The organism is Pseudoalteromonas nigrifaciens (assembly GCF_002221505.1).
Lineage (GTDB): Bacteria > Pseudomonadota > Gammaproteobacteria > Enterobacterales > Alteromonadaceae > Pseudoalteromonas > Pseudoalteromonas nigrifaciens.
This window is the reverse complement of record NZ_CP011036.1, coordinates 1,439,901-1,553,887: the sequence shown is the minus strand read 5'-3', so window position 1 is coordinate 1,553,887 and position 113,987 is coordinate 1,439,901. Positions and strand designations below refer to the sequence as shown.

General features: G+C 40.8%; 124 protein-coding genes, 1 pseudogene and 1 riboswitch (2 of these 126 cut by a window edge). Of the genes and pseudogenes, 45 read left to right on the top strand and 80 right to left on the bottom strand.

Going from position 1 to position 113,987, the window contains the following annotated elements:
• On the top strand, positions 1–402 hold the 3' portion of the coding sequence (gene dapE / locus PNIG_RS07650) for a succinyl-diaminopimelate desuccinylase (RefSeq protein ID WP_011328012.1). The gene continues 729 nt to the left of window position 1, outside the view; the window shows 402 of its 1,131 coding nt (coding positions 730–1,131); its start codon lies beyond the left edge, outside the window; it ends in the stop codon at positions 400–402.
• Positions 402–1,085 carry a M15 family metallopeptidase gene (locus tag PNIG_RS07645; RefSeq protein ID WP_089368190.1) on the top strand — a complete coding sequence of 228 codons (684 nt, stop codon included), beginning with the start codon at positions 402–404 and terminating at the stop codon, positions 1,083–1,085. The genes dapE and PNIG_RS07645 overlap by 1 nt, the downstream gene beginning before the upstream one ends.
• Here the strand turns inward: PNIG_RS07645 and PNIG_RS07640 are convergent.
• Positions 1,082–1,954, bottom strand: a complete 873-nt coding sequence (locus PNIG_RS07640) for a DMT family transporter (protein WP_089368189.1) — start codon at positions 1,952–1,954, stop codon at positions 1,082–1,084. The two genes, PNIG_RS07645 and PNIG_RS07640, sit on opposite strands and share 4 nt — an antisense overlap.
• A gap of 204 nt (positions 1,955–2,158) precedes the next feature.
• Between PNIG_RS07640 and PNIG_RS07635 the strand changes: the two genes are divergently transcribed.
• The 4 genes from PNIG_RS07635 to PNIG_RS07620 are packed head-to-tail and all read left to right on the top strand — an operon-like array spanning position 2,159 to position 5,073.
• Entirely contained in the window at positions 2,159–3,523 is a 1,365-nt protein-coding gene (locus PNIG_RS07635) for a COG3014 family protein (RefSeq protein WP_089368188.1), read from the top strand.
• Positions 3,524–3,531: 8 nt separating this feature from the next.
• A complete protein-coding gene (locus PNIG_RS07630; RefSeq protein ID WP_089368187.1) occupies positions 3,532–3,957 on the top strand; it encodes a YcfL family putative periplasmic lipoprotein in 426 nt (141 codons plus the stop codon).
• 11 nt (positions 3,958–3,968) lie between these two features.
• Positions 3,969–4,589, top strand: a complete 621-nt coding sequence (gene lpoB, locus PNIG_RS07625; protein ID WP_089368186.1) for a penicillin-binding protein activator LpoB — start codon at positions 3,969–3,971, stop codon at positions 4,587–4,589.
• Positions 4,590–4,605: 16 nt separating this feature from the next.
• The gene (locus PNIG_RS07620) at positions 4,606–5,073 is read left to right on the top strand and encodes an outer membrane lipoprotein (RefSeq protein ID WP_011328005.1); all 468 of its coding nucleotides are present in this window, start codon (positions 4,606–4,608) and stop codon (positions 5,071–5,073) included.
• Between the two features lie 71 nt (positions 5,074–5,144).
• Here PNIG_RS07620 and PNIG_RS07615 read toward each other — a convergent pair whose 3' ends face one another.
• Together PNIG_RS07615 and PNIG_RS07610 are read right to left on the bottom strand one after the other, a co-directional pair.
• Complete coding sequence (locus PNIG_RS07615; protein WP_089368185.1) at positions 5,145–6,362, bottom strand: pyridoxal phosphate-dependent aminotransferase; 1,218 nt, start codon at positions 6,360–6,362, stop codon at positions 5,145–5,147.
• A gap of 130 nt (positions 6,363–6,492) precedes the next feature.
• Complete coding sequence (locus tag PNIG_RS07610; protein WP_058373251.1) at positions 6,493–6,837, bottom strand: Hpt domain-containing protein; 345 nt, start codon at positions 6,835–6,837, stop codon at positions 6,493–6,495.
• A gap of 137 nt (positions 6,838–6,974) precedes the next feature.
• On the opposite strand from PNIG_RS07610, the gene PNIG_RS07605 reads away from it, so the two are divergent.
• Both PNIG_RS07605 and PNIG_RS07600 read left to right on the top strand, forming a co-directional pair.
• Entirely contained in the window at positions 6,975–7,568 is a 594-nt protein-coding gene (locus tag PNIG_RS07605; protein WP_089368184.1) for a tRNA-uridine aminocarboxypropyltransferase, read from the top strand.
• 32 nt (positions 7,569–7,600) lie between these two features.
• Positions 7,601–8,386: a CLCA_X family protein gene (locus PNIG_RS07600; RefSeq protein WP_089368951.1), complete on the top strand. Its 786-nt coding sequence runs from the start codon at positions 7,601–7,603 to the stop codon at positions 8,384–8,386.
• A gap of 17 nt (positions 8,387–8,403) precedes the next feature.
• On the opposite strand, the gene dcd is transcribed toward PNIG_RS07600, so the two are convergent.
• Positions 8,404–8,988, bottom strand: coding sequence for a dCTP deaminase (gene dcd, locus PNIG_RS07595; RefSeq protein WP_011328000.1), 585 nt, complete (start codon positions 8,986–8,988; stop codon positions 8,404–8,406).
• 6 nt (positions 8,989–8,994) lie between these two features.
• Entirely contained in the window at positions 8,995–10,071 is a 1,077-nt protein-coding gene (gene apbC, locus PNIG_RS07590; protein ID WP_089368183.1) for an iron-sulfur cluster carrier protein ApbC, read from the bottom strand.
• Between the two features lie 176 nt (positions 10,072–10,247).
• Between apbC and metG the strand changes: the two genes are divergently transcribed.
• Positions 10,248–12,269, top strand: a complete 2,022-nt coding sequence (gene metG, locus PNIG_RS07585) for a methionine--tRNA ligase (RefSeq protein WP_011327998.1) — start codon at positions 10,248–10,250, stop codon at positions 12,267–12,269.
• Between the two features lie 78 nt (positions 12,270–12,347).
• Here metG and PNIG_RS07580 read toward each other — a convergent pair whose 3' ends face one another.
• The 4 genes from PNIG_RS07580 to PNIG_RS07565 all read right to left on the bottom strand — a co-directional run bounded on the left by PNIG_RS07580 (position 12,348) and on the right by PNIG_RS07565 (position 14,579).
• A complete protein-coding gene (locus PNIG_RS07580) occupies positions 12,348–12,884 on the bottom strand; it encodes a hypothetical protein (RefSeq protein ID WP_244181067.1) in 537 nt (178 codons plus the stop codon).
• 97 nt (positions 12,885–12,981) lie between these two features.
• Entirely contained in the window at positions 12,982–14,118 is a 1,137-nt protein-coding gene (locus tag PNIG_RS07575; protein WP_089368182.1) for an ISAs1 family transposase, read from the bottom strand.
• Between the two features lie 62 nt (positions 14,119–14,180).
• Complete coding sequence (locus PNIG_RS07570; RefSeq protein ID WP_089368181.1) at positions 14,181–14,369, bottom strand: hypothetical protein; 189 nt, start codon at positions 14,367–14,369, stop codon at positions 14,181–14,183.
• Positions 14,370–14,396: 27 nt separating this feature from the next.
• Complete coding sequence (locus PNIG_RS07565; protein ID WP_011327996.1) at positions 14,397–14,579, bottom strand: hypothetical protein; 183 nt, start codon at positions 14,577–14,579, stop codon at positions 14,397–14,399.
• A 180-nt stretch (positions 14,580–14,759) separates the two neighbouring features.
• On the opposite strand from PNIG_RS07565, the gene PNIG_RS07560 reads away from it, so the two are divergent.
• Positions 14,760–15,296, top strand: a complete 537-nt coding sequence (locus tag PNIG_RS07560) for a Tll0287-like domain-containing protein (RefSeq protein WP_089368180.1) — start codon at positions 14,760–14,762, stop codon at positions 15,294–15,296.
• An 87-nt stretch (positions 15,297–15,383) separates the two neighbouring features.
• Here the strand turns inward: PNIG_RS07560 and PNIG_RS07555 are convergent, their stop codons facing one another.
• From PNIG_RS07555 to aceK, 7 genes are all read right to left on the bottom strand, one after another.
• Positions 15,384–16,940 carry a phospholipase D family protein gene (locus PNIG_RS07555; protein ID WP_167376932.1) on the bottom strand — a complete coding sequence of 519 codons (1,557 nt, stop codon included), beginning with the start codon at positions 16,938–16,940 and terminating at the stop codon, positions 15,384–15,386.
• Positions 16,941–17,051: 111 nt separating this feature from the next.
• Positions 17,052–17,576 carry a DUF2937 family protein gene (locus tag PNIG_RS07550; protein WP_089368178.1) on the bottom strand — a complete coding sequence of 175 codons (525 nt, stop codon included), beginning with the start codon at positions 17,574–17,576 and terminating at the stop codon, positions 17,052–17,054.
• Between the two features lie 52 nt (positions 17,577–17,628).
• Positions 17,629–18,045 (bottom strand): thiol-disulfide oxidoreductase DCC family protein, encoded by a 417-nt coding sequence (locus PNIG_RS07545; protein ID WP_089368177.1) that lies wholly within the window; start codon positions 18,043–18,045, stop codon positions 17,629–17,631.
• 151 nt (positions 18,046–18,196) lie between these two features.
• Positions 18,197–18,847, bottom strand: a complete 651-nt coding sequence (gene lepB / locus PNIG_RS07540; RefSeq protein WP_089368176.1) for a signal peptidase I — start codon at positions 18,845–18,847, stop codon at positions 18,197–18,199.
• 141 nt (positions 18,848–18,988) lie between these two features.
• Complete coding sequence (locus tag PNIG_RS07535) at positions 18,989–19,240, bottom strand: DUF2999 domain-containing protein (protein WP_011327990.1); 252 nt, start codon at positions 19,238–19,240, stop codon at positions 18,989–18,991.
• 82 nt (positions 19,241–19,322) lie between these two features.
• Positions 19,323–20,285 (bottom strand): zinc-binding dehydrogenase, encoded by a 963-nt coding sequence (locus PNIG_RS07530; RefSeq protein WP_089368175.1) that lies wholly within the window; start codon positions 20,283–20,285, stop codon positions 19,323–19,325.
• 89 nt (positions 20,286–20,374) lie between these two features.
• Complete coding sequence (gene aceK, locus PNIG_RS07525; protein WP_011327988.1) at positions 20,375–22,153, bottom strand: bifunctional isocitrate dehydrogenase kinase/phosphatase; 1,779 nt, start codon at positions 22,151–22,153, stop codon at positions 20,375–20,377.
• A gap of 102 nt (positions 22,154–22,255) precedes the next feature.
• On the opposite strand from aceK, the gene PNIG_RS07520 reads away from it, so the two are divergent.
• Positions 22,256–23,203, top strand: a complete 948-nt coding sequence (locus PNIG_RS07520) for a LysR family transcriptional regulator (protein ID WP_011327987.1) — start codon at positions 22,256–22,258, stop codon at positions 23,201–23,203.
• 112 nt (positions 23,204–23,315) lie between these two features.
• Here PNIG_RS07520 and PNIG_RS07515 read toward each other — a convergent pair whose 3' ends face one another.
• A complete protein-coding gene (locus PNIG_RS07515) occupies positions 23,316–23,684 on the bottom strand; it encodes an MliC family protein (protein WP_011327986.1) in 369 nt (122 codons plus the stop codon).
• A gap of 314 nt (positions 23,685–23,998) precedes the next feature.
• Between PNIG_RS07515 and PNIG_RS07510 the strand changes: the two genes are divergently transcribed.
• Complete coding sequence (locus tag PNIG_RS07510; RefSeq protein ID WP_086995586.1) at positions 23,999–24,445, top strand: hypothetical protein; 447 nt, start codon at positions 23,999–24,001, stop codon at positions 24,443–24,445.
• 12 nt (positions 24,446–24,457) lie between these two features.
• Here PNIG_RS07510 and icd read toward each other — a convergent pair whose 3' ends face one another.
• Both icd and PNIG_RS07500 read right to left on the bottom strand, forming a co-directional pair.
• Positions 24,458–25,708: an NADP-dependent isocitrate dehydrogenase gene (icd, locus tag PNIG_RS07505; protein WP_041454683.1), complete on the bottom strand. Its 1,251-nt coding sequence runs from the start codon at positions 25,706–25,708 to the stop codon at positions 24,458–24,460.
• A gap of 225 nt (positions 25,709–25,933) precedes the next feature.
• On the bottom strand, positions 25,934–26,497 hold the full coding sequence (locus tag PNIG_RS07500) for a hypothetical protein (RefSeq protein WP_231613459.1): 564 nt from the start codon (positions 26,495–26,497) through the stop codon (positions 25,934–25,936).
• A 341-nt stretch (positions 26,498–26,838) separates the two neighbouring features.
• On the opposite strand from PNIG_RS07500, the gene PNIG_RS20030 reads away from it, so the two are divergent.
• Complete coding sequence (locus PNIG_RS20030) at positions 26,839–27,006, top strand: hypothetical protein (protein ID WP_007375427.1); 168 nt, start codon at positions 26,839–26,841, stop codon at positions 27,004–27,006.
• 137 nt (positions 27,007–27,143) lie between these two features.
• Entirely contained in the window at positions 27,144–27,995 is an 852-nt protein-coding gene (locus PNIG_RS07495; protein WP_089368174.1) for a transporter substrate-binding domain-containing protein, read from the top strand.
• A 34-nt stretch (positions 27,996–28,029) separates the two neighbouring features.
• Here PNIG_RS07495 and PNIG_RS07490 read toward each other — a convergent pair whose 3' ends face one another.
• The 5 genes from PNIG_RS07490 to rnm form a co-directional block, all read right to left on the bottom strand.
• Positions 28,030–28,608 carry a YceI family protein gene (locus PNIG_RS07490; RefSeq protein ID WP_011327980.1) on the bottom strand — a complete coding sequence of 193 codons (579 nt, stop codon included), beginning with the start codon at positions 28,606–28,608 and terminating at the stop codon, positions 28,030–28,032.
• A 66-nt stretch (positions 28,609–28,674) separates the two neighbouring features.
• Entirely contained in the window at positions 28,675–29,229 is a 555-nt protein-coding gene (locus tag PNIG_RS07485) for a cytochrome b (RefSeq protein WP_089368173.1), read from the bottom strand.
• 233 nt (positions 29,230–29,462) lie between these two features.
• Positions 29,463–30,215, bottom strand: a complete 753-nt coding sequence (locus PNIG_RS07480; RefSeq protein ID WP_089368950.1) for a segregation and condensation protein A — start codon at positions 30,213–30,215, stop codon at positions 29,463–29,465.
• A 96-nt stretch (positions 30,216–30,311) separates the two neighbouring features.
• The gene (locus PNIG_RS07475; protein ID WP_011327977.1) at positions 30,312–30,932 is read right to left on the bottom strand and encodes an L-threonylcarbamoyladenylate synthase; all 621 of its coding nucleotides are present in this window, start codon (positions 30,930–30,932) and stop codon (positions 30,312–30,314) included.
• Complete coding sequence (gene rnm, locus PNIG_RS07470; protein WP_011327976.1) at positions 30,929–31,783, bottom strand: RNase RNM; 855 nt, start codon at positions 31,781–31,783, stop codon at positions 30,929–30,931. The genes PNIG_RS07475 and rnm overlap by 4 nt, the downstream gene beginning before the upstream one ends.
• A gap of 488 nt (positions 31,784–32,271) precedes the next feature.
• Between rnm and PNIG_RS07465 the strand changes: the two genes are divergently transcribed.
• Genes PNIG_RS07465 through trpA form a run of 6 tightly spaced genes read left to right on the top strand, consistent with a single transcriptional unit; the run spans position 32,272 to position 38,890 of the window.
• A complete protein-coding gene (locus PNIG_RS07465) occupies positions 32,272–33,840 on the top strand; it encodes an anthranilate synthase component 1 (RefSeq protein WP_011327975.1) in 1,569 nt (522 codons plus the stop codon).
• A 1-nt stretch (position 33,841) separates the two neighbouring features.
• Positions 33,842–34,444, top strand: coding sequence for an aminodeoxychorismate/anthranilate synthase component II (locus tag PNIG_RS07460; protein ID WP_041454404.1), 603 nt, complete (start codon positions 33,842–33,844; stop codon positions 34,442–34,444).
• An 11-nt stretch (positions 34,445–34,455) separates the two neighbouring features.
• On the top strand, positions 34,456–35,523 hold the full coding sequence (gene trpD / locus PNIG_RS07455; RefSeq protein ID WP_089368172.1) for an anthranilate phosphoribosyltransferase: 1,068 nt from the start codon (positions 34,456–34,458) through the stop codon (positions 35,521–35,523).
• Positions 35,516–36,880: a bifunctional indole-3-glycerol-phosphate synthase TrpC/phosphoribosylanthranilate isomerase TrpF gene (gene trpCF / locus PNIG_RS07450; protein ID WP_089368171.1), complete on the top strand. Its 1,365-nt coding sequence runs from the start codon at positions 35,516–35,518 to the stop codon at positions 36,878–36,880. The genes trpD and trpCF overlap by 8 nt, the downstream gene beginning before the upstream one ends.
• Before the next feature lie 7 nt (positions 36,881–36,887).
• Entirely contained in the window at positions 36,888–38,072 is a 1,185-nt protein-coding gene (gene trpB, locus PNIG_RS07445) for a tryptophan synthase subunit beta (protein WP_011327971.1), read from the top strand.
• Positions 38,069–38,890: a tryptophan synthase subunit alpha gene (trpA, locus tag PNIG_RS07440; RefSeq protein WP_089368170.1), complete on the top strand. Its 822-nt coding sequence runs from the start codon at positions 38,069–38,071 to the stop codon at positions 38,888–38,890. The genes trpB and trpA overlap by 4 nt, the downstream gene beginning before the upstream one ends.
• An 84-nt stretch (positions 38,891–38,974) precedes the next feature.
• Here trpA and PNIG_RS07435 read toward each other — a convergent pair whose 3' ends face one another.
• Both PNIG_RS07435 and PNIG_RS07430 read right to left on the bottom strand, forming a co-directional pair.
• Positions 38,975–39,244, bottom strand: a complete 270-nt coding sequence (locus tag PNIG_RS07435) for an HU family DNA-binding protein (RefSeq protein ID WP_089368169.1) — start codon at positions 39,242–39,244, stop codon at positions 38,975–38,977.
• Between the two features lie 199 nt (positions 39,245–39,443).
• On the bottom strand, positions 39,444–40,868 hold the full coding sequence (locus PNIG_RS07430; RefSeq protein ID WP_011327968.1) for a sodium-dependent transporter: 1,425 nt from the start codon (positions 40,866–40,868) through the stop codon (positions 39,444–39,446).
• A 188-nt stretch (positions 40,869–41,056) separates the two neighbouring features.
• Here PNIG_RS07430 and PNIG_RS07425 point away from each other — a divergent pair, with 188 nt between their 5' ends.
• The 6 genes from PNIG_RS07425 to PNIG_RS07400 all read left to right on the top strand — a co-directional run bounded on the left by PNIG_RS07425 (position 41,057) and on the right by PNIG_RS07400 (position 45,379).
• The gene (locus tag PNIG_RS07425; protein WP_058373227.1) at positions 41,057–41,359 is read left to right on the top strand and encodes a YciI family protein; all 303 of its coding nucleotides are present in this window, start codon (positions 41,057–41,059) and stop codon (positions 41,357–41,359) included.
• 159 nt (positions 41,360–41,518) lie between these two features.
• Positions 41,519–41,776 (top strand): PepSY domain-containing protein, encoded by a 258-nt coding sequence (locus PNIG_RS07420; protein ID WP_089368168.1) that lies wholly within the window; start codon positions 41,519–41,521, stop codon positions 41,774–41,776.
• A gap of 3 nt (positions 41,777–41,779) precedes the next feature.
• On the top strand, positions 41,780–42,454 hold the full coding sequence (locus PNIG_RS07415; RefSeq protein ID WP_007375447.1) for a response regulator transcription factor: 675 nt from the start codon (positions 41,780–41,782) through the stop codon (positions 42,452–42,454).
• Positions 42,448–43,785, top strand: coding sequence for an ATP-binding protein (locus PNIG_RS07410; RefSeq protein ID WP_011327965.1), 1,338 nt, complete (start codon positions 42,448–42,450; stop codon positions 43,783–43,785). The genes PNIG_RS07415 and PNIG_RS07410 overlap by 7 nt, the downstream gene beginning before the upstream one ends.
• Entirely contained in the window at positions 43,772–44,182 is a 411-nt protein-coding gene (locus PNIG_RS07405) for a hypothetical protein (RefSeq protein ID WP_086995569.1), read from the top strand. Before PNIG_RS07410 ends, PNIG_RS07405 begins: the two co-directional genes overlap by 14 nt.
• A gap of 102 nt (positions 44,183–44,284) precedes the next feature.
• Positions 44,285–45,379, top strand: a complete 1,095-nt coding sequence (locus PNIG_RS07400) for a flavin monoamine oxidase family protein (RefSeq protein ID WP_089368167.1) — start codon at positions 44,285–44,287, stop codon at positions 45,377–45,379.
• Between the two features lie 50 nt (positions 45,380–45,429).
• Here PNIG_RS07400 and PNIG_RS07395 read toward each other — a convergent pair whose 3' ends face one another.
• Positions 45,430–46,464 carry an AI-2E family transporter gene (locus tag PNIG_RS07395; protein WP_041454403.1) on the bottom strand — a complete coding sequence of 345 codons (1,035 nt, stop codon included), beginning with the start codon at positions 46,462–46,464 and terminating at the stop codon, positions 45,430–45,432.
• 172 nt (positions 46,465–46,636) lie between these two features.
• Between PNIG_RS07395 and PNIG_RS07390 the strand changes: the two genes are divergently transcribed.
• A complete protein-coding gene (locus PNIG_RS07390; RefSeq protein ID WP_089368166.1) occupies positions 46,637–47,527 on the top strand; it encodes a TIGR01777 family oxidoreductase in 891 nt (296 codons plus the stop codon).
• A gap of 140 nt (positions 47,528–47,667) precedes the next feature.
• A complete protein-coding gene (locus PNIG_RS07385) occupies positions 47,668–48,852 on the top strand; it encodes a GGDEF domain-containing protein (protein ID WP_089368165.1) in 1,185 nt (394 codons plus the stop codon).
• Positions 48,853–49,077: 225 nt separating this feature from the next.
• Here the strand turns inward: PNIG_RS07385 and PNIG_RS07380 are convergent, their stop codons facing one another.
• Entirely contained in the window at positions 49,078–49,746 is a 669-nt protein-coding gene (locus PNIG_RS07380) for a DUF2987 domain-containing protein (RefSeq protein ID WP_041454402.1), read from the bottom strand.
• Complete coding sequence (locus tag PNIG_RS07375) at positions 49,739–50,548, bottom strand: glucosaminidase domain-containing protein (RefSeq protein WP_089368164.1); 810 nt, start codon at positions 50,546–50,548, stop codon at positions 49,739–49,741. Before PNIG_RS07375 ends, PNIG_RS07380 begins: the two co-directional genes overlap by 8 nt.
• Positions 50,549–50,734: 186 nt before the next feature.
• Here PNIG_RS07375 and PNIG_RS07370 point away from each other — a divergent pair, with 186 nt between their 5' ends.
• The gene (locus PNIG_RS07370) at positions 50,735–52,027 is read left to right on the top strand and encodes an anti-phage deoxyguanosine triphosphatase (RefSeq protein ID WP_011327957.1); all 1,293 of its coding nucleotides are present in this window, start codon (positions 50,735–50,737) and stop codon (positions 52,025–52,027) included.
• 87 nt (positions 52,028–52,114) lie between these two features.
• Here the strand turns inward: PNIG_RS07370 and PNIG_RS07365 are convergent, their stop codons facing one another.
• The gene (locus tag PNIG_RS07365; protein WP_089368163.1) at positions 52,115–54,271 is read right to left on the bottom strand and encodes a prolyl oligopeptidase family serine peptidase; all 2,157 of its coding nucleotides are present in this window, start codon (positions 54,269–54,271) and stop codon (positions 52,115–52,117) included.
• A gap of 158 nt (positions 54,272–54,429) precedes the next feature.
• Between PNIG_RS07365 and PNIG_RS07360 the strand changes: the two genes are divergently transcribed.
• The gene (locus PNIG_RS07360) at positions 54,430–54,738 is read left to right on the top strand and encodes an Mpo1-like protein (protein WP_011327955.1); all 309 of its coding nucleotides are present in this window, start codon (positions 54,430–54,432) and stop codon (positions 54,736–54,738) included.
• A gap of 217 nt (positions 54,739–54,955) precedes the next feature.
• Positions 54,956–57,538: a TonB-dependent receptor plug domain-containing protein gene (locus PNIG_RS07355; protein WP_089368162.1), complete on the top strand. Its 2,583-nt coding sequence runs from the start codon at positions 54,956–54,958 to the stop codon at positions 57,536–57,538.
• 109 nt (positions 57,539–57,647) lie between these two features.
• On the opposite strand, the gene PNIG_RS07350 is transcribed toward PNIG_RS07355, so the two are convergent.
• The 3 genes from PNIG_RS07350 to PNIG_RS07340 form a co-directional block, all read right to left on the bottom strand.
• Positions 57,648–58,649 carry a branched-chain amino acid aminotransferase gene (locus tag PNIG_RS07350; protein WP_255319053.1) on the bottom strand — a complete coding sequence of 334 codons (1,002 nt, stop codon included), beginning with the start codon at positions 58,647–58,649 and terminating at the stop codon, positions 57,648–57,650.
• Positions 58,650–58,873: 224 nt separating this feature from the next.
• A complete protein-coding gene (locus PNIG_RS07345) occupies positions 58,874–59,926 on the bottom strand; it encodes a fatty acid desaturase family protein (protein ID WP_058373214.1) in 1,053 nt (350 codons plus the stop codon).
• Complete coding sequence (locus PNIG_RS07340) at positions 59,923–60,966, bottom strand: flavin reductase family protein (protein ID WP_089368160.1); 1,044 nt, start codon at positions 60,964–60,966, stop codon at positions 59,923–59,925. The genes PNIG_RS07345 and PNIG_RS07340 overlap by 4 nt, the downstream gene beginning before the upstream one ends.
• A 227-nt stretch (positions 60,967–61,193) precedes the next feature.
• Between PNIG_RS07340 and PNIG_RS07335 the strand changes: the two genes are divergently transcribed.
• Together PNIG_RS07335 and PNIG_RS07325 are read left to right on the top strand one after the other, a co-directional pair.
• Complete coding sequence (locus PNIG_RS07335) at positions 61,194–61,373, top strand: DUF6435 family protein (RefSeq protein WP_041454400.1); 180 nt, start codon at positions 61,194–61,196, stop codon at positions 61,371–61,373.
• A 453-nt stretch (positions 61,374–61,826) separates the two neighbouring features.
• Entirely contained in the window at positions 61,827–62,249 is a 423-nt protein-coding gene (locus PNIG_RS07325; RefSeq protein WP_172459231.1) for a GNAT family N-acetyltransferase, read from the top strand.
• 29 nt (positions 62,250–62,278) lie between these two features.
• On the opposite strand, the pseudogene PNIG_RS07320 reads toward PNIG_RS07325, so the two are convergent.
• From PNIG_RS07320 to PNIG_RS07300, 5 genes and pseudogenes are all read right to left on the bottom strand, one after another.
• Positions 62,279–62,872 (bottom strand): annotated as a pseudogene (locus tag PNIG_RS07320) (DUF2238 domain-containing protein).
• A 42-nt stretch (positions 62,873–62,914) separates the two neighbouring features.
• Positions 62,915–63,706, bottom strand: a complete 792-nt coding sequence (locus tag PNIG_RS07315; RefSeq protein WP_089368159.1) for an SDR family oxidoreductase — start codon at positions 63,704–63,706, stop codon at positions 62,915–62,917.
• A gap of 51 nt (positions 63,707–63,757) precedes the next feature.
• Complete coding sequence (locus PNIG_RS07310) at positions 63,758–64,261, bottom strand: Mpo1 family 2-hydroxy fatty acid dioxygenase (protein ID WP_089368158.1); 504 nt, start codon at positions 64,259–64,261, stop codon at positions 63,758–63,760.
• Positions 64,262–64,348: 87 nt separating this feature from the next.
• The gene (locus PNIG_RS07305; protein ID WP_089368157.1) at positions 64,349–64,756 is read right to left on the bottom strand and encodes a hypothetical protein; all 408 of its coding nucleotides are present in this window, start codon (positions 64,754–64,756) and stop codon (positions 64,349–64,351) included.
• Between the two features lie 228 nt (positions 64,757–64,984).
• The gene (locus PNIG_RS07300) at positions 64,985–65,938 is read right to left on the bottom strand and encodes a LysR substrate-binding domain-containing protein (protein ID WP_089368156.1); all 954 of its coding nucleotides are present in this window, start codon (positions 65,936–65,938) and stop codon (positions 64,985–64,987) included.
• Between the two features lie 108 nt (positions 65,939–66,046).
• Here PNIG_RS07300 and PNIG_RS07295 point away from each other — a divergent pair, with 108 nt between their 5' ends.
• Entirely contained in the window at positions 66,047–66,994 is a 948-nt protein-coding gene (locus tag PNIG_RS07295; RefSeq protein WP_011327943.1) for a sodium-dependent bicarbonate transport family permease, read from the top strand.
• Positions 66,995–67,417: 423 nt separating this feature from the next.
• Positions 67,418–68,587, top strand: coding sequence for an MFS transporter (locus tag PNIG_RS07290; protein ID WP_089368155.1), 1,170 nt, complete (start codon positions 67,418–67,420; stop codon positions 68,585–68,587).
• Positions 68,588–68,718: 131 nt separating this feature from the next.
• Here the strand turns inward: PNIG_RS07290 and PNIG_RS07285 are convergent, their stop codons facing one another.
• The 24 genes from PNIG_RS07285 to PNIG_RS07175 form a co-directional block, all read right to left on the bottom strand.
• Complete coding sequence (locus tag PNIG_RS07285) at positions 68,719–69,126, bottom strand: hypothetical protein (RefSeq protein WP_011327941.1); 408 nt, start codon at positions 69,124–69,126, stop codon at positions 68,719–68,721.
• 1,224 nt (positions 69,127–70,350) lie between these two features.
• The gene (locus PNIG_RS07280; protein WP_089368154.1) at positions 70,351–71,094 is read right to left on the bottom strand and encodes a hypothetical protein; all 744 of its coding nucleotides are present in this window, start codon (positions 71,092–71,094) and stop codon (positions 70,351–70,353) included.
• A gap of 2 nt (positions 71,095–71,096) precedes the next feature.
• Entirely contained in the window at positions 71,097–71,786 is a 690-nt protein-coding gene (locus PNIG_RS07275) for a hypothetical protein (RefSeq protein ID WP_089368153.1), read from the bottom strand.
• Complete coding sequence (locus PNIG_RS07270) at positions 71,786–72,277, bottom strand: baseplate complex protein (protein WP_089368949.1); 492 nt, start codon at positions 72,275–72,277, stop codon at positions 71,786–71,788. The genes PNIG_RS07275 and PNIG_RS07270 overlap by 1 nt, the downstream gene beginning before the upstream one ends.
• A 2-nt stretch (positions 72,278–72,279) precedes the next feature.
• On the bottom strand, positions 72,280–74,733 hold the full coding sequence (locus PNIG_RS07265; RefSeq protein ID WP_089368152.1) for a phage tail-collar fiber domain-containing protein: 2,454 nt from the start codon (positions 74,731–74,733) through the stop codon (positions 72,280–72,282).
• Between the two features lie 18 nt (positions 74,734–74,751).
• Positions 74,752–75,384 carry a hypothetical protein gene (locus tag PNIG_RS07260; protein ID WP_089368151.1) on the bottom strand — a complete coding sequence of 211 codons (633 nt, stop codon included), beginning with the start codon at positions 75,382–75,384 and terminating at the stop codon, positions 74,752–74,754.
• Positions 75,381–76,577 carry a baseplate J/gp47 family protein gene (locus tag PNIG_RS07255; protein WP_089368150.1) on the bottom strand — a complete coding sequence of 399 codons (1,197 nt, stop codon included), beginning with the start codon at positions 76,575–76,577 and terminating at the stop codon, positions 75,381–75,383. Before PNIG_RS07255 ends, PNIG_RS07260 begins: the two co-directional genes overlap by 4 nt.
• Positions 76,577–76,912, bottom strand: a complete 336-nt coding sequence (locus tag PNIG_RS07250) for a DUF2590 family protein (protein WP_089368149.1) — start codon at positions 76,910–76,912, stop codon at positions 76,577–76,579. The genes PNIG_RS07255 and PNIG_RS07250 overlap by 1 nt, the downstream gene beginning before the upstream one ends.
• Positions 76,909–78,669 carry a phage tail tape measure protein gene (locus PNIG_RS07245; protein ID WP_089368148.1) on the bottom strand — a complete coding sequence of 587 codons (1,761 nt, stop codon included), beginning with the start codon at positions 78,667–78,669 and terminating at the stop codon, positions 76,909–76,911. Before PNIG_RS07245 ends, PNIG_RS07250 begins: the two co-directional genes overlap by 4 nt.
• A complete protein-coding gene (locus PNIG_RS20025; protein ID WP_167376931.1) occupies positions 78,670–78,816 on the bottom strand; it encodes a DUF6890 family protein in 147 nt (48 codons plus the stop codon). It lies immediately after the preceding gene.
• A gap of 41 nt (positions 78,817–78,857) precedes the next feature.
• Complete coding sequence (locus tag PNIG_RS07240) at positions 78,858–79,121, bottom strand: putative phage tail assembly chaperone (protein WP_089368147.1); 264 nt, start codon at positions 79,119–79,121, stop codon at positions 78,858–78,860.
• Positions 79,122–79,123: 2 nt separating this feature from the next.
• Positions 79,124–79,378 carry a hypothetical protein gene (locus PNIG_RS07235; RefSeq protein WP_089368146.1) on the bottom strand — a complete coding sequence of 85 codons (255 nt, stop codon included), beginning with the start codon at positions 79,376–79,378 and terminating at the stop codon, positions 79,124–79,126.
• Complete coding sequence (locus PNIG_RS07230) at positions 79,375–79,764, bottom strand: 3TM-type holin (RefSeq protein ID WP_089368145.1); 390 nt, start codon at positions 79,762–79,764, stop codon at positions 79,375–79,377. The genes PNIG_RS07235 and PNIG_RS07230 overlap by 4 nt, the downstream gene beginning before the upstream one ends.
• Positions 79,765–79,766: 2 nt before the next feature.
• Positions 79,767–80,318: a pesticin C-terminus-like muramidase gene (locus tag PNIG_RS07225; RefSeq protein WP_089368144.1), complete on the bottom strand. Its 552-nt coding sequence runs from the start codon at positions 80,316–80,318 to the stop codon at positions 79,767–79,769.
• 4 nt (positions 80,319–80,322) lie between these two features.
• Complete coding sequence (locus PNIG_RS07220; protein ID WP_089368143.1) at positions 80,323–80,523, bottom strand: TraR/DksA C4-type zinc finger protein; 201 nt, start codon at positions 80,521–80,523, stop codon at positions 80,323–80,325.
• 15 nt (positions 80,524–80,538) lie between these two features.
• The gene (locus PNIG_RS07215; protein ID WP_089368142.1) at positions 80,539–80,988 is read right to left on the bottom strand and encodes a phage protein; all 450 of its coding nucleotides are present in this window, start codon (positions 80,986–80,988) and stop codon (positions 80,539–80,541) included.
• An 11-nt stretch (positions 80,989–80,999) separates the two neighbouring features.
• The gene (locus PNIG_RS07210; protein ID WP_089368141.1) at positions 81,000–82,106 is read right to left on the bottom strand and encodes a DUF2586 domain-containing protein; all 1,107 of its coding nucleotides are present in this window, start codon (positions 82,104–82,106) and stop codon (positions 81,000–81,002) included.
• A 4-nt stretch (positions 82,107–82,110) separates the two neighbouring features.
• Positions 82,111–82,767 (bottom strand): phage virion morphogenesis protein, encoded by a 657-nt coding sequence (locus tag PNIG_RS07205; protein ID WP_089368140.1) that lies wholly within the window; start codon positions 82,765–82,767, stop codon positions 82,111–82,113.
• Positions 82,764–83,246: a phage tail protein gene (locus PNIG_RS07200; RefSeq protein WP_089368139.1), complete on the bottom strand. Its 483-nt coding sequence runs from the start codon at positions 83,244–83,246 to the stop codon at positions 82,764–82,766. Before PNIG_RS07200 ends, PNIG_RS07205 begins: the two co-directional genes overlap by 4 nt.
• Complete coding sequence (locus PNIG_RS07195; protein ID WP_089368138.1) at positions 83,243–83,692, bottom strand: head completion/stabilization protein; 450 nt, start codon at positions 83,690–83,692, stop codon at positions 83,243–83,245. Before PNIG_RS07195 ends, PNIG_RS07200 begins: the two co-directional genes overlap by 4 nt.
• Before the next feature lie 111 nt (positions 83,693–83,803).
• Positions 83,804–84,415 carry a phage terminase small subunit gene (gene gpM / locus PNIG_RS07190; protein WP_089368137.1) on the bottom strand — a complete coding sequence of 204 codons (612 nt, stop codon included), beginning with the start codon at positions 84,413–84,415 and terminating at the stop codon, positions 83,804–83,806.
• Between the two features lie 47 nt (positions 84,416–84,462).
• Positions 84,463–84,990, bottom strand: coding sequence for a hypothetical protein (locus PNIG_RS07185; protein ID WP_089368136.1), 528 nt, complete (start codon positions 84,988–84,990; stop codon positions 84,463–84,465).
• Between the two features lie 68 nt (positions 84,991–85,058).
• The gene (locus tag PNIG_RS07180) at positions 85,059–86,087 is read right to left on the bottom strand and encodes a phage major capsid protein, P2 family (protein WP_089368135.1); all 1,029 of its coding nucleotides are present in this window, start codon (positions 86,085–86,087) and stop codon (positions 85,059–85,061) included.
• 54 nt (positions 86,088–86,141) lie between these two features.
• Positions 86,142–87,065, bottom strand: a complete 924-nt coding sequence (locus tag PNIG_RS07175) for a GPO family capsid scaffolding protein (protein WP_089368134.1) — start codon at positions 87,063–87,065, stop codon at positions 86,142–86,144.
• A gap of 194 nt (positions 87,066–87,259) precedes the next feature.
• Here PNIG_RS07175 and PNIG_RS07170 point away from each other — a divergent pair, with 194 nt between their 5' ends.
• Both PNIG_RS07170 and PNIG_RS07165 read left to right on the top strand, forming a co-directional pair.
• Positions 87,260–89,044, top strand: a complete 1,785-nt coding sequence (locus PNIG_RS07170) for a terminase large subunit domain-containing protein (RefSeq protein ID WP_089368133.1) — start codon at positions 87,260–87,262, stop codon at positions 89,042–89,044.
• Entirely contained in the window at positions 89,026–90,066 is a 1,041-nt protein-coding gene (locus PNIG_RS07165) for a phage portal protein (RefSeq protein WP_089368132.1), read from the top strand. Before PNIG_RS07170 ends, PNIG_RS07165 begins: the two co-directional genes overlap by 19 nt.
• Here the strand turns inward: PNIG_RS07165 and PNIG_RS07160 are convergent.
• Positions 90,049–90,321 carry a hypothetical protein gene (locus PNIG_RS07160; RefSeq protein WP_089368131.1) on the bottom strand — a complete coding sequence of 91 codons (273 nt, stop codon included), beginning with the start codon at positions 90,319–90,321 and terminating at the stop codon, positions 90,049–90,051. The two genes, PNIG_RS07165 and PNIG_RS07160, sit on opposite strands and share 18 nt — an antisense overlap.
• A gap of 142 nt (positions 90,322–90,463) precedes the next feature.
• On the opposite strand from PNIG_RS07160, the gene PNIG_RS07155 reads away from it, so the two are divergent.
• Entirely contained in the window at positions 90,464–90,709 is a 246-nt protein-coding gene (locus tag PNIG_RS07155) for an ogr/Delta-like zinc finger family protein (RefSeq protein ID WP_089368130.1), read from the top strand.
• A gap of 48 nt (positions 90,710–90,757) precedes the next feature.
• Here the strand turns inward: PNIG_RS07155 and PNIG_RS07150 are convergent, their stop codons facing one another.
• From PNIG_RS07150 to PNIG_RS07100, 11 genes are all read right to left on the bottom strand, one after another.
• On the bottom strand, positions 90,758–91,441 hold the full coding sequence (locus PNIG_RS07150) for a DNA adenine methylase (protein ID WP_089368129.1): 684 nt from the start codon (positions 91,439–91,441) through the stop codon (positions 90,758–90,760).
• A gap of 182 nt (positions 91,442–91,623) precedes the next feature.
• On the bottom strand, positions 91,624–91,971 hold the full coding sequence (locus tag PNIG_RS07145) for a hypothetical protein (RefSeq protein WP_089368128.1): 348 nt from the start codon (positions 91,969–91,971) through the stop codon (positions 91,624–91,626).
• A 97-nt stretch (positions 91,972–92,068) separates the two neighbouring features.
• Positions 92,069–92,377 (bottom strand): hypothetical protein, encoded by a 309-nt coding sequence (locus PNIG_RS07140; RefSeq protein ID WP_244181066.1) that lies wholly within the window; start codon positions 92,375–92,377, stop codon positions 92,069–92,071.
• Between the two features lie 35 nt (positions 92,378–92,412).
• Positions 92,413–92,697 (bottom strand): hypothetical protein, encoded by a 285-nt coding sequence (locus PNIG_RS07135; RefSeq protein ID WP_089368127.1) that lies wholly within the window; start codon positions 92,695–92,697, stop codon positions 92,413–92,415.
• A gap of 8 nt (positions 92,698–92,705) precedes the next feature.
• On the bottom strand, positions 92,706–95,840 hold the full coding sequence (locus PNIG_RS07130) for a replication endonuclease (RefSeq protein ID WP_089368126.1): 3,135 nt from the start codon (positions 95,838–95,840) through the stop codon (positions 92,706–92,708).
• Between the two features lie 2 nt (positions 95,841–95,842).
• Entirely contained in the window at positions 95,843–96,121 is a 279-nt protein-coding gene (locus PNIG_RS07125) for a hypothetical protein (RefSeq protein ID WP_089368125.1), read from the bottom strand.
• A gap of 33 nt (positions 96,122–96,154) precedes the next feature.
• On the bottom strand, positions 96,155–96,745 hold the full coding sequence (locus PNIG_RS07120) for a class I SAM-dependent methyltransferase (protein WP_089368124.1): 591 nt from the start codon (positions 96,743–96,745) through the stop codon (positions 96,155–96,157).
• 2 nt (positions 96,746–96,747) lie between these two features.
• Positions 96,748–97,134 carry a hypothetical protein gene (locus PNIG_RS07115; RefSeq protein WP_089368123.1) on the bottom strand — a complete coding sequence of 129 codons (387 nt, stop codon included), beginning with the start codon at positions 97,132–97,134 and terminating at the stop codon, positions 96,748–96,750.
• Positions 97,135–97,136: 2 nt separating this feature from the next.
• Positions 97,137–97,409, bottom strand: a complete 273-nt coding sequence (locus PNIG_RS07110; protein WP_089368122.1) for a hypothetical protein — start codon at positions 97,407–97,409, stop codon at positions 97,137–97,139.
• A gap of 10 nt (positions 97,410–97,419) precedes the next feature.
• Positions 97,420–97,713 (bottom strand): helix-turn-helix transcriptional regulator, encoded by a 294-nt coding sequence (locus tag PNIG_RS07105; protein WP_058373173.1) that lies wholly within the window; start codon positions 97,711–97,713, stop codon positions 97,420–97,422.
• Complete coding sequence (locus PNIG_RS07100) at positions 97,710–97,928, bottom strand: YdaS family helix-turn-helix protein (protein WP_089368121.1); 219 nt, start codon at positions 97,926–97,928, stop codon at positions 97,710–97,712. The genes PNIG_RS07105 and PNIG_RS07100 overlap by 4 nt, the downstream gene beginning before the upstream one ends.
• Positions 97,929–98,078: 150 nt before the next feature.
• On the opposite strand from PNIG_RS07100, the gene PNIG_RS07095 reads away from it, so the two are divergent.
• Entirely contained in the window at positions 98,079–98,717 is a 639-nt protein-coding gene (locus PNIG_RS07095; RefSeq protein ID WP_089368120.1) for a LexA family protein, read from the top strand.
• 49 nt (positions 98,718–98,766) lie between these two features.
• Here the strand turns inward: PNIG_RS07095 and PNIG_RS07090 are convergent, their stop codons facing one another.
• Complete coding sequence (locus tag PNIG_RS07090; RefSeq protein WP_089368119.1) at positions 98,767–100,269, bottom strand: WYL domain-containing protein; 1,503 nt, start codon at positions 100,267–100,269, stop codon at positions 98,767–98,769.
• A gap of 68 nt (positions 100,270–100,337) precedes the next feature.
• Positions 100,338–101,564 carry a tyrosine-type recombinase/integrase gene (locus PNIG_RS07085; protein ID WP_089368118.1) on the bottom strand — a complete coding sequence of 409 codons (1,227 nt, stop codon included), beginning with the start codon at positions 101,562–101,564 and terminating at the stop codon, positions 100,338–100,340.
• A 138-nt stretch (positions 101,565–101,702) separates the two neighbouring features.
• On the opposite strand from PNIG_RS07085, the gene sbcB reads away from it, so the two are divergent.
• Complete coding sequence (gene sbcB / locus PNIG_RS07080) at positions 101,703–103,154, top strand: exodeoxyribonuclease I (protein WP_089368117.1); 1,452 nt, start codon at positions 101,703–101,705, stop codon at positions 103,152–103,154.
• A 232-nt stretch (positions 103,155–103,386) separates the two neighbouring features.
• Here the strand turns inward: sbcB and PNIG_RS07075 are convergent, their stop codons facing one another.
• Complete coding sequence (locus PNIG_RS07075; protein ID WP_089368116.1) at positions 103,387–104,268, bottom strand: NAD(P)-dependent oxidoreductase; 882 nt, start codon at positions 104,266–104,268, stop codon at positions 103,387–103,389.
• A gap of 118 nt (positions 104,269–104,386) precedes the next feature.
• Between PNIG_RS07075 and PNIG_RS07070 the strand changes: the two genes are divergently transcribed.
• Positions 104,387–104,881 carry a glutathione peroxidase gene (locus PNIG_RS07070; protein WP_089368115.1) on the top strand — a complete coding sequence of 165 codons (495 nt, stop codon included), beginning with the start codon at positions 104,387–104,389 and terminating at the stop codon, positions 104,879–104,881.
• A 53-nt stretch (positions 104,882–104,934) separates the two neighbouring features.
• Here PNIG_RS07070 and PNIG_RS07065 read toward each other — a convergent pair whose 3' ends face one another.
• The gene (locus PNIG_RS07065) at positions 104,935–106,260 is read right to left on the bottom strand and encodes a sodium-dependent transporter (protein WP_011327935.1); all 1,326 of its coding nucleotides are present in this window, start codon (positions 106,258–106,260) and stop codon (positions 104,935–104,937) included.
• 173 nt (positions 106,261–106,433) lie between these two features.
• On the opposite strand from PNIG_RS07065, the gene PNIG_RS07060 reads away from it, so the two are divergent.
• The gene (locus PNIG_RS07060) at positions 106,434–107,177 is read left to right on the top strand and encodes a 4'-phosphopantetheinyl transferase family protein (protein WP_086993429.1); all 744 of its coding nucleotides are present in this window, start codon (positions 106,434–106,436) and stop codon (positions 107,175–107,177) included.
• Here PNIG_RS07060 and lysC read toward each other — a convergent pair.
• Positions 107,154–108,545 (bottom strand): lysine-sensitive aspartokinase 3, encoded by a 1,392-nt coding sequence (gene lysC, locus PNIG_RS07055; RefSeq protein WP_172459232.1) that lies wholly within the window; start codon positions 108,543–108,545, stop codon positions 107,154–107,156. The genes PNIG_RS07060 and lysC overlap by 24 nt on opposite strands.
• Before the next feature lie 75 nt (positions 108,546–108,620).
• Positions 108,621–108,793: riboswitch (Lysine riboswitch) on the bottom strand.
• 132 nt (positions 108,794–108,925) lie between these two features.
• On the bottom strand, positions 108,926–110,173 hold the full coding sequence (nhaD, locus tag PNIG_RS07050; RefSeq protein WP_089368114.1) for a sodium:proton antiporter NhaD: 1,248 nt from the start codon (positions 110,171–110,173) through the stop codon (positions 108,926–108,928).
• A gap of 231 nt (positions 110,174–110,404) precedes the next feature.
• On the opposite strand from nhaD, the gene PNIG_RS07045 reads away from it, so the two are divergent.
• The 3 genes in view from PNIG_RS07045 to PNIG_RS07035 are tightly spaced (at most 5 nt apart) and all read left to right on the top strand, a layout consistent with a single transcriptional unit that may run on beyond the window.
• Positions 110,405–111,676 carry a hypothetical protein gene (locus tag PNIG_RS07045; protein ID WP_086993437.1) on the top strand — a complete coding sequence of 424 codons (1,272 nt, stop codon included), beginning with the start codon at positions 110,405–110,407 and terminating at the stop codon, positions 111,674–111,676.
• A gap of 5 nt (positions 111,677–111,681) precedes the next feature.
• A complete protein-coding gene (locus PNIG_RS07040; RefSeq protein WP_011327929.1) occupies positions 111,682–112,230 on the top strand; it encodes a condensin complex protein MksE in 549 nt (182 codons plus the stop codon).
• On the top strand, positions 112,227–113,987 hold the 5' portion of the coding sequence (locus PNIG_RS07035; RefSeq protein WP_089368113.1) for a coiled-coil domain-containing protein. The gene runs 1,014 nt beyond the window's last position; 1,761 of the gene's 2,775 nt are visible here — the first part of the coding sequence; it begins with the start codon at positions 112,227–112,229; its stop codon lies beyond the right edge, outside the window. The genes PNIG_RS07040 and PNIG_RS07035 overlap by 4 nt, the downstream gene beginning before the upstream one ends.

Here is a 113,987-nt window from a genome sequence, read left to right as displayed (position 1 = left end):
GGTAATGTGATCCCCGGGGAGTTAGAAGTACAGTTTAACTTTAGGTTTAGTACTGAAGTTACTCATACGCAATTACAACAACGCGTTAACGCTATTTTACAGCAGCATAATTTAAATTATGAATTAAGCTGGATTGTAAACGGCCAACCGTTTTTAACAGAGCATGGCCCACTGGTTGACGCCACAGTAAAGGCAATTAAATCGGTAACCGGTTTAACAACAAATCTAGAAACGACTGGCGGTACATCAGATGGGCGTTTTATTGCTCAAACCGGCGCTAAAGTAATTGAGCTTGGCCCGCGCAATGCCACTATTCATAAAGTAGATGAATGTGTAAGTACCGATGACTTAATTGCACTGTGCGATATTTACGAGCAAATTTTAGAAAACCTACTAACGTAATGAACTCAAAAAAAATAACCACAATGTGTATTACAGGACAAAGTGATACGCATTTAACCCAAATTCAAAATCATCGTTTGCACTGCAATATCGTTAATGATTTTTTAGCACTGCAAAGTGCCGCCAAAGCAGCAGGGTTTGAGCTTACAATAGCTTCCAGCTTTCGTGACTTTAACCGCCAAGCGGCTATTTTTAACGCTAAATTTTCAGGTGCACGCCCTGTTTATAATAAACAACAGCAAGTTGTTGAATTAGATAACTTAAGCGATATAGATAAATGTATTGCCATTATGCTCTACTCTGCACTGCCTGGCGCAAGTAGGCATCATTTAGGGACCGATTTAGATGTGTTTGATAAAGCGGCAGTGAGTGATGATTACCAGTTGCAACTCACGCCCGATGAATATCAACAAAGCGGCCCATTTGCTCCACTGAGCGACTGGCTAGATGCTAACTTAGCACTATTTGGGTTTTATCGGCCTTATCAGCATGACTTAGGTGGTGTAGCCCCCGAGCTTTGGCATATTAGCCATATTAAGCAGTCGCAATTACTGGTTAATATGCTTAGTCTGCAAGTACTGCATGAGTGTATAAGTAATAGTGACCTATTAGCCAAAGAGGCTATTTTAGCCAACTTACCCATGCTTTATGAGCGCTTTATAATAAACGTTAGCCCTGTTTAACAGGGCTGTTTTTTATTGAGCGTAAATACCAGCACTGCCCCCAAAATAACACTGCTGGCAACTATAAATTGCACGGTTAACTGCTCAGATAAAAACACCACGCCCGCAATGGCAGCAAGCACAGGTACACATAGCTGCACCACTGCTGCTTGGGTGCTTTTTAATTTTGGCATTGCCGTATACCAAATACTGTAACCAATACCTGAAGCTATTGCGCCACTGGCACATGCAAGTAACACTCCTTCTATGCGGATACTTTTTATATAACCCATACCTATTATTAGCAATATAGGCAAAGCAACTAAGCTGCGAATAAAGTTAAATGCAGAGGTTCTCAGTGGTGATATACAAGCTTTGCCTCGTATACTATACACACCCCACGCTATGCCACTAATGGCCATAAGGGTCGCTCCAAATAATGAAGGTATTGCTGCAGAGGGCAACATTAAATAAACAAAACCGGCAAAAGCGCTTATAAATGCCAACCATTGTAATAGACTCAATTGCTCTTTTTTATAAATTCCCCAGCCAATCATAGTAAGTTGTACCGCGGAAAATAAAATAAGTGCACCAGTGCCGGTATCAAGCTCTATATACGCGATAGAAAAACACAATGCATAAACAAGCAAACTAATACTACTTCGCCAACTTCCTGTATCTTTTAATATTTCGCTATTAAACGTACCGTTACGTTTTGTAGTATTAGTATAAAGCAGCATAATAATGGCTAAACATACAGCCCCGCTAAGTAAGCGAATAACAGTAAAGTTCCATGCATCTATATACCCTTGTGCGAGCGCCATTCTGCACAATAAAGAGTTAGCGGCAAACGCAATTAAAGCACTTAAAGTGTACAACGTTGTTTTCAAAAACAATCCTTAGCTAAAATAAGTACAGTTAACACTGCTAATTTAATGATTTTTAGATTTAGTTATTATAATAACATTACAATATTAATACGATTAACGCTTCGTTCACTGCTCGGCAGTTATGCTACGCTTTTTTACAATATTTCACATATTTTTTTAATGAGTGTATGTTAATCTTATTAAGTAAATTTAAAGGAGTGCTCAGTGCGCCGTAGCTTAATATTTAGTTTTTGTTTTATTTTAAGTGGTTGTAGTACCATAGGATTTAGCGATCTATTTAATGACTATGCGACTCAAGTATCCCCTGTAAGACAAGCAATAGAGAGTAACAACATAGCGCAAGCGCAGTCGCTTATTGCTAAAAATAGTAGTATGCACAGTAGCTACTTACTTAATCAATTAGAGCAAGCGCGCCTTGCCGACTTAGCTAATATGCAAACCGATGCGCAAAGCCAATTTGAAAACGTTTATCAACAAGTACAAAACAAGCGCGAGGCTGCCAAAGTTCAGCTCAGTAGTGGGCTTGAACAAAGTAATGCTTTATTTACCAACGACTCGGCTATTACTTATATACCCGCCCCTTATGAAATGAGCATGCTGCATAGTTATAAAGCGCTTAATTACGTATATAAAAATGATGTTGAAGGTGCATTAGTTGAAGTTAGGCGGGCTAATAAAGTACAAGTAGACGCACTTATTCAAAATCAGGCAGCGCTAGATTCCGCTACAAAAGAAGCGCAGCAGCATTATCCAAGTATGAGTAAGGTTACCCGAGACGTTAAAAATGGCTTTCAAAATGCTTATACTTTTTATTTATCCGCTTTATTGTACCAAAGCAGTAAACAGTATGATGATGCCTACATTGACTATAAAAAAGCACTCGAAATACAACCCAACAATATTTATTTGCAACGTGATGTACTTCGCCTTGCTAAAAAACAAGGCTTTGATCAAGACCTAAGTGAGTTTAAAAAGCGCTTTGGTGAGGCAGCAAATATACCGTCTGAACAAGGCGAAGTAGTTATATTATTTGAACAAGGCTTAGTGCCTAAGCAACACGAATTTAAATTACGTTTACCTATTTTTACCTCTGGCGGTAATGCACGTTTTTATAGCTTAGCTATGCCAGTTTATAAAGACAACGCCTATGTTCGTAGCATTAATAACATCAGTATTAATGCCCAAAACTTAGTATTAAGCCCGCTAGTGCACATAGAATCACTGGCTGCTAAAACGTTAGAAGATCAAATACCTGCCAGAATAGCGCGGCAAATACTGCGTTTAGTCGCCAAAGAAAAAGTACGAGCCGAACTGGCTCGTAGCACCGGAGACGTAGGGAATATAATTGCGAACATTTATAACTTAGCCTCTGAGCAAGCCGATACACGCAGTTGGCTCACGCTACCAAATCAAATAAGTGTGGCGCGAAGTAGCTTAAACAGCGGCGCGCATTCATTAACCATAGGCACGCAAGCGCCAATAAATTTTACCGTTAGTAAGCAAAGGTTAACCTTAATTTATCTAACCTCTATAAATAACTACTTTAATTATCATGTAGTACAACTCTAGGAGCGATTATGAGATACATAATGCCATTATTTGCGGTTTTAATACTCAGTGCCTGTGCTGGCAAACCAGACACATCGGGTATAGTAATTGAGCAAGGTAATAAAACATTTAATCAGCAACTACGTGTTGATAACCCAGAGCTTGGTGAGAAACTAGCTATTAGTGACGTAAAAACACGTCAAACAAACCAATTAACTGACGTGGTAGTTACCTTAGCAAGCCAATATAAAAAGTCGCAATACTTACAGTATCAATTTAATTGGTACGACAAAGACGGCTTTGTTATTAAGGGTAATCACTCCCCTTGGCAAGCAATTACCTTATTTGGCTTTGCACAAACACAATTACCAGGGCTAGCACCCAGCCCAGATGCAGTTACCTTCTCATTAGCAGTAAGAGAAGTGTCTACCGATGCGCAAGAATTTAAAGAATAAAGGAAATAACAATGATCATACGTAAAAAAATCAAAACAGCTTCAACTTACGCGCTTATTGGTTTAAGTGCATTAGTATTAAGTGGTTGTGCAAATAAAGCGGTAGTTAGTTATGGCGACGCACAAGCCGTAGAAACCACTGACATTAACTTTGGCTCTACCGATTTACAAAAAGTAGCCAGCCAAATGACCGATTCACTATTAAGCTCTCCGGTTGTTGGCACCATGACCGCCAATAAACGCCCTGTGGTATTTGTTGAAAGAATTAAAAACAAAACCAGCGAGCACATTGATACCGAATCAATCACCGACTCTATTTCAACTCAGTTACTGCGTAGCGGAAAATTTAGATTTGTTGATATGACCCGAGTTGAAGCTATACGTGAGCAGCTTAAATTTCAAAACGAAGATGCATTAGTTAACCCCACGACTGCTGTGGCATTTGGTAAACAAATTGGTGCGCAGTATATGCTGTACGGCAACTTATCAAGCATAGTTAAATCCAATGCTGACAAATCAGACGTATACTATAAATTTACCATGCGTTTAATGGATATGGAAAGTGGCTTAGTTGAATGGGCTGACGAAACAGAAATTCGTAAAACGAAAGAAAAATCAACCTTTGGCTGGTAGTCAATAGGAGTTAATTATGAAAGCGATTACTGTATTAATGTGTACATTACTTACAATTAGCGCACCTGCATTGGCTAATTACGAGCGCAATAAAGCAGTAGCAGTACAACAAGTGCTATTTGGCGATGTGCAATCAGTGCGTAATATTACTGAGCAAGAGCTAGTACAAGATCAAAGTAGTGGTTGGAAAACATTTGGCGGCGCTTTGCTTGGCGGCGTTGTTGGTAATCAGTTTGGCGGTGGCAGCGGGCGTACTGTTGCTACTATTTTGGGCTCAGTGATAGGCGGCAATGTAGCGCATAATCAACAGCAAAAAAGCCATTACCAACAAACTCGTTTAGTAGAGTTATTAATACAAGTTGAAAATGGCGATCAATTTATGGTGGTTCAAAATCAAGACCAATCAATGCGCTTTAGCAAAGGCGATAGTGTAAGGCTGGTGTATTTAAACGATAACAGCGTACGTGTTGATAAAGCCTATTAATAGCAATTATATTAACTTTAGCATAAGTAAAAACGAGCCTAAATTGGCTCGTTTTTTGTGTGTTTTAAAAGTTAGCCTTGTCGGTAATCTTTAAAAAAGCGCTGCATTTTAGTCATCGCATCCGTTAAATCATCTTTGTTGGGTAAAAACACCAATCTAAAATGATCAGGCTCAGGCCAGTTAAATGCACGCCCATGCACCAGTAATATTTTTTCGGCTTTGAGTAAATCAAACATCATTTGCTCATCGCTTTTAATATTAAAGCGCGCGGTATCTACTTTAGCAAAAGCATATAAGGCACCTTTTGGTTTTACGCAGCTAATACCCTCTATTGCATTGAGCCCGCGCCACGCTATATCACGCTGTACATACAAACGCCCGCCTGGATTAATTAGGTTGTCGATTGATTGTACTCCGCCCAATGCTTGTTGAATGGCATATTGAGCAGGTACGTTAGCGCACAAACGCATAGATGATAAAATTTCTAGGCCTTTGCGTAAGTCACTCATAACCGACGTACGCCCACTTAACACCATCCAGCCCATTCTTAGGCCAGCAGCACGGTACGTTTTTGCTAAACCGTTAAAGGTAATAATAGGCACATCGTCGCACAGTGCACCAATTGAGCTATGCGTAATGCCGTCGTATAAAATCTTTTCGTAAATTTCATCACTTAACAGTAGTAACTTGTGCTCACGCGCTATGTCAATTAACTGCTGCAGTAAATCATCGCTATACACAGCCCCTGTCGGGTTATTTGGATTGATCAATACTAATGCTTTGGTTTTAGAGGTGATTTTACTTTTTATATCAGCAATATCCGGAAACCAATCTTGCTCTTCATCACATAAATAATGCACCGGATTGCCACCAGAGAGCTTTACTGCAGCGGTCCACAGAGGGTAATCGGGAGCGGGGATCAGCACTTCATCGTCATTATTTAACAATGCCTGCGTAACCATTTGAATCAGTTCGCTAACGCCATTGCCAATATAAATGTTATCTACATCTAAATTATATAAACCGCGTTGTTGATAATGCTGATAAATAGCCACCCGCGCCGAATAAAGCCCTTTAGAATCACAATAACCTTGGGCTGAATATAAATTGCGAATAATATCGCGGTGCATATCTTCTGGCATATCAAAGCCAAACGCAGCCGGATTACCAATGTTTAGCTTTAAAACTTTTTGGCCTTCGTCTTCCATTTTTTTAGCTTGGACTAAAACAGGGCCGCGAATGTCATAACAGACACCGTCTAATTTATGACTCATTTTAATTTCTGACATTACTACCTCTAAAGGGCACGAATAACCCTTAGAATAACTTAGTAAAGACGTAAAACACTAGTCAATTTAGTAACTTAATACTGAAATAAATTCATGTTTAATGCCTAAACCTACGCCTTTACTTATCTGCTTAACGTGATGCCAACCAGTTATTTAATAGCGTTTGAGATTGCGTCACTTGCGTCATTAACTGCGCTGATGCAGCAGTGGCTTGAGCTAAGTTATCGTTATTTAAACTTTGTTCAATTTCACCCGCTACCGCGGCCAAGCTATCGGCACCAAATTGAGCCGCATTCGACTTTAAACTATGAGCGTGGCGCACCGACGCTTCTTTATCTTGCCCAATTGTGGCCAACACTTCTGAGCCTAAGCGCTCAAATTCCACACAACAAAAGTCGAGAGTAGCTGCAAATTGCTCACCTAATAACGATTCCATACTCTCTAATGCTGCTTCGTTAATACTTACTTCTGTCATATTTTAACCCTTAAAAACAATCTATACTTAATTAACCTTAATCTATAACACTCTATAGCTAAGCGTAAAAAAATCCAACTTAATTACCTTATAAATGTATAATTACTCATAATGTACCTTCACCAAAAGTAGTTTAAATGGCTCGCTCACTGTGTAATTTTTGTTTGTTCGCACTTAATACTTGTATTTGCAGTGCTGTAACCTCTATTAACAATAAAGTAAAAGTAATTATTTTACAGCACCCTAGTGAAGAAAAAGTAACAAAAAACACGGCTAAACTATTAAATTTATGCCTAGCTGATTGCCAAATAATCAAAGGCGAAAGTAATAACGACTTTGCGCAGCTTCGTGCCCTACCTGTCAGCTCAACCGTTTTACTTTACCCTAATGAGCAGGCTATAAATTTAGATAATAACGACGCGCTAAACACACTACTACCTATTACGCATTTAATTGTTATTGATGGTACATGGAAAAAAGCCTATAAAATTTTACAGCTAAGCTCGCTACTGCAACGGTTTCAAACTGTAAGCTTTGCTAATTTACCTAAAAATCGTTACACAATACGTAAAGCTCCCCGCGCAGATAGCTTGTCAACGCTTGAGGCCGTTGCACATAGCTTACAGCTTATTGAACAGTTAAACCCTGCCCCACTTTATAATTTACTTGATGAATTAATACAAAAACAAACCCATCACATGCCTGCTCACGTAAAAGCACGTTACTTATAATTTATGATTAGTTTTTATAAATGATATTAGCGATGCGTAACTATCAAAATAGATTAAAACGCGGCTTTAGCCGTCAAGGTCCCGATTATCGTTTTGACGATCAAGTTGATTTTTGCGATATAAGAGACACTTTCGGTTTTAGATCTATGGTGGTAGGTAAATGGGTAAACAAAGAAGAGCGCTACATTAGTGCAAATTTAATTTATGATGCGCTTGCCGACTTAGCACAAATACTGCACTTACCACCTAAAGCAATTGGCCTGCGCGGTAAACTCAATTTTGCGTTTGGTGCTGGCGGACAAAAGCATGTACAAGCGCATTATAATGCAGCTAGCCAAACGCTTACACTTGCAAAAAATGCCGGCGGTGGTGCGCTCGCCCATGAATGGTTTCATGCTTTTGATCATCATATAAGTGAGCATTTATTTGCAGCAAAACCACGCTTTGGTTTTGCGTCTAAACTGTGGTTATCAAACACGCCTAATTTATCGCATCCGCTCAATAATACGCTTAATGACTTTTACAAAAACGTGTTTTTAGATGCACAGGGCATTACTGCAAACCGATTTGTACAAACGTGCATTGAATACGATAAAGCAAAAAATATGAATTACATGAGTATGCCCGAGGAGCTAGCAGCGCGTTGCTTTGAAGCCTGTATAGCCAGCCACCCGCATATAAAAAATAGCTTTTTAGTCAGTGGGCTAAAAAGTAGTGATTTAATATACCCAGATGATGAGCACATTAACGCTGCAAATAAAGCGCTTAACCAATATTTTGAATTACTGGGTTATGCGCTTCATAAGTTAGATGAGTAAAGTGCTTTATTTAATCATTACCTGTCATCGCTAATACGACTTGCTACGGCACTGTTTTGATCTTTGTACTTAGCATCTTTACGCGTATTGTAAGGATTAGCACAAGGGCCTGTAAGTGTTTCAAAACTCATAGCACCAATTTTCATCATAGGTCTTAGTGCTAAAGGGAGTTTACCTGAGTTATAAAACTCTAAAACAATATTACCACTCCAACCGGGATCAATTCGATGCGCGGTTACATGCACCATTAAACCTAATCGTGCCAGCGATGAACGTCCATCTAGCCAGCCTACAATGTCTGCTGGCAGTGTTACTTTTTCATAGGTAATAGCCAGTGCAAGCTCGCCTGGGTGTAAAAAAAATGCTTCGCCTTCATCTAGCACAATTTCGTCGCTCATGATTGACTCCATGGCTTTATTGAGCTGATCTTTAGGGCCACTTAAATCTACATATGCTGCTGTATGTGCATGAAAAGTTCTAAATTTATTACCTAAGCGTAAGTCGGCAGTAACACCCGAAATCATCTCATCTGTAGGTGCAGGCTCAATAACAATACGGCCATCGTTTAGGTATTCTTTAATATGTGTATCTGAAAGTCTCATGGTGTATTAATCATCCGTAATCACAATCTCTACCGAGTTGTGATGCTGTTGATAGTAAAGCGTGCTGGCTATAAGCCGCGCTGCTGCGCTGTAAGTTTTGCTTATTGCTGCAGTGTTATCGCAAGCAATAAGTTTGCCCTGCTCAGAGTATTCTCGAATATCTATTGCAAGCGGAATATGTGATAGCACAGGAACGCCGTGCTTGTGTGCTAGTTTTTGTGCGCCATCTTTACCAAATACGTGGTTTGCCTCGCCGCAGTGGCTGCAAATGTAATGGCTCATATTTTCAATTAAGCCCAGCACTGGCACGTTTACTTTATTAAACATGGCGATGCCTTTTTGCGCATCGGCTAAGGCTAAATCTTGGGGTGTGGTAACAATTACTGTGCCACTTGCCGGTACTTTTTGGCTCATAGTAAGTTGAATGTCACCCGTACCTGGTGGCATATCAACAATAAGGTAGTCAAGCTCGCCCCAATCAGTTTCATTTAGTAGCTGGCTAAGCGCCCCCGATGCCATAGGCCCGCGCCATACAGTGGCGTCATCGCTGGGTACTAAAAAGCCGATTGATTGTGCTTTAATACCGTTTGCATCAAAAGGCTGTAACTGTTTGTTATCTTTAGTGATGGGCTCTGCGCCTACCAAGCCTAAAAGCATAGGGATTGACGGGCCATAAATGTCGGCATCTAAAATACCAACTTTTGCGCCTTCGCTGTGCAGCGCGCCTGCTAAATTAACAGCAGTAGTCGATTTACCCACCCCGCCTTTACCTGAAGCAATAAGCACAATATGTTTAATTGTTTTAAATTTTGCAGGCTCTTTAAGCTCTACCGTGGCCGACACAGTTACTGCCACCTTGAGAGCGTTAGTAACATGCTCTGCCACCATTGGCATTTCTGACTGTGCAGCAAATGGCAAAATTAAAGTAATAGTGAGCGATTTATCGTCGTTTTGGGTGATATTCTTAATGAAGCTTTCATCAATACCCACAGCAAAAGCGGCACTACGATACGCGGCTAAAGCAGCAAAGATCGGTTGTTTTTGCACCGATTTAGAAGAGAATAGTTTCGACAGTCCAAACATAGTAATTAAATAACGTTTCTTTGATGAAAAGTGCCTCGGAATTATGTAACATTCAGGGCATTAACACCAGTCAATTAATACAAATCCACAAGCTGTTGCGTTGTTAGCGCTCAGCTTGTAAATAAATTAATGATTTTCATCCGTTCCTTAATAGGAACCGTCAATTCGGAATGATTATGGCACAGCGAAAGATCCTGATTACCAGCGCATTACCTTATGCAAATGGCCCTACTCACTTAGGTCATTTATTGGAATATATTCAAACTGATATTTGGTCACGTTTTCAAAAACTACAAGGCCACGAAGCCTATTATGTTTGCGCCGACGATGCCCATGGCACGCCTATTATGCTTAACGCGCAAAAGCAAGGGATCACGCCTGAAGAAGCGGTAGAAAAAGTAAGTATTGAGCGTCAACGCGACTTTGCCGACTTTAATATTAAGTTTGATAATTATCACAGTACCCACAGCCAAGAAAACAAAGAGCTGAGTGAGCTTATTTATAATCGCCTAAACGATGCAGGGCATATTAAAAGGCACACTATTTCGCAGTTATTCGACCCAGAAAAAGGCATATTTTTACCCGATCGCTTTGTAACCGGTACGTGCCCAACCTGTAAGTCTGAAAATCAAAATGGCGACAACTGCGACTCATGTGGTGCAACATATAGTCCTACAGATTTAATTAACCCGCGCTCGGTTATGTCTGGTGCTGAGCCTATTTTAAAAGACTCTGAGCATTACTTTTTTGATCTGCCAGCATTTGAAGGCATGTTAAAAGAGTGGTTACACTCGGGTACTATTCAGCAAGAAATGGCTAACAAGCTTGATGAATGGTTTACTGATGGCCTGCAACAGTGGGATATTAGCCGTGATGCGCCTTACTTTGGTTTTGAAATACCAAACGCACCAGGTAAATACTTCTACGTTTGGTTAGATGCGCCTATTGGTTATATGGCCAGCTTTAAAAACCTGTGTGATAAAAAAGGTATCGACTTTGATGCTTTTTGGGCTGCAGATTCAGACGCTGAGCTTTACCACTTTATTGGTAAAGACATTATTTATTTTCATAGTTTATTTTGGCCAGCAATGTTAGAAGGCGCTAACTTTAGAAAGCCAACTAACGTATTTGCCCACGGTTTTGTTACCGTAAATGGCGAAAAAATGTCTAAATCGAAAGGCACGTTTATTAAAGCACGTACTTATTTAGATAATTTAAACCCAGAATATTTACGTTACTATTACGCGGCAAAATTAAGCGGCGGCATTGTTGATCTTGATTTAAACCTAGAGGACTTTGCGCAACGCGTAAACTCAGACCTAGTAGGTAAAGTAGTAAATATAGCAAGCCGTTGTGCAGGCTTTATTACTAAAAAGTTTGATGGCAAGCTAAGCGCAACCGTTATGCAACCCCAGTTGCTTAAAGAATTTCAAGCAGCTGCACCAAGCATTACAGCCCATTACGAAAACCGTGAGTTTAGCCGTGCAATTCGTGAAATAATGGCGCTTGCCGACAAAGCAAACCAATTTATAGATGCCGCAGCACCTTGGGTACTCATTAAAGACGAAACTAAACAACAAGAAGCGCACGAAGTTTGCTCATTAGGGCTTAACTTATTCCGCGTGTTAATTACCTACTTAAAGCCTGTACTGCCTGAAATGGCCGATAACGTAGAAGCATTCTTAAATGACGACCTTGCATGGGACGGCGTGCAAAATGCATTAGTAAGCCACCCAATCAATAAATTTAAACCGTTAATGCAACGTGTAGAAATGGACAAAGTAAATAAAATGGTTGAGGAGTCAAAAGAAAGCTTAGAATCAAAAGTGACCATTGACCCTAATAGCCCACTGGCTAAAGAGCCAATTTGTGATGAAATTGAATTTGACGACTTTGCAAAAGTAGACTTACGCGTAGCAAAAATTGCTAAAGCTGAGCACGTAGAAGGCGCCGATAAACTACTTAAGCTAACACTTGATTTAGGCGGCGAAACGCGCCAAGTGTTTGCGGGTATCAAATCGGCTTACGCTCCAGAGGATATTGAAGGTAAGCTTACTGTTATGGTTGCTAACCTTAAACCACGAAAAATGCGTTTTGGTATGTCAGAAGGCATGGTATTAGCTGCAGGGCCTGGCGGTAAAGAGATTTACATTCTTAACCCAGACGACGGCTCAGAGCCTGGCATGCGTGTAATGTAAGCTTTGCTTATAAATTTATATTTGCGTTAATATTTTTGTTAATGTAAAAAGCCGCTGAATTTATTAGCGGCTTTTTTATTAACCCAGCTTGTAGGTTATATTTATTTTAGCTAAATGAATAACTAAGCATTGCGAGCTAATATAAATTATCCAATTTATATACCTAATTTGTGGAAAGTACCCTTCACCGCTGTTCCCATAAATCCAATATAAACCAATTAATGCATCGGCAATTGCCGCTAATACTAACCCTAAACTAACCAGCCATACTCCCAAAGGTGCGTTTAACCCGCAATATGTATTAAGCAGCACTAAACTCATTAATCCCACACTGGTTATAACAAAACTATGAAGCCCGGTTAATAGCAGTACATAATAACCTGCCTCTGGAATATGCATAAAATAAAAACAAAGCAGCGATATTAATAGCGTGCCCCCTAAATAAGCAGCCACATAATATAATGGATACATAACTAAACTACGGCTCGCCAACAACACAGCAATAAAGAGTAAGCTGTATCCGGGTACAAAAAACCATACAGAGTCAGCTAAATAGTCGTGCTTAATTACCTCGTTATAACGGTAATATTGATTATTTAAATTAAAATTTACCACGTCTCCACAAATGCATAGCACTAAGGAGGCTATACATAATAAGGCAATATAACGTTGTTGTTTGTTTTTAGTGTGTTTATATACCCAGCAGGCACGGCTAGCGCATTTTAATCCCAGACTCTAGCAGGGTTGAGCGGTAATCATCGTCTAGCCCTGCCATTTTCTTTTTCCTCGCCATACTTGCTGACTTAGATGCATCTTGTTTAAAAAGCGCCATGGCTATCTTTCGCATTACATTAAACATTAATGGCCCTTGAAGTTTGCGTATTCTCGATTCATCTTCTCTGAAGTTCATATCAAGCATCCAATGCATGCTTTCAACCTGCCAGTGACTGCGTACCGCATTGAGTACTTGCGCTGCATTTAAGTCTAATGAACTTATATACCAGCGTGTTTCAGTGGTATCCGACCCTGCCGACTTATCATGAACTTCAGCCCTGACCTTAATAATACTCGTTAAGCCAGGCCAACGATAATCCTTGCCTAGCCAGCTTTTATCTATAAGTAACTGCTGGCATGTACGTGTTTCAACACGCCCATGTCCTGAGCTTATTTCGGTATGTTCATCACAATTATGCTTAGTTAACCTTTCACGCTCGCACTTGTGCCACCACGCTTCTAGTTCCTTTTGCATGCCTGAATGATTACCTTTAAGTGCAAGAATATAATCTGCTTTTTGTTGGATGATTTGTTTTGCTATTTCTTGTTGGCATCCCATCGCATCTAACGTAATGATACTGTTTTCAATATCGAGCAGGGTGAGTAATTCTGGTATTGCGGTGATTTCATTTGTTTTATTATCAACAGCCGTCTGCCCAAGCACTAACTGGTGTTGGCAACTCCATGCACTGACCGTGTGTAAGGCACTTTTTCTGTCTTTTGTGGTAAATGAACGCCGTGCGGTTTTGCCATCGATAGCGATGATATCTGCACCTGTAGTTTCAATCAGTGATGATATCCAAGATTGAAATGCCCTTTCTATTTCATTTGCTTTTAACCGACACATGACGCGAGCAATCGTGTCATGTTTTGGAATTCCTGCGTTGAACGTACCGTATTTTTTTAACCAATCAAGCTTTAGGTGCCCAAAGTCTTCAATATCTTCCCATCCTTCTGCACCAGAGAGTACAGCGCTAATAGCAAGGAGAAGAATATCGATAAGTTCATGCTTTTTACAACGTTCAATGCGAGGATCTGTAATTGAATTAAAATGTTTCAGAAAAGTAGTGCTCATATTTATGCGACCAAGTAATTATTATGCCTTGATCTGATCACTACTTGCTCTATAAGTTCAATTTATAATGATCTTGCCGTGACCCAGCAGGTAATACTGGCGCTATTAAATAACAAAATAATTAAGGTTATTATTTCAATAGCTAAAAGCACTTTACTCTGTGGTGAAGGCCATAAACCATATATACCTGCAGCTCCCACAAAAAGAGCCGCTAACCAAGCTAAAAACGAAAGCGTAATGTGTTTATTCATAAAACAAATCCACTAAGTTGCTTTACGTTATTGTTTATTTTTGTCAGGGGTAGATTCTGCTTTCATAGTTTGCATCTCTTTTTCTGCTTTTAGCTTACATACGGCCAACTGCTCTAAACGCATGCTTTTAATTGCTTCTAGCGGATCATCAAGCGGTTTACTTTGCTGCGATAATGCATATTTAGCACTGTCATCATTTTTAGTTGTCATTATTAGCTACCTTTTATGTAATTTATATTTTGGGTTTATCATCATTTAGCTAAGCTCTTTGCAGCTATAATTTATACAGTACTTAAATTAACCAGATATCCGGATAATTAGCGATAGAAAAGCTTGAATAAATTATTGCTCAGCTGTACATTAGAATCCTCTAATGTACAAAGGTGTATTATGCGCTCTATTTTATTATTTACCAGCTTGGTTGTTTCATCAAGCGTATTAGCTAATAGCGACGATGCATACTTTGCTCGCAGCACTGTTAAAGCATTTTCAACTGATTTAAAAAATGTTTTAGTAAGTACCATGAAAGCGAGCGGGCCTGTTGCAGCAATTGAAGTATGTAATATCAGTGCGCCAGCTATTGCACTACAACACAGTGCTAAAGAGTGGGAAATTAGTCGTACATCATTAAAAGTGCGCAATCCTAATAACCAAGCTAACGAGTGGTTAAATTCAATACTGATCGATTTTGAGCAGCGTAAAGAAAATGGCGAACCTATAGCAAATATTGAACATCAAGAACAAAAAGCCGATGCTTGGTATTTAGTCAAAGCAATTCCTACTGGGCAGGCTTGCTTAGCCTGCCATGGTAGTGAATTAAAGCCTGAAGTAAAAAACAAATTAACTGAGCTTTATCCAAGCGATAAAGCGACTGGTTTTAATTTGGGCGATATACGAGGCGCTTTTGTTGTAAAAAAGCACCCTTAAATACTATTATTATTCAAACTGTTAAACCTCTTACCCTGAGTGCTGATTAAGTATTAATATTGGGGTTACCGCCTTATTTAACACATATTAAAGTAAGTGTTCTACAGGCAGGTAGCCAAATAACCAAGCCTGAAAACGTACCCAGGTGCTGGCCTCTGGCTCAGAGTTTTTACTTACCACTTTAGTGGGTGTAATTGATTCATCTAACCACAGTAAGTCGTGATTAAAACCCCACCAATTCTCAGTTTTAGTGACATCTAATCGCCATGCATGGCGAGGTAACTCTTCTAAAAATATATCTGCTGCTGTGCTTGCCATTTTGTCACTGTAAATTACAACACCTATTTCGGTATTTAAATTAATTGAACGTGGGTCTAAGTTCATTGAGCCAACAAAAAGCGTATTACGATCAAAAATCATTGTTTTAGCATGTAAGCTCGCTTTTGATGAACCAGCTAAATCGGTGATTTTTTTATGTTTTGCTTTATCTTTAGATTTAATTTTAGGCTTAGACTTAGGTTTTACTGTAGCGCGTAACTCCCATAATTTAACGCCCGCCTCTATAAGTGACTCACGATAGTTTGCATAGCCGGCGTGCACAACGGGTACGTCGTTGGCCGAGAGCGAATTGGTTAAAATGGTCACATTAGCACCGGTATTAATCCAACGTTTTAAGCTTGCAACGCCTGCATCACCGGGAATAAAATAAGGTGAAACAATTAATGCTTCACTATGTGCATCATTAAGTAAATTACTTAATGCTGGGGCCATATAACCGGTATTATCATCACTCACATTCATTATTTTATCAGGATGATCGTATACTAATTCAGAGTTTGCCCAGTAAAGTGCTAGCTGTCCGCGTAGCAAATTATCAATAATATCCAGTGACTCTAAACGCCGTAGATAGGCTTTACTTTGCTCACTAGTATATATTTTAGCGAGTTGTTTTCGTACTTGTTCTAGTTTAGCTGCACTCGATGCAGGCGCTATATATTTAATCGCTACCGAGAGTGAATGATTCCAATATAAATCAAATGCAGTGGCCACACGCGGGGCAAATTCCCCCACGCCAAGTACATCTAAATCAGAAAAGTTAGTGTAAATATTGGCAGAAAAATAAGTATCTCCAATATTACGGCCACCAATAATAGCCGCCTGATTATCAACAATAAACGACTTGTTATGCATGCGCCTATTGATCTGTTTAAAATTAGTTAAAAAATCAACATAAGGTAAAGTGCGATTTGAAAACGGATTAAATAACCGTACTGACACATTAGGGTGTTGCACCAAGGCACTAAATAAAGCGTCTTGGCTTTCGTGGCCAAAGTCATCTAGTAACATGCGTACCCGCACGCCTCTATCGGCTGCACGAAGTAAGTAATGAGTGAATATTTTGGCCGTAGTATCGTTATGAAATAAGTAATACTGCACATCAATAGACATTTCGGCTTTTTCTATTAATAACAGCCTAGTTGCAAATGCATCAAGGCCATCACCAAGTAGATAGAACCCTGAGCTCGCAGGGTGTTTACTCGCCTCTAATGCTATGCCTTTAGCTAAGCTAGTATTTTGCGTTTTGCTAAATGCAGAGCTAGGTTCGGCTTGAACCTTAGGATAACTAGCGCAGCCAAAAAGCATGCTTATAACCATAAATAAACAAAGGGAAATTGCCGATAAATATCGCATAAATGCTATCAGTTCTCATAATATGTGAGCCTAGTTATATAGGTGATTTAAATGATTATACTATTATTGGGCTGGTTTCTCGATAGTGTTAACTTTACTTGCCCTTTTTTTAACTGAGTAAATTGTAAAAGGTAGCATAATTAATTGATTTAATAAAAAACCAAATACTAGCCCAAACGCAATACCGGTAAAAGTAAGCGGTATGCCTAATTTAAAGTTATCAATAGTATTTTTTAATATATCGAAACGGGTGGGAGTAAACATATAAATTAGTTTTTCAAAAAAGTTACCCTGTTTAAATATAGTCATTCCACCTTCTAAATCTGCAAATAAATCAAGGGTTAACAGCTTTTGTTGTGCATCAGTTTTAACACTTGGCTCGCTATTGCGTAAGTGTCTATCAATCATTGCTTTAACACTGGGAAATGCATGCATTTGGGCGGTGGCTTTATAACCATCAACTTGCCATTTTGTTGCCTGATACAAGCCCGCTAAATGTTGCTGATAATGATCCGTAAGTTGCGGTACTTGCAACGCTATAATTAACGCAACAGCAAAGGTTAGCTTATCAAATATTCTTACTATCATGATTAATTCCCCTTAGCATTTGCGTATTAAAGTTAAAAGTCTATTTATAAATTTAATCTAAAAAGCGATCACTTATGTCCTCTGCTGGCAACCAACAAGCATTTGTACGCCCAAACCACTTATAACGTCTAGCACCAATAAAATCATAACCCCAATCTCGTAATGGCCGAGGTATTATGAGTAACACTTGCAACAACGGCCATAAACCCGATAACTGCCCTGCAGTACGAAGTGCCGCTGTTGACTTAAACCAAATGCCACTATCGTCAATAAGCACCACAGAACCCAGCTTACTTGTAGCTTCACTTCCCTGCTGCTTAAGTAAGTTTTTTGCTACAGTTGACTGCAATGACGCAAAGCGAAATTTTTTATATGGATCATGCTCAATCACGAAGCGTACCGAGCCTGTGCATAAATTGCATACGCCATCGAACAGTAATATAGGCGATTTTTTAGTCTTTAAGCTCATATTATTGACTCTGCTGAACAGGTGTTAAAAAATAACAGGAATATCAAGCTACTATAATTACCATCAATTTACATTCGTTTTATTACTTTATGCAATACAACTCAATGGGTATAACCCGGGTTTTTATTTAGCTGCTAAAATACAAACACGCTTATTCAAGCGCTTTTAATAATCGATCAGTTCGCGGTAAATAATAGTTATCGTAATCAAGCGATACAATTACTCGCTCTGCTTTACCTAACATTTCGCTACGCGGGATCAAGCCTATTACGCGAGAATCGGCACTGTTATCGCGGTTATCCCCCATGGCTAAATAGTAATTATTCGGGATTGTGATTTTATCAAACCCTGCTAATCGCGACGCTCTATTGGCTACTCTTATTGAGTGTTTATGACCGTTTAAGTTTTCAATTTTATCAAGTGAACCTAAATTACTGTGCAAACGAGCATAGTTAAGCTTTTTACCATTAATAATAAGCTCGTTATGCTCAAGCGACACAGTATCGCCAGGTACGCCTATTACCCGCTTTATTAAGCGGTTATCAGCTTTTTTTGAATCAAATACTATGATATCACCTGCTTGTGGGTCGCCTAACTTCATTAGTGGTATATGCGTAAAGGGTAAGCGTAAATCGTAAGCCATTTTATTTGTTAAAACTCTGTCGCCTACTTCAATGGTGGGCCGCATAGAGCCTGTAGGTACTTCGTACCAATCGGCAACTGCACTTCTAAATACGCTCATTAACGCTATAAATATGATTAATGAACGGTTATTTTTCCAAAATTTAATCAGTGTTTTCATACAATATTCCCACCATTTTATCGACTAAAACTAAGACGCTAAAAATCAATAGCAGTTCAATTGCTAATGTAACAAAACATGTTTAAGGTGGGCTAAAGTACCAAGGTATAAGGTTATACCTTGGTTAAAAGTGCGGAGGGATTACTGATTTAACTTATCTTTTGCGGCTTGTACTTTCGAAAAGTCTAAACCTAACTCGTCTGTCGCTTCTTTAATTAAGTGCGGTTGAGTCATCACTACTGCCATTAGTTGCTGTAGTTTTTCAGGTGGTATACCAAGTTGTTGCACCATGGCCATTGCCATCATTGGGTTTTGCGTTAATGCTTCAAATAGCTCGGCTATTTGCTCGTCGCTAACATTATGATCTTTTAAAGTGGCGATAATTGGATTCATTATTAACCTTATTATGTGTGTTATAACTAAATTATATTGACTACCAGAGACATAAACAATGCCTATACATTACACTACTGGTTTATTCTACACTTAACACTACTTTACCGGCGTTTTCATTGCGCTCTAAAATAGCATGAGCCTCGCTTGCTTGGCTCCAAGGTAGCACTTTATATAAATTAAAATCGTAGCTTTTACTTGCAATATCGCTATAAAAACGCGCTACAAAATCATCTCTTAATGCGCGTTTAAACTCTATACTACGGTTTCTAAGTGTTGATGCATGAAACGAGATACGTTTTTGCAGTAAACGGGCAAAATCAACTTCAGCAAAACGACCATCTAAAAATGCCAGCATTACAATTTGGCAATCCATAGCCGCAACAGCCGCATTTTTGTTTAAATAACTACCCGAAACAGGATCTACAATTGTGTTAGCCGTTAGGTTATTAGCCTTCATATATTCTACAAAATCAGTGGTTTTATAGTTTATAGCATGATCGGCGCCCAGTGCTTTGGCATGTGCACATTTTTCATCTGAACCTGCGGTTATAACCACAGTTGCCCCTGCGCTTTTAGCCATTTGAATTGCAGCACCACCCACACCGCTTGCACCTGCATGAATTAACGCCGTTTGCCCAGCTTGTAATTTACCTAATTCAAACAAAGCACCAAATGCTGTTAAATATACTTCACTTATTGCAGCGCCCTCTCTCATAGACACGCCATCTGGTAACTCCATTAGCTGTTTGGCATCAACCGCAACATATTCACTGTAAGCACCACCAGCACATAAAGCAAAAACGCGTTTATTAAGCCAAATTTTATCAACTTTACCACCAATATCGCAAACGATGCCTGCGCACTCTAATCCTAATATTTGGCTGTCATCTTTTGGCGCCGGATACTTACCTTGGCGTTGCATACAATCGGCGCGATTTACACCAATGGCGGCTACTTTTACCAGTACTTCATGGCTCTTTAAAACCGGTTTATTGGTTTCACTAAATGCAAGTATGCCATCTTCATGAGAAATGTATTTCATTGCCACTCCTAAGCTTTATATAACTAAACGCTATTACTAAACGTTGCATAACTAAATTAATGTAATTTATATATGGGGATCAAAACACCTTATTTAAAGCGCCAACTTTGTTTATATGGATACACGTCGGGTAAATAGCCTTGTTGTACCTGTTGTTGGCACGTTTGCCAAAACTGGGCGTTAAATAAATCGCTGTGATGACTATTAAAAGCATTAAATGCCAATTCATTAGCACTAAAAAACACTTTAAATTGACTCGGAAAAATATCATTTGGCTCTATATCAAAATACGAGTCTGAACTTAGCTCTTCTAGCGCATTTTGCGTTTGCGGCACTTCTCTAAAGTTGCAATCGGTAAGTGGGCAAATTTCGTCATAATCATAAAATACTACCCGCCCCCAGCGCGTAACACCAAAGTTTTTCATCAGCATATCCCCAGGGAAAATATTAGCACCGGCTAAGTCTTTAATTGCTCTGCCGTAATCTAGCATCACTTGTGCAAGTGCTTTGCTGTCGCAATCATTTATATATAAATTAAGCGGGGTCATTTTTCGCTCAACATAAACATGTTTTAAAATAAGCGCCTTGCCCGAAATAATTAAACTGGACCCAATGTGCTCTTTCATTTGTTGCAGCAACTGCTCGCTAAAGCGGCTCAAATCAAACGCTAAATACCTAAACTCATGCGTATCTACCAGTCGCCCTACTCTATCGGCTTGTTTTACAAAGTTGTATTTTTCTTTTACTTGCGCTTTAGTGGCGGTTTTTGGTGCGCTAAATTTATCTTTAATTACTTTATAAACATGGTCTGAGCCAGCAATAGTAAACACTAGCATTACCATACCCGGTGTACCTGGCGCAGCCACATACTTAAAGCTCGCGGGGCTATTTTTAGTGGTATCTACTTTATAACGATAAAACTCTGTTTTGGCATGTTTTATAAAGCCAATCGCATTAAATAGCTCAAAGCGCTGTTTATGCGGCATAAGTACACTTAAGTAATCTACATAACGCGCTGGTTGGTCGGTATCGACCATAAAATACGTGCGCGCAAATCCAAATAGTAAACTTAGTTGGTCGGCGCCCATCATTACCGCATCAATTTTAAGCCCCTTGGGGGTATTTAAAATGGCAATAGCAAAGGGCATATTATCGCCATTTTTAGCAATGCATCGGCCTATTAAGTAACAGGCTTTGTTTCTATAAAAATGTGAATATGCATATTCTATATAGCCGTCGTTTAAGTTTATTAACTCATAAACTTGTCGACATTGTTGCTTAGCACCTTGCGTTAAAGTAGCCTGCAGGGTGGCAACATCTTGGTTTAAATTACTAAATGGCACTCTAAAAACCTGATTAGTGATCAGCGTTTTTATTGCGCTATTAAAGCCATGCTGCAATGAAATACGTTTAACTAAGCTGTCGTATGGTCGAGGTTGAGTACGATATTTAGCTTTTAATACAAATAAATGCACAGTACGTATTTTTTTATCGTCCCAAATAGCACCAAAGGTAGAATTAAAAAAAGTATGCGCTATTGGCTCGTTTTCATGATTTTTTACCATGTTGCCATAAATATTTTTAGCTAATTGCCAGGTCTGTGGACAACTTAACTCCGCGTAGGCAATAACCTTTACCGCTTCACTTACACTTTTAACTTGGCGCTCATACACTTGTAAACGCTCGCGCATAGCACTTTGTACCTCGTGATATTGTCGCTGTTCAAAGCGGCTTTGTGCGCCTAAGGTTATATTTAAAAAGGTGGCAAACATAGCTTCAAACCCAGCAAAAACGGCGCGCGCTAACTTAGTCGCAATCACATCTTGCACTGTACTATTTTGCAGTTTATTCGTTATTGTATCTGGCATATTTACTAGGCTTATTACGGCTATTATTTTTTAGTTGTTTACACCTTAGCAAGCAGGCTTTAATTTAGATAATTAATACAGTAAATAAATAAGATTGATTAAATGAATATAAGAAATGTCGATCTCAACTTGCTTGTGTACCTAAACGTACTAATAGACGAAAAAAGTGTTTCTAAAGCGGCTAATAAACTCGCACTTACCCAACCTGCTATGAGTAATGCGTTAAAGCGGCTGCGTGACTTATTTGACGACCCGCTTTTGGTGCGGGCTTCAGGCTCTATGGCGCCCACAGCAAAAGCGCTGGCACTAAAGCCCGAAATAGAGTTATTACTTAAAATGGCTGAAGAAATTACTCAGCCCACTGAGCTATTCGATCCGACAAGTGCCAAAGTAACGTTTAGAATTATGGCAAACGATTATTTAGAGTCGACGTTAATCGCCCCTTTTATAACTGAGCAGTTGAGTAAAAACCCAGGAATAAACTTTGATATACTCAGCCCAAGTGATGTAAATCTGCAAGATATGGAAAAAGGCACCATAGATTTAGCAATTAACCGCTTTAATGGCCTACCACGATCGTTTCACCAAGCTACGGTTTGGCGCGATAACTATTGTTGTTTAACGCACCCCAATAATCAATTTTTACAACAGTCGAGCCTAGAAGATTACTTAAAAAGCGAACATATTTGGGTAAACCGTGCAGGTTGGGGGCCTGAGCCCGCTGTTACTAATAAATCTGGTAAGCAAAAGTTAGGATGGGTAGACGAAGCACTGTGGCAATTAGAACAAACTCGAAAAATACGCGTTTTTACACGCCATTACATGATTGCCAGTTTACTGTGCCAGTCAGATAAGTTAATTGCTACATTACCACGTCGCCAAGCTAAGCTGTTAACTACGCATACTAACTTGGTTATCAGCCCAGTACCTTTTCAAATTGTACCTATTGAGGTAAAAATGATCTGGAGCCCATTGTTGCATCATGCATCGGCGCACCAATGGTTACGCAGAGAACTACTGGAATTTGCAAAAACAATTGCCGACAGGTAGTAATACTAGTGCAAAGGTATATAAAATTTACAACGAGTAACTTGCACAGTAGGTGTTGCAAATTACTCGTTAAATTCGCCTAAACTTAGGCTTTAATGCGTATTAATAAGGCTTATAGCGCTGTACATGTTTCAATTGCATCACCCGTGCTACCATCTTGCATATGGCTAAACAGCGTGCCTTCAGAGCCAGTACCTGATGCTTTAGTCCAAAACTCGTACTTGTCATTCATATAGCGCGCACCACTGGCCGACACAGCAATCTTCATTTCGTATTCTGTACCTAAATAGTCAACTGTTGCAGTGTCTGTAGAGGGGTAAGTTACCGCCATTGTATTACCACTTTCACACTGATAGTTATGCACTATTACCGCTGTTTGTGCCGTGTTTTTTACGTCGGTGTGGCTGTTGTCTTGTGGCTCATTACCACAAGCCGAAAGCATTAATGTGGTGATAATAATAGCAGGAGCAAAAATTTTCATAGCAGTCTCTTTATTGTTAGTTAGTGGTTAAACCATTGCCTGTGTAACAAGGTTATTGTTAAGTGTTATCTGTTAACTTACTAATAATAGATACTTATACCAGTGTGGTTAAGCCTCTGTATCTAGTTTGTAAAATTAACAACTGTGGCTACTGTAAGCTAATTAGGCTTAATGTAGCCTTGCTAAACACACTAAAATTCGTCGTAATTTAACAGTATTGATATAATCAATATCAGTTATTGAAAACAACAATTTTATTAATACTAGAGTTAGCGCTAGAGTGAAGTTAAGCCAACTAACTAAGAGTAATAATTATGCAAACTTCATCAAGCTTCACCCAACAAGACGGATTGTTTATTAATAGCCATTTTCATCAATTTATTGAGCAGCAGTTAGCACCACTAGCGGCGATGCCAAGCGATGATATTTATCAGGTACTTGCCACTTTAGTAGATGAATTTGGCTGTACTTGTCGTAAAACTAAACATAATGCGGATGATGTTTTAGATGTGCAAACATTGCTTAATGCTTATCAGCATAATAACCACCCTTATTGCAATGTAGACTCGCAAACAACAGAAGCTGTTCTGGATGAGCATTGCTGCCAAGTTCCAGCCATTATTGTAGTTGCGTTAATGGATACGCTTAGCGGCACATTTAATACCGACCAAGATGCACATGCTATTTATCATCGTGCTGCGCAGTTAACTAATCGTGCATGTACGCATCGCGTAAACCTTGTTAACGTATCTGCAGCCTAATAATGGTGTTGTTTAAAAGTGCTCGATGACCCTAAGTGCAAAATCTGTACAACTTAAGGGCATCGAGTTATGAGGCTCAGATAGTAAATCAAACGTAACCTCTCCCGCCGCTAACGTGCGCTCTAAGGCATTTTCTATTAAATTAGCCGCCTCATGCCACTGCATAAACTTAAGCATTAATACCGCACTTAAAATGCTGCTGCTCGGATTCGCTTTATTTTGCCCAGCAATACGCGCAAATGTACCGTGCGTGGGTTCAAAAAATGCTACCTCATTATTTAAATTAGCCGCCGGCATTATGCCTACTCCACCTACTTGTGCGCTAAGCATATCTGCTAAAAAGTCACCATTTTGATTAGTCGTTGCAACTACATCAAATTGCTCTGGGTGCATTAAACACTGCTGTAACATGTTATCGGCTATAACTTCTTTAATTATAAGTGGTGGCTGCCCTTGTCGTGGAATATGTAACCAACGGCCGTTTTCATCATCAATGGCTTGGTATTCACGCTTAGCGAGTGCAAAGCCCCAGCGTTTAAATGCACCATCAGTAAATTTAAGCACATTACCTTTGTGCACTAAAGTCAGCGATTCGCTGTTATTTTTTAGCGCGTAATTAATTGCGTAACGTACTAGGCGCTCTGAGCCTTCTTTAGAAATGTTTTTAATGCCAATTCCGCATTCTTGGGTAAACCTTAAACGCGTAACCCCCATTTCTTCGCATAAAAAATCGAGTACTTTTTCGCTTTCAACACTACCAGCTTGCCACTCTATACCCGAGTAAACATCCTCACTGCTATCGCGCAACACAGTGATATTAGTTAAATAAGGATTTTTTAACGGCGATGGCAATGCACTAAAGCCTTTTATAGTGCGCATATTGACAAATAAATCCATTTCTTGTCTAAGTGCAACGTTAAGCGAGCGAAAACCACCACCCAAAGGAGTCGTTAATGGCCCCTTAATCGCTATTTTACATTCTCTTACTGCATTTATTGTTTCTTGTGGAAACCAATCACCATCATATAGTTTGGCTGCTTGCTCACCATTGTATACCTGCATCCAATGAATTTTTCGCTTTGCTTGGTAACAATGCGCTATCGCGCTATCAACCACTTTTCGCATTACAGGCATCACATCTTGGCCTACACCATCACCATCAATGTAAGCAATAATAGGTTGCAACGGAATTTGCCATTGGCCATTTTTTGCTATTTTTATGCTTTGCCCCTGTTCGGGCACATTAATATGTTGATACTGCAAAGCTAACATCCATCAAAAGTACATTACCCTCGATTAAAGCATGTTAAATTAAGCGTGTCTGCAGTTGCTTTTTATAGCGACTATTACAGTAATGAATAGTCAGAACTTGCCATTTTATAGCTGTTAATAAATGAGTTTTTGAATTGGCGCAGCTTATAATAATTAAAACTGTAAAAGTAATCTTAGTGGTTTTTATACGCACTTATTATTTGCAGCCGGGCATTTTTAATGCGCTTCGCTATTCGCTGTTTTTATAACTTTATAAAAATATTGGTAACCATATTCACTAAAATTTTGTGACTGCTGATTCATAAAGCCATGCAGGTATAGTGTTTTTAAACAGCGCACATTGTTTTTGGCCGATAAATTAGTTATTAATTCATCTACATTAAAGTGCGGTTCAAACCCAGGGAAAATGAATTCACATGGATGAATAGCATCTATATTTAAATAATTACGTATTTGCGTAGGATAAAAAGCAATTACTTTTTTAAGATGTGTAGTTGTAGTACTCGCTTGTGCCCGCCATGCAGCGCTAGCACCGGCACTAAATGCAATACAAATAGTGGGTTTGCTTAATTTATTAAAATATTCTTCGAGCTTGGCTGCATATTCGTCATGGCCACAGTGTTTAATAAATAACTTATAGTATTCCTCTTCATTTTCAAGGGCTTGATGAACTCCATTATAGGGATCAACTATTTGGTTTTCAGCATTAAAGTGCTTAGCTAATTGCTGTAAACAAGGTGTTTTACCGTAAATATCGCTGATAACTAGGTATTGCATCATTTCCCTTTTAAGTTATTGATAGTGGCTGTCATAAATAATATAACAAAAAGCTTGCATATAAAATACAACTGGGTTACCTTCCCTCTCTGGTTTAAATAAACCACCGCGGTTAACCATTTACCCTGATCCAGTAAGCCCCGCAAAACGTATATTCAAAAGCTAAGTTATTGTACGGCGAGAACCCCTTAAATAATACCGAGATGATTTTATTATCATCGCAAAAGTGTCATAAAGATCGTCAACACTGTAATGAAGCTAAACACAACATCGTTAATTTATTAACTGCATATAGCTATAAAAAATAGCGCAGAATAAATAACAAGAATAAAGTGAGTTTTATTATGTCTTATAAATATAACGGGTCTATGATCCAAATTGCACATCCAGTGCAGTCAATTTCAGTAAACAAACATCGTGTAATTTTTAGTGATACACAAGGTTTAAAAAATGCATTGTTTCAAAAAGCAAGCGATGCGCGTCAATTTGTTAAATGGCTAAAAGCCAGCTAACCTACACTGATTATAATTTGCCTACTTATTAGCGCAATAATCAAAATTAAATGCCAGCCTTGTTGCTGGCATTTTACTTTTTATCACTTTATTAGCTACACTTAAGGTTAATAGAATAATAGTAGGTAATTTTTGTAATGCTCCGCGCATTTTTAGTTGTTTTTATACTTAGCTTATTCAGCTCACCAGTTATTGCTAACACCATTAACTGGTTAACGCATGACTTTGCACCCTACTACATTTTAAATGGAGAAAACAAACACCAAGGTCGCGACGAAAGCATTATTTCTTTACTCGAAAAACAACTCCCCAATATTACTTTTAATAGAATACTCATTCCTTCGGGCAGAGTTATCCAAGAACTCTCCAATACCTCAGCCAATACGTGTGCTTTGTCACTGTATAAAAATAGTTTTAGAGAAGAGCGCATTTACTTTACTGATGAAAGCTCTACTACTGGCCTTTCTCCTGCAGTAGCTATGCATATTAAGCTCAGTAGAGCACTTAAGCTACCTGCTGATAAAGCGGTGTCGTTAGCCTCTTTAATTACGGCTGATAAGTTAACTTTAGGTATTTCTATGAGCCGCTCTTACGGTAACGAAATAGACACACTTATTAATACCACACCCGATATAAATTTAATTATTAGACCTACCCGAGATAGCTTAGCAAGCCTTACTTATATGCTTAATTTAAAACGCATTGATTTGTTATTAGGTTACCCAAGCGAGCACTACTATTTAGCTAAATCTATGAATTTTGATAAAAACCTAACACAGCGACCCCTTCTAGAGTCACCTGAGTTAAGTTATGGCTATATAGGTTGCACTAAAAACCAGCAAGGTGCCAAACACATTGCTTTGTTAAATGAACAACTAAAAATAATTAAACAAACCCAAGCTTATACGCAAATATTAATGCGCTGGTTACCTGCGCATTTAAAAATAAAGCTTAAAACACGCATAGCAGAAACAAAAAACGCCACATAATGTGGCGTTTTTATCGAAGTGCTTACTTCAGATATTACTGACGAATACCTTCAATAGATAAACCAATATCAACATGAGTTGATGCAGGGCCTAAATTGTAGTCAATGCCATAATCAGCTAACTTAAGGCTAGTTTCGCCTTCAAAACCTACACGATGACCACCCCATGGATCTTTACCTTCGCCTACTTTATCTATTTCAAAGGTAATGGTTTTAGTAACGCCATGCAAAGTAAACTCACCCGTCACTTCACCAGAATCGTCGTCATCAAACTTTACGCTGGTACTTTTAAACGTTGCCGTTGGGTATTTACTAACATTTAAAAAATCTTTACCTCGTAAGTGCTTATCGCGCTCTGCATGGTTAGAATCTAAACTCGTGGTATCAATGTTTACCGTGATCTGTGATGCGTTTGGTGTTTTTGCATCATAACTAAATGTACCGTCAAAGGTATTAAAGCGACCATGTAACCAACTATAGCCTAAATGCTTTATTTTAAAATTTACAAACGCGTGTGCGCCTTGTGTATCAATCACATAATCAGCAGCGTTTACAGCACTTGCCGATAGCAGCATAGCGCCTGATACCGCGGTACTTAATAGTAGTTTTTTCATTGTAATCATCCTTTTATTGGTAAATACCCGTTAACATTAATAGCTAATCTGAGTTCAGGTTAGCTATTAATTTTTAGCGTTAATTGGTTTAATCATTCGAATTAATGTTTTATCTTTATCTATAAAATGGTGTTTTAATGCACCTAGTGCATGCAGTACAGCAAAACCAATTAAAGTGCAGGCTGCGTAATAATGCACTTCCCCAGCAATATCGGCTTGTCCGTCAAATGTAAAGTTTATTGCTGGCACATCGAATAACGTAAACACTTCGATAGCTCGCCCATCTGCGGTAGAAATTAAATAGCCTGCTACAACAATAACCGCCAAAATAATGTACATAATAATATGGGCAGTGTGCGCTATTTGGTTCATTGTTTTGTTAGTACCCAGTGGCTTAGGTTGAGTCGAAAAAGAGCGCCATAAAATTCTAAACAAAAACACCGCAGCTAAAGTCAAACCTATGCTTTTATGCAAGTCTAATGAGCCTTTATACCAACTATCGTAGTAGGTAAGTTCTACCATGTACAAGCCAAGGCCAAATAAACCAAAGATAGTTAATGCCATTAGCCAATGTAAAATAATCGCAATAAGCCCGTAAGATGCAGGCGAGTTTTTAAACATGTCTTTATTCCTTTATGTTATTACACCTACAATATCGCGCAAGAGCATAAATAGGAATAACATTTACAAACACTTTACGTGCATATACGCACAGAAGTATGTTTACGCAGCCAATTTTATTAACTAGTAGGTAATAAGTAGAGAATTATAAGACTTGCATGCGGAGCTTTTTAATAACTATTGTTAATTGTAATCGTTATTAAAAGAGGTTGTTTTTGAGTGCTTATTAATAACTATTGAGTCGATTTTTTACTGAGGCTCACATAAATAAGGCTATCTGATGTGACTTGCAAGCAGGTAATTAACCCTTCTTTTACCAGCTCAAGTATAGCGATAAAGCTCACCACTGCACCGCTTCGCCCTTCATTAACAGTAAAAAGCGCACTAAATGGTAAAGCCGATTGAGTATGTGATAACTGCTGCAATATTTGGCTCATGCGTTCACGGGTAGAAAGTACTTCGGCGCTAATTAAGTGATGTTCTAGTGTTTTAGCGCGCGCCATTATATCGCTCAGGGCAAAAAGTAAATCTTTAAGTTGCACTTCAGGAAGCTGCTCAGTGATATTTTCAGCCACCGGCATAGCAGCATGGGCTACAAAAATATCACGACCCACCCGCGGAATTTCGTCTAAGTTTTCGGCGGCTTTTTTAAATTGCTCGTATTCTTGCAAACGTTTAATAAGCTCTGCACGAGGATCTTCCTCTTCTTCTAGCTCTTTGTGTACGGGCAACAGTAAACGAGATTTTATTTGCGCCAATAAGGCTGCCATCACTAAATACTCGCCCGCAAGTTCGAGTTGAAACTCAGTCATCATTTCAACATAACTCATGTATTGCTCTGTAATACTAAAAATAGACAATTCGAGAACATCAAGCTTGTGTTTTTTTATTAAATACAGCAATAAATCGAGCGGCCCTTCAAACGTTTCTAAAATAATTTCCAGCGCATCTGGCGGAATATATAAATCAGACGGTTTATCGACCATGGCTTTACCATGTAAAAAAGCCAGTGGCAGCTTTTGCTGCACTGGCTTTTCAATGGGGGTGCTTATTGGTTTGGTGTTTTCTTCGTTCACTATTTTTTACTCAAACGGACTAGTATCACCACAGCCAACACGCAAAATTTGCACTTCATCTTCAGATAAATCAACCACTGTGGTTGCTTGCTCTGCTAAATAACCACCATGGATAATTAAATCTACGTGTTTATCTAATCGCTCAATAATTTCATCTGGATCTGACTCAGTGTATTCTTCACCTGGCAAAATAAGTGAACACGACATGAGTGGCTCGCCAAGTTCCTCTAGCAATGCACACGCAATAGGATGCGCTATAACGCGTATACCTATGGTTTTTTTCTTGTCGTTTAATAAACGTTTTGGTACTTCTTTAGTGCCTTTAAAAATAAAAGTATAAGGCCCAGGAGTATTGTTTTTTATTAATCTAAAGGTTTGATTATCTACGCGTGCATACGTAGAAAGCTCAGATAAATCGCGGCACACTAAGGTAAAGTTATGGTGTTTTTCTATGCCACGAATACGCTCAATACGCTCTTTTGCTTGTTTATTACCAATATTACACCCTATGGCGTACCCCGAATCTGTAGGGTAAACAACAACGCCGCCTTGCTTAATTATATCGGCAGCTTGTTGAATTAACCTTGATTGTGGATTCTCTGGATGAATATGAAATAGTTGACTCATGTTGCTGCTCCTTCTTGCTTTTCCCAAGCTTGCCAAACGCCGCGGCAATCCTTAGGTAAGTATAGATTTTTACCAAGCTCTAAGTAGCTTGTCGGAAAATGAAAATCAGACCCTTGTGAACACAACAAATCATACTCACGGCTCAACTCGCCTAAAAATTGACGATCACTTGGTGCTTGCTGAGGCTGAGCAACTTCCATTGCGTCTCCGCCAACAGATTTAAACTCAACCAATAATTTGCGTAGCCATTTATTAGACATTTGATAACTGCTAGGGTGAGCTAAAACCGCCACTCCACCAGCGGCATGAATCGCCTTAATAGCCGTTTTCATATCGCACCAACTACTTGGTACATAACCGGTTTTTCCGCGCCCTAAGTATTTTTTAAATACCCCGGGAAAGTTTTTTGCAACACCGCGTGCTATTAAAGCGCGAGCAAAATGCGCGCGAGTAATTTGCGCATCTTTTGCAAGCTCTTTTGCTTGCTCGTAAATATCATCAAAGCCATTTTTAGCTAGGCGTGTACCTATTTCTAACGCGCGAGTTTCGCGTTTTTGCTGTTGCTCTAGCAATAAAGCCGTTAGGTCTGAATTTTCAGTATCAATATTTAACCCCACAATATGAATTTCAAAGCTTTCCCAGCGGGTTGATATTTCAACTCCAGTGATCAGCGATAATGGTAGGTTTTCGGTATCAATAATATGCTGAGCAGGCTTTATGGCAGCCACAGTATCGTGATCTGTAATAGCAAACACATCTATATTTTTATCAACAGCACGATGCAATAGCTCTGCAACGCTTAGCTGCCCATCGGAATGTGTTGTATGGCTATGTAAATCATATTTTATCAAAAGAAAACTACTTAAAATTAAGTGTGGAAAGTATCGGTAATTAGTATAACAAGTTTTTTAACTAAATTGTTTTTAAATAAACACTTGACATCAAAGCATATGATACGTTTTACTGTAGCCACTTAAAGACACTATAAGCATTAACAATAATGAACAATTCTACTTTAAACACTATTTGGTGGTGGCACTCGTAATTTCCGGGTGATGAATTGTCGTGTCTAACAAATATTCAAAACCCGCAACTGTGCGGGTTTTTTTATCACTAAATTTTATAATTATTATTTAAACGTATCTTTTTAACCAGTAACGACTGGAAAAAATAAAAAGCATTAGAGGCTAAAAAACATGAATAACAATCTTACTCTTACACATCGTTGGTGGCGCTTAATTTAGCGGGACGGTAATGATCTGTTTGTAATTTAGATATCGTTATTTAAACCCCGCATTGCACAGCATTGCGGGGTTTTATTTTTTTGAGGGAATGAGGTTTGATTTTTAGTCACATAACTACCACACCAGGTGAAGTAACCAGCATTACGCAAGTACGCGACTATATTAGTAGCCCGCTTGCACTATATAGCGCACTTGATAAGCCAAATTCGCTACTGCTTGAGTCGGCTGAAATTGAGTCTAAAGACAGTGTTAAAAGTTTAATTTTAGTTGATTGCGCACTGCGTATTGTATGCCAGGGTAAAACCGTAACGATTACAGCGCAATCAAATAATGGGCAACAGCTACTAAGCTATTTACAAACCAATGTAAAAAGCTGCGAAGCCACTCTAAACGAGACAACATTAACGCTTGCGTACTTAAGCTCAAACAATGATATTGACGAAGCGAGTAAGTTGGTTGCCGATAATGCATTCAGTGCACTGCGCACCTGTATTAACAGTATTAAAAGCACCACCAACAATCCTTTTTCGGTTTTTTTAGGCGGTGTATTTGCCTACGATATGGTAGCCAATTTTGAACAGTTAAGTGATGTGCCAGACGGCGAAAACACCTGCCCCGATTACGTATTTTATTTAGCCGAAACACTAGTGGTAATTGATCATCAAAAACAAACCACAGAACTTATTGGTAATGTATTTAATGGCCCCGACGTACATGCAAACTGCTTTGAAGTAGGTAAAGAGTTAGAGCGCTTAAATACCTTATGCGATAACGCTGCACAATTTAGCGCCAAGATGCAAAGCGGCGAATGCGATGTTGCTATTGATATAAGCGACGAAACTTACTGCGAACAAGTAATTAAGCTTAAAAAGAATATTGTAGATGGCGATATATTTCAGGTTGTGCCTTCGCGTACTTTCTCGCTGCCTTGCCCCGATCCACTTCATGCTTACAGCAAACTTAAACAGCAAAACCCCAGCCCGTATATGTTTTATATGCGCGACGAAGACTTTGCTTTATTTGGTGCATCACCCGAGTCAGCACTTAAATACACTGTGGCATCAAAACAGGTCGAAGTGTATCCAATTGCAGGTACTCGAGCGCGTGGCAAATTTGCGAATGGTCAAATAAATCTAGACTTAGATAGCCGCATCGAGCTTGAGCTGAGAAACGATCAAAAAGAGCGCGCTGAGCATTTAATGCTAGTTGATTTAGCCCGTAACGATGTTGCCCGTATTAGCGTAGCCGGTACGCGCTTTGCAAAAGAGCTATTAAAAGTAGACCGCTACTCTCAAGTAATGCATTTAGTGTCGCGCGTTGTCGGCACGCTAAAGCCAGAGCTTGATGCACTACACGCATACCAAGCATGTATGAACATGGGAACCTTAGTTGGTGCACCAAAAGTACGCGCTGCAGAACTTGTGCGCCAAACCGAAGGTAAACGCCGTGGTAGCTACGGTGGCGCTGTAGGTTATTTAACCGGTGATGGCGCTATGGATACCTGCATTGTTATTCGCTCAGCTTTTGTAAAAAATAATATTGCTTACGTGCAAGCCGGAGCCGGAGTGGTATTTGATTCAGATCCGCAGTCAGAAGCAAACGAAACCCGTGCTAAAGCACAAGCGGTTATTACCGCTATTAAATCTACTTTCGAGGCGGGTTAACATGAGCCAGCAACACCCAATTAAAATTTACTTTTTAGATAACTTTGACTCGTTTACCTATAACTTAGTTGACGAGCTAACTATGCTTGGCTGTGAACTGGTTGTTTACAGAAACAATATTAGCGCTGAGGTTATTTTTAATAAAATGCGCCAAGAACAAGGCCAAGTGCTATTAGTACTTTCCCCAGGCCCTGGCACACCAAGTAATGCAGGCTGCTTAATGGATTTAATAGCGCTTACCAAAGGTCACTTCCCTATGCTGGGTATTTGTTTAGGCCAGCAAGCTTTAACCCAAAGTTATGGCGGCGTAATTGGCCATGCTGGGGAAACCGTACACGGCAAATCGTCAATAATTGATTTAGGTGAACACCCAGTATTTAACGGTATGGGCAGCACTATGCCCGTAGCGCGTTATCACTCTTTAATGGCCACTAAAGTGCCTGATAATATTGCAGTAATTGCCCAATACCAAGATATTCCTATGGCTATTTATCATCATGATGACAATGTTTTAGGGTATCAGTTTCATCCTGAGTCTATTTTAACCCCAAACGGCGCGCAGCTATTACAGCAAAGCATTGCCTACTTAACCGCTAGCCAATAAAGGAGAACATAATGAGTATACAAACCAAGCAAAACATTAATGTTCTCAGTGCTAATATGCACAATGCGAGCATTCAAACTGCAATTGAGCAACTGATAAGCAACCAATCATTAAGCTACACGCAATCTAAAGCGCTGTTTGATGAAATAATGCAAGGTAACATGAGTGATATTGAGCTTAGCGCACTGCTTATAGCGTTAAAATCAAAAGGCGAAATCAGCGATGAAATAGCTGGCGCTGCGGCGTCTATGCGAGAAAATGCGCTCGCCTTTAATACTACCCGTAACCAACTTGCTGATTGCTGCGGCACCGGTGGCGATGGCTCTAATACAATTAATATTAGCACTACCGCTGCTATTGTTGCAGCCGCGGCAGGTATTAATATGGTAAAACACGGTAATCGCAGTGTCTCGAGTAACTCAGGCTCTGCCGATTTGCTCAAAGCATTGGGCATCAATATTGAAATGACGCCAGCACAAGCGGCAAATTGCTTAGAACAAACAGGCTTTACTTTTTTGTTTGCACCTCAGTACCACCCAGGCGTACGCCACGCAATGGGAGTACGTACTGCCCTTAAAACACGCACTATTTTTAATATTTTAGGGCCTTTGGTAAATCCAGCGGCGCCTGAAGTACAGTTACTCGGGGTATACAACCCCAATTTATGCCTACCTATGGCACAAACATTAAGAACCCTAGGCACCAAGCGCGCAATGATAGTACATGGCTCTGGCACCGACGAAATTGCTCTGCACGGCCCAACTACTGTGGTTGAGCTAAATAATGGCAACATTAGCGAGTATACGCTTAACCCAAGTGACTTTGACCTTGCAAACTATTCACTTGAACAACTAACCGGTGAAGGCCCACAATACAACGCTAATGTCTCTCTTGCTATTTTGCAAGGTAAGGGTGATGAAGCGCATAATGCCGCTATTATTGTTAATGTGGCCGCACTGTTATACCTAAGTGGTAAAGCGCAATCGCTAAAAGACGGCGCACAACAAGTACACACGTTATTAAGTTCAGGGCAAGCCATGAACACACTAAATGCAATTATTGAGGTAAGTAATGGCTAATGTATTAGACAAAATTGTTGCTGATAAAAAATTAGAACTAATTGAGCGCAAAGCCGCTCGCCCACTAGATAGCTTTAAGCACCTTGCGGTGCCAACAACTCGCAGCTTTTATAAAGCACTTGCAGCCCCTGGCATTCAGTTTATTTTAGAATGTAAAAAAGCATCGCCGTCTAAAGGGCTTATTAGAGAACCTTTTAATTTAACAGAAATAACCTCGGTTTATAAAAAGTATGCCAGCTGTATGAGCGTGCTAACCGACACCAAGTATTTTCAAGGTAGCTTTGATTACTTAGAGTTTGTACGTAGCCAAGTAGAGCAACCTCTTATTTGCAAAGATTTTTTTATAGACGAGTATCAAGTATATATGGCGCGTATTTATGGCGGCGACGCTATATTATTAATGCTCTCAGTACTTGACGATGAAAGCTATAAAGCATTGCATAGCGTTGCTGACTCGTTAAATATGTCGGTGCTAACTGAGGTAAGTAACGAAGCAGAAGTACACCGTGCGCTTGCCCTTGATGCTAAAATAATTGGCATTAACAACCGAGACTTACGCGATTTAAGTACAGATTTAGCCACCACCGAAAAGCTACGTAAACTTATTCCGGCTAATAAAGTCGTTATTTCGGAGTCGGGTATTTACACCCACCAAGACGTAAAACGATTAGCGCCACTTTGCGATGGCTTTTTAATTGGCAGCTCACTTATGAGCGAACGCGATTTAGAACAAGCCTGCAAAAGAGTTATATTAGGCGATAACAAAGTATGTGGCTTAACGCGCAGCCAAGATGCGCTTGCAGCGTATGAAAGTGGCGCCGTATATGGCGGGTTAATTTTTCATTCTAAGTCGCCTCGTTATGTCGACTTAGACTGCGCCATAGAGCTTAGCCAAAGTGCACCGCTTAACTTTGTTGGGGTATTTGTAGATGCGCCTATAGAGCAAGTAGCCCAGTACGCAAGTGTGTTAAAATTGGCGGCAGTGCAATTACACGGTCAAGAAAGTGACGATTACATTACCACCTTGCGTACACAACTACCTAGCGACTGCGAAATTTGGAAAGCACAGGCAATAAAAGATGCATTGCCGACTCCAGTACATGGTGTTGATCGCATTTTGTACGACACCCACAGCAACACCCAAGCTGGCGGTACAGGTAAAACATTTGATTGGTCGGTGCTACGTGATGCCACCACCCCCTTTATGCTTGCTGGAGGCTTAAATCCTGAGAACATTAAAGAGGCACTTTTTCAAGGCGCCTTAGGGCTAGACCTTAATTCTGGAGTGGAACAGTCTCCGGGTAAAAAGTGCCCTAACAAATTACAAAACGCATTTACAAGTATTAGAAATTATTGAGGTTAAAATGAAAAATCCAGCTTATTTTGGCGAGTTTGGCGGTATGTTTGTACCCGAGCTACTTGTCCCTGCGCTTAAGCAGTTAGAAAACGAATTTAACAAAGCACAAAAAGATCCACAGTTTCAGGCTGAGCTTTCAAAATTACTTAACGAGTATGCGGGTCGCCCTACGCCACTTACTTTAACGCGTAATTTAATTAAAAACCCAAAGGTTAAACTGTATTTAAAGCGTGAAGATTTACTGCACGGTGGCGCGCACAAAACTAACCAAGTACTTGGCCAAGCGTTATTAACTAAACGTATGGGTAAAACAGAGGTTATTGCCGAAACAGGTGCAGGCCAACATGGTGTTGCTACAGCACTTGCTTGTGCTCTGCTGGGTTTAAAATGCCGTATTTACATGGGTGCAAAAGACGTTGAACGCCAGCAACCAAACGTATTTAGAATGGAGCTAATGGGCGCGACTGTGATTCCGGTAACAGCGGGTTCAGGCACATTAAAAGATGCTGTAAACGAAGCACTACGTGACTGGTCAGCAAATTATCAAGATGCGCACTACCTACTTGGTACTGCAGCGGGCCCACACCCATTCCCAACTATTGTGCGTGAATACCAAAAAATTATTGGTGAAGAAGCAAAACAACAAGTGCTAAAAGCTGAAGGTCGCCTACCTGATGCCGTTATTGCCTGTGTTGGCGGCGGTTCTAATGCCATTGGTATGTTTAGTGATTTTATTAACGAGCCAAGTGTAAAGCTCATTGGTGTTGAGCCTGCTGGTAAAGGTTTAGATACACACGAGCACGGTGCTACTATTTGTAAAGGCACTAAAGGTATATTGCACGGTACTTACACCTATATTATGCAAAATGACGACGGCCAAATAGAAGAGTCGTATTCTGTATCTGCCGGCCTTGATTACCCAGCTGTTGGGCCGCAACATGCATTTTTACACGAAACAGGTCGTGCACAATATGTAGCCATTACCGACACCGAAGCACTAGACGCTTTTCAGTCGCTTGCCAAAAATGAAGGTATTATTCCGGCGCTCGAATCTAGCCACGCCCTCGCTTATGCACTTAAATATGCAGAAGCGCTAACTGATGAAAGCATTATAGTGGTTAATTTAAGTGGCCGAGGCGATAAAGACTTAGCCCACGTTCACAATGTATTGTCGCAAGGAGGTCAAATATGAGCCAAGTAAAAACAGATCGCTACGGTAAAATGTTTGCAGCCCTAAATGAGCAAAAACACGGGGCATTTGTACCCTTTGTAACTATTGGCGACCCCGGTAAAGAGCAAAGTATTGCTATTATTAAAAGTTTAATTGATGGTGGCGCCGACGCCCTAGAGTTAGGTATTCCGTTTTCAGATCCAATCGCAGATGGACCAGTCATTCAAAAAGCAAATATTCGCGCCCTTAATGTACACATTAACACCCAAGACTGCTTTGATATTATTAAACAAATACGCCAGTACAATGCAGATATTCCAATTGGTTTATTACTGTATTCAAACTTAGTTTTTAAGCGCGGTATAGACACCTTTTATAAAGATGCTAAAGCCGCCGGCGTAGACTCTATTTTAGTGGCCGATGTGCCACTGCATGAGTCAAAAACATTTAGAAAGGCAGCCATGGCAAACGGTGTAGACCCTATCTTTATTGCCACCCCTAATGCTGATGACGACACGCTTCGTGCATGCGCATCGTATGGCAGAGGTTACACCTATTTACTGTCGCGTGCGGGAGTTACCGGCACTGACGAAAAAGCGCAAATGCCAGCGGGCAACATTGTAACTAAATTAAAAGAATACCATAGCGCACCAGCACTATTAGGTTTTGGTATTTCAACGCCTGATGATGTAAAAGCCGCATTAAATGCCGGTGCTGCGGGGGCTATTTCGGGCTCGGCAGTGGTTAAAATTATCGAAGCAAACCTTGATGATTTACCCACCATGACCACACAATTAAAAGCCTTTGTAACTAAAATGAAAGCTGCTACAGCGCTTTAATAAACTACAACGGAAATTAAAAAAGGGCATTTTTAAAATGCCCTTTTTTGTTTTTATAAATAAAGTGTTTAATGGAGAATAAAATTAAAGAACATCTTTTAACGTTTTAGAAGCCTTAAACACCGCTTTATTAGCCCCTTCAATTTCAATACTAGCACCGGTTTGTGGATTACGCCCAGTGCGTGCTGGGTAATAGCTTAATGCAAAAGTACCAAAACCGTTTATTTGAACTTGATCCCCTTCTGCTAGCGACTTAGTAATTACTTTTTGTAAACTGGTAAGTGCTGCTTGTGCGTCTTTTTTAGTTAACTCACTTTTTTGAGCCATAGCGGTAACTAGTTGTGCTTTATTCATTGAATACTCCTAAATACACGCATAATGAAATTAATTAAGCGTGGGAATTTAACCATAATATAAAATAAAGTCAGGGAGGCTAAGGCTTACAAGGACGCAAGTCAACCCTGCAGCGTTAATACAATTAATATTCGCTGTACATTTATTTCAGACATAAAAAAGCCGCGAAATACGCGGCTTAATTAATATTAATCAGTTTTTAAAAACCAAATAATTTCAATCCAAAAAACTTAGTTGCAACTGTGTTTATAAATATAGTCGCTAAAATAATTGGAATAAACGTTGAAAGCGAAAAGTTAACATATTTTTCCATAAAGCTGCCTGCATAATTAGGCGAGCCTATGCTCAACTCTTTACTTAAATTTGCTTTTTTCCAGCGGTACATTACAAATAAACACACCATTAAACCGTTAAGCGGTAAAATGGTGTCGTAAAATACATCGTAAACTACATCAAAAAAGCTTTTACTTTCACCGCCGTAACCCGTAAACGACGTTAAGCTATCTACCATACCAAACGACATAGTACATAAGATTGTAAGTACGCCTGTGGCTAAGGTTAAAATACCCAATGCTTTTTTACGGCTTATGCCTTTGCGATCGCTTAATGTTGCTGTAGGTACTTCTACAATAGAAACGAGTGATGTAATTGCAGCAAAAAATACTAATAAAAAGAATAAGAATGCCACTGCCGATGCACCAAAGTAACCAATATCATGTTGCAGTGCTAACAATATTTTAGGAAGGTATACAAATATCATCGATACTGATGAATCAGAAAGCGTTGCTGGGTCTGTATTTGGATCAAAGCTAAAAATAGCCGGTAACACCATTAAACCTGCAACAAACGCAACTAATGAGTCGGTAATCGCGACCATTTTTGCACTGCCTACAATGTCGTCCTTTTTAGATATATAAGACGCATACGTCATTAAAATACCCATACCAAGCGATAATGAGAAAAATGCTTGCGCTAACGCACCATTTAACACACTGGCATTCATTTTAGAAAAATCAGGAATAATATAATACTTAACACCTGCCATCGCGTTATCTAGCGTTAATACATAACCCACTAACACAATTAACATGACGAATAATGCCGGCATTAAAAATTTAGCCGCTTTTTCTATTCCTTGCTTTACGCCACCTAACAAAATTAAGTTAACAACAAGTACCACAGCTGCCATATAAGCAAATACTGTGTAGCTATTAATAAACAACCCAAAGTGTCCAGGGTTTGCCAACGAATCTAAATTACCAAGTGCGGTTTGCGTTAAATAGCCAAAAATCCATACGGTAATAACCATATAAAAAACCGCTATCATAAAAGGAGTAAATACAGCTAAAAAGCCAGCCAACTTCCATTTTGTGTCATTGTTACCCAATATTTTGTATGAACCTAGGGGATCTTTTTGCGCTTTACGGCCCATGGCCATTTCAGCCATCATTACGGGTAAACAAATAAATGCGACAAACAAGGCATAGACGAGCAAAAATGCGCCACCACCGTTTTTTGTTGCAGAAACAGGAAAGCCCACTAAATTACCAATGCCCACAGCAGAGCCCGCCGCTGCTAATATAAACCCTAGGCGGGAGCTAAAGTGCTCTCTATTTTCACTCATGTATAAACCTTGTTATTATTTATCTTATCCATGGGACTCTAACAGTGTTACACAGCGCTTTTCAAGCAATTACACAGTAAAAAAATATTCTCACTGTAAACAAAGCTGTAAACACTTTTAATTCACCATTTTTCAACGCTATGCTAGTATACACTTAACTAAATTTAACAAATTTTATGAGATTCTTTATGTTGTACATGATTTATTCAATCGATGTTGAAAACAGCTTAGCACTGCGTAAAGAGGCCCGACCAGCGCACCTTGCACGCTTAAGTGAACTTGATTCGCAAAACCGTTTACTGACTGCAGGCCCGCTTCCGGCTATCGATAATGAAGACCCAAGTGATGCAGGTTTTACCGGTTCACTAGTAATTGCTCAGTTTGACTCTTTAGAGGCCGCCCGAGAATGGGCAGCAGCCGACCCTTATGTTGCGGCTGGCGTATATGAAAACTCAATTGTTAAACCATATAAAAAAGTATTCCCTGCTTAATAACACATGTACTTAACCTTGAATGATCTCACTATAAAATTCAGGGTTTGTTCACTCGTTAATTATTAAACTGTTGCCGTAAAATTCTTATTAAGTATTTAATTGAATTTTGGTAACTCAGTTTATTAAACTGAGTAGGTCTGATCTAGGAGTCCCGTCATGCGCGTATTATTAACCCTCAACTTTTTCGCTTGTATTTGTTTTGCTAATACGCTGCAAGCTAATACAATAACCAAGGTTAATAGCGTTGAGATAAGCAAAAAGAAAGCGGTAGTACTTGCAAAAGAAACCACTGACGGTACGACATTAAAAATTACCGAAAAAATAAATTTTTATACTGTACGAATTTTAAAATCTGACGGCCACGTCGTAGATTTAAAAATAAATAAAAAAACTGGCGAAGTGAAAAAGGATTGATTGATGCGAATTTTAGTTATAGAAGATGATTTACACTTAGCAGATAACCTGCGTAATGCTCTAGAAAAAGAACGTTACAGCGTAGATTTATGCCACGATGGTGAAGCGGGTCTTTTTCATATCACTGAGTACCCTTTAGACATGGCTGTGGTTGACTTAGGTTTACCTAAAATAGACGGGATTGAGCTTATTAATAAAGCCCGTGCCCAAGGCATTACCATTCCTATTTTAATACTAACAGCGCGCGATCGTTGGCAAGACAAAGTAGAAGGCTTAGATGCCGGTGCAGATGACTACCTAACAAAACCATTTCATGTTGAGGAGCTAATTGCCCGTTGTAATGCACTAATTCGCCGCAGCGCAGGTAAAGCAAACCCAGAAATGACAGCAGGACCAATTAAAATTCATACTCGCTCGCAGCAAGTGTGGGTTGACGATAAAGAGTTAAGCTTAACTGCATACGAATACAAAGTACTAGAATACCTCATGGTTAATCCGCAAAAGGTAATTTCTAAATCAGAGCTTACTGAGCATATTTACGACCAAGACTTTGACCTTGATTCGAACGTAATTGAAGTATTTGTACTGCGTTTACGTAAAAAATTAGATCCTGAAGGCGTACTAAATCCTGTAGAAACACTACGAGGACGCGGCTACAGGCTTAAAAGCCAGTGGTAGCACCGCAAATATCGTTAAAAATAAGGCAAGGATTTATCCTTGTCTTTGTTTTGTTAGTCGCTCTGCCTATTTTGTTTTACTCTATAGGCACCGCTTATTATGCCTCTTTGGTTGATGCAACAGAAAAAAACCTCGAAGCCCATCTGTACTCCCTAATTTCTGAAGTCGACTTTACAGAGCGCGGCATTATTATGCCCAGCACTATTTTAACCCCCGAGCTTAATAATTTAAATTCAGATACCTACGCAATGATATACCGCGATGATGTACCTATTTGGTATTCTGAGTCGGCGGTGAATGTTAATTTTACGCCAGAATATATTGAGCCCAAAGCCGGCGCCGCTGACTTTAGGCGTGTGGAGTATAATAACACCAGCTATTGGCAATTAAGCTTAACCGTTATTCTCAATAATATTGATCAGTCTGAGCAAGCACGCTTTATTTTACTCAAACGTAACGACGCGTTAGTAAAGCTTATGGATGGCTTTAAACAAACACTGGTTGACTGGATGTTTATAATGGGAATAGCAATTGCTGGGTTAATGGCAATTGGTTTTATTTGGAGTGCCCGCCCACTACAGCGCCTAGATAAAGAAATTAAAGCGATAGAGTCTGGTGATATACAAGAAATAAAAGGCTTGTACCCAGTAGAGTTACAAACAATAAAAGCTGATTTAAACTTATTACTTGAGTCGCAACAACGCCAAAAAGAGCGCTACAGAGCGTCATTAAGCGACTTAGCCCACGCACTTAAAACACCATTGGCAGTACTAAAGTCGAGTCCATTGGCAAATGATGCCGATGCACAAGAACAACTAGATCGCATCAATGTGATGATCGAGCATCAATTAAAGCGTGCTGCTACAGGTGCTTCCGACACTTGGAAAAAACAAACCGTTATTAAACCTGTTTTAGACTCTATTTTAAGCGCAATGGGTAAAGTATACCGCGATAAAGATATTATTTTTGACTGTAAAGTAGGTAAAAAAGATTACTTTTTAGGTGATAAAACCGACCTAATGGAATTACTTGGTAATTTAATTGATAACGCCTGTAAAGCATGTCGCTCGCAAGTAACCATTAAAGTAGCGCAAGGTAAAACCCTGTGTATTAGTATTAGCGACGACGGCCCAGGTGTACCACAAGACAAACGCGAATCTCTGCTTACCAGAGGCACACGCTTAGATACCTACGAAAGCGGCCATGGTGTGGGTATGGCAATCGTATCTGACTTAGTTAAGTCGTATCGTGGCTTACTCACAATTTCTAAGTCTGAGCAATTAGGCGGAGCCAAGTTTATGCTAGAGTTTAATTACCATGAAAAAAAGTAACCTTATAATTTATTTATTAAGCTTAACTTTATTATTTTTTAGCTCGGTAAGCTTTGCCCAGCAAACATGCAAATTACCTGCTCAAGCAACACCAGAGGTTACTAAGCGTTACATTCAGTGCCTAGATGATCAGTTAAATACAGCTAAACAACTACAAAATACTTGGATCCAAAAGCGCAAATTTGAGTTAAACAAATTAGAATTTGAAACTGGCAATACGCAAATTTTACAGCTGTTTATAAAAAGCATTGCCAGTAACGAAAATTATATTAAGCATAGTTGCCAGTGGCGCTACTCATTAAAGTTACCTAACGCTTTGAGCGCCGCAATAACCTATAAAACCTGCGAGCTATCACTAGTAGAGCAATTTACTTTAGACTTAAAGCGGCCTCTTTAATATTCAAAATAAGTGCTGCGCTATTGATATCGACATAAGTAGCGATACTAATAAATAGTCCAGCGCCTTACAATGCAAACCACAAAGGTATAAAAGCTTACTATGAGCAAATCCACTACAAATGAACCCGTTATTATTATTGGCGGCGGCTTAGCTGGGTTATATAGTGCATACCTGCTACAGCAACGCAATATTCCCTACCTATTATTAGAAGCAAAACCACAGTTAGGCGGGCGAATTGAAGCAGCACATGACACTCACAATAGTGCTATTAGCTTTGATTTAGGCCCTACTTGGATTTTTGATCATCAACCTAAAATTCAACAACTTATCTCGTTATTATGCTTACCTGTATTTGCACAATATACACAAGGCGATGTGTTATATCAGGCAGCGCAAACGCTAAAGCCACAACAAATAGCAGGTGCAGGCGAAATGCACCTACTAAGATTAACAGGCGGCATGTACAGCTTAATTAAAGCCTTGTATGAGCAGCTTAATCCGGCTTCAATCCTAACAGAGCATCACGTCGTTAAATTACATAAACAACAAAATACCTGGCATATAACCGCTAACCACAATGGCAAAGTTAAGCAATTTAGCGCAAAGCAACTAATTGCAGCGCTCCCCCCACGTATGATAACCCAACACTTAACTCCTGATCTTTGGGCTGACCAAACACTTATAAATCGCTTAACTGCAGTGCCTACATGGATGGCAGGCCAAGCTAAATTTATAGCAACTTTTGAACATGCTTTTTGGCGTGATAAAAACTTATCTGGGCAATGCTTTAGCCGTGTTGGGCCATTAGTAGAAGTTCACGATGCAAGCGCCAGTCATAATGGCCACCCCGCCCTATTTGGCTTTATTGGTGTACCTTATTCAACGCGCAGTACAGTAAGCACTGAGCAATTAAAACAAGCGTGTATAAAGCAACTTGCTTATTTTTATGGCGATGAAGTATACGCGGCAACGGGGTATTTTATTAAAGACTGGGCAGCTGACCCCTATGTAGCAAATGAAAATGATAAAACAGGGCCTTCACAACACCCAGAGTTTAACTACTCGGGGCTAAGCTCACAGTTAGCTAACTTAAATATTCATTTTGTTGGCAGTGAATTTGCGCAGCAAGAGGCTGGATATTTAGAAGGTGCAATAAACGCAGCAGATACGGCTATTAATGCTTTAAAAGTTTAATAGCCGTAAAGTTATGCTTATAGCAAAGTAATATACTACTTTGCTATAAATTAGTTTTCAGTAAGCTCTTCGCCTGTACCTAGTAATGTTGCCACCCAGCGGCCTTCGTCACTTGCCTCAAGCCCTATTTTAACTATCATAGTTAAAGGTACCGACAGCAACATACCTACAGAGCCTAATAACCAGCCCCAAAATATCAAAGACAAAAACACCACTAAGGTAGAAAGCCCCAGCCCTTTACCTAAAAATTTAGGCTCTACTATATTACCCATCACAGTATTAATAACTAAATATCCGGCTCCCACTAAACCAGCAACTAAAGGGCCTTGCGTTATAAGTGCCAATAATACCGCAGGTACAGCAGCAATAATTGAACCGATATTTGGAATGTAATTAAACATAAAGGCTAATACACCCCACAATACAAAATAATCGACATCTAAAAACCACAGTAAAGAAGCAGCTAATATACCCGTTCCTAAGCTTACTAAGGTTTTAATGGCTAAATAAGAGTTAATTGAGTCTAAAAAGCGATTAATTTGTTTCATTTTTTTATCAGGATCGTTAAGCGCCGAATGTATTTTATGATTAAGTGACGGCCCTTCAAATAGCATAAAAACCACGGTTAAAATAATTAAAAACATATTCGCCATTACTCCACCTAAGCCGGTGAGCATATTGGTGGCGACATCAACCATTTTACCAGGATCAAACATAGATAATATTTGGTCTTTATTAATTAAAATATTGTACTGCGACGCTATATCAACCAGCCAAACAAACTCTTCTTTTAATTTAACTTTAAACTGCGGAAGTTGCTGCGAAAAATCGTTAACTGACTGCCCTACCAAGCCGCCAAGGCTGACTCCTAGCCCTACAATAATAAGCACCACAAAAATAACAGCAATGCCTTTAGGAATACGATAGCGAGCAAAAAATTTAATTAGCGGGCTGCAAATAATTGCAATAAATGCCGCTAAAATAAAGGGAATAATAATAGCGCTGGCCGACTTGATCCCTGCGAGCACAATAACTAGTGCAGCAAAAATAATTAAGCTTTTATTTACCCCTGTTAAACTTGCCAATATTATGATCCTTATTATTTTTTATTAGGCTTTAGTGTAAGGCAAAAGCTAATAAAATGAAATATTTACTAAGTGATCATAAAACTGCATTACACGTATAAATTTGCAAAACCAAGCACTAGCGAGTATAAATTTTAAACACTTGCTAGCAATTAAAAAATAAGGCTGTGTTATGCATATTTTTATTACTGGAGCTACTGGCTTAATTGGCCAACACCTTTGTCCTTTTTTAACCCATCATCATAGTGTTACTGTGCTAAGCCGTAACCCCACAAAAGCAAACGTACTTTTAGGGCATAAAATAAATGCAGTTACTAACATAGAAGCGGTTGATTTTAATAATATTGATGTAGTAATTAACCTCGCAGGTGAGCCCATTGTAAATAAACGCTGGAGTGATAAGCAAAAATCGATTATTCGCGATAGCCGCATTGAGCTAACAAAACAAATATCTGCAGCAATCGCTGCATCCAATACCCCACCGCATACGTTTATATCAGGCAGCGCTGTTGGTTTTTATGGTCGCCAAGGCATTACCCCAATTGATGAAGAAAATAATAAACCCCACGATGAGTTTAGCCACCAGCTTTGTAAAGACTGGGAAAACGCAGCATTAGCAGCTCAATCAACTAGTACCCGGGTGTGTTTACTGCGCACAGGTATAGTATTAGCAAAAAAAGGCGGTGCTTTGAGCAAAATGCTACCGGCGTTTAAGCTCTGTTTAGGCGGCCCTATTGCCAATGGCGAGCAAGGTATGTCGTGGATCCATATTGACGATATGACGCAGTTAATATTATTTATTATAAAACATAAAAATATGACTGGGCCTATTAATGCAACGGCACCAAACCCTGTAAGTAGTAAAGTATTTAGCAAAAGTTTAGGTAAGGCGTTATCTCGACCAGCTCTAATTCCTATGCCAGCGCTTGTGTTAAAGCTGTTAATGGGCGAAATGGCTGATCTGCTCATTACCGGACAATATGTTTTCCCCCAAAAAGCATTAGAGCATAACTACCGATTTCATTTTTCTGATATTGATTCGGCATTAGAGAGTTTAGTATAAGCACAGTCATTCAGCATTTATAAATACTTATTTAGTTATAAATACAATGCTTTACAACGATTTTTTAAATTTTATAACAGTATATAATACACGGACGCAGCGAATTGCTCTGCCACTTTATATTTAAGAGTACTTACAACATGCTGCACTTACCAACTATAACTAGCCTATCTTTTATTTTCAACTTACTGATAGGTATACTGTTTACTTCTTTTTACCTGCACAAAAAAACAACTAGCTTTTTGTTATTTGGTGGTGCTTGTATCTCGTTTGCCACTGCTATTTTACTTGTGAGCTTTAAAGAAGAGCTAAACCTCCCATGCCTAACTCACTACCTTGCAAACCTATTTATTATACTGAGCCCACTATTACTTGTAATCGGCTTAAATAAGTTTAACAACAAAGCTGTAATAAACTTAACGCCTTTGGCTTACCTTTATGGCTTGTGCGCTTTATTACTCGTGTTTGTATACAATCATGTTTTAAGCCAAATATTAACAAGCTTTATTGTTGCCATTTTATTTTTATACGGCGCTTTTATTTTATTAAAAACACACTGCGTTGCTAAATTACAGCAACGATTACTTATAATAGGCTTAGTAACACATAGCTTAGTGATGTTAGGACAAGTTATTTTATTGTTGCTCCCCTTTATAACCTCAAATAATGATGACTTTAAGCCCCAGTTACACATACTATTAATAGCGCACCTTTTTATTACCACACTCTGCGCTTTAATTTTGCCTTTTATTATTTTTGCAAATTCAGAATCTAAGCTGATTAACTTGGCAAACAATGATTCGTTAACGCAATTATTAAATCGCCGCGGATTTTTCTCTACCTGTAAAAACATTAAAGCCAATACAGCCGATAAAAATCATACCCTTGCTTTAATTATGTTAGATATAGATTTTTTTAAACGTGTAAACGATAAATATGGCCATGATGTAGGCGACCAAGCATTAAAATGGATAGCGCAACATATCAGCCAATTATTTATGAATATTGGCATAACAGCGCGAATTGGGGGAGAAGAGTTTGCAGTATTGCTTAATGGTTATACGCTTGAGCAAGCAAATACCTTGGCAGAGCAATTAAGCTTTAATATTCGTCAGCAACCATTTTATTGTAATGATCAATCCATTCCTCTGTCTGTTAGTGCCGGTGTTAGTAGTACCACTATTAACCAGCTAAATTTAAAAGAGCTACTATTACACGCCGACAAACACCTATACCTTGCAAAAGAAACAGGCCGCGACAAAGTAGTTAGCCAATACGATCACACCTCTTCTCGCAAGCCAACACGTCCGCAATATAATACTTAACCAGAGTTAAGGTTACTAAATAACCTCAACTGCGGATAATAAACCTATCTCAAGCAGCTATTTTCAGCGCTAACTGCGTTGAATTCACTGAAAATCTCTGGCTAGAGAAAATAAAGCTAAATATAACTATGATTCAATACGTTAGTAAATCTCTTAACCAGAGTTAAGGTTACTAAATAAAAAAGCGGCAAAAGCCGCTTTAAATAATTTTTTATAAAATTATATTTATTTAGTTATCCAAGGTGTTACTTTTATAACATCTGCTATATCAGCTAATTCTTTGGTATCGTCTTGCCAATTGTCTGCAACAGCGAAATAGCACACTGATTTTTTACACTCAATGCTTTCATCATCAAAATGCATTGGCTTTTTAAAGGTAACAACTACGCCTTTTTGTTCTGGTAATAAAAACCACATTAATTTGCTAACAAAAAATCCCGATAAATCAGCCAACAGTTCGTCAAGTTCAGTGTGTATAGTAAATAACGACTGTTTAGTAAAGCTTAAACCTTCAAGTTCATTCGCTTCTATTTGTAATTTTAACTGACAGTCATGTACCGGATTTTGCGGTTGCACCACAATAACCGCTTTATCTGTATCAAGTTGCTTATCAAAAGGCAGTAATAATTGCGCTTGTTCGGTGTAATTGAGCGGGTATTCGTTATTTTCGGTTAAAATTGTGCCACTTTTAATTGCACAGGCTTCGTTAGTGCCAATATCGCTAATATAAAAATTAACTCGCGCATATTGAAAATCACCTTTATTAACCACTTTTAAGCGATCGTAAAAGCCATCGTACGACATTACAAACTCTCTAGCAGAGGCATTTAATGCGGTAACACTCAGTAGTGTTAACGACAGTGCTGTCATTATATTTAATACACTTTTATTCATCAAAGTAGGCTCTATTTTGGTTAATCATAGTGTTTAGCTCTTCTATATACGCTTCACCACGCTCTGAATACGACATTAAACCCTGAGTTAATAATGTTGCTGCTATGGGTTGTTGTTCTAAGCGTAGGTTTTCGCGAATAGATCGCAGCTCTTTATAAGCATTATGGGTGTTTATATTTTTAAAGTAAGAACTAACCGCAGCACGCACTGACTTAAACGCAGCCACTTCATGTGCAGCACCGGTATCGCGTCTACCAGGGACCATACCGCAGCCTTTTGAATAACACCACTGGCCAAAAAAGTTCAGGCCAATACGTGCAAATCGCGATGTTCCCCACGCAGACTCATTAGCAGCTTGCATTAGGGCTAGTTCTTTAGGGATCACGTCTACACGGCGAAGTGCTTGTTTAAGCGTAAAGCTATCTATTGTTGTGGGTAGGTCGTACGACTTTAATATTTTAACAATATCATTGCTTTGTTTTTCATCTAACGGTAAGTCGTTTTCAAGCATCATTCGAGCAATTTCTAAATTAGCGCGTTGTTGTAAAATCTTTTTATTTTCGGCTTCTACATGCGGTTTAATAAAGTTAAAAAATGCCCGCTTTTTATCTTTTACATCCGCAAACTCAGAAAACTTTGGTAGCGTTACACTGTGCAGCGGTTTTTCTTTTTTCTTTTGCTTTTTAGATTGCTCTGAACTTGTTTGTTCATCTGAACCACTCTCGTCACTTTGTAAAAAAGGAAACGCCAGTGCCCAAATAAAAAGTGCGGCTAATATAAACTTTATAATGTTTTTTAACATGTACTCTCTCAATAAAACTTTAAATTATGTATGGGTAATGCACATACATACGAAGCGTTATTATACCTAAGCCACTTTATAAAGGCGAACTTTCACTAACTGCGCAAATACCGTACAACGTGTGCACTCGCAATTTATAGTTCATGGGTATATTCTAACGTTATTAACTAATTACGAGTCAGTAGTATGGACAAACAGTGGCAAAGCCGAATTATAGAACAATATAAACACCGCCCTAATGATAATCGCTCACCGTGGCAGGTTGATCGCTCACGTATTATTCATGCTGCTGCGTTTAGGCGTCTGCAAGCTAAAACCCAAATTATGGGTATTGGCTTAAACGACTTTTACCGTACTCGCCTTACTCACTCATTAGAAGTGTCGCAAATTGGCACCGGCATACTGCGCCATTTAAAAGTACAACACAGCGACTTTAGCCATTTTCCGTCAACCGGATTACTAGAAACCCTATGCTTAGCCCACGACATTGGCCACCCGCCGTTTGGTCATGGCGGCGAAATTGCACTTAATTATATGATGCGCGATCACGGTGGTTTTGAAGGCAACGCGCAAACGCTGCGTATTGTTGCCAAGCTTGAACCATACAGCGACGGCCATGGTATGAACCTTACCCGCCGCACCTTATTGGGCTTTATAAAATACCCTGCATTTATAAATAAGCTTTGGCACACTATCCCTAAAGCAAACCCTGAGCGTGCATTTATTAAAGCAGACGATTGGCGACCAGCTAAAGGCTTATATAACGACGATGCGGCTATATTCAATTGGATAGTAGAGCCCTTGAGTCAAAACGATAAAAGCTTGTTAAGTAACCACACGGCAATAGATAAGTACCGCGCTAAAACCAGCTATAAGTCGCTCGATAGCGCCATAATGGAGCACGCCGACGATATAGCCTATGCGGTACACGACCTAGAAGATGCCATAGCCACCAAAGTACTTACTCTTGATGATTGGCAAACCCATGCTTTACCACAACTGCAGGCGCTTAACTTTAGCTGGTTAAACGATATGCTTGAATCACTCACTTTACGACTGTTTTCAAAGCATGATTTTGAGCGCAAAGATGCCATAGGCGAGCTGGTTAATACCTTTATCATTCATATTCATTTAGATGTGCAAAACGAAGCGTTCGAATGCCCTATTTTAAAATACACAGCCAAGCTAGAAACTCAGTACGAAAGTGTACTGCAAATACTTAAACACTTTGTGTTTCAGCGCTTAATTCGCAACCCTAAAATGCAACAAATTGAGTTTAAAGGGCAAAATCTACTGATTGAATTATTTACCGCTTTTGCAAGCGATCCGCTGCGGTTATTACCCGAAACCACGCAAGCCCAGTACATAGAGGCGCAAAAACAAAACCAAGGTATGCGTATTATTTGCGATTACCTCAGTGGTATGAGTGATGAATACGCCTATAAAACCTATCAACGGCTGTTTTCACCTGTTCAATAATGAGTGGCTTATAAACGATTAATAAAAAACCGAGTAAGTTTATTTACTCGGTTTTTTTGTGGTTACTTCACTTTGAAAAAGTCGTAATTAAAGAGACTTAACTCCCATGTTATAAAGCGTAAAGCCATACATATCGGCGTACAAATCAATAATTTTACTCGTTGGTGTGCCTGCACCATGTCCGGCGTTTGTTTCAATACGAATAAGCGTAGGGTTTGTACCCGCTTGTTTAGCTTGTAACTGCGCAGCAAATTTAAATGAGTGCGAAGGCACTACTCTATCGTCATGATCCCCTGTTGTTATCATAGTTGCAGGGTATTCTATGCCCGCTTTTACATTATGCAGCGGTGAGTAGTTTTTTATGTAAGTAAACATTTCTTTGCTTTGCTCACTGGTTCCATAATCGTACGCCCAGCCTGCGCCTGCAGTAAATGTATGGTAACGCAGCATATCGAGTACGCCTACAGCCGGCAGCGCCACTTGAAATAAATCAGGTCGCTGGGTCATAACTGCGCCTACCAATAAGCCACCATTTGAGCCGCCACGCAGAGCTAAGCGCTGTTTAGATGTGTACTTTTTGCTTTGTAAATACTCAGCTGCGGCAATAAAGTCATCAAATACATTTTGTTTTTGTAATTTAGTGCCCGCATTGTGCCACTCTTTCCCGTACTCACCACCACCGCGAATATTGGCGACCGCATACACACCGCCTTGTTCAAGCCAAGCGGCAGTGGTTGGGCTAAAGCTTGGCGTTAAGCTAATATTAAAACCACCATAACCATATAAAATAGTTGGGTTTGAACCATCTAACTTTATACCGTTTTTGTAGGTAATTATCATAGGTACTTTAGTGCCGTCTTTTGAGTTATAAAACACTTGCTCAGAGGTGTAATCGTCACTATTAAAATCAACCCCAGATTTACGATAAACACCCGACTCTCCCGTAGTTACATCAAACGTATAAGTCGTTCCTGGGGTTTTATAATTGGTAAAAGAGTAATACAGCGTTGTTTGCTCTTTTTTGCCACTAAAGCCACCCGCAGTGCCCACACCCGGTAAGGTAATATCGCGAATTAGCTCACCCTTTTTGTTGTACTGTTTCACTTTTGAAATAGCATCAACCATGTAATTTGCAAAAAAGGTATCACCGCCTTTAGTAAGCTTTAATACATTTTCGGTTTCGGGAATAAAGTCTTGCCAGTTTTGCGGGCCAGGATCAGCTGCATCTACCGTCACTACTTTTTGATTTGGGGCATTTAAGTTAGTCACTAAAAACAGCTTGCTACCTTCGTTATCAATAACCGATGTATCTGAGTCAGTGTTTCCTACAATAGTCACAAACTCGCTGTCTTTTTGAGTTAAGTCTTTAATAAATAGCTTATTACCCGAAGTAGAAGTACTGGCAGAAATAAGTAAATAACGGCCATCATGCGTTACATCTGCTCCTACATAACGATGCTTTTGCTCATCGGTTGCGCCAAATACCAGCTTATCGGTTGCTTGATCAGATCCTAAGGTGTGATAGTACACTTTATGTTGATCGGTTTTAGCCGACAACTCACTGCCTTCAGGTTTATCGTAGCTAGAATAATAAAAACCCTCGTTGCCTAACCAGTCTATGCCACTAAATTTCACATCAACTAAAGCCTGCTCCACTTGCTCTTTAGTTTGCGTGTCTATAATAATAATTTTGCGCCAATCACTGCCACCTTGAGATATTTGATACGCGAGTAATGAGCCATCTTTTGAAAACGACAACCCCGACATAGACGTAGTGCCATCGTCGCTAAACGTGTTTGGATCTAAAAACACCTCAACGTCACCACCCTCTTTACTGCGATATAAAACATACTGGTTTTGCAGGCCATCGTTTTTATAAAAGTAGGTGTAATCGCCCTCGGTAAAGGGAGCGCCTATTTTTTCGTAGTTCATTAACTTTTCAAGACGCTGCTTTAACTTATCGCGATAAGGAATTTGCTCTAAATACGAAAAGGTTACCTTGTTTTGTGCTTTAACCCAGCTGGCAGTCTCTGCGCTCATATCATCTTCTAACCAGCGATATGGGTCGGCCAGTGTTTCGCCAAAGTAGTTATCTACTACATTACCCTTTTTAGTTACAGGGTAGTTTACTGAATTTGCTTGGCTCATGGGTGCTTTAGCTTCTTTATTAGTTGCGGTATTAGCTGGCTCTGAACAGCCACTAAGTGCTACAAGAACAGCACATGCTAGGGTTTGTTTAAACATTTATCGTTCCATTATTATTGATTTTTAATAGTAGGCCTAAGTTATTAACTTTAAGCAAGTTTGTCTACCTAGATACGTTCAATACCACTTGTCGCTGTAAACAAGTGTAAATTTAGGCTTTAATAAGATTACGCAGCATAAATAAATAAGAGCAATACATGCCCAGCCCTAAATTTAATAGCTTTAAAGCATTTTACCCCTACTACTTAACAGAGCACCGCAACATTACGTGCCGACGCTTGCACTTTATTGGCAGCACTTTAGTGCTTTTTGTTATTGGCGTAGCGGTGCTTAAATCGCAATACCCTTTATTGTGGTTGTTACCAGTAATTGGCTATGGTTTTGCCTGGGTTGGGCATTTCTTTTTTGAAAAAAACAGACCCGCTACCTTCAAGCACCCTTTTTACAGTTTGTGGGGCGACTGGGTTATGTTTAAAGATATGCTCATTGGAAAAATAAAGTGGTGAGTTATATCTAGTAAACAATGTAGTGAGTTATAGCTAATAAAATAAATTTCTATCATTAACCCCCTCACTTTCAAGTAAACATTATGTTTATTGAATGTTATTCAATTGACTGCCTTTGCTGCTTGGGTATATGTTAAAAGCTGTAATTTTAATTAGCTCAATTGTTACTGCAATTTAACTGAACTAATTTACTGCGTTTTTGAATGAGGGAATCAACATGAATAATAAATTATTATTAAAACTGCAAAAATCAACGCCACTCACTGTGTGCGCGCTAAGCGTATCGGCGGCATTACTGGGCTCTATGTACGCATCTGCTGCTGAGCAAGACACCCAAGCCGAGGCAAATATTGAAAAAATTAGTGTTATTGGCTCGCGCCGACTAGGCCGAACTCTAGAGGACAGCCCAGTTCCAATTGATATTATTGGTGCCGATTCGCTTAAAAACTCAGGCCAAACCGAAACCAACGCCCTGCTTAGTAGCTTACTGCCTAGCTTTAACTTTCCGCAAGCATCACTTACCGATGGTAGTGACCATGTACGCCCAGCTCAACTGCGTGGTTTAGCACCCGATCATACCTTAGTCCTTGTTAATGGTAAGCGCCGTCATAGTAATGCGCTACTTAATTTAAATGGCTCAACGGGTCGAGGCTCATCATCGGTTGATTTAAATGCTATTCCGGCCAATGCTATTGCCCGAATTGAGGTACTGCGTGATGGCGCTGCTGCACAATATGGATCCGACGCAATAGCCGGTGTTATTAATATTGTACTTAAAAGTGCCAGTAGTGGCGGTTCTGTATCGGCTATATATGGCGCAAACATGACCGAAATGGATGGCGTGCCTGAACTTAAATCGGTATCAGAAGATGCCAATGGTAATTTAGCCTTTAACGAAGGGAGCGACCGTTCATTAACCGATGGTCAAACGTTAACACTGCAAGGCAATATGGGATTTGAGCTAGGCGATAACGGTTTTTTAAATATATCTACCGAATATCGCGATCGTCATTCAACCAATCGCTCTGACTACGACCAACGTGAAAACTACGCTCGTTTAGATGATGGCTCCGTAAATGGCGCACTCGATCCACGCGAGTTAACCTGGGATCGCTACAATCATAATTTTGGTAATGGTAATGTAGAAGACTTTTCTGTTTTTTATAACGCAGGATATGAGCTAACAAATAACGCTGAACTGTATTCTTTTGGCTCTTATAGTAAACGTGAAGGCGAAGGTGGAGGTTTTTACCGCCGCGCGCAAGATGATCGTAACGTCACCGAAATTTACCCCGACGGCTTTTTACCGGTTATCACCTCTGATATAAATGACTTTTCTCTCGCATTGGGCGTTAAAGGCTTTGTGAGTGAGTGGAATTACGATGTATCTGCCGTATACGGGCTAGATGACTTTGAATTTGGTGTAATAGATAGCGTAAATACCTCGTATGGGCCAAGCAGCCAAACACGTTTTGATGCCGGTACACTTACCTACGACCAACTTACGCTTAATGTTGATTTTAGCCGCGAGGTTGATGTCGACTTTTTAGCCAGCGGCTTAAACATTGCTGTAGGTGCTGAGTACCGCCGCGAAGGCTACGAAATTCAAGCAGGCGAAGAAGCCTCTTATGCCCAAGGTACATTTGGCCCTGGTGGTGCAGTAACCGATCCAGTGAACGGCCCATTTGGTTCAGCAGGCTCGCAAGTGTTCCCTGGCTTTACCCCTGAATCGGCAAGCGATAACAGCCGCCATAATGTAAGCTTATACGTAGATTTAGAAGCCTACATTACCGACAACTGGAACTTAACCGTTGCAGCGCGTTACGAAGATTACTCTGACTTTGGTGATACCTTAAACGGTAAAATTGCCACACGTTATACACTAACCGAAGATTTAGCGCTGCGCGCCTCAGTATCAACCGGTTTTAGAGCGCCTTCGCTACAGCAACAACATTTTACTTCAGTTGCTACTGTATTTGTTGATGGTGAACCCACACAAACCGGTACTTTTGCACCCAGCAGTAACGTTGCAAAAGCACTCGGATCACCTGGCCTAGATGCCGAAGAAGCCACCAACTATGGAATAGGCTTTACTTGGTCAACCGACTTTAATTTCAGCTTATCGGTAGATTACTATCAAATACTTATTGATGACCGTATTGTACTGTCGAATAACTTATCTGGCGCTGCTATTGCCGATTTACTCGAAGGTACAGGGGCTAATCAAGGACGATTTTTCTTAAACGCTATTGATAGTAAAACTCGCGGTGTTGATGTGGTTGCTTCATATAACCTAATTACAGATAACTACGGCGATGTAGCATTTAATTTAGGCTTTAACTATGGCAAAAACCAAGTAACAGACATTATTGCCCCACCTGCAGAGCTGCAAGGCGCTGGGTTTGATCAAGACAACTTATTTTCTGGTAACGAACTACGTCGCTTTGAAGTAAGTACCCCGCGTAATAAATATAACTTAAGCGCGGTTTGGACTATGGATGATTGGCGTGCCACCCTACGAAACACTCGCTACGGCGAAACCCAAGATCCATCGGATATTGCACAGCGTAACGAGGTTTTAAAACCTAAATGGATCACCGATTTAGATGTAGCCTACGCAGTAACTGACAATGTATCGGTAAGCTTAGGTGCTAATAATATTTTTGATGTATACCCAGATCCAACCCGCGACCTAGTTGATGACGTAACTACATTCTCACGCTTATTTTCGTACTCAAGCTTTTCGCCATTTGGTTTTAATGGCCGCTACGTTTACGGCAAAATAGAAATGAGATTTTAATCCGCTAAGGTGTAAAGCTATTTAACCTAAGCGCTAATTAAATAGCAAAAATACAAAAGCCACCTAATTAAAGTTAATTAGGTGGCTTTTTAGTGGGTTAAATTAAAAACTAAATTTTAGTTAACCAACCGTGTGTATCTGCAGTTTTACCCCATTGAATATCGTTCAATGCTTGGCGCAGGCGTGCCGTAGTTGGGCCAGCTTCGCCGTTACCAACTTGGTATTCTTTATCATTATGAATAAACGTGCCCACTGGTGTTAATACTGCCGCAGTACCCGAAAGTGCTGCTTCAGTGCCCGGTTTAGCTGCGCGCTCTAAAAGCTCAGTAACGCTAAAGTCACGCTCGCTTACCGTCATACCTAAGTCTTTAGCTATGGTTAAAATACTATTACGGGTAACGCCATGTAAAAACGTGCTATCGAGCGCTTTAGTAATAATTTCGTTGCCATCAATTAAAATAAAGTTAGCTGCACCGGTTTCTTGTACGTCGCCACCTGGACAAAATAAAATTTGATCTGCCTGATGCTTAGTACGTGCTGCTGAAATTGGTCCTAGTGCACTGGCGTAGTTGCCACCACTTTTTATCATGCCCATGTGCGGCGCACAGCGCATACCATCTTCTTCAAGTAATACGCGCAGTGCCGTTGCACCGCCACTAAAGTAATCTCCTACTGGCGATAACAAGGTATATAGCAATGAGCTCATTGAAGGCGCAGCGGCTTTACCAATTGCGGCCTCAGTACCAATATGCGTTGGGCGAATATACATAGAGCCCGGTGGTAAAGGCGTTTCATCTGCATATTGGCGCACAATATCAATAATCATGGTTTTTAGCATCTCGCCATCAACACTTGGTAAACTAAGCAATTCAGAACTCTGCTGCATGCGCGCAATGTTTGCATCCATTCTAAAAATATAGACTGAGCCATCTTCATGGCGAAAGGCTTTTAAGCCTTCAAAACATGTGCTTGAATAATGTAAAACGTGAGCGCCAGGATGCAGTTCAAGCTTATCAGAAGGGACAATTGAGCTTTCGCTCCATTTATTATCAGAAAAACGAGCTTGAATCATCTGCGGCATAAACACAGTACCAAATGCGGCCATTTTAATCTCTCTTGTGTGGTCTATTTTTCTCCATTGTATGACAACCAACTACTACTTAACCATAGCAAAACAGCCTGTTTTTTAATTAATTAGAAGAATTTTTTGCATGTAGTGATGGTTATTTAATCAAAAAAGCCATTTTCAACACTTTAATGCAATAATCAGCTAACGCCTTTACGCTAACCGATTATTTAATGCAGGCATTACCGTTACAGCTACTTTATTAATCATTATTTAAAAGAATACCGAAATATACGCTTTAACACCGAGGCATATTGACTAAAAAACCCACCAGTATTGTAGGCAATGCCTTGTTTTTGCAATACTGCTTGTACTTGCGGTGCCACTTCTTGATAACGCGACGAAGGCATATCTGGAAACAAGTGATGCTCAATTTGAAAACTCAAATGCCCGGTTAATACATGAAACCAACGCGGCCCTTTAATATTTGACGAGCCCAATACTTGGCGGTAATACCACTGCCCTTGGCTTTCGTTTACACAGTCTTGTTCTTTAAAAGTATGGGTTTGCTCAGTAAAGTGACCACAAAATATTATGGTCGACGTCCATAAGTTACGAATTAAATTTGCTACTAAGTTACCCGCTAATACCCACAAAAATAATGGCCCAGCAAGTAACGGAAATATCACATAATCTTTAATTAATTGGCGCGCGCCTTTACTAAAAAAGCGCTGTTTTAAGGTGCTATGCAATACGGCACCATCGCGGTGTGGCTTCTTTTTACCTATAAACACGCGCTCGCCTGCCAGTTCGTGATACGACACTCCCCATTGAAACAACACACTTAAATTTAAATAGGTTATAAATTGCCACGTGTTTTTTAAACGCCATTTAAAATCGTCACTTAACCTTAATAAGCCATAACCAAAATCGCGGTCTTTACCTATAATATTGGTGTATGTGTGGTGCTCAAAGTTATGCACTCGGTGCCAACTTTGTCCATCGCAGGCTATGTCCCATTCATAGTTTTGTGAATTAAGTTGCTTGTCGTTCATCCAATCGTACTGGCCATGCATTACATTGTGGCCAATTTCCATATTATCTAAAATTTTAGCAAGGGCGAGTAACAGCACACCCACAACCCACAGTAATGGCACAATAAAACCAAGCATAAGTAAAATACGCCCGCTCCATTCGCATACTCGCTGTTTACGTACAACAGCGCGAATATAATCAGCATCTTGCTGGCCTACTTTGCCAAGGGTATCCATTTTTATGGCATTTAATTCTTTTTCTAATTGCTCAAAGTTAATGGTTTTCATAATTGTAGCTCCAAATCACTTACCGCTTGGCTTACGCAAAGTTGAATTAACTGCTCGCCGCTATCACTTAATTCACCGGTTTTTAAATTGCGTACCACGCCTGACTTTTTAATACATTGGCACTGATGGCAAATACCAATGCCGCAACCGCGTTTAACGGGTAGCTTTTTTTCTTCAAACTGAGTCAGCAAAACATCGTTGCCCAACACCACATGCGCGCCACTGTTAATTTTTACATTAAATTGGCTGTCGTCTTTTAAGCGCGGCAACGCTAAACCAAATGCCTCTTGGTAGTAATTTAAATCATGCTTTATAGCAAAGTCACTCACCGTTTGCATAAAGGCTGCAGGGCCACAGCAATAAATATCGGGGTTTTCCCATGGTTTAATATTGCAGGTTATATCGCTTGATTGCTCGCGCGTTAATAATAAAAACGAAAAATGCGCAAACCGTGCAGCCAGTTCACCCAACTCATCAACACATTGATGCTCAGTTACTTTTGCGTAATACACTAACAACACCTTTTGCGTTGTTTGGCTTAGGTAATCATCAAGCATAGCCAGCATGGGAGTAATGCCCGACCCACCAGCAATAAAAGTGGCCGGTGTATGTGTGCTTTTAAATACAAAGTCGCCGTTTGGCGCAGAAATACTGCACCACAAACCCGCTTTTAAGGTGTTATTTAGTAAGCCTGTAAAGCGCCCTTGTGCATTCGTTTTGATTAGTAAACGCACTAAGCCTGTGTTTTTAAATTGCTGAGCGCTTGAAGCAACAGTAAAAACACGCGTTAATAATCGCCCGTTAATTTCAAGGGTTAAACTTATATGCTGCCCAGCAGTATGCTTAGGCCATTGTTTACTTGGCTTAAGTTGCACACTTAAAAAACTCCCATTAAGGCTAACTGCGTCAACTACTTGCGCTCTATATTGCCCAGCGCGCCATGCGGGTTTAAACACCTGCATAATTGGCTCTATATAACTGGCAAAACTTTGATGGTGTAAAAACCATTTTGAAAATTGATCTAATATTTGCGTGATCATAAGCACTTAATTCTCTATTGCGATTCAAAACACTTTAGGCTTACACGTGTGCGCCCAAACTTTCAGCGCACAAGTGTACGCTCAATATTTGTGATTTCAACCCTGTTAGAGTAATTATTCAATATTTAGCTGCAGGACTAATTTATACTTTAATAATCGATTTTCCACGCGGCATCGTATGTATACTCAATCAAGCAAATACATTAAAAGTAATTAAGAGAGTAAGCATGTTTTCGATATTTAAATCAGATCCAAGCAAAAAACTACGCAAAGAGTACGACGCAAAATTAGAGCAAGGCATGCAGGCACAGCGTAAAGGCGATATTAAAAGCTACGCTATGTTAAGCGCCGAGGCCGAAAAAATTTGGAGTGAAATAGAAACTCTTGAGGCTAAAAAAGCTAAGTAAATGCATATAGTTAAACGCGGCTCTTTGCATTAAAAACACCGGGCAGCGTTTAGTAAAATAACTCATAAATTTAAACTTTCTTTTTATACCGCTGTGGTATTTTCTGATTACTTTCAAGTAAAAGCAGCAAATAAGTATTAATCAGCCTCCCCACCCCAAAAAAACCACTTAAAAACTTAACTACTAAATAAATCCCACTCAATAAAACCAAATAAATTATTAAGCGACAACTACTGCGCATTAAAACCGTATTTATATTTTGCCCTATAACCTTATTAAAAGTTGTTTTAGGCATAACAGTAAAACTTATTTTATACCCCGCATAAACAATTGTTTACATAGACGTTTTTAAGTGAAATTATTGAACAATATAATACACGCTATTTTGGGGTGTGATAACTCAAAAAGTGGGACTCATTATCCATATAAGTAATTAAAGCAGGGAGATTTGCAGTGATTTCATATCAAGCAACAGTCGATCTTTATGCATCGGTAGATATTACATATAAAAATATGCGTTCATACTATGAATATTATTCGGTTTGCTGGGAACAATCTAATATACAAGAGCAAATTGTAGACTTAGAAAATTGGGATATTCTTTATAATACTTCGCTCGTTGGCGCAATTCGTTTAGCCTTTGATAATGAAGGATGTTATATCCGAGATATACAGGTTAGTGAGAAATTTCAAAATAAGGGAATTGGGGCAGCTGCTCTAGCAGAGTGCGAACGATTAGCGATTAAAGCTGGTGTTAATTTACTTAGACTACGAGTTTTTAAAATTAGCCCTGCGTATCATCTGTATACGAGAAATGGCTTCGTAATAGACAAAGAAGAAGACCGGTTTTTCTATATGTCACGAAAGATCTATTAACAAGCGCTATAAAGCCTAAGCATAATAACTCATCCATAATCTTTAACGCTTTTTAGCTGCTTGTCGTGTACTTTAGAAAGCACTAATAGCGAGCAAATAGCACCTAATAGTGCTAATCCCATATCTGATTGGGTATCCCAAATATAACCCTGAGTGCCTAAAAATGCTTCGGCATTTTCGCCGCTCAACAATGCCACCCACCACTCTAGTAGCTCATAAAAAGCACTAAAGGCTAAGCATATCGAAATAATAAACGTAATGAGCCACCCTTAGCCATTAACTACATTTTTACGCAGTAAAATTTCGCGTGCTAGTAATGCAGGTACAAAGCCCTGAAAAAAGTGCCCTACTTTGTCGTAGTTATTGCGCTCACTGCCAAATAAATTATCGAATAGCGGTACTTCAGCATAGGTGTAATGGCCGCCTACCATCAACACAATACAATGCGCTAGAATAAACCAATATAAAATAGGGGTTAACTTAAATTGTTTATAGGTACCAAGCATAATTACCACACCAATAATGGCTGGTAGCACTTCTAAAAACCAAGTAAATTGATCTTTTGGGTTTATGCCCGACCAGATCAGCACGCTAAAAAATAATCCGAGCCATATATACTTTATTATCATTTTTATACTCAACTATAGCTTTCTTGAATTTTGGTATTATTTAAAGTTAACTTTAGCTGTTAAACGGTTAAATAAACGCGGAAAAAAGCGTTTAATGGTAGGAGCCCAACCACTTAAGCCTTGGCCAACAATCACTTCATCTTTTTTGCTATTAATAGCGTTAATCATTTTTGATGCGGCTACTTTAACATCCATGCCATTTTCTATAGCTTGCTCAGATTTATTTTGTGCAACACCTTGCGGGTTTAATGAGTTGTGCGCAATCGCGGTTTTTATAAAACCTGGGCAAATTGTTAAACAATGAATGTTATGCTCTTTTACTTCTGCGCGCAGGCAATCCATAAACCCCACCACAGCAAATTTAGTGCCTGAGTAACCGGTTCTTAGTTTAGAGCCTACCTTTCCTGCCACACTACTTATAGCCACAACCGAGCCACTTTTTCTTGCAACCATAGAGGGCAGTACCGCTTTAGTTAATGCCACTAAACCAAAATAGTTAACCTCCATTAATTGGCGGTACACTTTAAAGTCGTTTTCTAAAAATAAGCTACGCTGCGATATGCCACCGTTATTAATTAAAATATCGATTGCGGGCAACTCATTTATTGCCGCGGTAACTTTACTTAATACTTCTTCGGGCTTTGCTAAATCGAGTGGCAATATTAAATGCCCTTCTCCTTTTAGTTCAGCCTTAAGCGCTGTCAGTTTTTCAACATTACGCGCCGATAAAATAACGCTAGCACCTAGCTCTGCAAACTGTATTGCCAGCTCCTTACCTATGCCCGATGACGCACCGGTGATCCACACTGTTTTATTATTATAATTCATACTTTGTTACCGTATTTTTATGCTTTAGTTACAGCACGTTAGTTATTGTGTTTATGGCTTGGTCGGGCCAGCAATGTCGGTTACTTGCTGCTCTAGCTTTTTATAACAGCCCAACATAAATAATAGCTCTGCAGTTACATACAAAGGGCCAATAATAAGCCCCGATATATCATCTATAAACGCGGGTTTTTTACCTTCAAAATAGTGGCCAGCAAACTGTAAAATCCAACCAAATACAAACAGTCCTATACTAATCGTTAACCAAGGAGTAAATGCCATAGCTGCAATAGGTTGCGCGCCCACAAGTAATATAGTTAATAGCACAGCCATAATAAGACCCAACGACACACTCAACATTAAATAATACACAACTGATACAAATACAATAAGTTGTCCGCCATCTATAACAAGGCCTCCCAACGGGATCTGAATGCGCGCCAATAAACACAATACGGCAAATACAATGAGCGGAATACCTAACAGGTGGGTGAGTACATTGCGTTTTGAGCGGTGATAAAGCCCGTAGTTACCTAGTTGCTGCTGCAGGGTTTTCATTAGTAATCCTTGTTTATTTTTGTTATAAGTTTTTACCTTAGCAAAAGTAAGCACAATAACAATGCAAACTATTCAATATTATGTAAATTAAACAAGTGCAGAAATTATTTTACCCGGCTCATGCTGAGGTTTCATATCCATTCGATCGCGCCCTTGTTGGTATTCTTGCTCAAGCATTTTTTCAAGTTCGTTAATTTTATCTGCAATTACATCAAGATCAGCGCCTTGCGCTTGTAACTCTTTAGTCAGCTCCTCTATTGCCGCTTTTAGCTCGTCTATTTTGTCTTTATTTACACCTAAACGCTGATAAACAAGCGCTTCTTGAGCTTTTTCTAAAAATGATTGCTCTTTAGGGGCTGAGTTTATGCCTTTAACATCACCTGCTTTTTCATCAATGGGGGGATTGATTGCCGCAACTTCGCTTGGGCTTGCCGCTTTAGTTACACTAGAGGAGTTATAGTTACTGTATTGATTTTTAAACGTTATTGTTGTCATTAGCTCAAACCCATTGCTGCGTTACAAGCTATGCAGCAATTTTAGTTCCAACTAAGTAAAAAAGCCCTAACAAAATCTAAACTTAAACCTTACTTAGCTTTATTTAAAATAAAACCAAAATAATAAATAGTTAGAGCTAAGTATTATGGGTCTTTTTATAACCATGTATTGATAGCAATATAACTATTATAAGTAGTTATATTGCAACATAACGACTGCTTATTTAATTTAAGTTTTAGGTTCTAAATGTAATCTATGGAGTTCATTACGCACCCATTTTGTATCGAGGTAATGCTCTAAATTAGCTTGGGCAAACTTTAAAAAGCTGCGCGCTGCGTGCGAAATGTGTCTGTCGGTACGCATTACAAAGTACCATTGGCTGGCTATATCGGTGTCGATCACATGCAGTTTTGTATAGCTATTATCACCTTTTGGTAAAACATGATGCGACAGCAAGCTAATTCCCATACCCGACGACACTGCAACCCGTATGGCTTCGTTACTCGCCATTTTAACGCCGTCGCTAAGTACTAAGCCCCTACTTTGTAGCTCACTTTCAAATAGCATACGTGTGGCAGAACCATTTTCACGCAGTAAAAATCGATATGGCATTAAGTCCGCCAACGTTACGTTTTTTTTATTCAATAGAGGATGATTATTAGGCACTATAAATTCTAATGGATTATGTAAAAACCGAGCTGCTTGGGCTTGCTCTAACGATGGTGGGTGGCTAAAAACGTAAATATCGTCTTCTCCACGCTCAAAGCGAGCTAATACCTCTTCGCGATTGCCTATTTCCAGCGGTAACTCTACATGCGGATGCAAATTACTATATGGGCCGAGTAATTTAGGCAAAATATATTGCGCCGTATTTACCATGGCAATTTTACACCGCCCTCGCTCGCCTCCACGTAATTCGGCTAAAAAATCTTGGTAATCTTCAAAATGAGCAAACACCTGCTTGCAGGTTCTAAATAGCTCAAGGCCAGCCTCGGTTACCTGTAACTTTTGCTGTTGCATAGTTATTAGTGGCTCTCCTATTTCTTCTTGTAAGCGCTTTATTTGAAGTGAAACAGTAGGTTGCGTTAAATAAAGCTGCCTTGCTGTTTCACTTAACGAGCGGGTTTTTACTACACTCATAAACACTTCTAGTAATCTAAACGATATATGCCTTAAATCCATACCCACCTCATAGATAGTTATCTATACATAACCACTGTTCATTTTATTATTTACTATACAAAGTTTTCTCTACAATAGCGCCACTTAATTTTATAGCTAGGAAACACCGTGCCCGATATTGTTGTTATGTTTTTTATATTAGGTTTAATCGCCGGACTTATACACTCTGATCTTGCTATACCCAAAGCCACTTACGAAACCCTAAGCTTACTGCTAATGCTTACTATTGGTTTAAAAGGCGGTATGGTTTTACACGGTAATTTAAATTGGCAGCTACTCCCTGAAATGGGGGCCATTATGCTGCTTGGGGGGCTTATTCCTTTAATGCTGTACCCTATTTTAAAGTACGTTATTACACTTTCTCATGCTAATAGTGCCAGTATTGCGGCGCATTATGGCTCTGTTAGTGCGGGTACATTTGCTGTTGCGCTTGCCTACGCAGAGTCGTCTAGTTTGGTTGTAGGCGCTGAAGTAACTTTGTATTTAGTGATGCTAGAGCTGCCGGCCATTATTGTTGGCCTGCTAATATATAGAAAATTTAATAAAGAAAGTGCGCCAGCTAAAAAGCTGTCTTTAAAAGCGGTTTGGCACGAAGCGCTAACCAATAAAAGCGTTATTTTACTCGTTGGCGGTGTAATTATTGGCATAATGTATGGCACGCAACAAGGTAGCCAAGTTACCAGCTTATTAACTAACGGCTTTAAGGTTGTACTGGCATTATTTTTACTTGAAATGGGTTTAACCGCAGCGCAAACTTTGCGCCCTGTGCCTTGGCATCATTGGAAGTTAGCTTTATTTGCTATTATTACCCCTTTATTTTTGGGCACGCTTGGCGTAGCAGTCGGTACACTTTTACACCTGGAAATGGGTTCAATTGTAGTTTTAGGGAGCCTAGTTGCCAGTGCCTCATACATTGCAGCGCCTGCAGCCATAAAAGCCGCTATTCCAGAAGCGAATATTGGCCTTGCTATGCTGTGCTCTTTAGGTATTACCTTTCCGTTTAATGTTTTAATAGGTATTGGTTTGTATCATCAATTAGCGCTGCTAATGCAGTAATCAAACGTTTAGTTTTAACTCAGCTGCATAAATTAAAACCGCTCGTTTACAACACATAAAAGTAATCGTTTTAAAGGCTGTTACTTTTATTTGTTGTGCCGCAACTGTTTATAACTTAAAAACATTTACTAATGGTTTGCTCAATAGCTTAAATTTATTGCTCTTATCGCATTAAACCAAGCAAATAAAATAACAAAAACCATACAATTTTAATACGTTTAAAACACAAACACGTCGCAATTGTGCGCTTATTTTACGTAATTGTGCAGTTAAAAATTTATTTTCATTGATTAATAAAAAATCACTTTACTTCCTTTCAAAAGAGTCCTACATTCGCCGCAAAATCAACCAACATTAAATAATCGCCCTAAAACATAGTCGGTAAACAGCGTTTATTTATGACCTTAAAATCGGATAATTCTAATGATAGAATTCGTTGCTACTAGCAAGTCAAATAACCCGTTAGCACCTGTTATCGGTTTGTCTTTTTTTGCTATAGCTTCTGGCTTTTTAATGAGCCTGATCCCGCTATCGCTATCGGCATTTAAACTCGATGTAGATCTTGCCCCATGGCTAGCGAGTGTATTTTATTTTGGCTTACTTATTGGCGCTACATGCATTGAACGCATAGTGGTAAAAATAGGCCACAGGTTTGCTTTTATTTTATTTCTTAGTTTATTAATTTTAAGTGTTCTTGCTCAGCTAGTTATGCCTAAAGCTGGGGTTTGGTTAATGGCGCGTTTTGTTGCCGGTATGGCCGTTGCAGGTGTATTTGTGGTGGTTGAATCGTGGTTATTAATGACCAACACGCCTAAAGCTCGTGCTAAACGTTTAGGCCTTTACATGACCTCGCTTTATGGCGGCAGCGCAGTAGGCCAACTTGCTATAGCACCGCTAGGCACGGTAGGTGCTGTGCCCTACTTATTTGTAGTTGGTTTATTATTGCTAGCAATTTTAGCACCGTTATTAATTACATCAGGCCAACCAGATAGCCAAGAACTACAAAAACTGCCATTAAAAGAAATTAAAACCCTTAGCCGCCCAGCAATATTAGGTTGCTTAGCGTCGGGGCTATTACTGGGGCCAATTTACGGATTAATGCCTGTATATATCGCAGCACAAAGCGAGCAAGCTCAATATACAGGTTTGTTAATGGCAATTATTATTCTTGGCGGCATGTTAGTACAGCCACTTGTAAGTTACTTATCTACTCGTATGGGTAAAAACTTACTCATGGCAATGTTTTGCTTTTTAGGTGCAGCAAGCGTGTTAGGTATATTGCAAACAACCAGCTTTAGCGGCTTAGTTGTTAGCTATTTAGTGTTAGGGGCAGCAAGTTTTGCACTTTACCCTATTGCCATTACGCTCGCCTGCGACTCTTTGCCTATGGCTAAAATTGTATCAGCAACCGAAATCATGCTTTTAAGCTACAGCCTAGGCTCTGTGCTAGGCCCAATGCTTGCAGCTAACTTCTCTGATGCAAGCGATGGTATTTTACTTTATTTAGGCGGCTGCTTAGCCACCACCTGTATTTACATGCTAATTAAAAGCATGAAAGACATTCCAACAGGCAGTACACCCGTTGCAGGCTAAGCTAGCAACCACATAAATTAGTGATACAAAAATGCCGCTCAGTAAAATGAGCGGCATTTTTTGTTATTCACAATTAATAAGAATACTTTAGAAAGGCATCGCCCTTTTTAATCTTTGCTATTTAATGCTTCTTATAAAGATAGCTCTTGTTTAGCGCGCGTTAAATTATGAGATACAAGTGCGTTTTTATTAAGCTGCACTGCCTCGTATAAATCAGCGATTGCAGCAGTCTCGTTATTTGCTTTTAAACGTGCAACACCACGGTTACTTAACGCGTACGATGTAAGCTGGCGTAGTTTAAATTTAGAGCCTTGTGCATTATTTAATAGTGCAATTGCTTGTGTACACACGGCTTCAGCTTCAGCGTAATTTTTTGACTTAACGTTAAGCGCACAGCTGTTAAACGATTGCTCCAACTGCTGTGGTGCAGTTGCGGTTTCAATAACCATTAATTTGTAATCACTTTGCTCAGCCATTGCAGCAGCTGAACATGTAAGTAGTGAGCTAAGAGCGATAGTTTTGATAAGTGTTAATTTCATGGTCATAGTCCTATTAGTTAAGTCGTGCTTGTTGCCGACAACTGAACTTTAGAGAATTAACACAAAATCGACAAACGATTAAAATAAATTCGATAGGTGAATTAAACTAACCTATAGACTTTAGTCTAGTGATGATTCATTAATTTACTCTCATATAATTTATCTAGTTGTCGTAGCCCCTCTACTTACTTTTTGCTTCACTTATGCTTAAAAAGCAAGCACATCATTTTTCACCCAAAACTATAAACTCCCCCGCCCATATGCCATAATCTAAATAATTCATAATTTTAGTAACTTGGCGCTATTTTTGGCGCTTTAAAGTTAACTACTCAAGGTTTTACGCATGGCATATCAAGAGCAAAATCAACCTACAATATACTGGCACGATTATGATAATTCCCATGTAAAACCTTGTTTTTAAAAACCTATTACTTTACCTTCAACTAATTTATACACACTTTTATACACACTGCTTTCGTTTTCTAAAATAAAAAAGGGCATTAAGCCCTTTTTCAATTCAACAACTCCTGATTTATAGACTCGCTATTATTTAAAAGCCTTTGCAGTGCTGAGTCCAATAGTTGGTGCTTCAGTTCTGTGTAATTTTCGTCTCTGATTAATAGGGTTAATACAGCCAACATTTCTGTGTTTAGTTTTGCGATTCGATCTAGCTTTTCCATTATATTTAAAATACCTATTTTGTGACTTACATCTAAGCTAACCTGCTTTTCAGATCGCGCAATAGGGTTTTTTCGAAAAAATTACACTTTTTTTAATTTCAGTTTTGCTTTCACTTAAACTACTGTTTTGTAATGCTTTTTAATAATCCGTGAAAACTCCTTTGATCTTTAAAACGTCACGTAAACGAGCTAAGTTATTGTTTAGCAATTCTATTTTGTTTTATTTCTTATAAATTACAGGGGCTTAAACTGTAAAACAGTGAAATTAATCACGATCTTTTCAGATCCTTGATCCGCTAAGAACCTTATACAGGGCGCTGGCTGGCGTTTGAAATGAAGTACTTTAAAACTGTAAAAAAATAACGATAAAGAGCGCGCAGGAGGGTGAGGAAGAGTGCGGATTCCGTCACTTACATTCTGTGTGGAGCTGGTTTATGTGGCTTAAACTTACCTTGCTTGTATTGGCGTTGTTATCTTAGCTGCAGTGAGTGGCAGGCAATAAAAAACCCAGCGCTTGGCTGGGTTTGATTGTGGGGCTTGTGTGTTACTTTGTTATTGGGTCGAGCCTAGATTTTTGGGCGCTTGCTTCATCTGCTTTACTTGTAAACACTGCAGCTGTTGTTGGTGGTGCCATTGTTGGGCTGTGTTTATGTGTTGCGCATTCTGTTGCTATATCTTTTACTGTGGCCATTAACTCTGATAGTAGTTTGAGTACGTTTTCGCTGTCGCTGCCTATCCATGTTTTAGGGCTTTTATGCTCTTGCTCTTTGGTTGCTATTACTTTGCGGCTTTCACATTGTAGGTCGGCTAATTTACCGATGATGTCTTTTAATGACTCGTCGGTTTTGTTTTCAAAGTTGCCGTGCTCATCTATGTGTTGGTATACACCTTCGCGTACTTGAGTGCGGGTTTCACCTTCTTTGATTGCGGGTAGGTCCCAACCAAAGGGTAGAACTGTTCTAATGAATGGTTTATCGGCTCGGCCATAGGCAAAGCCAATTTCTACAATTGAATTAATAGCCGGCGGTTCTAGTCGGCCTGCTTTATCGCCCGCGCCTGGCAATGGTAACGGCACGGCTTGAAGTGGTTTTGATTTGGTGTCTGTGCCGTTTTCGTCAATGAGTTGAACGTTTGCGGCATAGCGTGGGTAAAATGCATCGCTACCGCGTTCGCCATCCTCTAAAGGTAGTTCGGGCAATGCAACCACTCTGCCCCAGCGCGGTAAATGTAATTGGCCCGTTAGTTCTGGAAACAACCGGCGCACAATTCTTAATATTGCTTTTTCCATCGTTACCAACTTATCTTCATGTTTGTGCCTTGAAACTCAACAGCGGTTATACGCTCGCCGTTGGCTATAACGTTTGGGCGTATCATTGGGGCTGCTGCCATTTTTGCGGTTTTACCTGCTTGATGATCGGTCATGAGTTCGTTAGCTATTGATACGGGTTTATCGGACCAAAACGAATCGACATAGCTGCCCACATAAACTTTACCGTTGCCTTGTTGATACCATACAAAATCGGCAATGCGAAATGCACGGCCGATGTTGTTTAGCATGGCATAGCCTGAGCTATCAGAGTAAAAGCAAGGTATTGATGTATTGGCGTAAGTTTTATCGGGTATTACAAATTCAACGCCCGTTTGTGCTGTGATTTCGTCAAGCACTTGGCGCATGGTTGGATGGCGCAGCATTACTGTTAAATTATAAGCGAGTGATGCCGACCACTCACGGCAAAATAGCGTATACCAGCCGTTTACGGCTGGCATTACACGTTCAACATAGCCGTTAAATACGCGGTCGACCATATTGCCCCAACCAAGATCAACCGCAACCGGTGCTAACTTAGCAACGTTTTGGTTAACTGTTATTTGGCAGTTACCTGGCGTTGATGCTTGCAGCACTATCCAGTGGTCTTTCATATCAACTTTTGAATCGTTGATATAAGCGCGGGCAATAAAACGAGCGTTTGCGGTAGCCATTACACGGTTCTCAACGATTCAAAGTTTTTTTGTAGATGATCACCAATATTTGCATATTGCACATTGCTTTTACCGCCCTGCTGGTTTGCTTCGGCTGGGGGTGTTCGCTCTTCCACTTTTTCAGGCACAGAACGGCATTCGCTAAGGGTAAAACTAACAGACCATTGGCGGGTAGTTTGCTGCTCTACAGCTTCAATTTTGCTGCTAAAGCGTACTTGTTTAACCCCCAGTGCACTGGCCGTATGATTACTTATGCGAAAAATAACCCGTGCACCACTTTCGGTGGCTTCGGCCATATCAAATAATTGTGCTAAGTGCTCAGCTTGAGTGAATGTTAAAAAACCACTCACAGCCAATGTTTTAGCTTTAATGCCCGTTTCGGCTTGGTCGGTGCTAGACGACTGGCCGCTAGCGTCTTCACTGGCAAGCTCTTGGCTTGCCGTAATACGAAGTGACTTAAGGGTAATTGATAATGAGTTAAGTGTTAGCATGACTAACTCTTCAAACAAAGTATTGACGCGTTTACAAAAAAACCATTCCCTAACCCTGTTTTATATTTCCATGAAAATGATTTTCTTTCCATTATAGTCAAGCCATTGATTGATTCATTTGTACTTCTAACTACATGTATATTAACAAATAAAATTCTACCAAAACCACTCGGGGCATTTATTTCTACCTCACCATTACTATCTATTTCAATTTCACCTAAATCTATTAAATTTATACCATTGTTTACATTAAAATTAGTTTCGTTACCATCGGGATATAAGAAACCATTTTCAAACCTAGCACCTGTAGATGATACATTTTCCCATATTGAATTATTTGATTTCATTTTAAAATATTCCCCACTTTCAATATACCCACCATCTAAGCTTATTCTCGTCTCTTTATTTGGCTTATGGAATACAGGAGTTTCATTTGTTGATTGTCTTACCGTAGAGCCGCTAAATTGCGTGTTCTTGAATGCCAAAACACCGGGTGGTATAGTTGAGAAATATGCTTGATCTAAAAATGGTACGTTTGAAACTCTGCTGGCATCTATTTCAAAGTGATTTTCCTTGCTGTTTCCTAACTCGATGCGCAACTTCATATCTATATACGAAGGCACAATTGAATTATATCTATACATTGCCTCTACTGCCTCTATGCCATACTCAAATGACACAGATCCTAACCCTTCATCTCTAAAAATAATTGCTATTTCATCACTTTCATAATGCTCATACTGCATTCTTATAGCTTGGCAATACCCTTTGAATTTAGAGTAAACAACATTTTCAATGTCAAAAGGGTGTATTGTGAAATCAAAATTTGTATTAAAATCTAAGCTTGTACATGCACTACCTGCGGACCCTATAGAAAGAGGCTTTAAAGCCCATCCTTTATGGCACCACTCTATGTTTACTTTACCACTACCATTAAAAATACTTTTCCCATATATTGCATTTTCGCCATATGATAAAATAACATCAATTTCAAAATCATACATATTCCCTAAGTACAAACAAGTTGTATTTCTTCCTCTTCTATTCGGCAGCTTGCCGTCGCTGCCAACTAAAGAGCTAAATCGAACTGGTAAACCTCCCTCTAACCTTACTCCTTTAACAAAGGTTTTTTGCTCTCCAACTGAAAGCACTTTCTGACCCTCTATTTCATCTTTAACAATGCCTGTTCTTAGGAACCCCCCACCTCCTGCTGTTTTAATTCTTAATGGTTTTAAATCTAACGATCGGACAAACTTAAACTCTCTTCTAATTGCTATATCTTCTGAGCTATCAATTACAAACTTTATGTTCTTTTCTATGAGTATATCTCTTACACTATCTAGAATGTCTATATTGAACAGATCATAAGCTACATCCCCTGCAACTATCCCTAAATTTTTTTCAGTAACTTCCTTATCCATCATGAGTTTACCTATAAAATCATTCTCGTATAACTGTATTGCTAATGTGTTATCTACAACCTCTTCATTTTTTTTTCTAACTTTATAAACTGCATTCCTTTCATTTACTTTAAATTCTTGATCTAACTTTAATAACCTGTCTTTTTTTGCATCGTCTAATTTTTCAAAAGCTCTTACTGAGCTATCCTGTCTTAAATTAAATTTTATACGCTTCTCTTCAACCTCATTATAACCATGAATAATAGCCAGCTTGGCCAAGAAGTGCTTTCTGCCTTGCTCATCAATAAAGTCGTCTATTTCAACATCCGATGTATAACATTGGACACGTGGCGCCCATGTTGATGCTGCATCGCCTTCAAAATAAGCATCCCCATAAACGTATTTTGGGTATTCACTAACATTTAAATAAGTAACTTCTTTAAGCTCAGCTCGTAATCCATTTATGTAACCAACGCCTGGCTTTATTTCAAATGAGTTAAGTGCACTACGCGGTGTTACTTTAAAGCCATCATCAATAAATGAGTCTACACCGTTTAAATCTTTGGCTAATTGCTGGGTTAGCTCGTCCATGCCGCTTAGGCGCGCGGTAAAGTCTAGTTGCCATGTTTCTGGCGCTACGTTAATACCCGTTAAATCCGCTATACCTGAATATTCAATACCAAAGTTACGGTTTAGGGTGTTACCCGCCGCGCCTGGTTCGGTAATTGTTTTGGCGGTGCTTGGTATGTGGTTAATAGCTACTAATGTTTGGTTTACTGAAGAAAACAACCCCACCCAATTAAATTCGAACGGGCCTGTTACGCTGTCTAGCACGGTTGAGTAAACCACTACGTTTTCGTTAATGCGGCCTACTTGCTGCACTATTTGTTGATGCACTATATGATCGCTTGGTAAAAGCTCATCGCGGTTAATTGGTGCTGCTGGGTCTTGAGCGGGTACGTTTGCAAAAATAAACGTGTCTATGTCTAGTTGCTCATTAGCTTGCGCTTTTTCAGCAAAAAGCTTTTCACCTGCAATTGTAATTACTGAAGCCATGTTAATTCCTCTTTTGTTTTAGCTAATAAGCTGTTTATTTGTTGCAATAATAAAATGTGATTCGTTATCCATTAACGCCAATCCAAGCTTTGGGCTCATGTCGTCATTGAGCTTTGCAAAGCCGGTTAGGCTGTCTAATGCAAAGTCGTTTGGCGGTGCAATAAGTGGCATGCTGGCAATTGTGTCGTATTGGTAGCGCCGTGTTGTTCGGCCGTACTGTCTGCAGATGTTATCTATAAGCTGGTTTCGCTCGGCTAAATCTGAGTCTAAAAGCTGTAAACTCACTACATCCCAATCGGTTTCGCTTACTCGTTCGTCAATGGTGATCCACGGCGTACCGAGTTTTTCAAACATAAAATACCACCCCTCTTTACTGCCTGCTCCTTTGGCAAATTGCAGGGCGTATTTAACGCGGGTGCGGTACATTAGCTCGGTTTCGTTGGGTATTTGGCTAATGTCGCGCTCCCATGCGAGTAGGTTTACTAGCTCTAGTTCGGCGGTCATTGGGTCTAGCTGCCTTGCAGGCCATGCCAGTATGTCGGCTACGCGTTGCCAATAAATAACGGCTGCTTGGCGTAGTTTGTCTAGCTCGCTTTTGGGGCGGGCTAGCCAATACGGCATTTTGGTAAGCGCTTGCCAGTTTATGTTCATAGCGCATTACCGTTTTCTATGGTTAGCGCGGTTAAGCGCGGCACGTTGTTTTGGCTGGTTATATCGGTTTGGTGCCAGTTTAATGAGTCGATACCGTCAAACTCTTTGTGTAACTCTTGGCTTAGGCGGCTAAAGCTAAAGCGGCTAGCGGGCTGCGTTTTAGTTACTGTGTAGTCGGTGTTTTCTCTAAACGCGCTGCGTATAAAGTTTTCAACATTGGCGAGCAATGCCGTTACTTGGGTTTCGAGCAAGTAGGCGTGTGGGTAAATGGTTACGCCTACGCTTACATTAATGCCTGGCATGGCCATTACTTGTAAGTCGTCGCCATGGCCATGAAAGCCTTTTGCCATAACATAGTCGTTTAAATCATCAATTAGGCTTTGGCTGGGTGTGCCTGTGTCTAATAAAATATAGGCGTTTGCAGTGCCCGGGCCACGCGGGGCGTCGTGCTCAAAAAATATGTTGTCGGTATCAAGGCCTGATCGCTGCGTTAAAATAGCGCGGTAAACGGCGTCAATGTGCCACGGCGCTGCGGCGGTAAATGCGTTGCGGGTACGTAGTTTTAAATCTTGGTTTGTTTCTGCGTCGGCACCGAGTGCATCAAGCCAGTGTTCGTCGTTTATAGCGCTGCTAATGCCTGTTACCGCTTCGGGTAAAATATGGTAATAACCTGCGCCTAGGTTGTAAGCTGCGCCTGCGTTTTCGGCAATTACTGGCACTAATACGCTGGTTTGGTTTTCAGGCAATATTACGTCGTTAATGGTTAGCACACGGTAAACCGTGCCGTTTATGGCATCGGTTTGTATTACTGTACCGGCGCTAATTAATAAGCTGGGGCCTGTATTGGCGGCGCGGTTAAAACGCACTTTGCCTTGTGTGCGCTCTTCGCTTTTTCGGGTTAGGTCGTGCTCCCACGCTTTGGCTTCAATAAATTGGCTGTCGGTGGCTGTTTGTAAAAACAGGTTTGGCAGTATTTTTTCAATTAATACTTTGTTTACTAACCATGTTGCAGGTTTTGCCACAATGGCGCTAATAAGTCGCCAAAATGGTGAATATGGCGACTCGTTTGCAATAATACTGCCGCTTGCGTCTACGTCTTGTTTAAATAGCGTTTTCCAACCTTCCTCAGTAGTGGGAATGCCTGCGTTTTCTACAATGCGTTTAAAGTCGATTATTGGGGTTAGGTCAGCCATTATTGTGCCTCGATGATCAATGATGAAATAGCGCCAAACTCGATGGTTTTAGCAGTTACCCACCACTGGCCTTTGTTAACTTGGTTTTGCTCAACTTGCACGGTGCCAGGCATAATGCGTAAGTCGTCTTCAACCAGTAGCTTTATTTGCGTTTGGGTGTCTTGGGTTACGCCTGTTCCTCGGTCGCTTACTAATAAGTTTGCAAGGCCGGTGTCTAAAATTGCGTGCACTATGTCTTGGGCTATTACGTCGCGGTTGCTTAAATACGTTGGGTTGTTGCCTGCGTCTAACACCACATCGCCGTTTTTAATATGTAGGTCGCTATAAATACTCATGACTGCATTTCCACAAAGTTCATAAAGTTAGTTTCGCCTTTGGCTGGGTACACGTTAACAGTGCCAACGCTGGTTGATTTTTGTTGGTTTGCGTTACTTATTTGCTGAGTAATACCGCCTTTTTCGGCTTTACTTCTAATTGGCTCTATTGCGTCGATGCTTGATGTGCTGGCATTAGAGCCTGAGCTTATTAGTTCTATGTCTACGCCGGGCAGCATGTTTATTTTGTCTATCCACCAATTTAGGTAGCCAGTAAATAAATTTTTAATGGTTGACCAAACCGAGGTAAACACGCCTACAATTGCTTTTATCCACCCCCATTCGCCCATAGTTGCTTTTAGGTCGTCCCAGTAATAAATCAATGCACCCACGGCGGCAATAGCGGCAACTATTCCTGCAACAATTAATAAAATTGGATTGGCGTACATAACAATGTTAAGTGCCAGCATTGCGCCTTTTAAAAATGTTAGCCCTGTGGTTAGTGCGGTGGTTATACCGCCCCACACCATTGCGCCTACTGTCCATGCAACTATGGCCATTTTTCCTGCGCCCATCATTAGCGTAAATAATCCGCCTGCAGCTACAAGGCCAAGCACGCCAACGGCGGCGTAACCTATCCATTTTGTTAAATTAGGGAATGCTTCGGTAAACCACACAACGCTGGTGCCCATGTCGGCAATCATGCCTACAAAGTCGTTAAATACGGGCAGTATTGCGCTGCCCCATGCAGCGCGAATTACATACCAGCTTTGGCTTAGTCGCTCGCTTTGGTCGGTCATACTCATTGCCATTTTTTCGGCTTGTTGCATGCCGGTTACATCACCTAGGTCGTTTATTGATTTACCTAGGCCATCAATGTCGTTCATTAATAAGTTTATGGTGGCTACGGCTTCGGCTGAGCCAAATGCTTTTTTAAGTGCGTCGCCTTCTGCTACGTCTATGGTTTCGCCGTACTTGCCTTTTATTTGGTTTAGTATGTCGACCATTGGCAGCATTGCGCCTTGGCTGTCGGTAAAGGTTAGGTTGAGTGCGTCTTGCGCTTTGCCTACTCCAGCTAAAAACGATTTGTATTTTGTGCCTGCTTCACTGCCCGACATGGTTGCTTGCAATGTGCCTAGTATGGCCATTTGTTCGTTCATGCTTATACCGGCACTGGTTGCTTGTGCACCAATGGCGGTAAATGCGCCCGACATTTCTGTACCTGTGGTTTTAAACGCTTGTACTGCGGTTGCGGTCATGCCGGTTAGTTGTTCTACCCATTCGCCTTTGCCCATTTCGTTGGCTTGGTTTTTAAAAATACCGTACATGGTGCCCATGTAATTGGTAATAGTGCCTGCGTCTGACTTAGTGGCCGCAGCTAATACGTTGCTCGATAGCGTAAATGCCGATAAGTCGGCATCGTTTAGCCCGGCAATGGCACTTTGTATGTCGTAACTCGATTTAACAAATTCGGTAGACGATTTGCCGTACTTAAGCGCAAATTGGTACGAGGTGTCGGTAAGTTGTTTTAATGCAGACTCGCGCACACCAAGCGAGCTTACTTCGCCTAGTGCGCGGTCCATTTCTATGGCTGGCATGAGTGCGTTTTGTAGTGCATAACCACTGGCCGCAATACCCGCAACGCCCGACGCCATTTTCATGGTGCCAGCTTGGTAGTCGTTGGTTAACCCATTAAGGCTACTGCTTATTTTTGCAATAGGCTTAGTAATTTGGTCAATCATACCAACGGTAAACATTAGCTGTTGCGGTAAACTCATTTACTTGCCTCCAAAGGCTTTGCACACTGCATTGGCAACGAGTGTTTCTAGGTCTTCACGCTGGCGTTTTAAAAGCCATGCAGCACGAGCAATGTTTAGTTCGCTGTCGTCTTCGTGCGGGAGTATTTTCCGCCGATACGTTAGCAATTGCTCGATCTGGTTGTTGTCTATGGCTTCAACCAGCGCATTTATTTTTTTACGCTAATTTCAATTGCTGGGGCAAACTCCTGCTGTAGCAAGCCACAAATTTGCATTGCTGCACCTGGCGAATCGTCGAGTACTTTACGTAGCTTTTCTTTGTCTTCGTCTACTACTGATCGCATTACAAAGTTATGCGCTGGAGCCACTTTGTTGTTTGGCATAATGTCGTTTAGGTAACCGTTATAAGTTTCGGTGGTTACTTCAAAGTTGATGTCGTTTGCGCCAAGTGTTAGTACAACGTGCTTTTTCATGGTTATTCCTTAGATTTGGTGAATAGTTTTTCGAGTGTTTCAAATCCGTCTTTAATGCGGCTTTCCATACGATCAGTTAATTTTTCAAAATCGGGTTTGGTGGCGTACGTTTCGGCCACATGGGTTTTGTGGTCGCTTAGCTCTTTGGCCGTTGCTTTGTGGGCGTTAAATAGGCTCACTAACAGCGGCACTAATACGGTTAGCACTAGGCTAATAAAGGCAATGGCTACCATTATCCAGTCGGCTACTTCTTTCACTTGGCTACTCCTTTAATTTTTTCTACTGTCCTTAAACTTGCTAGGCCAAGTAATGCGAGGGTTAATTCCATCATTACATCTGTTGGCAGTTCTGGCGTTCCGGCTTCAGGCATAATCCATTGCAAAATAGGGTTTATTAAAAAAGTAAACAAAAAGCCAAAACCACACACCCAGAGTAAAAAAGGGCGTGCACCCGCTACAAAAGTTGAGCGGTGTTGTGCTGCATGGGTATTTGCTAGCGCTTGCATTAGCAGCGGTTTTTGCTGAATCTCTGCTAAATCGTTGCTTAGCTGCTGGCGTTCTTCGTCTGATGTGAATAATGCATCGCCCGCTTTGCCAATGGCTTCTATTGGGTTGCCATTAAATACTTTTGAAAACCAGCCCATGATCAGCACTCCGCTTGTTGTAAATAAGTAGCTTCACGCCAGCGGCGCGTTGTGTATCGGTCGCCAAAGTTAACCAGTTCGTCAATCATGGCTTGCGTGTTTTGGGTTATGGCCGTGCGCCAAAAGTTAGGGCAACGCTTGGCTAAATTGCCATATTGAAATGCCACCGACGCAATAACGGTTTGCATAGGTTCTGGCAGTTGCTCAAACTTAATGGCTGAATGCTTGTTGTAAGTAGCAACTAGGTAATCGGTTGATTGCTGCTTAACGCATAAATCAATAATGGTTGCTTCATTTTCGTTAATGTTAAGCGGGTTTTGCTTACATGCTTTTAATGCTTGGTTGCCTTTTAATAAGCAAAAACGCTTTAATTTATTAGCAATAAATTCGGGCAATAAGTATTTCAATGCAGCTTCGTCGCATTGCCCAATATCAAAGCCAGTGGCAATGGTTACTCCAGATTTAGAATTGGCTGCATCGGGCACATAGCCGTTTAGTTGCGCGCCGCCTTCTAGCTCTGAAATAAAATTGTAATTCACTTTAATATTGTTCATTTTGCTACTCGCTTAACGATTGGCACGGTACGCAGCGCTGCACACCTTTTATGGCTTTTTGTCGCGCTTTTGGTATTGGGTCGCCGCAATCAATGCAGTCCGTTGCACTAATAACGCGGCTGTTTTTAAGTCCGTTTAGGCGCTGATCAACAAAACGTTTTTCAGCGCGTTCCTGTGCAATTACTAGGTGGTCTAGATCATCCATTTACTAACTGCCTTTTTATTGCACTATGTTTTCAATTTCTTCGCTGCGCAGGTACGGCACACCGTTGATATTTACAAAGTCGGGGCTGGTTACATCAAACGGTATTTTAAACAAGCTGGCGCTGCCGCCTTTTTTGTCTATGTCTAAAATGTCGCTGAGTTTAATGCGGCAACCAAAGGCTTCTACTTTCATTTCGTCTTTGCTGGTTTTGGCATAAAACAAAATGTCGAACGTTTGCATGCCGCGCCAGGAACCGGCGCTTTTTGCAGCATCTGATATGAGTGCAAAGTTACTGGCGTTAACCGATAGTTCGCCGCTGGCTGCTACATCGCCATCTACAAAGCCGTCTGGTACGCCGCCTGTTTGGCTTACAGCACTGTTGTCGGTAATAGCTAATGATGCGGTGTCAACTTGCACCATAATGTCGCCCAAATTCACGTTAAAATTCATTCCTGATAAACGCATGATCAGTTCTCCTAGTTGCTGCTTAAATCAAGCATGATGTTGACGGTAATTTCTTTAGGGCTGTTGTATGGGCGTAGCACCATGTAAATAACCACGGTTTTATTGGTGGTCCATACAATTGAAATATCGCCTTCAATTGGCGGCTGTATTTCACCGGGGAACTGGGTACCTAAAATAGTGGTGCTTTTGCTCATGGCGCGTAGCGGTTTCATAAAATACGCTTTGTTTAGCTCAATGCTGTTTGGCGTTGAGTTAAGCGCGCGGTTTGCTACACGGCGAATGGCTAATACGCGCACTTCGCGGCTGGCTTTATGCACTGGGCGTAGGTGCTCTAGGTATTGGTAGTCGCCGCCTTCTGCGTCTAGCGTTTGGGCATCGCTCCAGTAGGTGCCTTCAAAATCGCTGTACCATTGCGGCACGCTCATGCGGGCATTGGCTAGGGTTTCTAGTGTTGCTAGCGATAGTGGTTCGCTTTCGCTGTCAACCGGTGCTGCGCCTAGGCCAAGTACGCTGCCAGTGGCTACGCGCATTGGGCTGTCGGCAATGCTTACGCTACGATCACATAATCGCCCCGCTAATACGCCTACGTTATTGCCGTGTAATTGCGGTACAGGTACTACTAAGTGCGCGGCAACACCTGCTTGCAGTGCCACGGTTGCGGCTTCATAAGCGGGCCATGTTTGCGTGGCAACATCTATGCCTGGCACTGCAATTAATGCAGATACAAAACGGCCTAATGTGGCTTTTAACGATTCTAGGTGATCATGAATAGTGGTAATTTCGGCGCTGGTTTTTTGCTCGTTACATACAATAACCATTTCAAAGCTTTGTACTTCGTTGGCGCGGTCAATTGCGTCAATAATGTTCTCGGCTTCGGCTAGTGGGTAAACCGCTGCCGTCCAGTTTTGGCCTGCGTTTTTTTGCGCTGCAATAAGCTGATCGCGCAGTGGGCTATCGGCAAATGTTTTGCTTAAGTCGGTTTGCGCGCCAATGCTAAACAATTGGCTTTCTTCGGCTGCATCACCTGCGCGGCCTACAAATAAAAAGTGGCGTTCGATGGCACTAATGTCACCCTGCCCCAAATTTAAATTATTAACTTGCACTTTACCTAGTGACATTAGTTTATCCTCGTTTATTAAGGTTGTTTAAAATTTGTGCTAATTGCGCTTGCACGTTTTGCGGTGTGTCGCCTAAAAACGGGCGGGCTTTAACGGGTATGCTCCAGCTATTACGTGATTTTTCGCCGCGTAATTTGCTTAAAATTAAGGTCGCTTTGCCGTGATTAAGGCTTGCCATAATTTCTTTTATGGTTGCGCGTCGGTAGCCTTTACCTTTGGTTTTACGTACTTTGTACCCTTCGGCCGATAACGCTTTAGCTTGGCTGCGGGTGCATGGTGCTTTGTAATCTGGCTTGCCATGAATACGGGCCATACGGGCGGCGGTCATTTTTTCGCTGCCGCCTTGTTGTTGCAGCGCGGCTACTCGTCCGGTTAGGGCGTTTTTATGTTTTAGCTCTAAGCGATTAGTGGCTTTTACGTAGGGTTCTAATGTTTTACCCATGCGTTTAAGCATTTTTCCTTTTTTGCCATTTGCACGCGGGGCAAACTTAGTGCCGGTTAGCGTGGTTTGCGCGCGTATGCGTTGGCGCGCTAATTTGCGCTCGTATCGGCCAAGGGTTTTAAGTAAGCGAATGCGTTTAGTACTAGGCAATGCCAATAGCTGCAATTGCTGTTTTGCACTGAGTGCTTGTTTACTATTTGGGGTGATCACTAAGCTCATGATTGGCCCTTAATATTTACGTCTACGTCTTCGGCTATGCTAATTGGGGCTAGCGATACGTAATAACGTGCATCGTTAAATAATACGGGGCCGTTGTCGGCGGGTATTAGCTCGATGTCGTCAATTAGTTGCACGTCGATTAGCACTGTTGCGTTGTCTTTGCTTACTACGTCAATGTCTATTTCGGGGTCATCAAGGCCGTATTCGTCACGTGGCCAGTCGCTATCTATTAAAAAGGCACTCACCATTGCTAGTAAGTTGTATGGGTTTACTTTGCGGTGCGGAAAATCTTCGATTGCTATAACCGCTGTGTGTTTCCACTTTGCTACTGCGTAACCGTCTTGGCCTTTGTCTTCGCCGCTTATTATTAGTGTGCCGCGCTCTTGCCATGCGTCTAAATTATTGGTGTGTATTGCGCCTTTTAGGCTTTGCAATAAAAAGCTGGTTAGTTGCTGCAATTGGGTAATTGTTTGGCTCATAGCAATTGCACTCCTGCGCGGCCAAGGCCAAGCAATAAACGAATGCTACGGTTAGATTGCGCCAGTATTGCGTTTTGTTGTTCAACATCGTCGGCTTTGTTATTTCCTGCGGCTTTTTGGTCTACCGATGAAAAATACCCCATTAAATCTGAGTGCGAACGTGCATACACGGCACCACGGTAAACGCTTTGCTGGCTGGGGCTAAAGTTAGGCACGCCGTTTGTTTGGGTGAAAGCAACGTCCGTGTTTTCTTTCGCAATGTATTTAAGCAGTTGTTGTTGTACTTCGAGCACGCTGCGGTTGAGCGAGTCTGCTAGTACGGTTTCTTCAAAAAACTCAGGTATGCGGCGATGATCGCGAAATTCACCGGTACTTAATGCTGGCCAGCCGCTGGTTGCATCTATTGCAATGCTGTTTTGTGCTGTTGCTTCAAATCCAAATGACATACCGCATACCTTAATAATTTGGGTTCAGTGCAGTTAGCGTCTTAGTGGTTTTTTAACGGTCGCCCGTTAAAACACTCGGCTAATGCACTGGAGGGTTGGGAGTAATGGCTATTACTGGGCGTTTAGCTCGGCAATGGCTCTTAATCTCATGGCTATTTTGTTTCGTACTGTTTTTACTTGTGCGTGCTTATGTAGCTCTGCTGCTTTAGCTAAGTAGCCGTCGGCCTGCTGTAGCCTTTGCACGTCGCCAACGGTTGACGGGCTAATGTCGCCATTTTTGCTGCGCAGTAACGCAAGGCCCGCAAACTTGTAGTACTTAGCCGTAACTTGCTCTGGTAATTTCCAATGGTTCGCAACGTTGCTGAACACTTGGCCAAAATACGGCTCAATGCTGTGGCCTTTTTCTGCTTGGGTTTGCGCCCAATCAAAAACAGTGTCGGCAATAAAACCAGGCCACTTGCGGCGAATGCTGCTAGCCATGGGCTGGTTAAACTCAATGGCTCTGAAACCAAACTCAAGCCCACGAGCGAAGTTGCCAACATCAAACATCCAAATCGTGCAATACGCGAAAATCGGGTTGTCTTCATTTTGCTTTCCTTTTTTTGCTAAGTAGTCTTCAACAATGGGTAACCACTTTGGCAATAACACCTCACGTTTGTGGGTGATTTTGTCGGCGCGGGTTACATAGCTTTTTAAGCGTTTTAGGTCGTCTTCTAATTCAATAAGCTGTAAGTGCAGGCTTGGGGCGTACTGCCCTTTGCCTGTTAGGCTTACTTTTTCGAGCTGTTTTTTTGCTTGGTTTTGCTCTTTGAATTGGAGGATTCTTGCGCCGCCGACGGCTTTTTTAGCTCTTCAACCGTGTCTTTTAAGTCGCTATTTGCGGCGTTAATATCGTCGGCTTGGTAGGCCAAATCGCTGGCGGCGTCGCTGGCTTTATCTGCGGCGCTTTCAATGTCGCCTGCCGCATTGCTTGCACTGTTAATGCTTTCGTTTAGCTCGTCGGTTGCATGTTCAACGTTTGAAACATCAATGTTTTCAATGCTGCCGCTTTCATCAAGTGTGACGTCTGCAACAGCGGTTTTATCTTCGCCTGGCGCTGCAGGATCAAAGCTCATGTTCACATTAAAAAAATGAATGTTTTGGTCAATGTATTGTTGCGCGGTTTCAATGGCTTTTGATTCGTCGCAGCCTAACAATGTTGCAAGTAACGCAAGCGCCGTTGTTGGCTTTACTTGCTGTTCACCTTGTTTGGCTTTTTCAGCTAGGCGGCGTTTTTTAAAATTTGCAATGGCACTCATGGCACTTACCTTTTATAAATGGGTTAATTGCTAGGCGGTTAACCTAGCAATGCATTTACCTGTCGCGCTTAAGCTGCTGGTGCGGCGCCAATTTTCATGTTGGCTTCGTCGATTGCTGCATACGCTTCAAACTCTTCAATTGCGTAGCCTTCGTTACGCCAGTACTTGTCTTCATACTGCTTGCGGTCTTCAACGTTTTCAGACTTACGGTGTGATGTGCCGCGCTGCGTATAAATATGCAAGTTGCTTAGCATAGTTACTACAATGCGTTTGCCCGGGAAGAACGGCGGCGTATATGCTCGCATGCCGCCAATGTTTTTATCCATTTGCTGAGCGGCCACACGTTCGCTTGGCTTGTCAGCCTGGTTCATTAGCTTTGTTTGCGCCGTGGCCGTTAAGTCGCTACCAACTAGCACTACTAGGCGCGGGTCGTTTCGCAGTGATGGGTGAATAAGCGTATTTTTAAGCTCGGTAACAATGGCATCTAACGTTTTGTATTCACCATCTTTAAGCGCTTCGGTTGCGTCTGGATTAAAGTAAATAGGGTCAGTTACTATTTGGTCGGCCGCTTCTTCTTTAACGATTTGATGCCAGCCTTTGTTTACATCTTCGCCCAATGGGTTTGCAACTGGGTCTGATGTAGCGGCGATTGATGTACCATTAAAACCAACGCGCAGCATGTCGAGTGCAAAGCGGTGCGTTGCGTTGTCGTTCATTTTTTTCATGAACTCATTTTGGTTGCCGGCATTACCCCATGCAGACAAAAGCGCCCATGGAAGCGCTGAACATGAATCGGTTTCTGTAAGCTGATATTTAAAGCCGCCAACGTCTTGACCCGATGTAAAACGCCCACCGGCTTTGCGACCTGTCGCGATACCGTAGTTACCTACTTTTACTACTTGGCCACTTAGCTGATCGACTGGCATAGTGCTGATCATGCGCAGGAACTCGACCGACTCTAAAAGCGCGGAACGTAGTTTGGTTTCCATTGGTGCTGTTACTGCAAACTGTTTAGTTACGTCTTCAACACCGAATGTTTTTGCTAGTTGCGTTGAGTATGTTTTTAAAAACCCAGCGGCTATTTGATTTAATTGCATGCGTTATCTCGCTCTGTTATGCATTAATAAAGGTAAACGTGGTTAAGCGTTTGGTTAAACCAGGTCTACGGTTTCGCCGCCTACTGGGTCGGGCTCTTGGCCGTTTTGCTCTTGGCTAAGGGCGTTAAATTTGGTTTGCATGCCGTCTACTTTTTTGCCAAAGCCGTCCATTTTTTCCATTAGCTGGCTAAATTGCTCAGCGGTTACGCCTGTTGCTGGCTTATCACCTTCTGGCTCTTCGGTTTTTGGCTCTTTGGCTGGCGTTTTTTCTTCGCCTTCTGGTTTGCTGAATTTAGTTTCAAGGTCAGTCACCTTGGCATCTAATCCTTCAACCTTGCCCATTAGGGCATCAAACTGTTCTTTGTTCATGGGTTCTTCCTCGGTGGTTGGCTCTTGATCTGCTTGCTGCTGATCGGTAGAAAATAAACTAAATAGTTGAGCAAATAGCCCTAGCGCTTTAGTTTGCTTGTCGGCTGGAATATCTTTAGCTGGTTCGCTATTGGTGGTAATAAAGTCACTGTGTGTTAGCGCTTCAAGTTGGCTATATTCGTGATCGGCTTCATTGTCACCAATAGAGAATTTTAGGCGGCTGGTGCCTGAACTGGCTGGCGAGTCGGTAACGGCAAGACCTTGTAGGTAGCAACGGCCTTCGCTTTTGTAGTCGGGGTTTGGCTCAATAGACATAAACAGCTTTTGGCCGTCTTTGTTGGCAGCTAGTAGGTAGTCGTTAGCGGTGATTTTTACAAGCAGGCGTAATTTACCGTCTTTTTTAGCGGCTTTTACTTCGTCAACTTGGCCCCAGTTTTTGCCCTCGGTTGGGCCCCAGCTTGAGCGGAAATGTTCTGGCCAAATAAGTGCTGTGTATTCGTCAACTGAATACGATGCGGCCATTTGATTAATCCATTCTTTTGAAATAATGCGACCGTCGACCGTTGCGCCTTCTGTTGCTGCAATTACCCAACCTGTTTGCTTTGCCATTAGTTTGCCGTGTGCGTTACTGAATATTTAAACGCAGCATAGCCATAAAAAAAGGCGTGTTCACCTAGTTAGCTTTTTGCAAATTCCTATATGGGGTTTTTAGGAAACGTGAGTATTTTTAAGCAGTTATAAGCTTGTTGTAAATGAATACACTGTACGCAGTTATCATTTTTATGAGCATATTGTAATACTAAATGGCCTACTCTTCTGAAATTCGCGAAGCCGCTAAGCGGCTTTATTTGCGCCACCACACGCCCGACGAAATACGCGCGGAACTGGCGTTACCAAACAACCGTGTAATTTACTATTGGGCCGATAAATACAATTGGCGCGATATGCTGCGCGAAGAAGACGTAGATGAAGCGATTGCACGGCGCATTTTAATACTTACCGATGTTAGCGATAAAACAGGCAACCAAATAAAAGAGCTCGACATGCTGATAGAAAAGCACGTTAAGCTTAAAAAACAACGCGTGCAGCAAGAAAAAGCAGCACAAGCCGAACAACCCCATGGCACCAACCAGCCAAGCAATAAAAATAATAAAAGCAGCGGTAGCGACAGTAAAAAAAGCAAAGGCCGTAAGCGTAAAAACGATGTTAGCCATTTAACTGAGGATGACTTTGGTACTTGGTTCGACTCGCTGTTTGAATACCAAAAAACGATGCACGACAACTTGCATCAACGCATTCGTAATATTTTAAAAAGCCGCCAAATTGGGGCAACTTACTATTTTGCGGGTGAAGCGTTTAAAGATGCGGTTTTAACGGGCGACCCACAAATATTTTTGTCGGCTAGCCGCTCACAAGCTGAGGTGTTTCGCAGTTATATAATTGCTATTGCGCATGAATTTTTTGAAATAGAGCTAACCGGTAACCCAATTACTTTGCACACTAAACATGGTGATGCTGAGCTGCGGTTTTTAAGTACAAATAGTAAAACGGCGCAAAGTTACCACGGCCATGTGTATGTAGATGAGTATTTTTGGATTGGTAAGTTTAACGAGCTAAACAAGCTTGCCAGTGCTATGGCCACGCACAAAAAGTGGCGTAAAACGTATTTTTCGACCCCTTCTACTAAAGCCCACCCTGCGTATACATTTTGGACTGGTGATCATTGGCGACAAGGCCGCGCTGAGCGCGAAGAAATTGAGTTCCCTACCTTTGTAGAATTACGCGATAACGGCAGGCTGTGCCCCGATAAACAATGGCGCTATGTAGTTACCATTGAAGATGCCTTGCGCGGTGGTTGTGAGCTGTTCGACATTGAAGAACTGCGCGACGAATACAACGCCGATGATTTTAATAACCTGTTTATGTGCATATTTGTGGACGATGCCGACAGTATATTTAAATTTAGCGACCTTGAAAAAGCCATGGTGGACGCCACCCGCTGGCAAGATCACAAACCCAATGCGGTACAGCCATTTGGTAACCGCGAGGTGTGGTTAGGTTACGACCCATCACGCACCCGCGATAACGCTGCATTAGTGGTGGTTGCCCCGCCCGAAAAAGCCGGTGAAAAATTTAGAATACTCGAAAAGCACTATTGGCGCGGTATGAACTTTTCGCACCACGTTAGCGAAATTCAAAAAATATATGCTAAATACCGCGTTACCTACATTGGTGTAGATACAACAGGCATTGGCGCGGGGGTGTTTGACTCTATAAGCACGTTATACCCGCGCGAAGCCACGGCTATACATTACAGCGTAAGCAGCAAAACCCGCTTAGTACTTAAAATGATTGACCTTATCGAGGGCGGCCGTTTGGAGTGGGACGCCCAACATAAAGACATTGCTATGAGCTGCCTTTCAATACGCCGCACCAGTACCGACTCGGGCGGTGCCATAACGTTTAAAGCGAGCCGCGATAACACCATAGGTCATGCAGACGTATTTTTTGCTATTAGCCACGCTGTTATTAACGAACCACTTAACCACGCACATAAGAGAAAATCACGATGGACAATGCAGAATTAAACCAAAACGCTGAGCAACTAACAGACCAGCCGCACGATCAGCAAGGTAAGCAAAATGCGCCCGTTGTGTTTGGCTTGCCCGAACAAGTTATGCCCGACATGTGGCTAACCGATTACGACTCACTTTTTTATAACGATATGGATAATTACTGGGAACCGCCAGTTGACCGGCATTTATTAGCTAACTTACCCCGCCGTAATGCGCAGCACGGTGGCATAGTGCACAGCCGTGCAAATATGGCTGCTGGGCGTTTTATGTCTGGCGGTATGAGTGCGCAGCAAGTACAGGCGGGGTTTTTAAATTTGGTGCAATTTGGCGATGTGGCAATTTTAAAAATACGCAATGGATTTGGGCAAGTTGTAAGGTTGTTTCCGCTGCCTAGTTACCGCACGCGTGTTGCTGGTGATGGCGGCGCGGTGGTGCTTGAGCGAAACAGCCAAGTTAAAAAATATAAAAAGCGCGACATTATTTGGGTTCGCCAGTACGACCCAGTGCAGCAAGTGTATGGTTTGGCCGATTACTTAGGCGGTTTGCAGGCTACTTTATTAAATGAAGACGCTACTTTGTTCCGCCGTAAATACTTTTTAAACGGTGCGCACATGGGTTTTATTATGTATGCGACCGACCCGAACTTAGACCCCGACGTTGAAGACGATATAAAAGAAAAAATACAAGACAGTAAGGGCGTGGGTAACTTTCGCTCGTTGTTTGTAAACATACCCAACGGTAAAGAAAAAGGCTTACAAATAATCCCCGTTGGTAATTTTGAAAGTAAAGACGAGTTTATGAACGTTAAAAACGTATCGGCGCAAGATATATTAAACGCCCACCGCTTTCCGCCGGGCTTGGCGGGGATTATTCCGGCTAACAATGCAGGCCTTGGCGACCCGACTAAATATGATGCCATGTATTTTAAAAACGAGACTAAACCGCTTATTAAATTAATGAGTGATGAAGTAGCAAGGGATCCTGAAATTGGCAGTAAGTTACAGCTAAATTTTGATTTAGAGCCCAGCGCGTAAAGCGTAAAACTTGCTATGCTGCGCATCGTGCGCTTTTATTTTTTCGACCTTCCCCGCTGTGGCCTCAAGACGCTTAAGTGCTCTTGTTAAGTTGGGGCTTTTTACGCCATTAAGTAACGCGGCATTTGTTTTACCAATGCCGCGAACTAAGTAATCGCTAAGCGCCGATTTTATATCTTCACTGGTACTTTTACCAAACGACAAAAGCATATCTAATCGCTCTTGGCTTTGTGACCCTTTAAACAAATATTGCATGCTAAAACCCTTAAATTACTTATCACTTAAGTGATAATTAATTTATTTTAGGTATATTGCTACTATTTGTAAATGCTTATTTGTTATGCATAAAAGCACTGTATATAATAACAGTGTACTTTATTAACGATTGGTGAATATTATGGCGCGGGTTACTTGTCCAAATTGCGAAGCTAAAGCTACGATTACATCGCGTGAAACGCAAAGCGCTCACGTAGTAAATTTATATTGTTCGTGTACTAATACTCGTGAATGCGGGGCGACGTTTCGTATTACCCAATCGTTCGATCACTTCTTAAACCCTCCGGTACAAAGCACGCAACAATTAGCAGCGGCGCTTATTAAAAGCCTACCTCGCGAACAGCAATTAGAGCTGGTTGGCCTTTAATTTTTACTTTATTGCACGCATTAAAAAGCCCGTATTAAACGGGCTTTTTCATTCAACTGATAATAGTGCGGCGAGTATTGTTTGCCGTTCGCCTGGCGGTAACGCTTCAAAGTTTTTTGCCCAACGCTCGGCTTTTCGCTTAATACGTTGCCTGTCTGTAAAGTTCTCACCTGCAAACGTGTGGTAATGCACATCGCCTGGCTTATAGTTCAGCCAAATAGTTTCGGTACGAACGCCGCCGCGTGTCATGGATTGAAAGTCTTTGCGCCACCAATCTTTTAGCATTTCGTTATATAGCGGATTGCTGTAACCGGATATTATAATTTTAACTTTATCAGGGTTATGCTTTTTTGCTGCTGTTAATAAGCGCTGGTGATCGGCCTCTGTCATTTCGTGTTCATAACGTGCATTACTGGTGCGGGTTTCTGGCATGTATGGCGGATCAAGATAAAGCTGGGTTTTGCAAAATGGTTTAAAACTCTCTAAATACTCGATTGCACACCCGCATATTTTATTTTCTGGTACCACATAGTTAAACTTGTCTAGCATGGTTTGTGATTTATCAATTACCACGTTGTATTTAGCCGGCGCTTTCTTTTTAAATATAACGCCAGTACCTAAAAACAATTCGCCGTAAAGTTCATGCGGGGCCATTACGTTAATAATTGCTTGGTAAACACCACTTCCACCTTTAGCGCCTAAGTAACTTTCGTGTTCAGATTGGTTTGTCATTTTTTATTCCTTAGCTGCTTGCATAGCTAAATTTATCTATTGTGGCCAACACAGTTAAATTTAACTATGCGACTAGGTGTTAACTTTAATTCTGGTACCACATAGTTATATTTGGCTGTACTCGATTGATAGTACTTCATAGCTAAAAACAACTGTGCTGCAGTTGTTTTTAGCTTTTTTATTTACTGGCGCTGTTGGCCGTATTGTTGTGGTGCCGGATTTTGGGGCGCGTATTGCTGCTGATCATACTGCGGCGCTGGCTGGCTTTGGTATTGCGGCGGCGCGTAACCTTGGCTTTGTTGGTTTTCGCTTTCCCAAAATATATATAGTTTTAACGGGCCTTGTTGATTAATTGGCATCGTGTCGAGTTCTATTTCAATACTGTCGCTGCCGCCTTGGTTGCTGCTCGGCCATTTAGTGGCTCGGCCTAAAGTGGCGTAACGGTTTTTGGTTTCATTGCCTTGCTGGTATTTTTCGGCAATACAAGCAACACGGCCTTTATCTAGTGGTTTGTTATTTTGTGGGTGCATAGTGCGTTTCCTTTTTGTTTAATGTTTTATTTAATGATTTGTGTTTTACAACTGAGTGGTACACCCAGTTGCGACGTTTAACGTTTGGTTTCATTGATCACCATAATTCGCTTAATTCTTTTTCTAACTGCATTTGCATTAAGCGCTCTTCTAGCAGCTCGCGTTTTGACTTGCTGCGCTGCTGGTATTGCGGGCGCGGTTCTTGGTTTTCGTGGTGCGGCATTTTAGCCGGTGCGCTTACTGCTTTTGGTGAAACAATTCTCGCTTTTTTAGTGCTTGGCTTTGCTGTTGTTTTTATTTGCCCTGTGCGAAATTTATATTCTTTTCGCTCGCAACCGCAGCCCTGGACATGACCTAAATTATCTTTGCGTACTACGCGAGTAGTGCCGCATACGCATTTACACATAAAATGCTGCACCCCTCGATTGCGGCGGTCTTCGTTTAATACTGTCCAATTATTGAAAACGTCACCCGCTGTTTTGGTTGTGGTCTGTTAGTTACTGTAAATACATTGGCGTTAGGTTCTTGCTGATAACCGGTGCAAATTTCGGTAGCAAATACGCTGTTATTATTTTTTCCGCATTGGCCGTATTGGGTTTTTGGCTTTGGCTTATCGAATTTTGTAACAAACGGGCTATGCTGATCACCTGCAAAACCCTTTGGGCAAAATGCCTGGCAACTAATGCATGCCTTTGGCATTAATACTTTTGAAATTTGAATAGTCATATTTTCTCCTACGCCATTAAGTCTAGTGCCCACCAATCATTACTGCTGATTGATGTGGCTTCGCCTGCTAGAACTAATCTAGCTAAATCTAAGTCGCCGATAATGTCGGCCGTGTGTTTATTAAATTGGGTATTTGATGGGGTGTTACGCCCGTCAAGCTCTGCATACATGTGCGCTAGGTCGTAAAGCTCGCGAGCGTATGCAAAATGTTTTTCGGTTGGGGTTGGTTTAATAGCCGATTTTGGCGCTTGCATGTTTAGTTGCTCAAAGCTGTGTAGCTCGCGCTCTTGCATGTAGTAAACACGGTTGCCGCTGATCACGTTGCCGCCTTGGTTTAGCTCTTTTATTTGCGCAGGGCTAAAGTCGCTAAGCTTGTTTTTACATTTAGCGGCGGTTTGCTCGTTAGTTGGGGCGTGTTTTTGCGCTTCGCTGTTGGCTATATAGTCAATAGCGTGTTGGCGATGCTCTTTTTGCTGCGCCGCTTCATCCAGTACCACTAAATGGCCGTCTTCAATTAAGTAAATATGGCCGTTATTTCTAACCCGCTTACCCGCTAACAGATCCTTTTTAACGTTAATGATCTCTTTTGAAGTAAAACCGATCATATTTAGCAATAATGCGTCTGTATGCCCTACTGAGTAAGGCGTACGATTATTCCCACTAGTCCAAGGTAGGTCAGCTGCGCTGACGTTGTTGGCATCCTGCCCACCAATAACGGCGGTGTTTTCTGCTGCTGCTGTGCCTATAGCTTGCTTAGACCAGGTATGAACGCGAGTAACAAGCGTGCAAAGGCCAAAGGTGTCTTCAACGCCCTTTAGAGTTTTAGTAAATTCTGCGTATTGATTGCCGTACTCGGTATGCTGATAAGCGGGCTTAAAGCGCGCATCGCGGCCAATGCCAAAGCCACCCATTAGCGCAACAAAGGTTTTAAAGTCGCCCTTGTCGGCCGCTTGGCGTATTTGCTCTAACTGCTCGTTACCTTGCACCTCTTCGCGCACTCGGCGCAGTTCGCGCCAAATGGTAATAGATGGCGACTTTTGAAACTGAAATTGCCTAATGCCCCATGTGCTAGCCCATGCTTTAACCGGGTTAACTGCTTGGGTTAGTTTTTCTCCTGTCTCTGCGTCGTACTCGTTTGCCAATGCAAAACCATCAATATTCTTACTTACGTACTTAGCAACATAAGCCGCTGCGCCGCCTGTTTTTTTACCATCTTTGCCAATTTGCGCAGGTAGCATTTTTATAGCGGTATAGCGTGGGCTGCTCGGAAAGTAGTTTTTAACCGGTGCACGGGTGTACACCTTTTTAGATTTATTTAAACCCCAAATACGGCGCGCCTTTGTGTAGCGTGCGCGTAATGCTTTGCGGTTTTTAAAGCGCTGAAAAAACACCTCGCGGTCTTCGCGGGTAAAATAACGGCGCAATAAATGATTAACTTGGTCGTAGTAACGCGCTGGCATCCACAAAAGCATGTGCCAGTGTGTGCAACCGTCGGCGTGCGGTTCTGCTACCCGTATACCAAAATACGGTATTTCAAGGCGGTCTAATTTAGCGCGCGCTTGCGAATACAGCTTATTTAAATACAGGCTAGCGTCTTTTGGGGTTGACCCATCCCACGTAGGCGAGTTTGCATGAAAACGGCTAGGCGCAGTAATGTTATAAAAACCGCCCGTATAACCCATTTCGTCGGCTAATTCTTCGGTTTCGCGAATGCGTAGCATTAACTCGTTACGCATGTTTTCGGGGTTGGCAACGCCTGCCTCAACCGCTTTCATTAGCGATATAACATCGCTTTGCTCGTTTACTAATTCTAAGCTTTCTAGGTAACGTTTGCCGCGCTCTTGGTTGGTGGTGTATTCGGCCACTGCTTGTTTTGAGCAATAGGCGCTAATACCGCGGCGCTCTGTTTTTTTATTACCTTTTTTATCTGTGCTATTAAATAAATCGCGGCCCACTTCGCCCGTTGCAATTTCTAGGTGCTCTAGGTAGCGGCTGCGAATAGTTTTAAGCTTGCGCGACCACCATTTGTGGCACTGCGCTTTTAAAAGGTCTACTTCGGCATCCGGCACGGTTAAGTAAACGCCCTTAACTGCATATTTAAGTTGGATACTAAATTGACCTGCAAACTCGTTTACTTTTTCGTGTATGTCGGTTGCATCCCATGTTGGCTGCTCTTTTTTTAGGTCAGATATCATTTCAGCCGTTTGCATAGCCAGCACATTGCCGTGCTTTTTGGTTTTATCGGCATTGGCTAAAATGTGCCATGGCAATGGCATATTGCTAACAATTTGCTCAAGTATTTTTAGGCGTGGTTGTAGTGTTGTAATTGTGCGGCGCAACCAGTCGTTTGCGGTAATTTGCTTGCGCACTTCGGCTACTGTAATTACTTGCTTTTTATTCGCTGTTTTTTTATCGCTAAAGTCGTAGTTTTTACGGCTCGCAATTATTAGCCTTTCGTTGTATTGCTCTTGCGTTTCGCCTTTGGCTTTGCCCGTATTTTTAATGTGGGTGTATTTATCAATATAACGCTTAGCAACACGCATTTGTAACGGCTTGGGCACGCCAGCTAGGCACTTATAAACATAAGCAACCTGCTCTGCATCATCAATAGCAGCAATAACCGACATGGCAGATTTAGTAACCTGATCGCCATCCGCTTGTTGTAAATTCTTTGCTGCTACAGGTTGGGGCTTTTTTACGTCGCGCTGCTTTTGTGCAAACTCCATGTTTTTTGCAGTTTGGCGCACAAAGCTAGCTTGTATGCTTGGCGCGCGCTTGCTTTCTACAATGTCTTTAACAATGTAATTATGAATGTTGTTGTTATGCACTTTTTTAAGCGCGGCTTTTGCAGGCACGCTTATTTTTAAGTTGGTTACGTCAATGCGGTGCTCTGCATTTTTAAGCACATTATAAAGCCAAATGTGGGCTTGCTCACTTGGGTTTATAGGCTCGTCTTTATACCAGGCGTTGCTAGGCGGGGTAATTTTGGCAAGGTATTGCTTAGCCATTTTATATTGGCTGTACGCAGTAAAACGGCCAAGGCCGCTTATTAAAAAATTTCTGTGTTCAATGTCGTCAACGGCTTTAACCATGGTTAAAACCGCTGTTACAACATCAAAGCTTACAATGGGCCACATGCTCATTGTTACAGCTCTATTTCCATTGGCTCACCGCCAATTTGTGCTGCACTTAACGCAATGCTCATTTGGCTGTAAACGCTTTCAAAATTAACGTCGTCGTCTGCAATCATTTTTACGATAGGCAGCAAGTCGGTTAACGTGTCTTCGCACTGCATTAGCATGCCAATAGTGCTGCGCTTGTTTAAATTGCGAATTGCAAAGTTAACTTGCTCAATAGCGTGTAAAACAATATTAAGTAGTAATTGCTTATTTTTAGATACAGCTTGGTCTTTGATAGCGTTCATTTTTTAGTGTCCTTGGGGGTGTTGTTATTGGCGTTAAATTACAAAAAGCTCAGGGGCTAGCTCGTAGCCTTTGCAAAATACAAAGTGAGCGTATTCGGTTGAATCGGTTTTACTTGGTTTTTGTGGGTCAAAGCCTGGGCGCTTGCTATGCACATACACCGCGGCTAACGGCAGTTTTTGCCACATTGGCTTACGCTTCTGGCTACCTAGCCAATTTAAGCGTTGCAGCATAATTACCAAACCGCCGTCTTCAACCATTTCAAGTGCGTGCTCGGCAAACGCTTGCGCTTGGAAGAATGGTGGGTTGGTGATGATCATGTCGTATTTGCGTGATTCATAACTAGGGACGTTTAAAAAGTTAACGCCTGTTAAGTTAGCGCGTGAGTCTTCACGTATATCCCAGCTTTCAACTCTAAAACCCTCTTGCTCTAATACCGTTGGGTAGCTCATTGGGTATTTTTCACAACCGCCGGCGCTTGGGTCGAGAACGCGTGGATAATTTTCAGGATCAAAGCGAAAGCAATTACTTTCACTAAACGCTGCTAAAAAATCTTCAATTAACCAATGCGGTGTTATGTAGTAGTCGTCGGCATTGCGTACCGTTCCGCGATTTAATGAACTCATTGTTACGCCTTAGTAATGGTTAAATGTGAATAGTTGATATTGGCTTCAACGCGCGGTGCATGTTGCACAAACTTAGCGGGGGCCATGGCGTTAGCGTCGGTAAATGCTTTTACTAATTGCTCCATTTGCAAAATAGCCTTGTGAATTTTTAGGCGAGTATCTGCATCAAAATTAGCAAAGCCGCTTTCTAAATGGTGTCGCTTTAGGCCCGCCGCAAAACATACTAATGTGCGCTCTTGCTCGCTTAGCACTTTGGTATACACGTATTCTGGCGTGTGGCGCTCACTGCCCATTAATGCTTTTATTTCGGCCAAGCCTTTTGGTACGTGGCGGCCTTCAACTGCTTTTAATGGTGCTGGGTTTGGGTAGTTAATAGCTGTGTTTGCCATGATTAATTAACTCCTTGCTGGCTACGGGTTGCTGCATTTAGGTAATTAGTTGCTTGTGTTTTTAACCAGTAAACGGCTTTTTGTATTGTTTGGTACTCGTCGCCATTGCAATAAACCGGCAAGTCAAAATCACCAACGCGCGCTTGAAATACTGGGTCAAAACCAAATATGGCTTTGCGGGTAGTAATTTTGCAGCTCAATAAATAGCGGCATTGCTCTGCTAATGTTTTAAAGCTGCTTAACGTTTCACGACTAAATACTTGGTATGTGCTCATTGCCCTGCTCCTAGTTATTCACGTTTTGTTGGTACTTGGTTCTAAATGCTATTAGCTCGTTTATGCGGTAGTAGTTGCTTTTGCCAAATTGCACCGGTTTTGGAAACCCAGCCATTTTATTGAGTTTCCAAAACTTGGCATGGGCACAGCCTAAAACTTCCATGGCTTCTGCGCTGTTTACTAAGCGGTCTTTTTGCTCTTCAAGCTCAGCGCGCAATTGGTTGTTTTCTTGCAGTAGTGCAAACAACATTGCTTTTGCGTCTGGGTGAATATCGAGCATAATTATTTGCTGTTCGTTGCTCATGCTGCGCTCTCCTTGTCGGTTTTAACGTGGTCGGCTAGTAACTCATCTACTGTTACTTGGCCGTTTGTTAGCTCTGAAATACGGGTAATGTATTTCGCTGGGGCTTGGCAATGGCGATTAAGCCAGTACCAGATAATGTTTTGTTTTGTGTTTAATAACTTGGCGGCTTTTGTCTGACCACCAATTATTTCTATCGCTCTTTCTACGGCGCTCATATTTCCTCCAAGCTCTATTTATCAAGTAAACCGATAATAGACATCAGTTAAACCGATGTCAATATCGATTTAACTGATTAGACAAAATAATATAAAAAGCAGATAATCAGCTTTTATCACTTTAAGCGATTTTACATTAGGAATTTACAAATGGATTTAGGTAAAAGAGTAGAAAAAAAACGTGTTCAGTTAGGGATGACGCAAGCGCAATTAGGTCTAATGGCGGGCTTAGCACAAAACTCTATTCACAATATTGAATCTGGAGAAACAAAACGCCCTCGTAAAATAGACGCCCTCGCGGAAGCTCTAAACTGCACTCCAGAATACTTACTGTTTGGTATTGGTGAAACTCAAGACGGTGAAAAGAGTATCAATAGCAATGTTTCATTAGGGCCTACGCTTAAAGCGGCTGTGCCATTAATAAGCTGGGTACAAGCGGGGGCATGGTCTGAAATAAGTGAAATAAAAGAATATGATGCAGACCGTTATTTATGCCCTGTAAAGTGCAGCGATCAAACATTTGCGCTAAAAGTTCATGGCGTGAGTATGGAGCCTAAGTTTTACGAAGGTGATTTAATATTTGTAGACCCAGAGGCTGAGTGCGTTCACGGTTCATACGTAGTAGCGCGTTTAGATGACAACAACGAAGCCACCTTCAAGCAGCTAATAATTGAAAGCGGCCAAAAGTTTTTAAAAGCCGCTAACCCTAACTGGCCTGAGCAACTAATACCGATAAACGGCAATTGCACGTTGGTGGGTAAAATAATATTTGCTGGTAAGTCGTTTTAGTTTGCTAAATTACAGGCACAAAAAAGCCCACTAAGTGCGGGCTGTTTGTTTAGCTGCCAATAAAAGCTGCAATTAGTATGAGGATTAAACCAAATATATTTGCTGATTTTTGGGTTAAGTTTGAGCTAATTGCGCCTTTTTCTTCTGCCATTTTTTTATTTTTAGCGTTTAATTTATTTAATATTGGCGGGATCACTAAAAATATTGCGAAAAAGCACATCATCCCAGCAAAAAACTCTTTGTTTTCAAAGTTTGAGCCTGCACCTCCAATTGCCGCTAAACCTAATAACCACCCAACAATGACGCTGCTTTTACTTGGCTTTTGCGGTGCTTGGTTGTTTGTTGGGCTTTGCTTTTGATTGTTGTTGAATAAACTGCTTTTTTCTTTATTTTGGGCGTTCGCTTTTTGAATAACCGACTTTGCTAATGGGTTTTCGTTGCTGTGATTATTTAATCCTTCTAACTGTTGTTTTATTAGTTGCTCTACGCTTATTAGCTCACCGGTTTCTACTATGGCTATGTCTTTTTCTATTCTATCGGCTCTGAATGTGCGCGTTGCGTTAGCAAGGTAGCAAAAACCATAAAAGTAAGTTAGTCCGTTTTCGAACATTATTGCGTCAAGCCTTAACTCTCTTCTTGTCGCTTCGTTTTCTTGGTTGGTATATTCAAAAGCAATTTTTATTGCTGGCTTTAGTGTGTGCTTTGTTTTGGCATCAATCCATGATTCTTGGTTGTTTATTGGCGCACCCAAGCTGTTGCTATTTTCAATATTTTTTATTTCTTGTGATACCAGTTTCCCTAAATGTGTTTTGTTGTTGTAAGGGTTTATATGCTCCCACACTGCCTTAATATACATTTTAGGGTAGTCAAATGATTTAAGTGCTTGCTGAATGTCATTAATGTAAGTATCTACAGCCCATTTAAGAGATTCTTTTAGCTCTGCCATTGGCTTAATTGAAACTTGTAAATGCACTATTTCTGTGTTGATTTTTTCCGACTGCTTAAGTGCTACCTTGGTTAACTCGTTTACTAGTGGCTCTTTTTTTTGGTCTGCATTAATTTCTAGCTCTTCGGCAAGCTGCCTAAGCGCATTTACTTTGTTTTTCTTTAGCATTACTTTCCACTGTGCAGCAGTAAAGCTTTTACTAAATTGAAATAAACCGGTGCTAATAAGCTCTTCTGCATCTATATCGCTTACTAAACTCCAATCATTTTTAAAAGTTACCCCTCCATCTTCTAGATCAATTACGTAATCTAGCAACTCTGCCCAGTAAGTGCTTAACCACTTTTTATCTCCTAGCCAGTTGCCTTTGTTTTTCTGTATTGCTTCTTCAAATGTTTCTAAGTCAACATCGTATATCGTTGAGTCATCATAGTAATAACCATAACCGGTAATGAATTCATCAATTGTTCTTGGCTTATGCTCTTTTATTTCATCTTGAAAGTCCGCTTGATCGCTTTCATCTTTAATGCTGATGAACTTACCTTTTGCAGTAGGTAATTTTTTAGCAGTAAAGTTGCCTTTTTCATTTTGAAAATATGTGTAATCCACAATAATTCCTTTTAATTTTATTTAGTAAACAGGTTAAGTTTTCGTTCAGACTTTAACAACCTGTGTATTTATACAGGCAATGCTTTGGCTAATTCTACTTTTATCGAGTTTTCGATTAGCTGGCAATATAACTCGTACCCTTCGGCCTGCTCTTTTATCCAATCGTGTTTATTATAAATTGCCATTACTCCGCGCATTGTGTGGCCTAGCATTTTTTCGGTTACGTGTGGTGCTATGCCGTTTTCACTGAGCAATGTTGATATTGAGCGGCGGGCGTCGTGTGGTAAAAACTTGGGTGTTTTGTACTTAGTAAATAGGTGATCCCACATTCTGCAGCAATAACGGTTTATGCTGTGGGTGGTTACTGGTTTGCGCGGGTTATTGCCTGGTATTAAATAGCCGCTTTTGCCGTAAACCATGGCGAGTGTATTTAATATGCTGTGCATTTTTTTAGATATTGGCCTGCGTATGGCTTGGTTTGTTTTTGAGTTTTCGGGCGGTACTGTCCAAATGTTGTTATCAAAGTCGAAATGCTCCCACTTGGCCAAGCGAACTTCTGATTGCCTAGCACCTGTTATATAAATTAATTGCAAACATGCTTTGGTTGCTGGTGTGGCTTTTGAGCTTTCTATTTGTATCCACAGTTTTGCTATTTCATCAAAGCGCATTACGCGCTGGCCTATTGTTGCTTGTTCGCCTACGTCGTTTACGTTTAAGGTTAGTACTGGATTAAATGGTTTTGCTTCACCGCGTTTTTCTGCCCAGCCTATTATTGATTTTATGCGCACTAATATTGTGCCGGCTGTTTTAGCGCTACCCTGTTCTTTTACTTTATCAAAATAGGTAAACCAGTCTTTTATGGTCATTAGGTCGAGTGGCATTGCTTCGTCATTTAAAAGCGGCACTATCCATTTGCCCACTTGGTTTGCGTATAAAGTTTGGGTTTTTTCTTTTAGGTCGGGTACTTTTTTATTTAACCAATCGGTTGCCACTTTTGCCATTGTTGGTAAACCTTTGGCTTGGTTGCGCATAAGCTTTAGTTCGATTCGTGGGTCTTTATCTTGGCTTAGCCAGTTTTGAAGTAGTGGTATGTAGTCTTGCGCTTCTTTTATGCTTAGCCCCGGATAACGGCCAAGCGATATTATTACTTGTTTGTTATCCACGCGACAACGATACTGCCAAGTGATTGTGCCTTTGGCTGATACTCTTACACTTAAACTGTCTCTATGCGATAATACGCACGGTGTTTGATTTTTATCTAGCAGCTTTCTTAATTTGGTGTCACTGATTGCCATTTAATATTTTATACACAGTTAGCAAAAAAATTATACACAATAATATACACACAATGCGCAGATTACAACACACACAAAGATACAACAACAAACTAAAGCGCACTAAAAACCCGCATTATAAAAGGGCTAAGAGACAGAATGAGCGAACCAACATACCACGAAATACAACCTACAATATACTGGCACGACTACGAGACTTGGGGGGCTAGTCCGCAAAAGGATAAGCCGAGCCAGTTTGCGGGTGTTCGTACCGATCTTGATTTGAATATTATTGGTGAGCCGCTTATTGAATACTGTAAACCGCAGGCGGATTACTTGCCGCATCCTGAGGCGTGTTTAATTACCGGCATTACGCCACAAGTGGCGATGAAAAAAGGCTTGGTTGAGGCTGAATTTATAGCAAAAATTCATGCACAATTTAGTGTGCCAAATACCTGTGTTGCCGGTTATAACAGTATTCGCTTTGATGACGAAGTAAGCCGTTATAGCTTTTATCGTAACTTTTACGATCCGTACGAGCGCGAATACAAAAACAACAACAGCCGTTGGGATATTATTGATTTAGTGCGTGCTTGTTATGCACTGCGCCCAGAGGGCATTGAATGGCCGTTAAAAGAAGACGGTAGCCCAAGCTTTAAGTTAGAGCATTTAACCGTTGCCAACGGTATTGAACACGCTGCGGCGCACGATGCACTAAGCGATGTAACCGCTACTATTGCACTGGCTAAACTAATAAAAGACAAGCAGCCGAAGCTGTATAACTTCTTTTTTAGTTTACGTGGTAAAAAAGCCTTAGCTGAGTTGGTTGATGTATTTAACATGACCCCGCTCGTACATACCAGCTCACGCATTCCAGCAACGCAAGGCTGTACTAGCTGGGTTGCACCTATGAGCTTTCATCCGGTAAATAAAAATGCCGTAATTTGTTTTGATTTAACTCAAAGCCCACAAGTACTTATTGATTTAAGTGTTGAGCAATTACGTAAACGTTTATATACCAAGCGTATTGATTTAGCTGAAGACGAATTACCCGTAGGCTTAAAACTAGTGCATTTAAACAAGTGCCCTATTTTAGCACCTGCTAAAACGTTATTACCTGAAAATGCAGCGCGTTTAGGCATTGACCGCGAGCAATGTTTAAAAAACTTGGCGGTGTTAAAAGCCAATAGCGAGTTGCGCGATAAAGTAACTGAGGTGTTTAACGAACAAGGCGATTACAGCGCAACAACTAACGTTGACTATTTACTTTACGATGGGTTTACTAGCCATGCAGATAAAGCTAAATTTGCGATTATTCGCGATGCAAAACCCGAAGACTTAGCCGATTTAAAACTCGATTTTGAAAATAAAAAGTTTAATACTTTATTGTTTAGATACCGCGCTCGTAACTGGCCGCAAACGCTTAACCAGCAAGAGCTGGATCAATGGCGTCAGTATTGTCAAAACAAGTTAATGCACGGGGAAGATCAACCCTCAATTAACGCTCAAGACTTTATGATCACACTTGAGAATTTAGCCCATGAGCACGACGACAGTGAAAAAAACCTAACCATTTTAAAAGCCTTATATAACTACGCACAAAGCATGTAGCTTGCTTTAAGTTTATTGGTACAACGCATACAAAAACGCGACGCTTTATAACTAAAGCGTCGCGTTTTTTGTTTTAAGTAAATGAGAAGACATAAAACCAACAATGATCTTTTTAGATCTATCACTTCCTCTAAAAGCGCAGCGCCTCTTAACCTCTTGGTGAATAAATCACTTTACGGGCTTTGCACATCACGCAAGCTTGGCGTCTACAACGATATACTCAAGGTAAACGTTATTTTTTATGCTGTGCTTCAATGCGTGCAAGTAAGCTTGATGTATCGTAGCGGCCACCGCCTAATGCTTGCACGTCGGCGTAGTACCCATCTACTGTGGCTGTCATTGCTAGCGTTGCGCCGTTATTTTTAGCCTCATTAAGCGCTATGCCTAAGTCTTTACGCATCCAATCAACTGCAAAACCAAAGTCGTATTCCCCTGCCCACATGGTTTTGTAACGGTTTTCCATTTGCCACGAACCGGCTGCGCCTTTAGAAATAGTTTCTATTACTTTTTCACCATCAAGCCCTGCTTGCTTTGCAAAATGTAAGCCTTCGGCTAAGCCCTGTACTGCACCCGCAATACAAATTTGATTAACCATTTTACATAATTGCCCTGAGCCTACGCCACCTAACAATTGGCTAAAACGACTAAATGCCGTCATAACAGGCTGCACTTTGGCAAATACAGCTTCGCTGCCACCAGCCATTACCGTAAGCACGCCATTTTCGGCGCCAGCTTGGCCTCCCGATACTGGCGCGTCAGTAAAGTCGACTTTTAATAACGCTGCTTTTGCTGCCACTTCGCGTGCCACTGTTGCTGAAGTAGTGGTATGATCGACCAAAATACTGCCCGCTTTAATACCGGCTAATACTCCATTTTCGCCATATACTACCGAGCGTAAATCGTCGTCGTTACCCACACACATAAATACAATGTCGGCATCGTTTACAGCTTCGCGTGGAGTAGCTGCAAAGCTGCCGCTAAATTCGTTAGCCCACTTTTGAGCTTTAGCTTGAGTACGGTTATAAACGCACACACTGTGCCCTGCTTTTGCTAAATGCCCCGCCATTGGGTAACCCATTACGCCTAAACCTATAAATGCTACTTTCATTGACATAAAAATGACCTATTAAACTGATAACTTAAAAACCATGCCTGATTATGTCAATCGGTTGATAAAAAAGCGAATGAAGTCTTTATAAAGTTTATTTAATAGGAATTTAAGTAGGTGATCTATGGATAGTATTTATCAATTTAATGCAGAATGCTGTAACAAGGCGCTTTTTTCTTTTAAGCAGTTAAAAGGCAAAACGCTACTTATTGTAAATATTGCCAGTGAATGTCATTTTTCGGCGCAGTTAACCGCTTTAGAAAAACTGTATCAGCAGTATAAAAACAGTGGATTTACCATTTTAGCGTTTCCGTGCAATCAATTTGGCCAAAAGGAGCCGCTTGATAATTTAGCCATTAACAGCTTTTATCAAGCGCAATTTAATACTACATTTGAAATATTTGCTAAAGTAATGGTAAACGGCCCAGAAGCTCACCCCTTGTTTAATTACTTAAAACTGCACACCAGAGGTATTTCGCAAGGACGAGTAATAAAGTGGAACTTCACTAAATTTTTAATTAATTCGCAAGGCCAACTTGTTTCTCGTTATGCGCCGCGCACCAAGCCAGAAACATTAAAGCAGGCAATTGAAAATCAGTTATTGCTAACAGCTAGATAACAAAGCAAAACGAGAGCAAAAGCTCCCGTTTTATTTATAACGTGCAGTAATGCTTAACTACTAAATGCCACATTGGCAAATACCAAGGTCATTAATATTGGGCAAACAAAACGTATGTACTGAGCAAACCAGTAATGCGCGCCGCTAGTTGCTTGGTGTAATTTGTTACCGCGCTGCCATAACCAGCCCACTGTAACAAAGTAAAACAGCCCCATTAACGGTAATTGGTACTGGGTAAATACCATAATAACCAAGCCAAATAACCAATCAAAATTAAGTATTATTAAGCTGGCAAACACTAGCACTACGCCACTAACCAGCCACGTAGCTTTAGTGCGATCAACGCCGTGGTTTTCGACTAAAAACGCCACCGGAATTTCGGTGGTTGATATAGTAGAAGTAACCGAGGCTATCGACATTAATACAAAAAACAATAAACCAACCAATAAGCCAATATCGCCCATGGTGCTGAATAACGCTGGTAAAATGGCAAAAATAAGCTGCCCTTCGCCAATTAATTTACCGTTACTAAATACTTCTACGCCGTTGTGCTGCGCCACATAAATAGCAGGCACAATAAGTAAACCAGCTAAAAAGGCCACACTGGTATCGAGTAGTGCTACGCTGGCAGTCAGTTTTGGTAAGTTAGCACCGGGTTTTAAATACGAGCCGTAAATCATCATACAGCCCACACCTAGCGATAAGGAGAAAAAGGCTTGCCCCATAGCTGCAATAATTAAGTTAGGGTCGAGTATTTGGCTAAAATCAGGTATTAAATACGCTGCAAAGCCATCACTTGCACCATCTAGCGTTGCAATATAAATAATTAAACCAATTAGCAATACTAGTAGCACCGGCATTAAACGCCGTGACCAGGTTTCAATACCCGATTTAACCCCTTTTAAAATAATACTCGCGGTTAAAATAAGCATAAGTGGGGTAAACACAAAATTACGCAGCGCAGAGTCGCTGTGTAAAAATTCGCTAGCGCCGCTAAAGCCTAAAAATGTAGTTACGGGTTCAATAGCATACGACAGCATCCACCCCGCCACTATTGAATAAAAGCTAAGCATTACAATAGCGCCGCCAAGGCCAATATAACCTGCAGCCGCGCCTACTTTAGGGGCTTTATTTTGCCATGCTTGCCTAAGTGCTTTTACCGGATTAGCTTGGGCGTAATACCCTAAATACAGCTCGGTATATAAAGCCGGCAAAGCAAGTAAAAATATAACAATAAAGTAAACCAGTAAAAAAGCACCGCCACCATGATTAGCAGCCTGCGTAGGAAAACCCCATATATTACCTAAACCTACCGCTGCGCCAGCGGCGGCCAATACAAAACCAAGTCGACTTTGAAAACCATCACGCACTTGTGTCATACACCTACAAATCTGTTATTATTTTAGCTGTTGTGAATTAAACCATATTTCATCGCGCCTTAGTAATAAAAATGTACCTAGCGCGCACAACAACTAACAACCGCTCACTATATGTTCAGCTTATGCATACAAGCAGGTAATCGGTATTAAATTTATTATTATTTTGAGCGTTTATGAGTTCACTTTACTTTAAAAACACCCTGCAAATTAATCAGCCTTTTAGTAACAATAAAAGCCCTATTTTATTGTTTGACGCTAAAACGCTCGATATAAGCCAATATAATTTGCCTGATTATTTAAGCCCTTTTGAGCTGCAAATAATAAACCGCCGTAAAAGTGTATCGGCCAAGCAAGAATATTTAGCCACGCGATTATTACTTAAGTATTTAGTTATAACCTCGCACCCTAATATGGCGGGCATTAAGCCGTGTAATATAAGTTCAGAGTTTAACCTACAAACAAGTAAATTAGCGCTACACATTAATAACAGCCACACCGTTATTAATACCTGTATATCGCATTCTAATGGTTTTGTTGGCGCTGCACTTAACCCTACAAAAGCCCAGTTTGGTTTCGATATTGAAAAAATAAGCACAAAGCGCCCATTTGAAAAGCTCGCAAAGCATTTTTATCATACCGATGAAATTGCGCTGATCACCAAGCCTGCCAATGCAGAGGATCAAGCTAAACACTTTTTTAGAATTTGGACCTTAAAAGAAGCGCTCGCTAAAGCCACTAGCCGCCCTATTGCCAAGTTGCTAAGCCCTAATGTGTTTACTGAGTTAACTTGCTCACAGCTTAATGCCAGCAGTGCTGTGGTGGGTAAGTTTGATATAAGTGTAGTGAGTGAAAAAAGCACTGACTGGCAGTGCTCTCTTATTAATTTAGCTGTATTAGGCCGCGCAATCGCTCTCTAATAGTCGGCTATGAATAGCTTGCACTACGTTGTCGGATTCGCCTTGCTCGACCAAAAAGCACAAGTTATGCTTACTTGCACCGTGGCAAATTAGCCGTATATTAAAGTCACTTAATACCTGCATTAAGTTCATTTCATGCTGGCGTAACTGTATTTCTGAGCCAATAAGCGCCACTAAAGTTAAGTTATTTTCTACCGATACATGGCAAAACTCAGCAAGTTTATCTAAACACCCCTGATCAAGCTCTGGGCGCGATGCATTAGGCGCGTTATCAAGCGTTATTGCTACGCTAATTTCAGAGGTGGTCACTAAATCTACCGAAATATTAAACTCACTTAAAATAGTAAACACTCGTGCTAAAAAGCCACTAGCTAATAGCATTTCTGGGCTTTTAAGAGTAAGTAATATTTGGTTTTTGCGTTGTGTTACTGCGCGGATTCCTGGCAGTTGCGACTTTTCACGCTCAATCCAAGTACCACCACGCTCAGGTTCACGGCTCGACCCTACAAACACATTAATATGGCTGCGGCTGGCGGGTAAAATAGTTGCCGGATGCAATACTTTTGCACCAAAGGTAGCCATTTCGGCGGCTTCGTCAAAGCTGAGGCGTGCAATTGGCGTGGCTTTTACACATAAACGCGGGTCGGTACTAAAAATACCCACTACATCAGTCCAAATATGTACACTTTTAGCATGAATAGCCTCGGCCAGTAATGCCGCGCTGTAGTCTGATCCACCGCGCCCTAAAGTGGTCGTTTGGCCGTGTTCGTCGCTGCCAATAAAGCCCTGTGTAACAATTACTTGATCGTCTAACAGCGGAACAAGTAATGCGCTTGCCGCTTGTGCAGTAGCTGCAACATTAGGGGTTGCTTTGCCAAATTGACTGTCGGTTTTAAGCACTTGACGCACGTCAAAGCGTATTGCATTTAAACCTTTTGAGCGCAGCACTTGGGTAAATAAATAAGTTGATAATCGCTCGCCAAAACTTAATAGCTCGTCATGTAGCGCTTTTGTTTGTAACGTTTGGCTGGCTAGTTTTTCAAATGCCGCTAACGTCTGGGCAAAGCCCTGCTCTAAATCGGTATCTAAACTCAATTCAGCTAAAATAGCCTGCTGAATCGCTAGCACACCGTTAATATGCGCTTGGCGCTCATCTTCGCTAAGGCTGCTATTGCACAGCTCAACTAAATGATTAGTGACTCCTGCGCTGGCGCTTAGTGCAACAATACGCACGCTTTTATCTGCTACTATTATTTTACTACTGTGATCCATAGCTGCAAAGTTAGCTACGCTGGTGCCGCCAAATTTAGCAACGGTATAATTTGATTTGTTGCCTAATACTACATGTGGCACTGATTGGGTTGTCATTTCGTCTCCTTTCACGGCATCCAAACCGTAATAAAACAAGAAGAACTTGGCAGCAAATATAAGGTAAGAAAATTCACTGCCAGAAGCTCTCCACCTATATTGGTGACAGTTTTGAGGATTCAGCCCCATAAACCGAAAAACAACGACGACGACGTGTTATTTTTCTCGGCGAGTACTTCCCTCTTTAATGCTCAACGGCGTTCGTCACCTCACATTAAATACCTAAGTATCGCACCTCTTCTGAATGTTGTATTAATGGCTATTTTCGCAATCACTAATAAAACAAAACCCCAGCAATATATTGAAAAGCTCAATACTTTACTGGGGCTTTGAAAGTTATCGTTTAGACATCTAGCTGTCAAGCACTTTAATAACTAATATTAAACAAAACCAGCCATTAAATATGAGCCGGTATAGCCTACGGTGTAACAAATTAATAAATAAAACGACAAACGTAAGTAGTTCATAAAGGTCAGTTCTTTAACTTTACTCATGGCAATAATACCCGCCGCTGAGCCTATAATTAACATAGAGCCCCCTACGCCTGTGGCATAAGTAAACGACAGCCAATGCTGTTGTGTCATTACTATATCTGCTTTTAATAACGCGGCTGTAAGTGGTACGTTATCAACGCCTGCCGACAATATACCCATTAAATAGTTTGCGTATTCAGGTGCCATTATTGTGTACAGGTCGCTAAAGTGGCTTAACATACCAACTTCTTTTAGCGCTCCTACCAGTAATAATACACCTACAAAAAACAACAAGGTGTCGTATTCTATTTCACGAATGAAATCTATCATGTCTTTGTTTATGTCTTTTTTGCGCATTAAAAATTGCGCTACTAAAAACATCATAGACAAACCAAACAAAAAGGTAAGCAATGGCGGTACACTGTATAAAACACTCAGTGTTAAGGTAGCAATAACCGTAGATAAGAAGATAACTGCAATTGTAATATCGGTTTTTTCAATGCGTTTTTGCTTCGTTTTAGTAAAGTCGAGCTGGCCATTTAAGCCAATTGACAACAGTGCGGCTAACAGCATCACACTTACAAATGCTGGCCCAATTAACAATAACAAATTGCTAATAGTTACTTTGCCATCTAAAAATATCATTAACGTGGTTACATCGCCGGTAATTAACGACACACCACCGGAGTTAACCGCAAAGATAATCAGCGTGGCGTATCTAATTAGCTTTTTGGCTTCAAGTTTTAATGATAAAACCACCGCTAAAGATATAAGCGTAGCGGTTACGTTATCGGAAATAGAAGAGAATATAAATGCAAAAACACCAACCAAAAACATTAACTTACGTTCGCTAATTCGTTTTGGCATAATCCGGTTAACAATATTTTCGATAAACCCTTTTGAGTTTAAATAGGCAACAAAGGTCATTGCCGCCATTAAAAACAACCATAAGGAGGCAATTTCTAAAATATTATGATTAAGGAGTGATTGAATCGTATCAGGGCTTTGCCCATTAATAGGGAAGATAAAAGAGATAATCCAGCAGAGCGTACCAAAAAAAAGTGTCGTTTTAGCTTTGTTTACGTGGATTATATCCTCAATAACGATCAGCAAAAATGCAATCGCTATTAAAGTCAGGATAATAGAGGAAACCATGATAATTGAACAACCTTTGGAATAATGTAAAAATTGAACCTATGAAGAAAATAGAGCCGCACATTTCGTGTGCCTATTTTCGGTGCGGATGTTATCACTATGACCTGGTAAAAACTATTATTAAATCGTTGTAAAAACGAATACCATATAGCTATCAGCGCTATTAAAATTACGAATAACTAGCTTATTTAGCTACTTATTTAACAACATACTAGGATGTATAAACGCCTTATGATCCCAGCTAAAAAGCTATTAAATACCCTTAGCGAACATTGGGGGGTGCTAGAGCTATTATTTAAACGTTTTAAAATGGCAGACTTTAGTATTAAAGATTTGCAAAATGCCATTAAACAAAAACAACCTACATGGCATAACGAGCGTATTTATAAAGAAACTAATCGCTTGTTAAATCAAGATATTATAATTCCTTTAGCGAAATCTTCGCAGCTTGAAATAAACCGTGCCATTGCCGACTTTGCTACATTTTTACTGCAAGAAGAACATTTAGGTTTAGCACAAGAAATTAGCGTATTAGTAGAGGATTTAGCCCGCCTTGGCGATCGCTTAGCTAACGCGGGCGAAGTGGAAGACTTTGACGACTTACGCCGTTTTAGCCGTATTATGGATGATCGGGTGCGCAAAATAATGAAACTGTACGCACACAACGAAAACGCCATTTTAAATATTGTTGAGCAAGCTAAATCTAATAACGCGGTGCAATCGCTGCAAAAGCGTTATAAAGCGGTAATAGAAGCGTTTGACGAATACATAGAGCCAATGCTAGAAATGGTTGATATTCGAGGCGATTTTCATGCCTGCTTTAATCTTATAGAGCAGCAAATTAGTACGCAAATAGAGCGTATTGAGCAATCGGGTAAAGCATATACCGACAAACGCATGCTAGAGCAATTACGTACCCGTATTCTCGAAATGCATTTAATCGGCCGCGAAAGCCTGCGTAAAAGTGCCGACATGCTTATGCCACTGCGTGAAGAACTACGCCGTAATAACTTAATTACCCGCCAAGCTGCAAGAGTGCTTGGGTTAGTGCGTAAAAATGGCGTAGACAACATGCTAACTGCGGTGCAACCGCATTTTGTGAGCGACGCACAGCGTTACTCGCTGGGGCAACAACGCCATATAGTTGCCTATATGGCAAGTTTGGTTGAGTTTGAGCATCAAGAATATCAATTGCCTGATCAGCAAGATGTACCGCCTTTTCAAACGCCTAATATTCCCGATTACAACGATGTTAAAAGCAGCTTTGCAAAACGCTTCAATACAAAACGTAAAAAGCCGCAACCATTGCTGCAATTTTTAGACGAAAGTTACCCCGATTTAGATGCCGAAGAAATGCTGTTTTTGTATCAAAAATTAGTAAGTGACAACGAGCTTGAAAAAAGCCAAAGCGATGAAAAAGCGCGCTTTAAAATTGCCGGTCAGTATTTTTCTCTTTATCCCTATAATTCACAGCCGCAAACACCTAGTAAGGCAGATGAGTAATCACCATGACACAAATAAACTTAAACGAGCTTACCCACTTACAAGCAATTAATAAAAAATTAGTGGCGGGTTATCATATTTGCGAACAAGACAACCTAATGTGGCAAGAGCTGGATCAAAACATAGACGCGTACAGCGCGCTATTTAGCGCCCTAGGTAATGAGCTAAAACACGACAGCCGTGGCTTTTATTACTTTAGCAGCGACGAAAGTACACCCAATATGGGCAAAATATCCCGTGCTATTGCGCTCACTATTTATATTTTAATTGAGCACTACGCCAACACCGGCAAAGACCCAATGCGCGCCTTGTTCGACGAAGTAAACGATTTAGAGTTAATGCAAACCTTAGTGCAAATTAACAAACACTTGTTTGATCAACTAGAGATATTTTCGGGTTCAGATCTGCGCAAAGACGTGTACCTGCGCATGGTACGCTTAGGTTTGGCACGCGAAGTAGAAGCAGGCTTTATGCTACAAGCCCCTATCCATCGCTATATAGATGCCTTAATGGAAGTAAACGAAGAAACCTACCTAACAGAGGACGAGGAATGAAAAATTTATACGGACTAAGTAAACTCGCCCTACTCAATACCGCAGGTTACGCAAAGTGTGTGATCCCGCTGGATAAAAGCAGCTCTATTTGCGCGCCCAACAATACGGGTAAAAGCTCAGTAATAAATGCCCTGCAGTTTCCGCTTATTAACGATTTACGCCTAACCGAATGGGATGGCCACGATTTAGACGAAACCCGAAAGTTTTATTTTTCGTCAGATCAATCCTACATTTTGCTTGAAGCAAATTTGCCCCATGGCTCAGTAGTGATTGGTGTAGCGGGTTTGGGGAAAATTGCCGGTTATGCGCATCAATATTTTTGCTACCAAGGCAAGCTTGATTTAGAGCAGTACACCCAAGGTAAAACCATTATTAAATACACTAAGCTGTTCAGCCATTTAAAACAGCTTGGTTACAACCCCATAGAGCTAAAAGCGCAAGAACTAAACGCCCTACTCACCGGCGGCGCAACCCCGTTTGACGACGAGATCAACTTAAAAATGATCCCGCTTAATAACGTTCAAGATTCGACTATTTATAAAGAAATATTTCGCCGTATTCTTAACTTACATAAACTCGGTGCCGCCGATGTAAAACGCTTTATGCTACGTGTATTTGAGCGCCACATGTCTAACTCTAAGGTCGACTTTTATGAAGTGTGGCGTCGCTCGTTCGATAAAGTAAACCGCAGTAAACGTGAATTGCACGCCCTTGAATCGATGCAAGAGCCCATAGCGGCGCTTGAGTCGATGCTAGAGAACCAAACCGTTCTAAAAGGTAAATTAGCGGCTTATGCGCCAAAAATTGACCAAGCACTGATTGATTTTGACAACTACCAAGAGTCGCAACTAGAAGAGCTAGCAATAGCACTTGAAAACATAGAACACGAAAAACACGAGTTTGAACAAAAGCAAAGTTTGTACGTACAACAGTCGCGCGATATAGAGCGCAGGCAAACGCAAATAGAGCAATGGTTTTTAGATTTTAACGCACTTAAAAACGAATTTGAACTGGTTAACAAAGCCACGCTTAAAACGAGCCTTACCCAGTTAAAGCAAGACTACGAGTCGCTTTCACACTCTATTACCAGCGCACAAGGGCAAAGCCTGCATACACTTGACTACCGTATTAGCGAAACCCAAAAACAGATTAAGAGCTTAAAGCTACAACTTAAAAACTTGGAGTTTAATTTATTTACCCGCATGCGCGAAGAGCTGTCGTTAAAAGAAGTGGAAGAAATTTCGCGCATTTTAAACCCCGACATGCTCTCGTTTGCAACCACCAGCAATGGCGACATAAGCATTGATGACGAAAACGCATTTAGTGCGTTTTTATCGCACTTAAGCGAAAACGTAAAAGGCGGCGTGCTTAGCTTACCTGGCGCGAGTATTAAGCTTAAAAAGCTCTCCCCTGTACAAATGCAAAGCGGCGAAAATAAAGAGCAGCTAACCGCTCAATTAAGTGCCCTTGAGCATGCTTTAAAAGAGTTTAAGCAACAGCGCGATGTAGCTGCAAATGTGGCCGATAAGCAAAAAGAAAAAGACACCTTGTACAATGAACTAATGAGCGCAGAGGCCGCCCTTAAACGTTTAGAGCAGTTTGACACTATGCTGCAATCGGCTGAAGCACAAACCATGCTAAAAGAGCAGTTGTTAGCTGAGCGCGATCAGGTTGACGACTACCTACAAGACATTCAAAAAAATAGCGGCTCAATTAGCGACAGACGCTCAATTATTAAATCAAAACAGGCGCAAATT

What these genes read in the sequence shown, in the direction of transcription:
- PNIG_RS07645 (WP_089368190.1), top strand. Translation starts at nt 402, where the DNA reads ATGAACTCAAAAAAAATAACCACAATGTGTATTACAGGACAAAGTGAT.
- PNIG_RS07630 (WP_089368187.1), top strand. Translation starts at nt 3,532, where the DNA reads ATGAGATACATAATGCCATTATTTGCGGTTTTAATACTCAGTGCCTGT.
- lpoB (WP_089368186.1), top strand. Translation starts at nt 3,969, where the DNA reads ATGATCATACGTAAAAAAATCAAAACAGCTTCAACTTACGCGCTTATT.
- PNIG_RS07620 (WP_011328005.1), top strand. Translation starts at nt 4,606, where the DNA reads ATGAAAGCGATTACTGTATTAATGTGTACATTACTTACAATTAGCGCA.
- PNIG_RS07615 (WP_089368185.1), bottom strand. Translation starts at nt 6,362, where the DNA reads ATGTCAGAAATTAAAATGAGTCATAAATTAGACGGTGTCTGTTATGAC.
- PNIG_RS07610 (WP_058373251.1), bottom strand. Translation starts at nt 6,837, where the DNA reads ATGACAGAAGTAAGTATTAACGAAGCAGCATTAGAGAGTATGGAATCG.
- PNIG_RS07605 (WP_089368184.1), top strand. Translation starts at nt 6,975, where the DNA reads ATGGCTCGCTCACTGTGTAATTTTTGTTTGTTCGCACTTAATACTTGT.
- PNIG_RS07600 (WP_089368951.1), top strand. Translation starts at nt 7,601, where the DNA reads ATGCGTAACTATCAAAATAGATTAAAACGCGGCTTTAGCCGTCAAGGT.
- dcd (WP_011328000.1), bottom strand. Translation starts at nt 8,988, where the DNA reads ATGAGACTTTCAGATACACATATTAAAGAATACCTAAACGATGGCCGT.
- apbC (WP_089368183.1), bottom strand. Translation starts at nt 10,071, where the DNA reads ATGTTTGGACTGTCGAAACTATTCTCTTCTAAATCGGTGCAAAAACAA.
- metG (WP_011327998.1), top strand. Translation starts at nt 10,248, where the DNA reads ATGGCACAGCGAAAGATCCTGATTACCAGCGCATTACCTTATGCAAAT.
- PNIG_RS07575 (WP_089368182.1), bottom strand. Translation starts at nt 14,118, where the DNA reads ATGAGCACTACTTTTCTGAAACATTTTAATTCAATTACAGATCCTCGC.
- PNIG_RS07570 (WP_089368181.1), bottom strand. Translation starts at nt 14,369, where the DNA reads ATGAATAAACACATTACGCTTTCGTTTTTAGCTTGGTTAGCGGCTCTT.
- PNIG_RS07565 (WP_011327996.1), bottom strand. Translation starts at nt 14,579, where the DNA reads ATGACAACTAAAAATGATGACAGTGCTAAATATGCATTATCGCAGCAA.
- PNIG_RS07560 (WP_089368180.1), top strand. Translation starts at nt 14,760, where the DNA reads ATGCGCTCTATTTTATTATTTACCAGCTTGGTTGTTTCATCAAGCGTA.
- PNIG_RS07555 (WP_167376932.1), bottom strand. Translation starts at nt 16,940, where the DNA reads ATGCTTTTTGGCTGCGCTAGTTATCCTAAGGTTCAAGCCGAACCTAGC.
- PNIG_RS07550 (WP_089368178.1), bottom strand. Translation starts at nt 17,576, where the DNA reads ATGATAGTAAGAATATTTGATAAGCTAACCTTTGCTGTTGCGTTAATT.
- PNIG_RS07545 (WP_089368177.1), bottom strand. Translation starts at nt 18,045, where the DNA reads ATGAGCTTAAAGACTAAAAAATCGCCTATATTACTGTTCGATGGCGTA.
- lepB (WP_089368176.1), bottom strand. Translation starts at nt 18,847, where the DNA reads ATGAAAACACTGATTAAATTTTGGAAAAATAACCGTTCATTAATCATA.
- PNIG_RS07535 (WP_011327990.1), bottom strand. Translation starts at nt 19,240, where the DNA reads ATGAATCCAATTATCGCCACTTTAAAAGATCATAATGTTAGCGACGAG.
- PNIG_RS07530 (WP_089368175.1), bottom strand. Translation starts at nt 20,285, where the DNA reads ATGAAATACATTTCTCATGAAGATGGCATACTTGCATTTAGTGAAACC.
- aceK (WP_011327988.1), bottom strand. Translation starts at nt 22,153, where the DNA reads ATGCCAGATACAATAACGAATAAACTGCAAAATAGTACAGTGCAAGAT.
- PNIG_RS07520 (WP_011327987.1), top strand. Translation starts at nt 22,256, where the DNA reads ATGAATATAAGAAATGTCGATCTCAACTTGCTTGTGTACCTAAACGTA.
- PNIG_RS07515 (WP_011327986.1), bottom strand. Translation starts at nt 23,684, where the DNA reads ATGAAAATTTTTGCTCCTGCTATTATTATCACCACATTAATGCTTTCG.
- PNIG_RS07510 (WP_086995586.1), top strand. Translation starts at nt 23,999, where the DNA reads ATGCAAACTTCATCAAGCTTCACCCAACAAGACGGATTGTTTATTAAT.
- PNIG_RS07500 (WP_231613459.1), bottom strand. Translation starts at nt 26,497, where the DNA reads ATGATGCAATACCTAGTTATCAGCGATATTTACGGTAAAACACCTTGT.
- PNIG_RS20030 (WP_007375427.1), top strand. Translation starts at nt 26,839, where the DNA reads ATGTCTTATAAATATAACGGGTCTATGATCCAAATTGCACATCCAGTG.
- PNIG_RS07495 (WP_089368174.1), top strand. Translation starts at nt 27,144, where the DNA reads ATGCTCCGCGCATTTTTAGTTGTTTTTATACTTAGCTTATTCAGCTCA.
- PNIG_RS07490 (WP_011327980.1), bottom strand. Translation starts at nt 28,608, where the DNA reads ATGAAAAAACTACTATTAAGTACCGCGGTATCAGGCGCTATGCTGCTA.
- PNIG_RS07485 (WP_089368173.1), bottom strand. Translation starts at nt 29,229, where the DNA reads ATGTTTAAAAACTCGCCTGCATCTTACGGGCTTATTGCGATTATTTTA.
- PNIG_RS07480 (WP_089368950.1), bottom strand. Translation starts at nt 30,215, where the DNA reads ATGGTCGATAAACCGTCTGATTTATATATTCCGCCAGATGCGCTGGAA.
- PNIG_RS07475 (WP_011327977.1), bottom strand. Translation starts at nt 30,932, where the DNA reads ATGAGTCAACTATTTCATATTCATCCAGAGAATCCACAATCAAGGTTA.
- PNIG_RS07460 (WP_041454404.1), top strand. Translation starts at nt 33,842, where the DNA reads ATGAGCCAGCAACACCCAATTAAAATTTACTTTTTAGATAACTTTGAC.
- trpD (WP_089368172.1), top strand. Translation starts at nt 34,456, where the DNA reads ATGAGTATACAAACCAAGCAAAACATTAATGTTCTCAGTGCTAATATG.
- trpCF (WP_089368171.1), top strand. Translation starts at nt 35,516, where the DNA reads ATGGCTAATGTATTAGACAAAATTGTTGCTGATAAAAAATTAGAACTA.
- trpB (WP_011327971.1), top strand. Translation starts at nt 36,888, where the DNA reads ATGAAAAATCCAGCTTATTTTGGCGAGTTTGGCGGTATGTTTGTACCC.
- trpA (WP_089368170.1), top strand. Translation starts at nt 38,069, where the DNA reads ATGAGCCAAGTAAAAACAGATCGCTACGGTAAAATGTTTGCAGCCCTA.
- PNIG_RS07435 (WP_089368169.1), bottom strand. Translation starts at nt 39,244, where the DNA reads ATGAATAAAGCACAACTAGTTACCGCTATGGCTCAAAAAAGTGAGTTA.
- PNIG_RS07430 (WP_011327968.1), bottom strand. Translation starts at nt 40,868, where the DNA reads ATGAGTGAAAATAGAGAGCACTTTAGCTCCCGCCTAGGGTTTATATTA.
- PNIG_RS07425 (WP_058373227.1), top strand. Translation starts at nt 41,057, where the DNA reads ATGTTGTACATGATTTATTCAATCGATGTTGAAAACAGCTTAGCACTG.
- PNIG_RS07420 (WP_089368168.1), top strand. Translation starts at nt 41,519, where the DNA reads ATGCGCGTATTATTAACCCTCAACTTTTTCGCTTGTATTTGTTTTGCT.
- PNIG_RS07415 (WP_007375447.1), top strand. Translation starts at nt 41,780, where the DNA reads ATGCGAATTTTAGTTATAGAAGATGATTTACACTTAGCAGATAACCTG.
- PNIG_RS07405 (WP_086995569.1), top strand. Translation starts at nt 43,772, where the DNA reads ATGAAAAAAAGTAACCTTATAATTTATTTATTAAGCTTAACTTTATTA.
- PNIG_RS07400 (WP_089368167.1), top strand. Translation starts at nt 44,285, where the DNA reads ATGAGCAAATCCACTACAAATGAACCCGTTATTATTATTGGCGGCGGC.
- PNIG_RS07390 (WP_089368166.1), top strand. Translation starts at nt 46,637, where the DNA reads ATGCATATTTTTATTACTGGAGCTACTGGCTTAATTGGCCAACACCTT.
- PNIG_RS07385 (WP_089368165.1), top strand. Translation starts at nt 47,668, where the DNA reads ATGCTGCACTTACCAACTATAACTAGCCTATCTTTTATTTTCAACTTA.
- PNIG_RS07380 (WP_041454402.1), bottom strand. Translation starts at nt 49,746, where the DNA reads ATGAATAAAAGTGTATTAAATATAATGACAGCACTGTCGTTAACACTA.
- PNIG_RS07375 (WP_089368164.1), bottom strand. Translation starts at nt 50,548, where the DNA reads ATGTTAAAAAACATTATAAAGTTTATATTAGCCGCACTTTTTATTTGG.
- PNIG_RS07370 (WP_011327957.1), top strand. Translation starts at nt 50,735, where the DNA reads ATGGACAAACAGTGGCAAAGCCGAATTATAGAACAATATAAACACCGC.
- PNIG_RS07365 (WP_089368163.1), bottom strand. Translation starts at nt 54,271, where the DNA reads ATGTTTAAACAAACCCTAGCATGTGCTGTTCTTGTAGCACTTAGTGGC.
- PNIG_RS07360 (WP_011327955.1), top strand. Translation starts at nt 54,430, where the DNA reads ATGCCCAGCCCTAAATTTAATAGCTTTAAAGCATTTTACCCCTACTAC.
- PNIG_RS07355 (WP_089368162.1), top strand. Translation starts at nt 54,956, where the DNA reads ATGAATAATAAATTATTATTAAAACTGCAAAAATCAACGCCACTCACT.
- PNIG_RS07345 (WP_058373214.1), bottom strand. Translation starts at nt 59,926, where the DNA reads ATGAAAACCATTAACTTTGAGCAATTAGAAAAAGAATTAAATGCCATA.
- PNIG_RS07340 (WP_089368160.1), bottom strand. Translation starts at nt 60,966, where the DNA reads ATGATCACGCAAATATTAGATCAATTTTCAAAATGGTTTTTACACCAT.
- PNIG_RS07335 (WP_041454400.1), top strand. Translation starts at nt 61,194, where the DNA reads ATGTTTTCGATATTTAAATCAGATCCAAGCAAAAAACTACGCAAAGAG.
- PNIG_RS07315 (WP_089368159.1), bottom strand. Translation starts at nt 63,706, where the DNA reads ATGAATTATAATAATAAAACAGTGTGGATCACCGGTGCGTCATCGGGC.
- PNIG_RS07310 (WP_089368158.1), bottom strand. Translation starts at nt 64,261, where the DNA reads ATGAAAACCCTGCAGCAGCAACTAGGTAACTACGGGCTTTATCACCGC.
- PNIG_RS07305 (WP_089368157.1), bottom strand. Translation starts at nt 64,756, where the DNA reads ATGACAACAATAACGTTTAAAAATCAATACAGTAACTATAACTCCTCT.
- PNIG_RS07300 (WP_089368156.1), bottom strand. Translation starts at nt 65,938, where the DNA reads ATGGATTTAAGGCATATATCGTTTAGATTACTAGAAGTGTTTATGAGT.
- PNIG_RS07290 (WP_089368155.1), top strand. Translation starts at nt 67,418, where the DNA reads ATGATAGAATTCGTTGCTACTAGCAAGTCAAATAACCCGTTAGCACCT.
- PNIG_RS07285 (WP_011327941.1), bottom strand. Translation starts at nt 69,126, where the DNA reads ATGAAATTAACACTTATCAAAACTATCGCTCTTAGCTCACTACTTACA.
- PNIG_RS07280 (WP_089368154.1), bottom strand. Translation starts at nt 71,094, where the DNA reads ATGGAAAAAGCAATATTAAGAATTGTGCGCCGGTTGTTTCCAGAACTA.
- PNIG_RS07275 (WP_089368153.1), bottom strand. Translation starts at nt 71,786, where the DNA reads ATGGCTACCGCAAACGCTCGTTTTATTGCCCGCGCTTATATCAACGAT.
- PNIG_RS07270 (WP_089368949.1), bottom strand. Translation starts at nt 72,277, where the DNA reads ATGCTAACACTTAACTCATTATCAATTACCCTTAAGTCACTTCGTATT.
- PNIG_RS07265 (WP_089368152.1), bottom strand. Translation starts at nt 74,733, where the DNA reads ATGGCTTCAGTAATTACAATTGCAGGTGAAAAGCTTTTTGCTGAAAAA.
- PNIG_RS07260 (WP_089368151.1), bottom strand. Translation starts at nt 75,384, where the DNA reads ATGAACATAAACTGGCAAGCGCTTACCAAAATGCCGTATTGGCTAGCC.
- PNIG_RS07255 (WP_089368150.1), bottom strand. Translation starts at nt 76,577, where the DNA reads ATGGCTGACCTAACCCCAATAATCGACTTTAAACGCATTGTAGAAAAC.
- PNIG_RS07250 (WP_089368149.1), bottom strand. Translation starts at nt 76,912, where the DNA reads ATGAGTATTTATAGCGACCTACATATTAAAAACGGCGATGTGGTGTTA.
- PNIG_RS07245 (WP_089368148.1), bottom strand. Translation starts at nt 78,669, where the DNA reads ATGAGTTTACCGCAACAGCTAATGTTTACCGTTGGTATGATTGACCAA.
- PNIG_RS07240 (WP_089368147.1), bottom strand. Translation starts at nt 79,121, where the DNA reads ATGAAAAAGCACGTTGTACTAACACTTGGCGCAAACGACATCAACTTT.
- PNIG_RS07230 (WP_089368145.1), bottom strand. Translation starts at nt 79,764, where the DNA reads ATGGGCTGGTTTTCAAAAGTATTTAATGGCAACCCAATAGAAGCCATT.
- PNIG_RS07225 (WP_089368144.1), bottom strand. Translation starts at nt 80,318, where the DNA reads ATGAACAATATTAAAGTGAATTACAATTTTATTTCAGAGCTAGAAGGC.
- PNIG_RS07220 (WP_089368143.1), bottom strand. Translation starts at nt 80,523, where the DNA reads ATGGATGATCTAGACCACCTAGTAATTGCACAGGAACGCGCTGAAAAA.
- PNIG_RS07215 (WP_089368142.1), bottom strand. Translation starts at nt 80,988, where the DNA reads ATGCGTTTATCAGGAATGAATTTTAACGTGAATTTGGGCGACATTATG.
- PNIG_RS07210 (WP_089368141.1), bottom strand. Translation starts at nt 82,106, where the DNA reads ATGTCACTAGGTAAAGTGCAAGTTAATAATTTAAATTTGGGGCAGGGT.
- PNIG_RS07205 (WP_089368140.1), bottom strand. Translation starts at nt 82,767, where the DNA reads ATGAGCTTAGTGATCACCCCAAATAGTAAACAAGCACTCAGTGCAAAA.
- PNIG_RS07200 (WP_089368139.1), bottom strand. Translation starts at nt 83,246, where the DNA reads ATGAGCCAAACAATTACCCAATTGCAGCAACTAACCAGCTTTTTATTG.
- PNIG_RS07195 (WP_089368138.1), bottom strand. Translation starts at nt 83,692, where the DNA reads ATGTCATTTGGATTTGAAGCAACAGCACAAAACAGCATTGCAATAGAT.
- PNIG_RS07185 (WP_089368136.1), bottom strand. Translation starts at nt 84,990, where the DNA reads ATGAGTGCCATTGCAAATTTTAAAAAACGCCGCCTAGCTGAAAAAGCC.
- PNIG_RS07180 (WP_089368135.1), bottom strand. Translation starts at nt 86,087, where the DNA reads ATGCAATTAAATCAAATAGCCGCTGGGTTTTTAAAAACATACTCAACG.
- PNIG_RS07175 (WP_089368134.1), bottom strand. Translation starts at nt 87,065, where the DNA reads ATGGCAAAGCAAACAGGTTGGGTAATTGCAGCAACAGAAGGCGCAACG.
- PNIG_RS07170 (WP_089368133.1), top strand. Translation starts at nt 87,260, where the DNA reads ATGGCCTACTCTTCTGAAATTCGCGAAGCCGCTAAGCGGCTTTATTTG.
- PNIG_RS07165 (WP_089368132.1), top strand. Translation starts at nt 89,026, where the DNA reads ATGGACAATGCAGAATTAAACCAAAACGCTGAGCAACTAACAGACCAG.
- PNIG_RS07160 (WP_089368131.1), bottom strand. Translation starts at nt 90,321, where the DNA reads ATGCAATATTTGTTTAAAGGGTCACAAAGCCAAGAGCGATTAGATATG.
- PNIG_RS07155 (WP_089368130.1), top strand. Translation starts at nt 90,464, where the DNA reads ATGGCGCGGGTTACTTGTCCAAATTGCGAAGCTAAAGCTACGATTACA.
- PNIG_RS07150 (WP_089368129.1), bottom strand. Translation starts at nt 91,441, where the DNA reads ATGACAAACCAATCTGAACACGAAAGTTACTTAGGCGCTAAAGGTGGA.
- PNIG_RS07145 (WP_089368128.1), bottom strand. Translation starts at nt 91,971, where the DNA reads ATGCACCCACAAAATAACAAACCACTAGATAAAGGCCGTGTTGCTTGT.
- PNIG_RS07140 (WP_244181066.1), bottom strand. Translation starts at nt 92,377, where the DNA reads ATGTGTAAATGCGTATGCGGCACTACTCGCGTAGTACGCAAAGATAAT.
- PNIG_RS07135 (WP_089368127.1), bottom strand. Translation starts at nt 92,697, where the DNA reads ATGACTATTCAAATTTCAAAAGTATTAATGCCAAAGGCATGCATTAGT.
- PNIG_RS07130 (WP_089368126.1), bottom strand. Translation starts at nt 95,840, where the DNA reads ATGAGCATGTGGCCCATTGTAAGCTTTGATGTTGTAACAGCGGTTTTA.
- PNIG_RS07125 (WP_089368125.1), bottom strand. Translation starts at nt 96,121, where the DNA reads ATGAACGCTATCAAAGACCAAGCTGTATCTAAAAATAAGCAATTACTA.
- PNIG_RS07120 (WP_089368124.1), bottom strand. Translation starts at nt 96,745, where the DNA reads ATGAGTTCATTAAATCGCGGAACGGTACGCAATGCCGACGACTACTAC.
- PNIG_RS07115 (WP_089368123.1), bottom strand. Translation starts at nt 97,134, where the DNA reads ATGGCAAACACAGCTATTAACTACCCAAACCCAGCACCATTAAAAGCA.
- PNIG_RS07110 (WP_089368122.1), bottom strand. Translation starts at nt 97,409, where the DNA reads ATGAGCACATACCAAGTATTTAGTCGTGAAACGTTAAGCAGCTTTAAA.
- PNIG_RS07105 (WP_058373173.1), bottom strand. Translation starts at nt 97,713, where the DNA reads ATGAGCAACGAACAGCAAATAATTATGCTCGATATTCACCCAGACGCA.
- PNIG_RS07100 (WP_089368121.1), bottom strand. Translation starts at nt 97,928, where the DNA reads ATGAGCGCCGTAGAAAGAGCGATAGAAATAATTGGTGGTCAGACAAAA.
- PNIG_RS07095 (WP_089368120.1), top strand. Translation starts at nt 98,079, where the DNA reads ATGGATTTAGGTAAAAGAGTAGAAAAAAAACGTGTTCAGTTAGGGATG.
- PNIG_RS07085 (WP_089368118.1), bottom strand. Translation starts at nt 101,564, where the DNA reads ATGGCAATCAGTGACACCAAATTAAGAAAGCTGCTAGATAAAAATCAA.
- sbcB (WP_089368117.1), top strand. Translation starts at nt 101,703, where the DNA reads ATGAGCGAACCAACATACCACGAAATACAACCTACAATATACTGGCAC.
- PNIG_RS07075 (WP_089368116.1), bottom strand. Translation starts at nt 104,268, where the DNA reads ATGTCAATGAAAGTAGCATTTATAGGTTTAGGCGTAATGGGTTACCCA.
- PNIG_RS07070 (WP_089368115.1), top strand. Translation starts at nt 104,387, where the DNA reads ATGGATAGTATTTATCAATTTAATGCAGAATGCTGTAACAAGGCGCTT.
- PNIG_RS07065 (WP_011327935.1), bottom strand. Translation starts at nt 106,260, where the DNA reads ATGACACAAGTGCGTGATGGTTTTCAAAGTCGACTTGGTTTTGTATTG.
- PNIG_RS07060 (WP_086993429.1), top strand. Translation starts at nt 106,434, where the DNA reads ATGAGTTCACTTTACTTTAAAAACACCCTGCAAATTAATCAGCCTTTT.
- lysC (WP_172459232.1), bottom strand. Translation starts at nt 108,545, where the DNA reads ATGACAACCCAATCAGTGCCACATGTAGTATTAGGCAACAAATCAAAT.
- nhaD (WP_089368114.1), bottom strand. Translation starts at nt 110,173, where the DNA reads ATGGTTTCCTCTATTATCCTGACTTTAATAGCGATTGCATTTTTGCTG.
- PNIG_RS07045 (WP_086993437.1), top strand. Translation starts at nt 110,405, where the DNA reads ATGATCCCAGCTAAAAAGCTATTAAATACCCTTAGCGAACATTGGGGG.
- PNIG_RS07040 (WP_011327929.1), top strand. Translation starts at nt 111,682, where the DNA reads ATGACACAAATAAACTTAAACGAGCTTACCCACTTACAAGCAATTAAT.